This window comes from Paraburkholderia sp. J67, assembly GCF_905220265.1.
GTDB lineage: Bacteria > Pseudomonadota > Gammaproteobacteria > Burkholderiales > Burkholderiaceae > Paraburkholderia.
Genome location: NZ_CAJMZK010000036.1, coordinates 1 through 85,773, shown reverse-complemented (window position 1 = coordinate 85,773; position 85,773 = coordinate 1). Strand labels below are relative to the sequence as shown.

General features: G+C 63.5%; 70 protein-coding genes and 1 pseudogene. 41 read left to right on the top strand and 30 right to left on the bottom strand.

The genetic code is table 11. The features are described 5' to 3' along the window. Nucleotides 1-403 precede the first annotated feature (403 nt). The 11 genes from U5782_RS37220 to U5782_RS37170 all read left to right on the top strand — a co-directional run bounded on the left by U5782_RS37220 (nt 404) and on the right by U5782_RS37170 (nt 13,043). The gene (locus tag U5782_RS37220; RefSeq protein WP_322048856.1) at nt 404-1,561 is read left to right on the top strand and encodes an ABC transporter substrate-binding protein; all 1,158 of its coding nucleotides are present in this window, start codon (nt 404-406) and stop codon (nt 1,559-1,561) included. Between the two features lie 59 nt (nt 1,562-1,620). Continuing rightward, nucleotides 1,621-2,646, top strand: coding sequence for an ABC transporter ATP-binding protein (locus U5782_RS37215; protein ID WP_322048855.1), 1,026 nt, complete (start codon nt 1,621-1,623; stop codon nt 2,644-2,646). A gap of 2 nt (nt 2,647-2,648) precedes the next feature. Next, nucleotides 2,649-3,611, top strand: coding sequence for an ABC transporter permease (locus U5782_RS37210; RefSeq protein ID WP_322048854.1), 963 nt, complete (start codon nt 2,649-2,651; stop codon nt 3,609-3,611). Continuing rightward, nucleotides 3,601-4,410: an ABC transporter permease gene (locus U5782_RS37205; RefSeq protein WP_322048853.1), complete on the top strand. Its 810-nt coding sequence runs from the start codon at nt 3,601-3,603 to the stop codon at nt 4,408-4,410. The genes U5782_RS37210 and U5782_RS37205 overlap by 11 nt, the downstream gene beginning before the upstream one ends. Before the next feature lie 58 nt (nt 4,411-4,468). Next, on the top strand, nt 4,469-5,908 hold the full coding sequence (locus U5782_RS37200; protein WP_322048852.1) for a gamma-aminobutyraldehyde dehydrogenase: 1,440 nt from the start codon (nt 4,469-4,471) through the stop codon (nt 5,906-5,908). 257 nt (nt 5,909-6,165) lie between these two features. Then, complete coding sequence (locus U5782_RS37195; RefSeq protein WP_322048851.1) at nt 6,166-6,426, top strand: PAAR domain-containing protein; 261 nt, start codon at nt 6,166-6,168, stop codon at nt 6,424-6,426. Beyond that, nucleotides 6,423-9,140, top strand: coding sequence for a type VI secretion system Vgr family protein (locus U5782_RS37190; protein WP_322048850.1), 2,718 nt, complete (start codon nt 6,423-6,425; stop codon nt 9,138-9,140). The genes U5782_RS37195 and U5782_RS37190 overlap by 4 nt, the downstream gene beginning before the upstream one ends. Next, nucleotides 9,137-10,327: a hypothetical protein gene (locus U5782_RS37185; protein WP_322048849.1), complete on the top strand. Its 1,191-nt coding sequence runs from the start codon at nt 9,137-9,139 to the stop codon at nt 10,325-10,327. The genes U5782_RS37190 and U5782_RS37185 overlap by 4 nt, the downstream gene beginning before the upstream one ends. 1 nt (nt 10,328) lies before the next feature. Continuing rightward, nucleotides 10,329-10,970, top strand: a complete 642-nt coding sequence (locus tag U5782_RS37180) for a hypothetical protein (protein WP_322048848.1) — start codon at nt 10,329-10,331, stop codon at nt 10,968-10,970. A 209-nt stretch (nt 10,971-11,179) separates the two neighbouring features. Then, entirely contained in the window at nt 11,180-11,914 is a 735-nt protein-coding gene (locus tag U5782_RS37175; RefSeq protein ID WP_322048847.1) for a hypothetical protein, read from the top strand. 208 nt (nt 11,915-12,122) lie between these two features. Then, nucleotides 12,123-13,043, top strand: coding sequence for a 3-hydroxyacyl-CoA dehydrogenase family protein (locus tag U5782_RS37170; RefSeq protein ID WP_322048846.1), 921 nt, complete (start codon nt 12,123-12,125; stop codon nt 13,041-13,043). A gap of 131 nt (nt 13,044-13,174) precedes the next feature. Here the strand turns inward: U5782_RS37170 and U5782_RS37165 are convergent, their stop codons facing one another. Continuing rightward, entirely contained in the window at nt 13,175-15,403 is a 2,229-nt protein-coding gene (locus U5782_RS37165; RefSeq protein ID WP_322048845.1) for a hypothetical protein, read from the bottom strand. 1,065 nt (nt 15,404-16,468) lie between these two features. Here U5782_RS37165 and U5782_RS37160 point away from each other — a divergent pair. The 9 genes from U5782_RS37160 (at nt 16,469) to U5782_RS37120 (ending at nt 28,255) form a co-directional block, all read left to right on the top strand. Then, nucleotides 16,469-17,413, top strand: coding sequence for an alpha/beta hydrolase (locus U5782_RS37160; RefSeq protein ID WP_322048844.1), 945 nt, complete (start codon nt 16,469-16,471; stop codon nt 17,411-17,413). 40 nt (nt 17,414-17,453) lie between these two features. Continuing rightward, entirely contained in the window at nt 17,454-18,023 is a 570-nt protein-coding gene (locus tag U5782_RS37155; RefSeq protein WP_322048843.1) for an isoprenylcysteine carboxylmethyltransferase family protein, read from the top strand. 16 nt (nt 18,024-18,039) lie between these two features. Next, nucleotides 18,040-19,380, top strand: a complete 1,341-nt coding sequence (locus U5782_RS37150) for a glycosyltransferase (RefSeq protein ID WP_322048842.1) — start codon at nt 18,040-18,042, stop codon at nt 19,378-19,380. Next, nucleotides 19,377-20,930 (top strand): DHA2 family efflux MFS transporter permease subunit, encoded by a 1,554-nt coding sequence (locus U5782_RS37145; RefSeq protein ID WP_322048841.1) that lies wholly within the window; start codon nt 19,377-19,379, stop codon nt 20,928-20,930. The genes U5782_RS37150 and U5782_RS37145 overlap by 4 nt, the downstream gene beginning before the upstream one ends. A gap of 32 nt (nt 20,931-20,962) precedes the next feature. Beyond that, a complete protein-coding gene (locus U5782_RS37140; protein ID WP_322048840.1) occupies nt 20,963-21,907 on the top strand; it encodes a glycosyltransferase family 2 protein in 945 nt (314 codons plus the stop codon). Further along, a complete protein-coding gene (locus tag U5782_RS37135; protein WP_322048839.1) occupies nt 21,904-23,445 on the top strand; it encodes an efflux transporter outer membrane subunit in 1,542 nt (513 codons plus the stop codon). The genes U5782_RS37140 and U5782_RS37135 overlap by 4 nt, the downstream gene beginning before the upstream one ends. Next, complete coding sequence (locus U5782_RS37130) at nt 23,445-24,641, top strand: HlyD family efflux transporter periplasmic adaptor subunit (protein ID WP_322048838.1); 1,197 nt, start codon at nt 23,445-23,447, stop codon at nt 24,639-24,641. The genes U5782_RS37135 and U5782_RS37130 overlap by 1 nt, the downstream gene beginning before the upstream one ends. 828 nt (nt 24,642-25,469) lie before the next feature. Continuing rightward, nucleotides 25,470-26,579 carry an OpgC domain-containing protein gene (gene opgC / locus U5782_RS37125; protein WP_322048837.1) on the top strand — a complete coding sequence of 370 codons (1,110 nt, stop codon included), beginning with the start codon at nt 25,470-25,472 and terminating at the stop codon, nt 26,577-26,579. Continuing rightward, on the top strand, nt 26,576-28,255 hold the full coding sequence (locus U5782_RS37120) for a tannase/feruloyl esterase family alpha/beta hydrolase (protein WP_322048836.1): 1,680 nt from the start codon (nt 26,576-26,578) through the stop codon (nt 28,253-28,255). Before opgC ends, U5782_RS37120 begins: the two co-directional genes overlap by 4 nt. A gap of 20 nt (nt 28,256-28,275) precedes the next feature. On the opposite strand, the gene U5782_RS37115 is transcribed toward U5782_RS37120, so the two are convergent. Continuing rightward, nucleotides 28,276-29,196 (bottom strand): LysR family transcriptional regulator, encoded by a 921-nt coding sequence (locus tag U5782_RS37115; RefSeq protein WP_322048835.1) that lies wholly within the window; start codon nt 29,194-29,196, stop codon nt 28,276-28,278. Between the two features lie 153 nt (nt 29,197-29,349). On the opposite strand from U5782_RS37115, the gene U5782_RS37110 reads away from it, so the two are divergent. Next, nucleotides 29,350-30,933: an MFS transporter gene (locus U5782_RS37110; RefSeq protein WP_322048834.1), complete on the top strand. Its 1,584-nt coding sequence runs from the start codon at nt 29,350-29,352 to the stop codon at nt 30,931-30,933. 43 nt (nt 30,934-30,976) lie between these two features. Here U5782_RS37110 and U5782_RS37105 read toward each other — a convergent pair whose 3' ends face one another. Then, on the bottom strand, nt 30,977-32,671 hold the full coding sequence (locus tag U5782_RS37105; protein ID WP_322048833.1) for a GMC oxidoreductase: 1,695 nt from the start codon (nt 32,669-32,671) through the stop codon (nt 30,977-30,979). Nucleotides 32,672-32,930: 259 nt separating this feature from the next. Between U5782_RS37105 and U5782_RS37100 the strand changes: the two genes are divergently transcribed. The 3 genes from U5782_RS37100 to U5782_RS37090 all read left to right on the top strand — a co-directional run bounded on the left by U5782_RS37100 (nt 32,931) and on the right by U5782_RS37090 (nt 36,382). Beyond that, the gene (locus U5782_RS37100; protein ID WP_322048832.1) at nt 32,931-33,143 is read left to right on the top strand and encodes a hypothetical protein; all 213 of its coding nucleotides are present in this window, start codon (nt 32,931-32,933) and stop codon (nt 33,141-33,143) included. A gap of 274 nt (nt 33,144-33,417) precedes the next feature. After that, nucleotides 33,418-34,554, top strand: a complete 1,137-nt coding sequence (locus tag U5782_RS37095; protein WP_322048831.1) for a porin — start codon at nt 33,418-33,420, stop codon at nt 34,552-34,554. 274 nt (nt 34,555-34,828) lie between these two features. Beyond that, nucleotides 34,829-36,382, top strand: coding sequence for a methyl-accepting chemotaxis protein (locus tag U5782_RS37090; protein WP_322048830.1), 1,554 nt, complete (start codon nt 34,829-34,831; stop codon nt 36,380-36,382). 211 nt (nt 36,383-36,593) lie between these two features. Here U5782_RS37090 and U5782_RS37085 read toward each other — a convergent pair whose 3' ends face one another. Further along, entirely contained in the window at nt 36,594-36,848 is a 255-nt protein-coding gene (locus U5782_RS37085; RefSeq protein ID WP_322048829.1) for a DUF6723 family protein, read from the bottom strand. A 362-nt stretch (nt 36,849-37,210) separates the two neighbouring features. On the opposite strand from U5782_RS37085, the gene U5782_RS37080 reads away from it, so the two are divergent. Beyond that, nucleotides 37,211-37,480 (top strand): DUF1488 domain-containing protein, encoded by a 270-nt coding sequence (locus U5782_RS37080; RefSeq protein WP_322048858.1) that lies wholly within the window; start codon nt 37,211-37,213, stop codon nt 37,478-37,480. Nucleotides 37,481-38,287: 807 nt separating this feature from the next. Further along, nucleotides 38,288-39,715, top strand: a complete 1,428-nt coding sequence (locus tag U5782_RS37075; RefSeq protein ID WP_322048828.1) for a DHA2 family efflux MFS transporter permease subunit — start codon at nt 38,288-38,290, stop codon at nt 39,713-39,715. A gap of 31 nt (nt 39,716-39,746) precedes the next feature. Here the strand turns inward: U5782_RS37075 and U5782_RS37070 are convergent, their stop codons facing one another. The 9 genes from U5782_RS37070 to U5782_RS37030 form a co-directional block, all read right to left on the bottom strand. Beyond that, nucleotides 39,747-40,295 carry a glutathione peroxidase gene (locus tag U5782_RS37070; protein WP_322048827.1) on the bottom strand — a complete coding sequence of 183 codons (549 nt, stop codon included), beginning with the start codon at nt 40,293-40,295 and terminating at the stop codon, nt 39,747-39,749. Between the two features lie 81 nt (nt 40,296-40,376). Then, nucleotides 40,377-41,180, bottom strand: coding sequence for a Crp/Fnr family transcriptional regulator (locus U5782_RS37065; protein ID WP_322048826.1), 804 nt, complete (start codon nt 41,178-41,180; stop codon nt 40,377-40,379). A gap of 180 nt (nt 41,181-41,360) precedes the next feature. Further along, nucleotides 41,361-42,995 (bottom strand): arylsulfatase, encoded by a 1,635-nt coding sequence (locus tag U5782_RS37060; protein WP_322048825.1) that lies wholly within the window; start codon nt 42,993-42,995, stop codon nt 41,361-41,363. A 58-nt stretch (nt 42,996-43,053) separates the two neighbouring features. Continuing rightward, nucleotides 43,054-44,679, bottom strand: a complete 1,626-nt coding sequence (locus tag U5782_RS37055; RefSeq protein WP_322048824.1) for an ABC transporter permease — start codon at nt 44,677-44,679, stop codon at nt 43,054-43,056. 49 nt (nt 44,680-44,728) lie between these two features. Next, on the bottom strand, nt 44,729-47,110 hold the full coding sequence (locus U5782_RS37050; RefSeq protein WP_322048823.1) for a TonB-dependent receptor: 2,382 nt from the start codon (nt 47,108-47,110) through the stop codon (nt 44,729-44,731). A gap of 17 nt (nt 47,111-47,127) precedes the next feature. Then, nucleotides 47,128-48,216 (bottom strand): ABC transporter substrate-binding protein, encoded by a 1,089-nt coding sequence (locus tag U5782_RS37045; RefSeq protein WP_322048822.1) that lies wholly within the window; start codon nt 48,214-48,216, stop codon nt 47,128-47,130. A 106-nt stretch (nt 48,217-48,322) separates the two neighbouring features. After that, complete coding sequence (locus U5782_RS37040) at nt 48,323-49,267, bottom strand: TauD/TfdA family dioxygenase (protein WP_322048821.1); 945 nt, start codon at nt 49,265-49,267, stop codon at nt 48,323-48,325. 186 nt (nt 49,268-49,453) lie between these two features. Then, on the bottom strand, nt 49,454-50,269 hold the full coding sequence (locus U5782_RS37035) for an ABC transporter ATP-binding protein (protein ID WP_322048820.1): 816 nt from the start codon (nt 50,267-50,269) through the stop codon (nt 49,454-49,456). A 215-nt stretch (nt 50,270-50,484) separates the two neighbouring features. Continuing rightward, the gene (locus U5782_RS37030) at nt 50,485-51,219 is read right to left on the bottom strand and encodes an ABC transporter substrate-binding protein (RefSeq protein WP_322048819.1); all 735 of its coding nucleotides are present in this window, start codon (nt 51,217-51,219) and stop codon (nt 50,485-50,487) included. Nucleotides 51,220-51,717: 498 nt separating this feature from the next. Between U5782_RS37030 and tssI the strand changes: the two are divergent. From tssI to U5782_RS37020, 3 genes and pseudogenes are all read left to right on the top strand, one after another. Then, nucleotides 51,718-54,204, top strand: a pseudogene (tssI, locus tag U5782_RS41730) (type VI secretion system tip protein TssI/VgrG); the annotation flags it as partial. Between the two features lie 2,607 nt (nt 54,205-56,811). Then, complete coding sequence (locus tag U5782_RS41725; protein ID WP_415914480.1) at nt 56,812-57,558, top strand: RHS repeat domain-containing protein; 747 nt, start codon at nt 56,812-56,814, stop codon at nt 57,556-57,558. Continuing rightward, complete coding sequence (locus U5782_RS37020; RefSeq protein WP_322048817.1) at nt 57,555-58,118, top strand: Imm57 family immunity protein; 564 nt, start codon at nt 57,555-57,557, stop codon at nt 58,116-58,118. The genes U5782_RS41725 and U5782_RS37020 overlap by 4 nt, the downstream gene beginning before the upstream one ends. 128 nt (nt 58,119-58,246) lie before the next feature. On the opposite strand, the gene U5782_RS37015 is transcribed toward U5782_RS37020, so the two are convergent. The 3 genes from U5782_RS37015 to U5782_RS37005 form a co-directional block, all read right to left on the bottom strand. Continuing rightward, the gene (locus U5782_RS37015) at nt 58,247-58,693 is read right to left on the bottom strand and encodes a GNAT family N-acetyltransferase (protein WP_322048816.1); all 447 of its coding nucleotides are present in this window, start codon (nt 58,691-58,693) and stop codon (nt 58,247-58,249) included. A gap of 95 nt (nt 58,694-58,788) precedes the next feature. Next, nucleotides 58,789-59,451: a DUF6923 family protein gene (locus U5782_RS37010; protein ID WP_322048815.1), complete on the bottom strand. Its 663-nt coding sequence runs from the start codon at nt 59,449-59,451 to the stop codon at nt 58,789-58,791. Nucleotides 59,452-59,473: 22 nt separating this feature from the next. Then, the gene (locus U5782_RS37005; RefSeq protein WP_322048814.1) at nt 59,474-60,742 is read right to left on the bottom strand and encodes a helix-turn-helix domain-containing protein; all 1,269 of its coding nucleotides are present in this window, start codon (nt 60,740-60,742) and stop codon (nt 59,474-59,476) included. Between the two features lie 136 nt (nt 60,743-60,878). On the opposite strand from U5782_RS37005, the gene U5782_RS37000 reads away from it, so the two are divergent. Then, complete coding sequence (locus U5782_RS37000) at nt 60,879-61,652, top strand: DUF899 domain-containing protein (protein ID WP_322048813.1); 774 nt, start codon at nt 60,879-60,881, stop codon at nt 61,650-61,652. A gap of 8 nt (nt 61,653-61,660) precedes the next feature. Further along, nucleotides 61,661-62,473, top strand: a complete 813-nt coding sequence (locus tag U5782_RS36995) for a DUF2182 domain-containing protein (protein WP_322048812.1) — start codon at nt 61,661-61,663, stop codon at nt 62,471-62,473. 98 nt (nt 62,474-62,571) lie between these two features. On the opposite strand, the gene U5782_RS36990 is transcribed toward U5782_RS36995, so the two are convergent. Then, complete coding sequence (locus tag U5782_RS36990; RefSeq protein WP_322048811.1) at nt 62,572-62,799, bottom strand: hypothetical protein; 228 nt, start codon at nt 62,797-62,799, stop codon at nt 62,572-62,574. Nucleotides 62,800-63,082: 283 nt separating this feature from the next. Here U5782_RS36990 and U5782_RS36985 point away from each other — a divergent pair, with 283 nt between their 5' ends. Next, nucleotides 63,083-63,799: a YceH family protein gene (locus U5782_RS36985; protein WP_322048810.1), complete on the top strand. Its 717-nt coding sequence runs from the start codon at nt 63,083-63,085 to the stop codon at nt 63,797-63,799. 118 nt (nt 63,800-63,917) lie between these two features. Here the strand turns inward: U5782_RS36985 and U5782_RS36980 are convergent, their stop codons facing one another. The 3 genes from U5782_RS36980 to U5782_RS36970 form a co-directional block, all read right to left on the bottom strand. Beyond that, on the bottom strand, nt 63,918-64,247 hold the full coding sequence (locus U5782_RS36980) for a hypothetical protein (RefSeq protein ID WP_322048809.1): 330 nt from the start codon (nt 64,245-64,247) through the stop codon (nt 63,918-63,920). A 158-nt stretch (nt 64,248-64,405) separates the two neighbouring features. Then, nucleotides 64,406-65,155 carry an alpha/beta fold hydrolase gene (locus U5782_RS36975; protein WP_415914479.1) on the bottom strand — a complete coding sequence of 250 codons (750 nt, stop codon included), beginning with the start codon at nt 65,153-65,155 and terminating at the stop codon, nt 64,406-64,408. Nucleotides 65,156-65,300: 145 nt separating this feature from the next. Beyond that, complete coding sequence (locus U5782_RS36970; RefSeq protein ID WP_322048807.1) at nt 65,301-65,687, bottom strand: DUF4148 domain-containing protein; 387 nt, start codon at nt 65,685-65,687, stop codon at nt 65,301-65,303. Between the two features lie 425 nt (nt 65,688-66,112). Here U5782_RS36970 and U5782_RS36965 point away from each other — a divergent pair, with 425 nt between their 5' ends. From U5782_RS36965 to U5782_RS36935, 7 genes are all read left to right on the top strand, one after another. Beyond that, the gene (locus tag U5782_RS36965) at nt 66,113-66,718 is read left to right on the top strand and encodes a sigma-70 family RNA polymerase sigma factor (protein WP_322048857.1); all 606 of its coding nucleotides are present in this window, start codon (nt 66,113-66,115) and stop codon (nt 66,716-66,718) included. Continuing rightward, nucleotides 66,715-67,458 carry an anti-sigma factor domain-containing protein gene (locus U5782_RS36960; RefSeq protein WP_322048806.1) on the top strand — a complete coding sequence of 248 codons (744 nt, stop codon included), beginning with the start codon at nt 66,715-66,717 and terminating at the stop codon, nt 67,456-67,458. Before U5782_RS36965 ends, U5782_RS36960 begins: the two co-directional genes overlap by 4 nt. Before the next feature lie 140 nt (nt 67,459-67,598). Beyond that, entirely contained in the window at nt 67,599-68,447 is an 849-nt protein-coding gene (locus U5782_RS36955) for a DUF1295 domain-containing protein (protein WP_322048805.1), read from the top strand. Next, nucleotides 68,444-69,532, top strand: coding sequence for a cyclopropane-fatty-acyl-phospholipid synthase family protein (locus tag U5782_RS36950; protein ID WP_322048804.1), 1,089 nt, complete (start codon nt 68,444-68,446; stop codon nt 69,530-69,532). The genes U5782_RS36955 and U5782_RS36950 overlap by 4 nt, the downstream gene beginning before the upstream one ends. A gap of 136 nt (nt 69,533-69,668) precedes the next feature. Further along, on the top strand, nt 69,669-70,991 hold the full coding sequence (locus U5782_RS36945; RefSeq protein WP_322048803.1) for an NAD(P)/FAD-dependent oxidoreductase: 1,323 nt from the start codon (nt 69,669-69,671) through the stop codon (nt 70,989-70,991). Beyond that, nucleotides 70,988-71,791 (top strand): DUF1365 domain-containing protein, encoded by an 804-nt coding sequence (locus U5782_RS36940; protein WP_322048802.1) that lies wholly within the window; start codon nt 70,988-70,990, stop codon nt 71,789-71,791. Before U5782_RS36945 ends, U5782_RS36940 begins: the two co-directional genes overlap by 4 nt. After that, nucleotides 71,788-73,005 (top strand): cyclopropane-fatty-acyl-phospholipid synthase family protein, encoded by a 1,218-nt coding sequence (locus U5782_RS36935; RefSeq protein WP_322048801.1) that lies wholly within the window; start codon nt 71,788-71,790, stop codon nt 73,003-73,005. The genes U5782_RS36940 and U5782_RS36935 overlap by 4 nt, the downstream gene beginning before the upstream one ends. A 13-nt stretch (nt 73,006-73,018) precedes the next feature. Here the strand turns inward: U5782_RS36935 and U5782_RS36930 are convergent, their stop codons facing one another. The 9 genes from U5782_RS36930 to U5782_RS36890 form a co-directional block, all read right to left on the bottom strand. After that, on the bottom strand, nt 73,019-74,305 hold the full coding sequence (locus U5782_RS36930; RefSeq protein WP_322048800.1) for a lipase family protein: 1,287 nt from the start codon (nt 74,303-74,305) through the stop codon (nt 73,019-73,021). 314 nt (nt 74,306-74,619) lie between these two features. Continuing rightward, nucleotides 74,620-74,910 carry a hypothetical protein gene (locus tag U5782_RS36925; protein ID WP_322048799.1) on the bottom strand — a complete coding sequence of 97 codons (291 nt, stop codon included), beginning with the start codon at nt 74,908-74,910 and terminating at the stop codon, nt 74,620-74,622. Nucleotides 74,911-75,115: 205 nt separating this feature from the next. After that, nucleotides 75,116-76,144 carry a phosphate ABC transporter substrate-binding protein PstS gene (gene pstS, locus U5782_RS36920; RefSeq protein ID WP_322048798.1) on the bottom strand — a complete coding sequence of 343 codons (1,029 nt, stop codon included), beginning with the start codon at nt 76,142-76,144 and terminating at the stop codon, nt 75,116-75,118. A gap of 129 nt (nt 76,145-76,273) precedes the next feature. Further along, nucleotides 76,274-76,720 (bottom strand): GNAT family N-acetyltransferase, encoded by a 447-nt coding sequence (locus U5782_RS36915; RefSeq protein ID WP_322048797.1) that lies wholly within the window; start codon nt 76,718-76,720, stop codon nt 76,274-76,276. Nucleotides 76,721-76,876: 156 nt separating this feature from the next. Continuing rightward, entirely contained in the window at nt 76,877-77,572 is a 696-nt protein-coding gene (locus U5782_RS36910; protein ID WP_322048796.1) for a mobilization protein, read from the bottom strand. A gap of 183 nt (nt 77,573-77,755) precedes the next feature. Beyond that, complete coding sequence (locus U5782_RS36905; protein WP_322048795.1) at nt 77,756-78,880, bottom strand: porin; 1,125 nt, start codon at nt 78,878-78,880, stop codon at nt 77,756-77,758. A gap of 83 nt (nt 78,881-78,963) precedes the next feature. Next, the gene (locus U5782_RS36900) at nt 78,964-80,289 is read right to left on the bottom strand and encodes an MFS transporter (RefSeq protein ID WP_322048794.1); all 1,326 of its coding nucleotides are present in this window, start codon (nt 80,287-80,289) and stop codon (nt 78,964-78,966) included. Nucleotides 80,290-80,379: 90 nt separating this feature from the next. Next, a complete protein-coding gene (locus U5782_RS36895; RefSeq protein WP_322048793.1) occupies nt 80,380-81,903 on the bottom strand; it encodes a bifunctional 3-(3-hydroxy-phenyl)propionate/3-hydroxycinnamic acid hydroxylase in 1,524 nt (507 codons plus the stop codon). A gap of 56 nt (nt 81,904-81,959) precedes the next feature. Next, nucleotides 81,960-82,811, bottom strand: coding sequence for a fumarylacetoacetate hydrolase family protein (locus U5782_RS36890; protein WP_322048792.1), 852 nt, complete (start codon nt 82,809-82,811; stop codon nt 81,960-81,962). 147 nt (nt 82,812-82,958) lie between these two features. Between U5782_RS36890 and U5782_RS36885 the strand changes: the two genes are divergently transcribed. Both U5782_RS36885 and U5782_RS36880 read left to right on the top strand, forming a co-directional pair. Beyond that, complete coding sequence (locus U5782_RS36885; RefSeq protein WP_322048791.1) at nt 82,959-83,525, top strand: VOC family protein; 567 nt, start codon at nt 82,959-82,961, stop codon at nt 83,523-83,525. A 123-nt stretch (nt 83,526-83,648) separates the two neighbouring features. Next, complete coding sequence (locus U5782_RS36880) at nt 83,649-84,461, top strand: IclR family transcriptional regulator (RefSeq protein WP_322048790.1); 813 nt, start codon at nt 83,649-83,651, stop codon at nt 84,459-84,461. A gap of 39 nt (nt 84,462-84,500) precedes the next feature. Here the strand turns inward: U5782_RS36880 and U5782_RS36875 are convergent, their stop codons facing one another. Beyond that, a complete protein-coding gene (locus tag U5782_RS36875; protein WP_322048789.1) occupies nt 84,501-85,442 on the bottom strand; it encodes a LysR family transcriptional regulator in 942 nt (313 codons plus the stop codon). Between the last annotated feature and the right edge of the window lie 331 nt (nt 85,443-85,773).

The following is an 85,773-nucleotide window of genomic DNA, read 5'->3' as shown; positions in this document are numbered from 1 at the left end:
AGTGCTGCCCCGCACAGGGGCAACGCTAATAGACCGACAAGAAAACAAGAAAATGCCAACACCCGAAAGCCCCGCCAGCAGAATCCCAAAAGACCAAACCAAAAAACCGATACCTAGGCCGAAGCATTCTCAAATACCGAACACGCCGCACATACACGCGGCCCCCGCCAGGGTTTCCACGTACCACGCCTCGCGGCGAGCGCCAAAGTCCCATTTCCCCCCGCCCCCACCCCATCACCATTCGCTTTAACCGATAGCTCATATCTGGGTTTCGGCCTATCTGCCAAAAAAACCTCCCTCCTAGAATAGCTCCGCCCTTCATAGAAAACGCCTCAGAAGCCGCCCGCCAAAACCCAACCCGCGCGGAGCGCCGCCGAAAAAACCAACCACGAGGATCCGGAGCATGTCGCACACCCCTTACCTGGCTGCCGCCATTGCCATCGCCACACTCGTCAACACGGGTTTCGCCAGCGCCGCCGCGCCGCTCACCCAGCTTGGCAAGCCTGAAGGACAGGTCAACATCATCGCGTGGCCCGGTTATATCGAGCGCGGCGACACCGACAAGAAATACGACTGGGTCACCGGCTTCGAAAAGGAATCCGGTTGCAAGGTCAACGTGAAGACCGCCGCCACCTCGGACGAAATGGTCACGCTGATGAACCAGGGCGGCTACGACCTCGTGACGGCGTCGGGCGACGCCAGCCTGCGTCTCGTCTACGGCAAGAAGGTGCAACCGATCAACACGGCGCTGATCCCGGCCTGGAGCACGGTCGAACCGCGTCTGCAAAACGCGCCGTGGCACACCGTCAACGGCGTGCACTACGGCGTGCCGTACCAGTGGGGCGCAAACTTCCTCGCCTACAACACCAAGATCTTCCCGAAGGCGCCCACGTCGTGGTCCGTCGTGTTCGAGCAACAGACGCTGCCCGACGGCAAGAGCAACAAGGGCCGCGTGCAGGCCTACAACGGCGCGATCTATGTGGCCGACGCCGCCGTCTATCTGATGCACAAGAAGCCCGCGCTCGGCATCAAGGACCCGTACGAGTTGAATGAAGCGCAGTACGCAGAAGTGCTCAAGGTGCTGCGCGCACAAAAGCCGCTCGTGCACCGCTATTGGCACGACGTCACCGTGCAGATGAACGACTTCAAGAACGAGGGCATCGCCGTGTCGAGCGCCTGGGGCTATACGGTCAACTCGCTGCAAGGCGAGAAGTTCCCGATCGCCGCGACGATCCCGCAGGAAGGCGCCACCGGCTGGGCCGACACGACCATGATGCACGCCGATGCGCCGCATCCCGTGTGCGCCTACAAGTGGATGAACTGGTCGCTCAACCGCAAGCTCCAGGCCGATCTCGCCGAATGGTTCGGCTCGAACCCGGTGATTTCGGGCGGCTGCAGCCAGAAGGCCGTGGGCGGGTCGAACTTCTGCTCGGCAAACGGCTATGACCGCTTCGACCAGATCCACTTCTGGAAGACGCCGGTGGCCACGTGCTCGCAAGGTCAATGCGTGCCGTACAGCCGCTGGACCCAGGACTTCATCTCGATCATGGGCGGTCGATAGGATTCCAGACTATCCACCAACCCGATCCGCACCGACTCACGCATCCCGCAGGAACCGCTATGAACAGCGCAGTGGAATTCTCGAAGGTCTCGCGCCACTTTGACGGCGTGCGCGCCGTGGACGACGTCTCGCTCGTGGTCGAAGACGGCGAATTCTTTTCGATGCTCGGGCCGTCCGGCTCGGGCAAGACCACCTGTCTGCGCCTCATCGCGGGCTTCGAGCAGCCGACTGCGGGACGCGTGGTGCTGCATGGCCGCGACGCCACCGGCCTGCCGCCCTATCAGCGCGACGTCAACACGGTGTTTCAGGACTACGCGCTGTTCCCGCACATGAACATTCGCGACAACGTCGCGTATGGTCTGCTGGTGAGCGGTGTCGACAAGCGCACGCGCCATCGTCAGGCGGAAGAGGCGCTGGATCTGGTGGCGCTAGGCGGCTATGGCGCGCGGCGGCCCGGTCAGCTTTCGGGCGGTCAGCGCCAACGCGTCGCGCTCGCCCGCGCGCTCGTGCGCCGCCCGCGCATTCTGTTGCTCGACGAGCCGCTCGGCGCGCTCGACCTCAAGCTGCGCGAGCAGATGCAGACCGAACTGAAATCGCTGCAACGCAAGCTCGGCATCACCTTCGTCTATGTCACGCACGATCAGGGCGAGGCCTTGTCGATGTCGGACCGCGTGGCCGTCTTCAACAAGGGGCGCATCGAGCAGGTGGATACGCCGCGCAATCTCTATACGCGCCCGGCCACGCCCTTCGTCGCCGATTTCGTTGGGACCTCTAATGTCATTGCCGACACCGCTTCACTACAACTCGTCGGCACGGCCAAGCCGTTCTCGATTCGCCCCGAGCATATCCGCTTCGCCCAAGGCACGAGTACCAGCACAGACGACGTGCGCCTGCTTGGCACGCTGATCGATATCCAGTACTACGGCGCGACGAGCCGCTTCGAAGTGCGCTCGCAAGCCGGCCAGATGCTGGCCGTCACCGTGGCCAATCAGGACGATGCGGGCACCGTGCTGCCCGCCGTTGGCGAGAACGTGACGCTGGCCTGGCCGCGTCGCTCGATGGTCGCGCTGGAGCAACGGGGATGACCATGGCGACAACCTCCAACTCCGCCGTGCCGCGCGCGCCCGTCGCACGCGACGGCCTCGTTCGCCGCGTCTGCGGTTTTCTGCATCGCCACGCGAACCTGTCGCTGCTCTTGCTGCTGTTGCCGCCGCTGCTGTGGTTCGGCGTGGTGTATCTGGGGTCGCTCTTCGCGTTGCTGCTACAAAGCGTGTGGCGCTTCGACGACTTCACGATGGCCGTCAGCCCCGATTTCACGCTCGCGAACTATCTCGCGCTGATCCGCGACGCCGCCAATCTCGACGTGGTCCTGCGCACCACCGCGATGGCCGCTTGCGTGACGCTCGCGAGCGCCCTGCTGGCGTTTCCCGTCGCCTATTACATGGCGCGCTACGCGAAGGGCTGGAAAAAGGGCCTCTTTTACGTGGCCGTGATGCTGCCGATGTGGGCAAGCTATATCGTCAAGGTCTATGCGTGGACCGTGATTCTCGCGCAGGGCGGCATTCTCTACTGGTTCATCGACATGCTGCATCTGCGCGGCGCGCTCGAGGCGCTGCTGCGCCTGCCGGTCGTGGGCGGCGACTCGCTTTCCACCTCCAATATCGGCCGCTTCCTGGTCTTCACCTATATCTGGCTGCCGTTCATGATCCTGCCGATCCAGGCCGCCATCGAACGCATTCCCGCCAATCTGCTGCAAGCGTCCGCCGACCTCGGCGCACATCCGCGCCAGACCTTCCGCACCGTGATCCTGCCGCTCGCGTTTCCGGGCATCGTGGCGGGCTCGATCTTCACGTTCTCGCTCACGCTCGGCGATTACATCATTCCGCAACTGGTCGGCCCGAGCGGCCTGTTCATCGGCACCATGGTCTATACGATGCAAGGCTCGATCGGCAACGTGCCGATGGCCGCCGCCTTCACTGTCGTGCCGATGCTGCTGATCGGCGTGTATCTCGTCATCGCCAAACGCCTCGGAGCCTTCGATGCACTCTGACGCCCAACCCTCGCGCCTGTTGCGCTGCGCCGCCTGGGGCGGCCTCGCCTTCCTGCACTTGCCGATCCTGGTGGTCGCGCTCTATGCGTTCAATACCGAGACCAGCGCGTTCAGCTTCCCGCTCAAGGGCTTCACGCTGCACTGGTTCGCCGACGCCTTCGCGCGCGACGATATGCTCGACGCCGCGTGGCTCTCCGTGAAGGTCGCGGCGCTTGCGACGCTGCTCGCGGTGATCCTCGGCACCGTGGCGGCGCTCGGGCTGTACCGCCGCAACTTCTTCGGCAAGGAAGCCATTACCTTCGCGCTGATCCTGCCGATCGCGCTGCCCGGCATCATCACCGGCATCGCCCTGCTCTCCGCGTTCAAGACCGCGAATCTGGACCTCGGGTTCTGGACCATCGCGGTGGGTCACGGCACGTTCTGCGTGGTGATGGTCTACAACAACGTGGTCGCGCGGCTGCGCCGCCTGCCCGCCAGCCTGATCGAAGCGTCGATGGATCTGGGCGCGGATAGCTGGCAGACCTTCCGCCATATCGTGCTGCCGCAGATCGCCACGGCGTTGCTTGCGGGCGCGATCCTCGCCTTTGCCCTGAGCTTCGACGAAATCATCGTCACGACCTTCACGGCGGGTCAGGAACGCACACTGCCGATCTGGCTGCTCAACCAGCTTTCGCGGCCGCGCGATGTGCCCATCACCAACGTGGTCGCGCTGATGGTGATGGCGGTCACGATGATCCCGATTTTTGGCGCGTGGTATCTCACGCGCGATACTGAAAGCACCGCGGGCAGCAGCCGATAATCCCGCATCGGCAAACCCCGTACTTCTCGCACGCAATGGCTCAATGAAGAGAGATCACATGGAAAAATCGTTGCAAACCAGCCTCCTGATCGGCGGTGAATTCGTACCGGGCCAGGGCAGCAAGGAAAACGTCTTCAACCCGTCGACGGGCGAAGTCATCGCGCTAGTGGCCGAGGCCTCGCTCGAACAGGTGCAGGCCGCCACCGCCGCCGCGAGCCGCGCGTGGCCCGCCTGGGCGCGCAGCACGCCGAAGGATCGCGCGACGCTGCTGCTCAAGCTCGCCGACGCCATCGAATCACGCGCCACCGAATTCGCGCGGCTCGAATCGCTGAACTGCGGCAAGCCGTATCTGGGCGCGCTCAACGATGAAATCCCCGCCGTCGCCGACGTGTTCCGCTTCTTCGCGGGCGCCTGCCGCACGCAGCACGGTCCCATCGCCGGGGAATATCTCGAAGGCCATACGAGCATGATCCGGCGCGATCCGATCGGCGTGGTCGCGTCCATCGCGCCCTGGAATTACCCGCTGATGATGGCCGCGTGGAAACTCGCGCCGGCCGTGGCCGCGGGCAACACCGTCGTGCTCAAGCCTTCGGAGCAGACGCCGCTCACCACGCTCAAGCTCGCCGAACTGATCGCCGCGATCTTCCCGGCAGGCGTCATCAACGTGGTGACGGGGCGCGGCGACACCGTGGGCGCGCCGCTCATCACGCAACCGCAAGTGCGCATGATCTCGATCACGGGCGATGTCTCGACGGGTCAGCGCATTCTCGAAGCCGCCTCGCGCTCGGTGAAGCGCACGCATCTGGAACTGGGCGGCAAGGCGCCCGTCATCGTGTTCGACGATGCCGATCTCGACGAAGTGGTCGCGGGCCTGCGCACGTTCGGCTTCTACAACGCGGGGCAGGACTGCACGGCCGCGTGCCGCATCTATGCCGAAGGCAAGATCTACGACAGGCTGGTAGCCGACCTGTCGAGCGCCGTTGGCTCGATCCGCTACGGCGAGCAGCACATGGAAGGCGTGGAGATGGGCCCGCTGATCTCCGAGCGGCAGCGCGGCCGCGTGGCGAGCTTCGTCGAGCGCGCCGCCAGCCTGAAGCACATCGAAATCACCACGGGCGGCAAGATCGCCGACACGCGCGGCTTCTTCTACGAGCCGACCGTCATCGCGGGCGCGCGTCAGGACGACGAGATCGTGCGCCGCGAGGTGTTCGGCCCGGTTGTTTCGGTCACGCGTTTCGAAGGCACGGAGCAGGCCATCGACTGGGCCAACGATTCGGACTTCGGCCTCGCGAGTTCGGTGTGGACGCGCGACGTCAACAAGGCGTTCAAGGTCGCTGCCGAACTGCAATACGGCTGCACGTGGATCAACACGCACTTCACGCTGGTGAGCGAAATGCCGCACGGCGGCATGAAGCGCTCGGGCTACGGCAAGGATATGTCGATGTTCGCGCTGGAGGAATACACCTGCGCGCGGCATATCATGGCGCGCTTCTCGTAAGCGATTAACCGCGACGCGTGCAGAACCCGCTTCTGCACGCGTACGCGGGGCGTCGGCCACATTCTGCGCATCAGGGGAAGGTTTTCCTTCTCCCCACCCCCTACTCCCACGCCGCTCGCAATTTCATCTCACGTGCCCTGATTTCGATAAAGGTGCGCACGCACCGATTCGGAATTCTCGTGTATTCATTTAGCCTGATTACGCCAAAACTATCCTGATCGACGGGCATAGCCCGCAGGACTCAGGAGGCTTCAGGCATGCGCGACAACACGACCGGGCGCGATATGGCGCTTCAGGGCGACATCACCGACCACGGCGGCAAGATCATCGACGGCGCACCCGATCGAACCCATATGGGGCGAAGCGTGGCGCTGGAAGGGCATCGCGTCGCCTGTCCGACATGCGGCGGGGAATTCCACATCATCGCAACCAGCGAGAACACCCACGGTGGCAGACGCATTGCTTACCTGGGCGACAAAACGACTTGCGGTGCGACGTTGCAAAAGGCGTCCACATGAAGGGCACCCTGCTGCCAACCGCGTTCCCCACGCTGTCGATGCGCGCACGGGCGCTGCGCGAAGCATTGACCGTGCGGCGTGTACGCGGCCACGAAGGCATCGGCCAGCTCTTCGAATATCGCATCGAGGCCACGGCGCCTCGCCCATTCGATGTGCTCGATCGCTTCATGTACGACGATATCGATCTGGACCGGATACGCGATACACCGGCCACCGTCACGATCGATCTGGAAAACCTCGGCGCGCATGCTTTTGTGGCGCGCGGCGCGGGCGCGCGCGAAATAAGCGGGCTGATTGCATCCGCCAACGTGCTGGGCACCGAGGGCAAATGCATCGTCTATGAATTCGTGCTACGTCCCTGGATATGGCCCGCTACGCTACGCAGCAATTCGCGCGTCTGGAATGGATCGATCCTCGATTGCATGACCGACGTGCTGCGGCCTTATCAGGGGGAAATCGACTGGCGCATTACGGGCAATACCGGGCCGGGCGCCAATCCTGAGCGCGACTTGATACGCCAGGCGTGGGAAACCGACTGGAATTTTTTCCTGCGCCTTTGCGAAGAATTCGGCTATCTCGTGTGGTTCGAACATCGCGACGGCACCCACGTGCTAGTCATTGCCAACAACACGCGCGCGTGCCCTGAACACGACTTTCCCTTCGACACCTTGCCCTATCACACCAGCGGCGGCAACGCGAACGAAGAACATATAACGGCATTCGTGTATTCGAGCGCCTCTACCATCGGCACCGTTGCGGTTCACGACCACAGCTATATGTCGCCGCGCCAGCGTGTTGGCAGTTCGCCCTACTCAGTTGAATATGGCGATTCCCGGGACCAGCACAGCTTCCATCACGAAACCTATACGCTCGCGGAATTCGCTCAACCCAAAACACGACTGGATGCCCCCGAAGCCGGTGAGGCCTGGCAGGAAGACGCTCGCCACCTCGCACGCGTCAAACTGGAAGCGCAACGCTGCTCGGGACGATACGCACGCGGCGAAGGTCCACTGCGCGGCATTCAATCGGGCAAAACGTTCAAACTCGCGCGCTATCCCCATCATGCGGCCAATCGGGCGTACGTGGTCACACGCGTGGACCTGGATATCCGCGAATTGCCAACGACTTCTGGCACGCTGCCCCAGCACACTACGGCCTGTTCATTTGAAGTCGTACCCGCCGATGAACCTTACCGGATGCCCCAGATCACGCCGCGCCCGCGTATTGATAGCTGTGAATATGCGGTCATTGTTTCGCCCAACGAATACGAAATCTGGATAGATGAACACAATCGCGTACTGATTCAATATCCGTGGGATCGCGAGGGAATATATGACGGGCGGAAATCCATATGGGTACGCCTGGCCTCGCCGTGGCAAGGCGAACAGATGGGCGTAATCGCGCACGCACGCCGCGGCGACGCCGTTCTGGTGACGTACATCAATGGCGATCCGGACCGCCCCGTGGTTTGCGCCTTCGTGCCCGATATCGACCATAGACCGCCCTGGGCACTGCCCGCGAATCAGGCGCTATCGGGCATGCGCTCGCGTAGTCTCGAACATGGGACGCAGTCGAATCATCTGGCACTGGACGATACGCCCGGCAGGCTACAGGCGCAGATTGCCAGCGATCACGGTAAATCGAGCATCAGCCTGGGCTATAACACGCGCATCGACGGCAATAAGGGCCGCCAGGACGCGCGCGGCGAAGGCATCGAGGCAAGAACCGATTTCTGGGGTGTGCTGCGCGCCGCAAAGGGATGGCTGGTCACGAGCTTCGCGCGCGCGAGCGCGGCTGGCAAGGTCAAGGATATGGATGAAACGCTCTCTCGGCTGAATGAGGCGCGGGGTATCCATGAGGAACTGGCGCGGGTGGCGCAACGGCACGGTGCGCAGCCGGCTGCGAGTAATCAGAACGAGGTGACTAGCGCGATTGAGAGCGCCAATGCCGCACTACGCGGGAGCGGGGACGTCGATTTTCCGGAGCTTGAAGTGCCCGATATTGTTATTTCCAGCGCGGCTAATGTGCATTCTTCCGCTGAAGGTAGCACGCAGATCGTAAGTGGTGAACACACTGCATTGACCTCGGGTGGCCATATCGCGTTTGCGGCGGTCAGGTCGTTTTTTGTGTCGGTGGGGAAAGCCGTTTCCGTGTTTGCGTCGAAGTCCATCACGTTGATCACGCCGGGCCGGGTTCGTGTCGAATCGCAAACCGACGATCTCGACCTGATCGCACGCAAAGTCGTCCATATCCTGAGCGAACAGAAAGAAATACTGATAACGGGGAAGCGCATAGTTTTGAACGGTGGCGGAACGGAATTGACGCTAGGCGAGGACGGCATATTCGGTTTTACCGATGGAAAATTCCTTGTCCACGCCGCAACGCATGCGACCGATAAGCCGCAGGCAGTTCCCGTCAAGGCACCGATTACGGATATTGGAGAAGCAAAGGTCGTCGATCGTTATGTCTTGCCGGACGATGGTTCAGGGCTAGTCATGGCGCAACAGCGCTACAGAATCAAGCTTCAGGACGGACAAGTGATCGAGGGTATATCGAACGTACATGGGCAAACATCGCTTGTGATGAGTGACAGTATTCAGATAGCGGAACTCCAACTATTGCGCAAAGACGGCACGGTGAGGGGTATCTATCGGCCGGGTTTGACAAGGGCAGTAGGTATCGCATTCAAATCCTCCGGGAGCGATCAGCGATGAGCGATGAACAAGACGTAGACGAGTACCAGAAAGTCGGCCCGTATCTGCTGAAAAAACTCAAACCCGGCCCGACCACTGCTGAATTCGAACCGACCTATGCCCCATGCACGCCGGACAGGTGGGGAATGCGCTTCTCCGACATCGATCCGCAACGCAGGGGACGACTTATGTATCCCGTGGCGCGCGACTATGCGAAAGCGATTCATGATCTACTAATCAACAAAATTAAATGGGGCAATGCCTATTTCGGGTCGGGCATTGCGGAACCTGTACTTATGCTCACGTGGCCTATTGATCGCGAACAATTCAATAAATTTTTCGATCTGATTAAGCCAATCATCGGAGCCCCATTGGCCAGCCACGCAGATGGCTTTGGCATCCCGGAATCCGCGATGCCCGCAATCGTGTCCTACACCCCATCATCATCGTTTGAACAGGGCGCGTTTGCGCCGAATAGCTGGGAGATGCGCCTCAATCTCGGCACGTTGGAGGACATATTTAAGGTCAAAGAAGTCGCACCAACTGCGGGCGGTCGTGAAAGTCAAACGCAAAAACTCGAATCTTTCGCCGATACGCTTTACCACGAATCGCGACATTGCCAGCAGTCATTCTGGATTTTCGCTCTAATTACCCAACACCCCGAAAATTTTGAAAAAATATCAGAAATTTCGAATTTTCCCGCATTAATCACCAGTCCAACGATGGGAGGAACAAGGATTTCGCGCATCGCCCTCGATCTCGCCTCTAAGGCAGCGTTGCCTGACGATACTTCCGCTTTTATTAGCCTGAAACGGATGGCGGTGGGCCAGTATTGTCAGAATCTTTATACCTGGATCAAAGGGGGATATTGGCCGCCCTATCTCGAGAGTCTTGACGCGGCAAAAGACCACTACATGAAAGTGCGAGCAGCGGCCATTGATCTTTTGCAAAACGTCGGTCTGGGAGGGACGCCAATTGACGTTGATGCGATGGTTGAGGTGAAAAAAGGATGCACTTGGGATTACAGCGGAAGACCCTGGGAGAACGATGCTTTCTTCTGCGGTGATATGGCAACGGCTTACTGGAAACCTTTTTTTGGTCTGAATCTTTACACGCATGCGACAGATCAGTGTAGCCATGCTTACGAGCTTGCTTATATGCACAAGCCTGCTAACTCCACCAATAATGGCGAAGGCAACGGAAAATGAAATGACACTTAATATCAATCAAAAATTGAATGCCGAACAACAGGCTGAATTCTTTCGATTCGTTGAATTTGGAACAAAATGGATCAAGGGGGAAATGTCTTTTGACGAAATCAAAGAACAGATCGGAATTCCGCAATATACAAGCGACCAAAACGGAAGAATTCAATATTTATATTTTCCACACAAGTTGATGGAATTAAGCTTTTGGTTCAATCACCCTAAGGTGGGCAGTGATCAAATCATTATTGATGCGTTTTCTATAAAACTTAACGATGAAGTGCAGACAAATATTCCCTATGAAATATTTGACAAATTTGAATTTCGTCGCAAAGTGCGCGGCGAGCGATTAGATGGTGAGCGGGTCGAGGAATCCGATTTTGTCAGTTTCCCACACTTCCTGGATATTTCCAGTTCGACACCGATAAATACGGTAGATTTTTGCTATCGCTTGCCGTTACCCGGTAAATTGCCATATGACGTAAACATAGGGATTGAATATCTGGCTGAACTGGTTAGCGAGAAAGGCCCCTGGAATCTTGACAACGTACGGACGGCGGTGAATCTGCGCGAGCTAGATATTTTCCGGCACTACCTGAATGAGAAGGAGTTCAAGCAGCAAGGCGAAGCATCGCATGAGAAGTAACGTGCCGATGTGCGTACCGGTGCCCAGATTCGGCCGGGTGTCCCGCTCTCGGCGCCGAGGGCGATGCAATGTAACCGCCAACTCTACTAGACCAGATCTGGGCATGATGCTCTGGCAGGACAATACCGCTATGCAATCAAGAAGAAATTGCATCTGTATAATTTAAATTCAAAAATTAAAACAACTCTCGTAACAATGAAAAACATAACATGACGAGGACGCTTTTATCTGTGGCGAGCTGGTTGATTTGTACTGGAATGCCCCTGACAGGACTCAGCTCAGAAATCCCGGCACATGCACAAAATCTTATCGCGCAACCATCCGACGCATCAAAGGAACCGGCAATGCATGACGACACACTTGATGTTCAACAGCATGCAATTGTCAATGTTCTTGTTGAAGCTATGGCGATTCTTCGTGAAGATAATCCATTCAACTCTAAAATCCAGGCATTCGGAGAACTGTCGTCAACAGAGACAGATCCTGACTATCCCGGCAGCGTATATTTATACACAAATAGAACGTTTCCAGAAGCACGAATAACGCTCTCCACTGCGACTGATCCGCGAGATGACTCGAAAGACAGGATGAGAGTCCAGGTTATTCCCGCCACATTTGAAATTCTGTTTACCGGTGAACTGCTAGAAGTTAGCCGACCTCTACTCGTCAAACACCTCGATCTAGCTGATTACTGGGTCGACCGTGACGGAAAACCGCGGCCGGGAAATGATCTGGGACCTGGCTTTCCCCCGCTGGAACGCGTTCATCAATACCGGTATAGAGCAAATGACCCTAAAGGAACAGGTCTATTGGTGGATGTTGATCTAGATTATGCGGACCCTGACAGCAGTGATACAGATGGACGCCAGAAGCTATTACACGTCCGTATCGAGCGCCGCATGCTCTCACCTCACGCCAGAAATACACGACGGCAAGGAAGATAAGCAGAAGGACAAGCGCCGATGCAAGGGGAGCATCACCGACTCCTTGTGAACGGGCCGGGAAATCCCTCCGGTAATCGGTCCTCGCATCTATGCGCACGCTGCACAATGCGCGCCGAGAATGCGCGGGGCGCATTCGCCCACAACACGCTATGCTTGCCACTCGCTTACGCAATGCCCACCCGAAGGGCACTCAAGGAGGCAGGTCGGTATGGACAGCAAGATAACCGTCGCGGGCGTGGTCGGTACGGGGTTAATGGGCGTGGGCATCGCGACACAATGCGCGCTACACGGGCTGCGCACGATCGTCCATGACGTCGATGCCGAGCGCCTCGCCAGCGTGGCCGCAAAAGCCGAAGCCGTGCTCGACGAGCTGATCGACGCAGGCCGCATCGACACCCATGCACGCGCCGCCGCTCTCGCGCGTATCGAAACGAGCACGCAGCTCGACATCATGAAAGACGCGCAATTCGTCTTCGAAGCGGTGCCCGAAGTGCTCGACCTCAAGCATCGGCTTTATGCGCAGCTTGGCGCCGTACTCGCGCCCGATGCGATCCTCGCGAGCAATACCAGCGGCTTCGAACCCGATCTGCTCGCGCGCGCCCTGCCCGCTCCCGAGCGCTTCGTGATCGCCCACTTCTGGAATCCGCCACACATGATTCCACTCGTCGAAGTGGTGCCTGGCAGCGCCACCGCACCGGAAGTCACCGCGCGCACCGAAGCACTGATGAGCGCGATCGGCATGGAGCCCGTCGTGCTCGCCAAGGCCATTCCTGGTTTTGTCGGCAATCGCCTGCAATTCGCGGTGCTGCGCGAGGCGCTCAATATCGTGCGCTCGGGCGCGGCGACGCCAGAGGTGGTCGATCGCGTGATGAAGGCGTCGCTCGGCCGCCGCTGGGGAATCGTCGGTCCGTTCGAGAGCGCGGATATGGGCGGTCTGGATACCTTCGTCGATATTTCGTCGCATCTGATGCCCGAACTCGCGAAGGACGAAGACGTGATTGACCTGCTGCGCAAGCAGGTGGACGCCGGTCGCGTCGGCGTGCGCAGCGGCGCGGGCTTCTACGATTGGGACGATGCTCATCGCGCGCGCGTGAAGGCGGCGCGCCGCAAGCTGATCGCGGGCGGCTGAAAGAGAAGAAGCCGGCACGAGGCCGGCTTCTCCGTACTGCGATGGGCCTTTGATGTTTGTGAGTAATCGGCCCGTTCTCTCCTCGGCTAACTTATCCCTTGTGCTGCATCGGCAAAGCTGCCTGCTGCGGTTTATTTAGGCAGCGCGCCCGTCACCGAGCCGAGCAGCGTCGTCGCCGGCGCCAGCGCGTTGCCCGAGCCGAGCGCATGCGTGGCCGTCGAGCCGACCGAGGCGACCAGGCTCGTCACCGGCGCAAGCGCGCCGGAGGCAGTCGAAGTCGCCGAGCCGCTAGTCTGGCTCGCCGTCCCAGCGCTCGCATTCGCTGCGTTGCTGGTAGCGCTGACGCCTGCACCGATCGCGCCCGTCACCGAAGCCGTCACCGAAGCCGTCACCGTGCTTGCCGATGCCAGCGTCGAGCCGAGTGCGCTCGTCGCCGTGCTGACCAGCGGCACCACCGGATTGCTCTTTGCGACGCTCGCGAGCGTGCTGGTCACGGTGCCAGCCGTACCCGTGAGCGTACCGAGCGCGCCAGTGATCGGCGTAATCGGGTTGGCGCTCGCCAGCGTGCTGGTCACCGTGCTGATTGCGCTGCCGACCGGGGCAGTGGCGCTGTTGAGCGCGGTCGTGACGGGTGCGAGCGGGTTGCCGCCCGCGGCGCTTGCGAGCGTGCCGGTCACCGTGTTCACGGCAGAAGTGACGGGGGCCAGTGGGTTGCTGCCTGCGGTGCCCGCGAGCGTACCGGTGACGGTGTTCACTACGCTTGTGATCGGCGTGAGCGGCGTGCTGCCGGTGCCGCTTGCCAACGTGCTCGTGACGTCGTTCACGACGCTCGTGACCGGAGCCAGCGGGTTGCTGCCCGCGGCACTCGCCAGCGTGCCGGTGACGGTGTTCACAGCATTCGTGACCGGCGCTAGCGGATCGCTGCCACCTGCGCTCGATGCCGCGGCGGTCAGCGAGTTGAGCGTGCTCGCCAACGTGCTCGATCCCGAGTTCAGCGCATTGGCAACGATGCCCGTGGTCGAATCGACCGTGTTGACCACGTTAGCCGTCGTCGTCCCGGACGCGGTGCTTAGTGCTCCCACTTCCGTGTCGACGGCGTTCGCGAGCGTGCCAGTTACGGCGTTGACCGTATTCGCGAGATTGCCTGTGGTGGCGTTTGCCGCGCTGGCGAGGGTGGTTGTCGCCGCAGTAGCTACATTCGTCACAGGGGCGAGCGGGTCACTGCCCGTTGCGCCCGAAAGCGCGCCGGTGATCGTGTTCACGGCACCAGTTACGGGAGCAAGCGGATCACTACCGCCAGCACCTGAAAGCGCACCCGTAATCGTGTTCACCGCGCCCGTCACAGGCGCGAGCGGATCACTACCGCCTGCTCCTGAAAGCGCATCCGTAACCGTATTCACCACACCCGTCACAGGCGCAAGTGGATCGCTACCGCCAGCACCCGATAGCGCACCCGTGATCGTGTTCACGGCGCCCGTCACAGGCGCAAGCGGATCGCTACCGCCAGCACCTGAAAGCGCATCCGTGATCGTGTTCACGGCGCCCGTCACAGGCGCAAGCGGATCGCCAGCACCCGCACCCGAAAGCGCATCCGTGATCGTGTTCACGGCGCCCGTCACAGGCGCGAGCGGATCGCTACTGCCAGCACCCGAAAGCGCGCCTGTGATCGTATTCACCGCACCCGTCACAGACGCAAGCGGATCACTACCGCCAGCACCCGACAAAGCACCCGTGATCGTGTTCACTGCGCCCGTAACCGGAGCAAGCGGATCACTACCGCCAGCGCCTGAAAGCGCACCCGTGATCGTATTCACAGCGCCCGTCACAGGCGCGAGCGGATCACTACCGCCAGCGCCCGAAAGCGCACCCGTAACCGTATTCACTACACCCGTCACAGGCGCAAGCGGATCACTACCGCCAGCACCCGAAAGCGCACTCGTAATCGTGTTCACCGCGCCCGTCACAGGCGCGAGCGGATCACTCCCACCCGCACCCGACAAAGCTCCCGTAACCGTATTCACTACACCCGTCACAGGCGCAAGCGGATCACCACCACCCGCACCCGGCAGCGCACCCTGAAGCGCGCCAACCACGCTACCCAGCTGCGCGAGCGGCTGACCGCCATAGTTCACCGCGAGCCCGGCTGCGCCCCCCACCGCCACGGTGACATCGTTGCCCGTCGCCACCCCGACGACCCCGCCTCCCACCACGATAGTCCCCGGCGCTGCACCGGCTCCTGCCGCCGCGCCCACTGCCACGCCGCCCCCCGGCTGCGTCGAATCCGCCCGTGCCGCGCCGCTGGCCGCCGCGGCGAAAACCGCCGCGGTGCACAACGCCAAGGAGGTGATTCGCGTCTTCACGTTGTTCCCCATCGCTAGCTCTCTCTATAAGTTGGTTGTCGCAGCGCCCGGCTGCGAAGCCAGACATTGCAGAGACCATGCCAACTGGCAAAAGCGAGCGACGGCACGCTGCAATGGCGAGTGTGCGTGACGCATCGCATTGAAAACGATGCGCAACGATTCGACGTAACAGGGAAATCAACGGACGTTACGAAATTGCGTAACGTGACATGAATGCGCGGCAAAACTGCGTGCGCATCCAATCAGCCGATAGAGTGGAAAATTCGCGAGAAGGGTGAAGGCGTGGCGTGAACGTACGTTAAAAATCGATTCACCATCACCAACATTAAAAAGGATAACTGACAATAATAATTATCAATAACCGTACAAGCAAAGCCTTAGCCGATAAGGATGACCGCGACCGGAATCCTGCGCAACCTATCCATTTGATGAGGTCAGGAAGGCCGCTCGCACTCACACCCGCACCACAAAAAATCCATCTCAAAGCGCTTATGCGAATTAGCGCTCAACGCGCCTCGCCATCTTTCAAGCCGACTCAAAAATTCATTTTGAATTTCGAAATTCATTACAACAATCGACCGTGTTACGGGTTGTTCCGTAACACGTGACATCGGCCATTACGTTACGCCCCATGTCACATGCATCGTTACGTTCGTTGCACGTACATCGACCTGTCCGGCGTCCGCCATCGTCCATCCGGCGAAAGCCGCGCCGCACAACGTTCTGACTACCTCAGGCGCCTGTCGCCGCACCTCGCGGCCCAGATTCGTCAGTCGAATGGCACACCTGTTGCATTAGATGCAGCGCAGCAATCGAGCACAGGCGTCGACACAAGGCGCAAAGCGGCCGCCTCTCACGGCCACGCTCGACGAGAGGCCTGGAGGAGACACAGTCACAGCCACGGGCCGACAGATGGCAGGCGGCGCAGCGCATCCGTGCGCGGCGCGGCCCTGGCGAAATCGAGTGCAGCCGTCACGACAGCGATACGACGCCGATGCGTCCTGGCGCCGTGCGGCCGGCTGCGAATGCGTTCGTCTTTTGGCATTGCATGCGGGGGAAAATCTCATGTCAGTCGAGAAGCAGGTTCTGCCACTACCGGGTGGCCTGAAGGTCTACGTCGAGCACCATTGCTTCGATCCGTCGTTTGAAACCGTGCTGCTGGTCAACGGTGCGCTGGCGACTACGGCGTCGTTCGGCCAGACCATCCGCTATCTGGGCGAGCGGGTCAACGCGCTGTGTTTCGATCTGCCCTACGCGGGCCAGTCGCGCCAGCACAACGTGTGCGACTACGCGCTCACCAAGGACGACGAGATCGACATCCTCATGCATCTCGCCGACCGCTTCCAGCCCGCGTACCTGCTCTCGGTGTCGTGGGGCGGCGTGGCGTCGCTGTTCGCGCTCGCGCGTGGTTGCGCGAGCGTGCGACGCGCCGCCATCGCGTCGTTCTCGCCCTTCCTCAACGCGGCGATGACCGACTACGTCACCCGCGCACGCGACCATATCGCCGCAGGTGAAAACCTGAAGGCCGCGCAGTTGCTCAACGATACGGTGGGCCGCCATCTGCCGCGCATCATGAAGCTCTACAACTACCGCTATCTCACGCGCCTGCCGCGCGACGAGCAGGACCAGGTGGCTTTTCACGTCGACCAGATTCTCGCGATGGAACCGCAGCATTACCTCGATGAGTTCCGCCGCATTGCCTGCGACGTGAAGTTCGTCAATGGCGATCTCGACGACTACACCACGGCCGCCGATGTACGCCGTCTGGGCGACTATGTGCGCCACGCCGAGTTCGCAACGATTCGCGGCGCGGGCCATTTCCTCGATCTGGAAGGACGTTCGCAACAGGAGCAGATGCGCACCCTTCTGTGCGACTTCTTCTGCGGCGAGCGCGAGGCGCTCTCCTCCATCGAGTCGATCGAGTCCATCGCCTCCATCACGCCAGTCGCGGCCATCGCCAACCCAGGCGTGCCGCTGCGCCTGCCGATGCAGATGCCCGCGCTCTCCTGACGCGTCGCCGCGCTATTGAATCCCTCGTCGAGACCCTTTCATGAATATCGTGCAAAGCATCGCCATCGTCGTTCCGTGGCTCCTGTGGCTCGCGTACTGGATCGCGACCGCACAGGCCGTTAAAACCACCGCCCGTAAGGAAGCGCGCGGCACGCGCACCTGGCAGTCGATTCCGCTGATCGCGGGCGGCGCGTTCGTGATCCTGCCCGATCCCACGCTCGCCTCGCTCTTGCCTGACTGGTCGCAACTGGGCGTGGCGCAGTGGGCCGGGTTCGCAATCGTGCTCGCGGGGTTGCTGTTCTCGGTGTGGGCGCGCGTGCATCTGGGCACGAACTGGAGCGTCTCGGTCACGCTCAAGGAAGGTCACGAGTTGATCCGCAGCGGCCCCTACGCGCTCGTGCGCCACCCGATCTACACGGGTTGCCTCCTCGCGCTCGTTGGGTCGGCCGTGATCGGCGGCACGTGGCGCGGGGTGCTTGGCGTCGCATTGATTTTCGCGTCGCTGGCCTTCAAGGTGCGCGTAGAGGAAAGCTGGCTCACCGGCCATTTCGGCGATGCCTACGCGCGCTATCGCCGCGAAGTCGCCGCGCTGATTCCCGGCATCTACTGATCCGCGCGGCGGCCCGATGGCACAGATCATCATCACGGCGATAGGTTCGGCGGGCGACGTGCATCCGCTCATTGGCGTCGGTCGCGCGCTCGCCGCACGCGGTCATCGCGTTGTGTTCTGCACGCATCCGCCCTTCGAGGCGGCCGCGCGACGCGAGGGCTTCGCGTTCGTCGCCATCGGCACAGCCAGCGACTATGCGGCTGCGCTCGCCGATCCGGCGCTATGGCATCCGCGCACCTCGTTCAGGACGCTATGGGCCTTGATCGCGCCGGTGCTGGAACCGCATTATGAAGCGCTCGTCGCGTTGCGCGATCCCGATACGGTGCTGGTCGGCACGCTCTGGGCCTTCTCCGCGCGCCTCATGCAGGAGCGGCACGGCACGCCTTATGTGTCCGTGCAGGTCTCGCCATCGACACTGCTTTCGGCCCATGCGCCGCCCGCGCACAAGCGCCTGACGATTCCTCGCGCGCTGCCGTTACCCATCAAGGCCGCGCTGATGACGCTGATCGAGCGCACCGTGCTCGACGCCGTGTGCGGGCCGCGATTGAACGCGCTGCGCGCGACGCTCGCGCTGCCGCCCGCCACGCGCATCCTCGGCCGCTGGCTCCATTCGCCCGATGGCGTGCTGTGTCTCTTCCCCGACTGGTACGCCGCGCCGCAGCCCGACTGGCCATCGCAGCACAGGCAAAGCGGCTTCCCGCTCTTCAACGATCTCGACAACGACCTCGACGACAGCGCGCCCGACGCCGAACTCGAAGCCTTCCTCGCGGCGGGCGAGCCGCCCGTGGTGTTCACGGCGGGATCGACGCTGATCGACCGCGATCACTATGCGCGCGCGGTCGTGCATGCCTTGCGTGCGACGGGCACGCGCGGACTGCTGCTCGGCGCGGCCCCGGGCGACGCACAACACGGACGCGACATGCCGCGTCAGCGCCTGCTGCATCGTCGCTACGTGCCCTTGCGCGCGCTGCTGCCGCGTTGCCGCGCGCTCGTGCATCACGGCGGCATCGGCACCGCGTCGCTCGCGTTCGAAGCGGGCCTGCCGCAAGTCGTCACCCCGTTCGCGCACGATCAGTTCGACAACGCGCAGCGCGTCGCCGACGCGGGTTGCGGCGTGCGACTCGACGCGCCCATCAAGGACGCGCAACTGGCCCGCGCTCTCGCACGCGTGCTGCACGATCCGCTCATCGCCACACGCTGCGCACAGCAGCGCGCGAAGCTGGCCGCCTCGCCCAACGGATGCGACGACGCGGCACGCTTCATCGAGCGCTTCGCGCCATCGGCGGCGCAAGCGTTCGCGTCCGCCGTCGCGCCAGAGCCACCGCGCGCGCCCGTGCTCAAGGTGGTTCGCACATGAGCACGGCAACGCCCTTCGCCCTTCCCGGCCCACAGGCCGCAAGTGGCCTGCGCCTCGCCCTGCTCACTTTCGCGCTCTCGCTGGCCACCTTCATCGAAGTGCTCGACTCCACTGTGACGAACGTCGCCGTGCCCGCCATCTCGGGTAGCCTGGGCGTTGCCAACAGCCAGGGCACGTGGGTCATCAGCTCCTATTCGGTGGCGGCGGCCATCGCCGTGCCGCTCACGGGCTGGCTCGCGCGCAGGCTCGGCGAAACGCGGCTCTTCGTCGGCGCGGTGCTGCTTTTCACGCTCACCTCGCTGATGTGCGCGCTGGCTGCCGACCTGCATGTGCTGGTCGTCTGCCGCGCCTTGCAGGGGCTCTGCTCCGGGCCGATGGTGCCACTCTCGCAGACCATCCTGATGCGAGCCTTCCCGCCCGCCAGACGCACGCTCGCGCTCGCGCTGTGGGGCATGACGGTGCTGCTCGCGCCGATCTTCGGCCCCGTGGTGGGCGGCTATCTGATCGACACGCTCTCGTGGGAATGGATCTTTCTCATCAACCTGCCGATCGGACTGTTCTCCTTCGTTGTCTGCGCAACCATGCTGCGAAAGGAGGCGCGGCGCGGCGAACGCGTTCCTGTCGATTTCATCGGTATCGCACTGCTCGTCATTGGCGTGGGCGCCTTGCAAGCCATGCTCGACCTCGGCCACGACGCGGGCTGGTTCGACTCGACGCTGATCGTCACGCTCGCCATCGTCGCCACGCTCGCGCTCGTTTCGCTGCTGCTCTGGGAAGCGGGCGAGGCGCAGCCCGTCATCGACCTGAGCCTCTTTCGCGACCGCACGTTTTCGTTCTGCGTGCTCATCATCTCGCTCGGCATGGCGAGTTTTTCGGTGGTGGGCGTAGTGTTCCCACTCTGGCTCCAGGCCGTGATGGGCTACGACGCGTTCCACGCGGGGCTCGCAACCGCGCCGCTCGGCATTCTGGCGCTGGTGTTCTCGATCCTCGTCGGCCTCTACGCGCACCGCTTCGATGCGCGCATCCTCGCGACCTTCGGCTTTCTCGTGTTCGCCGCCGTGCTGTGGTGGGACACGCATTTCACGCTGACGATGACCTTCACGCAGATCGTCACGCCCGGCCTGATCCAGGGCATCGGCCTGCCCTGCTTCTTCATTCCGCTCACGGCGGCGACGCTCTCGCGCGTACCCGATCACCAGCTTGCCGCCGCGTCGAGCCTGTCGAACTTTCTGCGCACGCTCGCGGCCGCGTTCGGCACGGCAATGAGCGTCACGCTCTGGGACCACCGCGCGACGTTTCACTACGCCACGCTCGCGCAATCGGTCACGAAGGCATCGGACGGCACGCAGCACTTCGTCGCCACGCTGCATGCGATGGGCGCGAGCGGCGCGCGCGAACTCGGCGCGCTGCAACAGGTGACGATGCAGCAGGCCTACATGATGGCGACGGGCGACATGTTCTTCATGGCGAGCGTCACCTGCGTGCTGCTCGCGGCGCTGATGTGGCTCACGCGTCCCCGACGCGGCGCCGCGATGTCGCTCGGGCATTAACGCAATCGACACCCCCGTAACGGAGCCACGCGATGCGGTCAGGCGCACTTGTCATCCTCTACCACCCGAGCGGCGAACAGCTCGCGCGGCTGGCCGCGCTGCGCGACGCGTGCGATGCGCTCGTGGTCGTCGACAACACGCCACGCCCTGACGACGCCGCACAGCGAGCCGCCGCGCGCGATGGCTACATGCTGCTGCATCATGGCAATCGTGGCGGCATTGCAGGCGCCTATAACGTGGGCCTGGCCCATCTGTTCACACTGGACGCGAAGATCGACGCAGTCGCCTTATTCGATCAGGACTCGGTGATTCCGCCCGCGTATTTCCCGACGATGCGTGACTTCGGCGCACGGCACGCAGGGCGACCTTTCCTTGCCGGCCCGCGCATCTTCGACGAAAACGATGGCCGCTTCCTGCCCGAACTCGCGACGAACGGCATCGGCGTGCGTCGCCTCGAACCGGGAACCGCACCGGCCCCACTGCGCTGCGCCTTTCTGATTTCCTCGGGCTGCTTCGTGTCGCGCGAAGCCTACGCGATGCTCGGCCGCTTCGACGAAGCGCTGTTCATCGACCACGTCGATACCGAATACTGCTTTCGCGCGCTCTCGCGCAACGTGCCGCTCTATCTGGTGCCCTCGCTCGTGCTGCGCCATCGCATCGGCGCGAAGGTACGGCGGCGCATCGGACCACTCGACATCTCGACCATGAATCATCCCTGGACGCGTCGCTACTACAGCGCGCGCAACGCCATGCAGATCGCGATCCAGTACGGCCCGCGCTTTCCCGTGGCCCTGGTGCCAAACCTGCTGACGCTATGGCAGATCGTGCAGATCCTGCTGGGCGAGCAGGACAAGCGCGCCAAACTCAAAGGCATTCTTTACGGCCTGCTCGACGGCATTCATGGCCGGCTTGGCCCGCTGGACGCCGCGCATCCGCGCTGGAGCGTGCGCGCTGCCGTGCAGGAGCGGCGCGGATGAGCACACGTCCCATTGCCCTGCTCCTTGCGCTTGGCGCCGTCGCGTTGCTCGCATGCGGCTGCGTGCCGACCATCACGCCAGCCTTGCAGCCGCACACGCCCGATGCGAACGCGCTGGCCCTCACCACCGCTGATTCGCCCAGATCGGCCAGCGACACCGCGTGGCCAACGCCCAACTGGGTCCATCAGTTCGGCGACCCGCAACTCGACCGCCTCGTCGCCGAAGCCTACGCGCACAATCCCGACCTCCAGGTCGCGAAGGCCCGCATCGGCGTGGCGCAAGCCCAATTGCAGCAGTTCGCTTCACTGACCGGACTCACGGCGACGGCCGGCGCCACCGTCAACAAGGCGCGCATGCCGCAGTCGGACGGCGTTGCCAACGTTTCGGCCAACGGCTACGACGTCCCGGTACAATTGTTCGGCAATCCTGTGCAATCGCCATCCTCGATCTTCGTCGGGCTCGACTATCAGCTCGATCTCTGGGGCCGCAACGCGGCAGCTACGCGCGGGCTGCTCTCGCTGCGCGACGCGGCGCGCGTCGACGCCGAACAGGCACGACTCACGCTCGCCATCGCCATCGTCTCGCTCTATGGCGACCTCGACCAGGCCTACGCGTTGCGCGACCTCTGGATCGAGAAACGCGACGCGAGCGACCAGATCACCGCCGTGCTGCGCGAGCGCGCGGCGCGCGGTATCGACAACGGCTACGACGCCGACGATGCCGCCGTACGCCGCAACAAGCTCATCGCACAGATCGAACTGGCCGACGAACGCATCCGCCTCGCGCAACTGCAACTGGGCGTGCTCTCAGGCGGCGGCCCCGAACGCGGCCTCGCGCTCACGCGGCCGCGCGCCGCCGATCTGGCCGATACCCCGCTGCCCGCTCGGCTGTCCGTCGACCTGCTGGGAAGGCGGCCCGATATCGTCGCCGCGCGCCTGCGAGTGGAGGCCAGCTATGCGGCCATCGACGGCACACGCGCCGAGTTCTATCCGGACGTCAACCTCGTGGGCTTCGCGGGACTGCTCGCGCTGACACCCGGTGCGCTGTTCTCGCGCCAGGCGCTCGCGGGCTCGGTCGGCCCGGCGATCTCGCTGCCGGTGTTCGATCGCGGCAGGCTCAAGGCCAAGCTCTCAGGCGACGCCGCCAATGCCGACATCGCGATCGGCCTCTATAACAAGACGATCGACACTGCGCTCGGCGACGTCGCGCGCACGCTGGTCTCGCTCTCGACCGTGGACCGGCTCGTGACGGGCGAGCGCGATGCCGCTGACGCCGCGCAGCGCTACGTCTCGATTGCCGAAGAGCGGCACCGGCGCGGCCTGCTCATGCAGAAGGACGTCAACACGGCGAAGCTCACGCTTTACGACGAACGCGCACAACTGATCGAGCTTCAGGCTCAGCGACGCACATTGCGCGTGGCGCTGATCGGCGCGCTTGGCGGCGGCTTCGACGAACGCACGTTGCCAGGCCCGGCCATCTCGCGCTTCGACGTAGCGCTCCCCTCCCACGATCGACTCACCGGCACGCATTTCAACTGATGCACCACGACCACGCCAACCTGCATCCCGATCCGGCCACGCTCGCCGCCGACGCCGCCACGCTCGCCCGCAAGCGCGCAACCCGACGGCGACGCTTCGCGATCTTCGGCGCGGTGGTGGCCGCTACTGCGATTGCTGCGGCGGGCTACTGGTACGCCGATGCGCGCTTTCGCGAAGACACCGACGACGCCTACGTGGCGGGCAACGTGGTGCAGATTGCCGCGCAGACGGCGGGCACGGTGATCGACGTGCTCACCGCCGACACGCAGCGCGTACGCGCGGGACAGGCACTCGTGCAACTGGACGACGCTGAGGCCTCGGTCGCGCTGGCGCAGGCTAAGGCACAGCTTGTGCAGGCCGTGCGGCAGAGCGCCAACGCACGCTATTCGGTGACGATGTATGCCGAAGCGGTGAAAGCACGCCAGGCCGATCTCGATCTTGCGCAGCGGGCGCTGGCTGCGCGCGATCATGCGTCTGTGGAAGTGGTGTCACCTGAGGAACTGGCGCGCGCCCGGGCCGCCGTAGCGGGGGCACAGGCGCAGCTTGGCGCGGCTCAGGCGCAGCTCGATGGGGCGCGGGCGCTGGGCAGCCGGCTCGCTGTTGAGGACAATCCTGGAGTCATTCAGGCTGTTGCCCAGTTCAAGCTCGCATGGCGCAATCTCAAGCGCACCACTATCGTTGCGCCCATTGATGGCGTGGTGGGTCAGCGTACCGTGCAGATCGGGCAGCAGGTCGGGCCTGGCGTGGCGCTGATGTCTATCGTGCAGATGCACGGTTTGTGGGTCGAGGCGAATTTTAAGGAAGGGCAGATTCGGAATATGCGGGTCGGGCAAGCCGTGACTATTCATTCGGATATCTATGGATCTAAAGTGGATTATCACGGGCAGGTGGTGGGGTTTTCTGCCGGAACCGGTAGTGCATTTTCCATGCTGCCGCCGCAGAATGCCGCTGGCAACTGGATCAAGGTCGTGCAGCGGGTGCCTGTGGTCATCTCAATCGATGCGGATGATCTTGCTTCGCATCCGCTGCGTATCGGGCTTTCTATGCGCGTTACTGTCGATACGCGTGAGCGCGATGGGCGGTTGCTCGATGCCGATTCGGCTATTGCTGCGATGGGGACGCGGGTTCATGATGGGGTGGCTGGGGAGGCGCAAGCTGCTGCTGAGAAGGTCATTCGCGATAATCGGGGTGGGTGATATTTCTGCGTGAGCTTATTTGTCGTGGTTCTTGCTGCTTTCGCGTTTCCTTGTTTTCTTGTCGGTCTATTAGCGTTGCCCCTGTGCGGGGCGGCACTTACTTTTCTTTGCCGCGGCAAAGAAAAGTAAGCAAAAGAAAGCCGCTCACACCGCCAGTGTGACGCAGTTCACAACCAGCCGTACAAGGGGAATGGTATAGGAGCGTCTGCCACCTCGCACCACCAAACGAAGTGACAAAGCACTCATACATCCCACTGCTCGCTACGCGCGCAGCGGTTGGGTTTGCAAGGGAAAGCCGGTACTGGGGGCATTTTCGCAAGCTCTAGCAAACCTTCGGTTTGCGGTTATGCCCCACGGGGCGCGAAGCGCCCCCGGATGGATGACGGCCTTGTCACTTTGTTTAGTGGTGCGATGAGACGGATGCACCTATACCTTTCCCCCTAAAAGGCGGTTTGTGGACTTCGTCACACTGGCGGTTTGAGCGGCTTTCTTTTGCTTACTTTTCTTTGCCGCGGCAAAGAAAAGTAAGTGCCGCCCCGCACAGGGGCAACGCTAATAGACCGACGAGAAAACAAGAAAACGCGAAAGCATAATAAAACCCGAAACTGACCCACCGCTGACCCGAAAATGGCGCCCCGGCCATATCCAAAGAAAATCACAAAACAACCCCAACCCTAGGGGAACAAAGCCCAAAAACCCAACTCGTATGGCCATAGAAGGCCTGCGCGCCAGAGCGCAAAAAAGAAGCGCCTGTCACACGGCCTTCACCCCCTTTCACCGACCCAAATACCGCGCACCAGCGCACGAACCGAAAGTGGCGAGGCCCAAATGGAAACACGCCAGGGGCGTTCAATCGAAGTGGATTTTTTCCGTGGAATAGTGCTAATCGTGATAGTGCTCGACCACATCCCGGGCAGTGCGCTTTCGCACATCATGCTGCACGCGTACGCGCTATGCGACTCCGCCGAGGTATTCGTGTTTCTAGGCGGCTACGCCTCGGCAGCAGCCTACATGGCAGTCCACACAAATCGCGGCGTAAGCGCTGCAAAGAACCGCTTCCTGCGCCGCAGTTGGGAAATCTACCGCGCTTACCTGCTAACCGCACTCCTCACACTGCTATCAGGCGCACTGCTTGCGCTACTGCGCCTGAACCCACTCGCCACCGACCTAAGCGGCTGGGCGCCATTCGCATCGCACCCATTGCGCGAATCCCTGCATATCCTCATCCTCACGCGCCAGCCGTATCTATCGAGCGTGCTGCCAATGTATGTCATATTTGCGCTATGCGTGCCCGCCACGGTGCCGCTCGCGCGCCGCGCGCCCTTGCCGGCTCTGGCCACCAGCCTGCTGATCTGGGTATTCGCGCCGCAGCTCGCCGCGCTGTTCAGCGCGAACGATGTCGCCGACTGGTCTTTCAATCCGTTCGCCTGGCAGTTGATGTTCGTATTCGGTATGCTGTGCCGCCTGCACCCGATGCCCGCCGACTTCAAGGCATCGCAGGCCGCGCGCTGGCTCGTGCGCTTCGCCTTCGTGGCCGTGGCGGCGTTCGCAGCGATGAAACTGCTCGTCCTGAATCAACCTTTGCCTGGCGCAATGAAACAGCATCTAGCCTTCGCGCGTGTCGTCAACTTCATCGTCATCGCGATGGTGGCCGCGTACTTCGTGCATCGCGGCACCGTCGCGCGTCTCGCGGCGCATCTGCCGTCAGTGGTCACCGTGGGCCGCACCGGCCTCGTCTGTTTCGTCGGCGGTACGCTGATTTCGGTCGCCGTCGATACGGCTACGCCGCACGCGCTGCACGGTGCGGCCGCCTTCGCCGCGGCGCTGGCCGGCGACGCCGTGGCCATCGGCGCCACGCTGATGCTCGCGCGCGCATGGCGCGGCATGACGGGCCGCCAGAAGGCCCGCGCGGCCATCAACGGGGCCGGCTGCGGATGAGCAGGCGCAGCGCAAAGGCTCTCTCCCATTCCACGGCCGTCCGTCACGCCACGTTCGTGCTCGCGCTGCTCGCAAGCGCCCAGGTTCACGCTCAACACGCCCCCGCCCTGCCGTTACATTGCGCCGATCTCGCGGGCGTATTGCTGGCCGCCGACAGCATCGGCCTGCCCACCGGTGGCGCGCTCGTGCAGACCGCCACCATGATCGGCGCGACAGCGACCGGCAACCTCGATGGCGACTATTGCCGCCTGACCGGCGTGATCCGCGCGCAATCGGCCGGCACGCCCGACATCCGTTTCGAGCTGAATCTGCCGAGCCGCTGGAACGGTCGCGCGGTGCAGTTCGGCGGCGGTGGGTATAGCGGCATCGTCGTCACCGGTACGGGACCCACGCCGTTCTCGCCTGATCGCGCGCCGCTCGCACGCGGCTATGCCACCTTCGGCGACGACTCGGGTCACATCGGCGATTCGTCACAGGCGAACTTCGGTCTGCTCGACGAGGCGGTCACCAACTTTGGCTATGCGCATCTGAAGAAGACGCACGATGTGGCGCTCGCGCTCATCACCTTCGGCTATGGGCGCGCACCCGAGCATATGTATTTCGCGGGCGGATCGACGGGCGGGCGCGAAGGCTACACCGTGATCCAGCGCTATCCCGACGATTACGACGGCGTGGTCGCCAATGCCCCCGCACTGAACTTCTCCGGCGTGCGGCTGATGGGCGTGACAGTGGGCCAGAGCGAGTACCGCACGCCGGGCGGCTATGTGTCGCCGCAACTGCTCGAACACGTTTATGAGCGCACGATGCAGATGTGCGACACACTGGACGGCGCGGCCGACGGCATCATCAGCGATGTCGAAGGCTGCCGCGCCAGGGAAGCGGAGATCATCGAATCGCTGCGCTGCCCCACGCCGGCAACCTCCGAAGCGAGCGCCCCCATGACGCCCGAGGTCTGCCTCACGCCCGCGCAGCTCGCGACGCTCGAACACCTACGCGACGGCTTGCACCTCCCTTATGCACTCGCCTGGAATGTGGACCGCTATCGCGGCTACAACGTGTTCCAGGGCGTGCGCTTCACCAGCCTGCTCGGTCTCGCGCATGATCCGCAACGCCTGCCGCGACCGACTTTCGTCGCCAACGGTTATCTGTTCGCGCAAGGCGATGCTTATGTGAAGTACTTCGTCACGCACGACCCCACCTTCGATGCGATCAACTTCGACGTGATGCGTCCGGGTCGCTATCAGCAGCGTCTCTCTACGCTCTCGGCCACGATCGGCGCGATGAATCCGGATATCTCGCGCTATCTCGCGCGCGGCGGCAAGCTCATCACGCTGCAAGGTCTCGCCGACGAAGTCATCAGCCCGAACCAGACCATCGCCTATTACGACGGTCTGGTCGCGCGTTACGGCCAGGCACGCGTGGACGACTTCATGCGGCTCTACATGGTGCCGGGCTTTCAGCACGGCAATGGTGTGTTCATTCCTTCGGTGGATCTGCTCGGTGCGCTCGATGGCTGGGTTTCGCACGGCGTCGCGCCGCAAACGCTGCTCGCCACCGATATCGCGCAGCCAAGCAACGGGCGCACGCGCCCGCTATGCCGCTATCCCGCGTTTCCACGCTACACCGGCACGGGCAATCTCAATCGCGCAAGCAGCTTCGTTTGCGCGACTTCGTAAGCGCTTGCGTCGATACTCCGCTACGCGCCGATCATCGCGGGAATCCGCACCTTCAACGCGTCGATCGCCACGCGCGTCTTGGCGCGCAGATGGCGCTCCTTCGGCCAGACCGCGTAGATCTCCTGCGAGCGCACCCGGTAGCTGTCGAGCACCGGCACCAGCACGCCGCTTTGCGTGAATCGCGTGAGCAGCCAGCAGGGCAACCACGCGAGGCCATAACCGTCGATCGCGGCGGCCGCGATCGCCTGGATGTCGTCCATGCTGATCTGCGAGCGGATGCGCACGGGCTGCGCGCTACCGTGCGCACCGGTCACGCTTCCGGCGCCGCCCCACCACGGCGCAACGTTGCCACCGCATGAATACGCAATGCCAACGTGATCCGCGAGGTCGTCGAGGCTCGTGGGCGTGCCGTGCCGCGCGAGATAGTCGGGCGACGCGCCAATCACCACATGCTGCGTGCCGAGGTGACGCGCGGCCAGCGTAGTGCTGTCGCGCAACTCGCCGATGCGCACCGCGAGATCGATGCCTTCCTCGACGAGATCGGTCATGCGATCGGTGAAAGAGAGGTCGATTTGCAGCCCGGGATGCGCGCGCGCGAGATCGAGCAACACCGGCGCGACGCAAAGATGCCCGAAGGCTTCGGGCACACTCACGCGCAAGCGGCCGCTCGGCTCGATGCCGCTGTGGTCGAGTGCAGCCTCGGCGTTATCGAGTTCCGCAAGCGCGCGCACGCAGCCTTCGTAGTACGCCTGCCCTTCGGTGGTGAGCGACTGGCTGCGCGTACTGCGATGAAGCAGGCGCACCCCGAGGCGCGCTTCCAGCCGGCTGATGGCCTTGCCGACCGCCGAGCGGGTGAGGTTCATGCGCTCGGCCGCCAGCGCGAAGCTGCCCGCCTCCACCACCTGCACGAAGGTCGCCACGCCGTCGAGATTGTCTTTCATCTGCTGCCCCTGTGATTGGTTCCATATAGGAACCGAATGCGCGAATGAAATGCGTCAATTAGAGAATTATATTCCTCTAGACTCCACAGGAAAAATCCAGTGATGCACGGACAGCAAAGCCGCCTGCGTCACGCCACCTTTATGGAGTCAGTCATGCAGGTTTGCGAAATCGGGCAGGACGCCATCACGACCACACGCCATCCCACACCGTTGCCCGCGCAACGAAACACCATCGCGCTGATCGCCGTGTGCCTCGCCGCCATGATGTTCGCGCTGGAGATCTCCAGCGTGCCAGTGATCCTGCCGACACTCGAAGTCGTGCTGCACGGCGACTTCAAGCAGATGCAGTGGATCATGAATGCCTACACCATCGCCTGCACCACCGTGCTGATGGCTACCGGCACGCTCGCGGATCGCTTCGGCCGCAAGCGTTTATTCGTCGGCGCGATCCTGCTGTTCGGCATCGCGTCGCTGCTATGCGGGCTCGCGTGGACCTCCGCCATGCTGATCGCCAGCCGCGTGCTGCAAGGCGCGAGCGGCGGCGCCATGCTCATCTGCCTCGTCGCCGTGCTTTCGTCCCAGTTTCCGCAGGGGGCGCAGCGCGCAAGGGCGTTTAGTGCATGGGGGATCGTGCTCGGCATCGGGCTGGGGTTCGGGCCGCTGGTGGGCGGAGCGATCGTCGCGCTAGCCAACTGGAAGTGGGTGTTCTGGATTCACGTCGGGCTCGCCGTCGTGACGCTCGCGCTTGCTGTGATCGGCGTCCAGGAATCGCGCGACCCTCAGGCGCGCAAGCTCGATGTCTGGGGCATGGTCACGCTTTCGGCGGCGACTCTGGGCTTCGTCTGGACCATCACGCAAGGCGCGGATGGCGGCTTCACGAGCGCGAGCGGCCTGGCCATTCTCGCAGCCAGTGCCGCCAGCCTCGCCGTGTTCTACGGGGTGGAGACGCGCATCGCGCATCCGATGTTCGACTTCTCCGTGTTCAGGGTCCGCAACTTCTCGGGTGCCTTGCTGGGGTCGGTGGGCATGAACTTCAGCTTCTGGGCCTTCATCATCTATTTGCCGATCTACTTCCAGCGGGCGTTAGGCGAAGGACCGGTAGCCGCCGGGCTCTCGCTGCTCGCCTACACGCTGCCAACGCTTGTGTTCCCGCCCATCGGCGAGCGCCTGGCCTTGCGTTACCGACCCGGGATCGTCATTCCCGCCGGGCTGCTCACGATCGGGCTGGGCTTCTTTCTGATGTGGGTCGGCAGCCGCTTCGGCCACGCCGGCGCGCTGGCCGTACTGCCCGGCTGTCTGTTGGCAGGCGCGGGGCTCGGCATGACCAATACGCCGGTGACCAACACCACCACGGGGTCGGTGTCCGCGGCGCGCGCGGGCATGGCTTCCGGTATCGACATGAGCGCACGCATGATCACGCTCGCCATCAATATCGCGCTGATGGGTCTGCTGCTGGTCGTTGGGGTTTCGAACCGGTTACACGCGACATTGGGCGAGCCTGTGCGCGATGCGGCGTGGCGTGCGCTAGCGAACCGCGTCGCCGCCGGCGATCTGATGCCAGGCGAAGCGGCGCCATTCACCGGCGCGGGCGCAATGAGTACGGAAGCCTTCACGGCAATCAGCCGAGGCGCGCTCATTCATGGCTTCGGCTGGCTCATGCTGTACGGCGCCATTGCCGTGAGTCTGCTGGCTTTGCTGAGTTTTTCGATCTTCCGCGCAAAACCATCGGATTCCTGATCATCCTTAGGGCGGGCGGCAAGCGCCGCCCGCCCTGGCTTCATCACTTCTTGCTGAGCTTGTCGGCAAGATCCTGCGCGAGCGCCACCATCGTCATGGTTGGGTTCCATGAACCGCCTTGCGGCCACAACGCGCCGCCCGTGACGTACACATTGCTCGACGCCTTGAGCCGATAGTCGAGGTCCACTGGCGCGCTCGCGTCCGTGCCCAGATGCAGCGTCGAGCTTTCGTGCACCAGCGCGGGCACGCGTCGCTCATCGACGGACGGACGCGCCGTGGTCCATTTGCCATCGTCGGGCGAACCGTGCCAATACTCGATCCGTCCGCTCGACAACGCCTTTTCGAGGATGCCGAAGGTGCCTTCGTCCATCGCGTTCCACGTTTGCGCGTCGCTGCTGTTCTCGACCACCTGGAGCAGCGAGTTGGTCGTGACGTCATCGTCCTGCTCGTTGCGGCGGAACCAGTTCTTGTCGTTGCGGTAATCGAGTTCGCCCAGCACGGCGCACACGAACACCACATGATTCTTCGACGACTGCAATTGCGCCATCGAGGCGGTCGCCACCACATCGGGCATGTAGCGCAGCGCGGTGCCCGCGTTCTTCTCCGGCTGCTTGTCCCACAGCGCCGAAAGCTGGATGTGATACTGCTGCGTATAGCCCTGCGGGCCGGTGCCCGCGATGTAGCAGGCCCCCACTTCGAGGTCGGCAAACGTGCCATGCGGATCGAGTTCCTCCTTCGGCACGCGCGCGACGATCGACGTGATGAAATGCGCCGAAAAGCGCTCGCCGGCTTTGGCCGCATCGCCGAAAGAGTTACGCACCAGCGTGGCAGGCGGCAGCGTGCCCATCGCGAGGATCAGCTTCGCGCCGCCAAGCGGCAGCACGCCGCGCGAGGTCTGCAAGGCCGTGGCGGTGCCGTGCTGCTGCACGATGCGCTCGACCACGCAGTCGGTCGCGATATCCACTTGCCCCGCCAGCGCGAGCAGGTCGCCCGGCGTGGAATACTTCTGGAAGTCGATGCCGTCGATCGCTTCGGCCGAGGACGCGAGCGGTGCGGCCTCGCTGCGATAGATGCCCGGCACGTGGGTCGCGTGTTGCGCGAGTAGCGCCTGCACGCGATTCTGCAATTCGCCGTAGACAGGGCGCTTGTCCGCAATGCGATTGCGTTCGGCCGCGCTGCGGTCCTGGTCGATCTTGTCGGCGGGTTGCACGCGCAGCAGGTGTTCCGCAGTCTCGAAGTTCTCGCGCGCCGCGCGCACCGTTTCGGCCGGCCAACCCTCCATTTCCTGCTGGTTCGGGCGCGGGCACCACGCGCTCCACAGCGTGGAGCGCCCACCGAAGAATGGCACCATGCCATGCTGCCAGCGGATATAGCCGCCCGCCTCGCCTTGCGCCGTCGTGGCCGAGAGCGTCCACGGAAAGGTCTCGGACAATCCGCCCAGCGTGTTCTTGTACGGCAGCGGCAGATTCTGGAAGTGCTCGGGCAGGAAGAAGCCGCCGCGTTCGAGAATCAGGATGCGGCTCTTCGGCTGGTTCTTCAGCATGCGCTCGGCGAAACCCAGCGCGCAAAAACCTGAACCGACAATCACGTAGTCGTAGACGTTTTGTTCGCGCGCCGCCTTCCAGCCTTCATTCGAGAGGAAAAAGACGTGATCCATCACGCGCCCGCTGGTGGGGTTCTGCGGACCAGGAGTGGGATAGCCGTAGTGGAGCTTGTCCGACGAAGATGCGGTCTTCATGTTTGGTCCCTTGCCTGTTTGATTATGCGTTTCGAGGTAGTCGCCAACGTGCCGCGCCCGACCATCCGCTTTCGTAGGTATGCTTACTAATAGCATGACAGGGACCGCGTGATCGATGGATCGGCGGACCTGGGCGGAGAACGGAAAACGTCGGCCGGATGGACTATTCCGCGTTTCCAGGCTGCGGGCAACCTGTTCGCGTTGATAGGTAAGACCTGGATAAGCCTCGCTGCAACGCCGCATTGGACAACGGCGGATCGTGCGCCCTGCATCGCCGGGATCGCCGATTGCGCTGACCCAGGCAATGACCCCGGCGGTGTGCCGCAAGAGCTATGTGCATCCGTGCGTGATCGACGCGTGGCGCTCGCGTACGCTCGCCGCCTTGCGCGTGCGACGCGGGAAAGCCGCGCTGGCCCCCGCCGAGCGGGCGTTTGCAACCCTGCTCGCACAGGGCGACCAGAGCGCAAGCTGAATACGGCGCTCGACGGCCGATTGTTTCGATTGCCTCAATTACCAAATGTTGCAGAAACGCGACTCGAAAACGCGAGCCGCGTCGCCCGCCCGCCGGTGCTGGGCTGCGCGAACCGTCTCTCGGCAAGCCTTGCGCGAATTGTTTCAGTTTTTTGAAACGATTCTTCCATTTTCAGGAAGAGACCGTGCGCCAGCCAAAGCGCATTTCCGTCAAAACCCTTTTCTATACTCGCTGGCGTCTCAACCCAGCATCCCTATAGAACTGGAGTCTCACAGTGAAAAAAATCTCGATCGCCGCCGCATGCGTGACCGCATTCGCCGCCGCATCCGCCCACGCGCAAAGCTCGGTTACCCTCTACGGCCTCGTCGATGCAGGCATCGCTTACACGAACAACGTCGGCGGTAGCGGCCGCGTCGCGCTCGCTAGCGGCAACATCAGCGGCAGCCGCTTCGGCCTGAAGGGCGCGGAAGATCTGGGCGGCGGTCTCAAGGCCATCTTCGTGCTCGAAAACGGTTTTAGCGTCGCCAACGGCACGCTGGGTCAGAACAGCCGGATGTTCGGCCGCCAGGCGTTTGTCGGTCTGAGCAGCAACAGCCTCGGTACGGTCACGATGGGCCGTCAGTACGACGACGTCGTCGACTTCGTCTCACCGCTCTCGGCCACGGCCGGCACCTTCGGCGATTCGGGCTTCGCGCACCCGTACGACAACGACAACCTCCAGCACAGCGTACGTTTCAACAACTCGGTCAAGTACACGAGCCTGAACTACGGCGGCTTCAAGTTCGGCGGCATGTACGCGTTCAGCAACAGCACCGAATTCGCCGTGAGCCGCGCGTACAGCGCCGCGGCAAGCTACACCTACGGTCCGTTGACGGCCGCCGCCGGTTACCTGCAAACCAACGGTTCGGGCTCGAAGACGGGTACCGCGTTCACGAACACGACCGGCGCGGTCGATCAGGCCGAAGTCAAGGGCAACCTCACGTCCGACGTGCAACGCACGGCAGCCGCCGGCCTGAACTACGCGTTCGGCCCCGCCGTGGTCGGCTTCGTCTATTCGCATAGCCAGTACCAGGGCACGAGCGCCTTCGGTCTGAGCAACGGCTCGCTGCACTTCGACAACTACGAAGTCAACGGCATGTACAACTTCACGCCCGCATTCAAGGCCGGCCTGTCGTACACGTACACCGACGCGCATCTGAACGGCGCCACCTCGTACGGCCCCGATCCGAAGTGGAGTCAAGTGAACGCGATCGCACGCTACTCGCTGTCCAAGCGCACCGAACTCTACGCCGAAGCCATGTACGAGCACGCCATCGGCAACAAGAACGTCGCCTCCATGTACAACGCAGGCGGCGCGTCGTCGACGAGCAACCAGGTCATGGGCGCAGTCGGCATGCTCACGCGCTTCTGATCTCGCGCGAATACAACTCACACTTCTCCGGATGAAGTGCAGATATCGTGAGGATCACTATTGAATCTGGCGCCAGGCTTCGCGCCTGAGCGCTTCGATAGCGATACGCACGCCCCTCGCACATTCGTCCTTTTGCCCGTCCAGTTTCGGACGGGCTTTTTTGTTTTTATCGGTCACGCCAAGGGTAAACACTCAGCGATCGCGATTAATTTCCGGCTCGAACGTGCCGTTATACTTTTCATATACGGGATAGCGTTTCGCATATGGAACAATAATGAAAAGCCTGACGATCAATCTGCGGCTCGCACTGACGGTGATGACACTCGGGGCACTGGTCATCGCCATGGGCGTCGTGAGCCTGTTCGGCATGGACATGACCAACCGCGCCCAGCACGACGCCTATGCGGTGCATTTCGCTTCGGCTGTGGCGCTCGGTAAATCGGGCACGGCGATGTCGCGTGCGCGCTTCGGCCTCGACTGGGCGATGGCGAACCCGCATTCTCCGCAGCTTGGCCCGCAACTCGACCGCGCCCAGGCCCTGCTGGCCGAATCGGATCGCTGGTGGCAGCAGTTTCGCGCGCTGCCCAAGACGCCTGAACTGCAAACGCTCACCGATGATCTCGACGCGAAACGCGGCGCCGTGCGGCGCGATGCGATCGATCGCCTGATCGCGGCGATCCGCAGCGGCGACGCGAGCTGGATGGACGAACGCCGTGCCACCGAACTGATCGGCCTCTACACGGCGATGAACGCGAGCCAGGGCGCGCTCGAACAGTATCTCGACGAAGCCGCGCGCCGTGCGGACGCCGACTCCAGCGCACGCTTTCACACACTAGGCGTGATCTGCGGCGCAAGCATCGCGCTGGCGCTGCTAATTGCGTTCCTCAGCTGGCGCGGTTTGCGCCGCGCGGTGATGGAACCGCTGCGCGCGGCGATGGCGCATTTCGAGGCGATCGCCGCCGGCGACCTGAGCACCCGCGTGACGGCGCACCGCAACGACGAAATGGGCATGCTGCTCGACGCCCTCGCGGCGATGCAAACGCGCTTGCGCGAGACGATGGAGCAGGTCCGCCTGGGCGCGAATGCGATGGCGACCGCCACGCAGCAGATCGCAAGCGGCAACCTTGATCTCTCGCAGCGCACCGAGGAACAGGCTTCTTCGCTGGCGCAAACGTCCTCCGCGATGCAGGAATTGATCGGCACGGTGCAGACCAACGCGGTCAACGCGCAGCAGGCACGCGAACTGGCGCTCGGCGCCGCCGACGTGGCCGGGCGCGGGCGCGACGCCGTCACGCGCATGGAGCAGACCATGCATGAAATTCACGCCAGCTCGTCGAAGATGACCGACATCATCGGCACGATCGAAAGCATCGCCTTCCAGACCAATATTCTCGCGCTCAACGCGGCCGTCGAGGCCGCGCGCGCGGGCGAGGAAGGACGCGGCTTCGCGGTGGTCGCGGGCGAAGTGCGCAGCCTTGCGCAGCGCGCCTCGGCGGCGGCCAAGGAAATCGGCACGCTGATTGCGGGCTCGACGGGACGCGTCGCGAATGGCGCGGCGCTCGTGACCGAGGCCAGCGGCGCGATGGAGGCGATCCAGTCGTCGACCACGCGCGTCGCCACGCTGATTCATGAGATCGCGGCGGCCTCGCGCGAGCAGAGCGACGGGATCGAGCAGGTCGGCATCGCGGTCACGCAGATGGACGAAGTCACGCAGCAAAACGCGGCGCTCGTCGAGCAAAGCGCGGCGGCGGCTTCCTCGCTCGCCGATCACGCGCATTCGCTCAATACGCTGGTTGCGGCCTTCAAGGTCGAGGACAGCTTCGCCTAAGGCTGCGGCAATTCGGTGTGGCCGACGCATGCCTCGCGATTCTCAGGCGATCGTGCATCGATCTGCCTGAGGCGCGCCACCATCGTGCGCCTCCAGCGTCAAGCCGATGTGGCTCACGTCGGGCACGCGTATCACCGGCACCGGCCTACGTTATTTCCGGACTTCGTGCCGGTTGAGTGAGCCCACAGGGATGCAACGCGGAGATGCCCCATTACGCTTCGGGACTGGCGATGTCGAGCCGCACGAGTTCCTCGGCCATCGCGCAGGCGGCGCGGCGCGCCTCCTCGCCCGTCGCGAAGGGACCTGGCACCTCGCAACCGTCGAACGGATAGATGAGCTTGCCGTCGGGCTTGCGGCGAACGCGCAGGGAGCCGATATAACTGCCGAGCGCGTTCACCTTCTGTCCGCACACGACGTCGTAATCTTCGGGCCGCAGGCTGCCGGCTTCAATCGGAGGTTTATCCATGTCCGCTCGATCAGAACGACGAAATAAATGAACAGGCAGCGTTGACTCAGAGACTCGACCGGCGCATTCGGGCGATCGCCATCGAGCGCATGTGTAACGTTAGCCATCGTGTTGCTACGGGGGCGGCTTGAGCCACGATCAACATGAACGAGACAGCGCGCGCGGCGGCGATTACCATTGCAGAACGTTTGGCCATTGCGGTTCACCGGAAAGGCGATCGCATCGGGCGCGCTGCCACGCGCATCAGCGCAATCGGCACGCCTGCCCATAGCGATTATTCAGTGGGATCGCGACTTGCTGAACCAATGGGGCCGGGTCGGATATCGCCCGGCAATCCGGCAATTTGCGCAAGGAGGAAGCAGATGAGGATCGAATTTACGAACCGCCGTCACGCCGTGGCGGCTTCGCGTATCGCCTTCGAAGCCCAGGTGGACGATCGGCCCGTATGGTGCAGTGTGTCAATGGACGCGCTGAACGAGCGGTTCAGCAATGACGGTACTTCTTCGCATGCGCTGCTGAGCGCGTTTGAAGCGAACCGGCCCCGGATTGAAAAGGCGGCGCGAAATGCGCTGTCCAAGAACGGCGGGCAGTCGGTCGAGCTCGAAACTAATGACTTTAAGGCGCTAAAGTAGTAGCTGCGCTGGGGCATTGGGGTCGGAGGGCATGGGCATGCTGTGATGTTTTGCTGCCTTTGGGTCTCCCGGCCCCCTTTCCTTCTTTCTCCCTCTTTTAAATGATGGAAGTCTAGGGCGTGGCCTTCTAACTTTAGCTTCGATTTTTCATTTTTCTGTGATTTAACTTATTCAGCATTCCTTTGCATTTCCTTGTTTTCTTGTCGGTCTATTAGCGTCGCCCCTGTGCGGGGCGGCACCTACTTTTCTTTGCCGCGGCAAAGAAAAGTAGGCAAAAGAAAGCCGCTCAAACCGCCAGTGTGACGCAATCCACAACCAGCCTTACGCGGGGAATGGTATAGGAGCATCCGCCACCTCGCACCACCGAACGAAGTGACAAAGGACTCATTCATCCCGCTGCTCGCTCCGCGTGCAGCGGACGGGTCTGCAAGGATAACCCCTGTACTGAAGGCATTTTCGCGAGATCTAGCAAACCTTCGGTTTGCGGTTATGCCCCACGGGGCGCGTAGCGCCCCCGGATGAATGACGGCTTTGTCACTTTGTTTAGTGGTGCGATGAGACGGATGCTCCTATACCTTTCCCCCTAAACGGCGGTTTGTGGACTTCGTCACACTAGCGGTTTGAGCGGCTTTCTTTTGCTTACTTTTCTTTGCCGCGGCAAAGAAAAGTAAGTGCCGCCCCGCACAGGGGCAACGCTAGTAGACCGACAAGAAAACAAGGAAATGCCAAAACAGCAAAAACCCAAGCCGTCCAAATACCCACTAAGATTCTAAAATTGCCCAAAAATCCAACCCCGAACCTCACCAGATGGCCACCACGTCCCCCATCACCCCCACCCACCGCCTGGCGATAGCGTTACTGGTAGCCGGCGTATTCTTCATGGAAAACCTGGACGCAACAGTAATCGGCACTTCGCTCCCCGCGATGGCCCGCGACTTCGCCACAGCGCCAGCGTACCTATCGGTGGGCGTCTCCGCCTACCTCGTAGCGCTCACAGTATTCATCCCCGTAAGCGGCTGGGCCGCCGACCGCTTCGGCGCGCGCCGCATCTTCAGCCTGGCCATCGCCCTATTCACCTTCGCCTCGCTGCTCTGCGCGCTGAGCCAGGGCCTGCTCAGCTTCACGACAGCACGCATCCTGCAAGGCATCGGCGGCTCCATGATGGTGCCGGTAGGCCGCCTCGTCGTGATGCGCGAAACGCCCAAGGAAGGCATCGTTCGCGCCATCGCCATCCTCACCTGGCCCGCGCTGGTCGCGCCGATTCTAGGCCCGCCCGTCGGCGGCTGGATCAGCACGCACTGGACGTGGCACTGGATCTTCCTGCTCAATCTGCCACTAGGCGCCATCGCCTTCATCGCAGCACGCCTGCTGGTGCGCAACGGCACACCCCAGCCGCAACGCTTCGATACCCCCGGCTTCGTGTTGACCGGACTCGGCTTCGGTCTCTTCATGGCAGGCATCGAAGCCGTCAGCCGCGCCGATGTGCCCCGCGCCGTTTCACTCGGCGTGCTAATCAGCGGCATCGTCCTGCTCGCGCTGAGCGTGCGCCATCTTCGCCGCGCGGCGCATCCGCTTTTCGGCCTCGCACCGCTATCGATCCGCACGTTTCGCGTGACAGCGCTCGGCGGATCGCTGTTTCGCACCGCCATCGGCACAGCGCCGTTTCTGCTGCCGCTGATGTTCCAGATCGGCTTCGGCTATAGCGCCGTGCAGGCAGGCGCACTGCTGCTCTGGCTCTTCGCGGGCAATCTCGCGATGAAGCCGGGTACGACGCGCATCATGCATCGCTTCGGTTTTCGCACGGTGCTGTGCGTCAATGGTTTGCTCGTCGCAGCGGGCTTCGCCGCCTGCACGCAGTTGAGCGCAGACACGCCGTATGCGCTCGTGTGCGCGCTGCTGTTCTTCACGGGCATGACGCGCTCGATGCAGTTCACGGCGCTCAATACGATCGGTTTCGCCGATGTGCCGCAGCCGCAAATGCGCGACGCCACCACGCTCTTTTCGGTGATGCAGCAGATGAATGCGGGGATGGGGATTGCCGTCGGCGCGCTGATGCTCTCGCTCGCCGAGCAATGGCACGGCACCGTCTCGGGCCACGCGAGTTCGGCCGACTTTCAGTTGGCGTTCTGGATGATCGCGGCACTGGCGCTGCTCGCCACGATGGATAGTGCGATGCTGCCCGCGAATGCGGGCAGCCGGGTGCTGGTTGCGCAGAAGGCCGAACGGGCGTCCTGAGCCAGCAGGCTCAAGCGCGCTCAGCCCTGCATTACGCTGCCTTCGCCAGTTCCGCGTCGATGGCGGCGACGAGCTTCGGATCGTCAGCAGGCGTGTCGGGCGAGAAGCGCGCGACCACCTGGCCCGTGCGGCTCACGAGAAATTTTTCGAAGTTCCACAGGACGTCCGGCGCCGGATTCGGCTGGATGCCGTAGCCTTCGAGGCGCGCACGGAACGGGCCGTCGCCGGCCGCTTGCGGCTGCGCCTGGGTGAGCGATTGGTAGAGCGGATGCTGGTCGTCGCCCACCACCGAAATCTTCGAGAAAAGCGGAAACTTCACGCCAAACGTGCCGGTGCAGAAGGCCTGGATTTCCGCGTCGCTGCCCGGCTCCTGGCCCTTGAAATTGTTGGCCGGAAACGCCAGCACTTCGAGGCCGTCGGCGCGCTTGCCTTCATAGAGGGCTTCCAGGCCTTCGTATTGCGGCGTCAGCCCGCACTTGGACGCCACGTTCACCACCAGCAGGACTTTGCCCGCGTAGGGGCGCAGCGTGGTTTGCGCGCCGTCGATGGCGTTCACGGGAATGTCGTAAATCGTGCTCATGTCTCTATCCTCTGTCGGGTCGAATCGACTGGTCGCTCAATCGCCTGGTCGATCATTCGGTTAATCAATGAATCCGCTCGCTTATTCGCAGGCCTCGCGCACCCTCAGCAGGGCTGTGCTATCGAGGATCGTGATCTGCCCGTAGCGGATCTCGATCCATCCGCGGTCGGCGAAGGCTCGCAATTCCTTGTTGATGCTCTGCCGCGATACGCCCAGCAGCGCCGCGAGATCGTCCTGCGAAAGCTTCAGGCCAATCTCGACACCGGCATCGACGGGATTGCCGTATCGCTCCGCGAGACTCAGCAGCCGTTCGGCCACGCGCGCGCTGAAATCGGCCAACCGCGAAAAGCGGAAGCGATGATTCAGTTCGCGGTTGCGCGAGCAGATGAGCTCGAAAAAGCCGCGCATCAAAGCGGGCTCACGCTCGAACAGGTCGAGCATGGCCTCGCGCGGGATATGGTACAGGCGTACGGTGCCGCGTGCATAAAGGTCACACAGCGAGCCCTTGCGGTCGAGCGCCGGAATGATGTTGATGACCGAATCGGGCTGGATGTATTCGCCGATCACGCGCGCGCCCGATGCACTCACCCAACTCGCCTCCAGCGCACCCGCCAGCACGATATGGATTTCCTTGCAGTCGGCCTGATACGGCACGACCAGTTCGCCGTGCAGCCAGGTCTTCTCGTAACCCGCATCGACGAGCGTGCCCGCCGCGCCCGCCGACCAGTTCAGCAGACTCGGGTTGGTGAGGAACGCGTTGATGACGCGCTGACGCGTCACCGGGTCGAGCGTGCGCCGCAACAGCGCGTCGTGTGAGGGATAAGCAAGCCCCGCGCGCCGCTCGGGCGACGAAAACCGCTCTGCTAGCCTGGCTATGGCGGCCATGATGCGTTCTCCAGGGATGATGTGTCCGATCCATTTGAGCATCCGATCCCCGCCCGCCCAAACCATGATTTCTTTCTATCCATATCAAGGCCGGCGCGCTAACGGCACGCGCCTTTGGTTCTCTGCTTTCGCGCCACTTGCGCCGCAGGCGCAACTGACGCATCTGAAGCACTCCACGCATCAGGCCAGCGCGAACTCGAAGGCCTGCACGCCGTTTTCCTCGACATAGGTTTCCCAGTGCGCGAGCAACGCCTCGAGTTTCACCGGTTCGGCCTGGGCCAGATCCTGGGTTTCGCCGGGGTCGCGCGCGAGGTCGTAAAGCTGCCAGACGCCCGGCCCCGCCGGTGCGGGAATGAACACGGCCTTCCAGTCGCCCTGGCGCACCGCACGGCGGCCGAACAGTTCCCAGCCCGTCACGTGCGTCGCGTCGTGTACGGCGTCGGCCTCGCCGCGCAAATAAGGCAGCATCGAGTGGCCCTTCACGGCAGCGATCTCGCGGCCGCGCCATTGCGTGCCCGGATGCTCGACGCCCGCGAGATCGAGCACGGTCGGCACGACGTCCATCACGGTCGCGAAGGCATGGCCGACGCCGCGCCGCGCCAGCGCCGCGTGATGCGCGAAGGCCACCACGCGGATGCCGCCTTCGGTCGTGAACGCCTTGTAGAGGCGCGAGGGCGCCGTGGCCGCCTGCGCCCAGCGCGGGCCGTACCAGACGTAGGAGTTGCCGCGCCCGACGTTCGCGAGGCTGTTGTCGTAGTAGTCACGGATAAAGCGTTGCAGGTCCGGCCCGAAGATCGGCAGGGCTTCGAGCAGTGCCCCTTCCGCGCCGTTGTCGGAGAGGAACAGCACGAAGGTGTTGTCGAATTCGCCCGTGGCCTTGAGATGGTCGATCACGCGGCCCACGTTCCAGTCGAGCCGCTCGACCATCGCCGCGTAGACCTCCATCGTGCGCGCCGAGAATGCGCGGGCGTCGGCGGTTAGCGCGTCCCATTCGGGTGTGGGCGCAACGATGGGATGCGCGGCGACCTCGGCGTCGAGCAGGCCCAGCGCTTTTTGCCGCTCCAGGCGTTCGGCGCGCAGCGCGTCGGGGCCCGCGTCGTAGCGGCCACGGTAGTGCTCGACGATCTCCGCCGGAGCCTGCAACGGCCAATGCGGTGCGGAGAAGGGCAAGTAGGCGAAGAACGGCCGGTCATCGCTCGCCTCGCGTTCGCCGAGATACTGGATCAGTTTGTCCGCGAAGGTATCGGAGGAATAGAAGTCCTCGGGCAGGTTGTCCACGTGCAGGCCGTCTTCGACATAGAGCGAGCGCGTCGAGCGCAGCAGACGCGGCTGCTCGTCGTCTTCGCCCACGGGTTCGAAACCGTAGTGGTTCGCGGCTCCCGGCAACAGCGCGAACGAGCGCTCGAAGCCGCGCGCGGACGGTGCGCGATCGAGCGTCAACCCCAGGTGCCACTTGCCCGACATCGCCGTGAAATAGCCTGCGTCGTGCAGCAGTTCAGGAAGCGCCGCTACGCGCTCGTTCAGATAGCCCTCGTAGCCGGGCTTGTCGGCCAGATGCGGCGGCAGGGCTTCGGCCATCGTGCCGATGCCGGCCACGTGATGATCGGTGCCGCTCAGCAGCATCGCGCGCGTCGGGGAACAGGCGGAGGCTGTGTGGAAGTCGGTGAAGCGCACGCCCGCGTTGGCGAGCGCGTCCAGATTCGGCGTGGCGATCTCGCCGCCGAACGCGCCGAGGTCGGAAAAGCCCAGATCGTCGGCGACGATCACGAGAAAGTTGGGCCGCTTGGCGGGCTGCTTGTCTGACTTCGAAGGCATGGTGTGAGTCTCCAGTGAATGTCGATTCGCGAAGGGTTCGGATGAGTTCGGATCGCGCTCAATGACGCGTGCGCCAGCGCGTGACGGAAGCTTCCAGACGGCTGCCCAGCCAGCCGAACAGCGCCCCCAGCGCGCCGATCGTGACCGCCGCCGCCAGCAGACGGTCCATGCGAAAGAGTTGCTGCGCGTCGATCATGAAGGTGCCGAGTCCCACGCCCGAGGGCATCAGATACTCCGCGCCGATCGCGCCGAGCCACGCGTACACGAGCGCGAGCCGCAGCCCGGCGAACACGCCTGGCAGGATCGCGGGCACGATCAGCCAGCGCAGCCGTTGCCAGGCATTCAGGCGCAGCGTGAGCGCCACTTCGACGAGCGCGGGCGGCAAGCCTTCGACCGCGCGACTGGTTGCGAGCACAACGGGAAAGAACGCTGCCAGCGCCACAAAAATCACCTTGGCGAGGTCGCCCAGGCCGGCCCATGCGGTGAGCAAGGGAATCCACGCGAAGATCGCGACCTGGCGCAGGGCGGTGAGGGTCGGGCCGAACGCGCGGCGCACCCACGTCACCGCGCCCAGTGCGATGCCGAACGCGAGCCCCACGAATGCGCCCACGGCCAACCCCGCGCCTGCGCGCGCCAGCGTATGAAGGAGCGGCACGGGCAGCGCGCCGCTGCGCAGATCGTCTAGCGCGCTGCGCAGCACCGCTCCCGGCGCGGGCAAGAGGTTCGCATCGACGACATGCAGACGCGCCACGCCAACCCAGAGCGCAAGCAGCAACGCGGGCAGAAGCGCGCCGCGCATGTAGCGTTGCCAACCGCGCTGAGCGGTGGCGATGTGCGCGCCCGGCGCTTCATGCGGCCAGCGCACAAGCCAGCGGTCGAGCCGCTGCACGCCCTGATCGATCGCGAAACCCGTCAGCCCGATCGTGACGATGCAGACGAACACCACGTCGAGCTGGAACATCTGCCGCCCATAGACCATCAGGTAGCCGATGCCCTCCGACGAAGCCAGCAACTCCACTGCGATCAGCGTGAGCCAGCCCTGCGCGAGCGCCTGGCGCACGCCGGTCAGGAACGCAGGCAGCGCAGCGGGCAACACCAGCAGACGCACGCGCTGCCAGGCGCTCAGACGCAGCACGCCCGCCACTTCGCGCAACCGCCACGCGATGCCGCGCACACCTACTTGCGTGTGGATCGCCACCGGAATCGCGACGGCCTTGAAGATCAGCACGAGCTTGAGCGCTTCGCCGATGCCGAGCACCACCATCAAGAGCGGCAACAGCGCGAGCGGTGGAACCTGGGCGATGGCATAGAACAGCGGCGCGATGAGTTCTTCCACCACCACGCTCGCACCCATCAGTGCGCCGAGCAATGCGCCGCCGAGCGTGCCCAGCACGAAGCCAATCGCCAGCCGCTCCAGGCTGATGAGCAGGTTCGACGCGAGGCCATCACGCAGCAAATCGCGCGCGGTCTCCCAGACGAGTTCCGGCGCGGGAAGAATCTGCGCCGACATCCAGCCCGCATGCGCGGCCTGCCACCAGAGCAGATAGACAAACACGGGCAACGCCCACGGCACCAGCGCGGCCCAGGAGACGACACGACCGCTTGCGCGCAGCCGGTGTGGGACGGTGGCCGGCGCGCTGGCCTGATCGTCGTCGAGAATTGTCGAATTCGCCGTATTGAGCATGTCGGCCTCGCTGCGGATGGATACGGATTGAATCGGTGAATCGTTACGATCAGTACGTGAAGCGCAGCGTCGCGCCCACCATGCGCGGATCGCCTGGCATCGCCGTATAGGTGTTCTGCACGCTCGCGAACGACGCCAGGTAGTAATGCCGGTTGAACACGTTGTGTGCCCAGATCGACAGGTCCCACTTGTGCGCGCCGCTGTTCAGGCGCCAGCCCGTCGCGAGATTTAGAATGCCGTAGCCCGGCAGGCGGCCGTAGCGCGAATCGTCGAGCGTGCCGTACTGGTTCGAGCGCAGCGACCACACGCCGGTCACGTACTGGTCGATATCACCGCCGAGCGAGAACTCGTACTGCGCGCTCAGGTTGGCGATCCAGCGCGGCGCGCCGGAAACGGGCTTGCCCGTGAGGTTGCAGGTGGTCGCGCCCGTGGCGATCGTGATTTCGGCGGCGCACGGTCCGTTCGTGTACGAGCTGTACGTCGCGTTCACGTAGGACGCGTTCAGCCCGAGCGTCAAGCCGCGCCACGGCCGCGCGCGCAGATCGAGTTCCGCGCCGCGCGAGCGCACATTGGCGCCATTGGCGAGCACCTGGCTCACGAGGCCGCTGGATGGCACCGTCACGTAAGTCGTCGCCTGATAGCCGTTGATCTGCGTCCAGAACAGATTGGCGTTGAGCACCAGCCGATGGTCGAGCCATTCGCTCTTGATGCCGAGTTCGGCGTCGTTGGCGCGCTCGGGGCCGAACAGCAGCGAGTTTGCGCCGAGCGTTGGCGCCGATCCCACGGCCATGTTGATGCCGCCCGACTTCTCGCCGTGCGCGAGCGTCGCGTAGGCGAGCACGTCGGAGGTCAGCTTGTAGCTGAAGTTGAGCATCATCGACGGGCTGATGCTGTGCTGGCCGAGTTGCCCCGACTGGTACGCGCCGACCGCCGCGTTGCGCAAGGCCAATAGCGAGCCGCTCAGATCCGCTCCGCCCTCTGGCGCGAGACGGTTCACGTAGCCCGTCTTGTCCTCGTAGGTGCCGCGCACGCCCGCCGTGAGATCGGCGCGCGTATTGATGTGCCAGGTCGCCTGGCCGAACAGCGCCGCGCTGTTTGTTTCGACCGAAGCGGGCGACACCGCCGTCACGCCGTTGAGAATGCCGCGATTCACGCCGTACGTGAACAGGTCCGCATCCGGGCCGAACGCGGTGAACGTGTTCGTGTTGGTCTGCTCGTAGAAGTAGTACGCGCCGACCACCCAGTCGACCGGGCCGCCCGTGGGCGAGGCGAGACGCACCTCCTGAGAGATCTGGTGATCGTCCACGCGCACGCCCGCGTCGGTGGTCGCGGGCACGGGCAGGCCGTCGCCGTCGTTGGTCGGCGAGAAGTCCCAGAAGCGCGCCGCCGTGATCGACGTGAGCGAGTAGCCCGAGGGCAGCTTGTAGTTCACCTCGGTGGAGACGCCGCCCTGATGGACGTTCATGTGCGGCGTGGTGTCGGTATTGACCTGCGATAACGCAGGATTCGTCACCGGCTGCACGCCGAACAGCGCCGCGCGCGACAGATAGGTGCTGCCGGTGGGCACGCCGTACAGCAGCATCGCGCCGGTATTCGAGTTCTGCGTGTTGTAATCGGCGATAAAACGCACGCTCAGATCATTATTAGGCTTCCATAGCAATTGTCCGCGCACGCCATAGTTCGACGTGCCGTTCAACTGGCTGCCGTTATAGAGGTTCGTGACGCTGCCATCGCTATGCGTGTGCTCCAGATCGAGCGTGCCCGCGAGCGTATCCGAAAGCGGCCCGGACAGATGGGCCTTGGTCTGCGCGTAACCGTCGTTGCCGACCGACTGCTCCAGATAGCCCTCGGTATGGAACTGCGGTGGACGCGTGGAGATATTGAGCACGCCCGCCGTGCTGTTTTTGCCGAACAGCGTGCCTTGCGGACCACGCAGCAGATCGACCTGCTGAATATCGAGCAGATCGAACACGGCCATACCGGGGCGGCCCAGATAAACGTTGTCCAGATAGACGCCGACGCTCGGCTCCAGATTGTCGCTGGCCGGATTGTTGCCGATACCGCGAATCGAAATGCTCGACTGGCGCGGGTTGATGAAGGCGACGTTCAGGCTCGGCAAGCTCTGCTGCAAGTCCTGGATGCGATAAAGGCGCTGACGCTCCAGGTCCTGACCGCTCACCGTGGAAATCGGCGCGGGTACTTTCTGCGCGCTTTCCGAGCGACGGCGCGCCGTTACCGTGAACTCCTTCAGTTGCACAGGGTTCTCGCTTTTGGCCTTCGATGATTGAGCGTTTGCGTCCGGATTCGGGTTAGCGTTTATGGTGGTGGCGGCCTGTGAGGCATTGGCATCGTCCTGCGCCCAGGCCTGCGTGGTGGCGAGTACCGCAGCAGCGAGCGTCGTCAAGTGAAACAGCGTGAGGTGGTCCTTCATGTTGTTATAGGTGCCTTTTAATTCGTCTTCGCCGTCTTTTCGACTTCGCCAAACGTCTGGTAGGGTTGCCAACGGCTCGCGAGTTTCGACTGCGCGAGTGCCTGGTTCAGATACGTCGCATCGACCCAGTGATCGACATCGAAGCTCTGGCGGATCATGCCTTGCTGCTTCGCGGTATCGACATCGCGCTTGAACGCGTTGACGAAGTACGGATCGAGCAGCGGCGAGAAAAAGGTGGCGGGATCGCTGTCGCCGATTTCGTTGCGCCACACCGAGGTCGGCGTGCCCGCGCGGGTCTGTTCGAGTTGCAGATACGCGTCCAGATTCTTGCGATCCGACACCCAGTTCGAGGCGTCCAGCACGCTCGACACCACGCGTTGCGTCCAGTCGGGATGCGCGCGCAGGAAGTCGCCCGAGGCCACGAGCCCCGCCTTGAAGGTGCCCACGCCATCGCGGCCACGCGTGCTCACCGGAATCTCGACGAGCCCCTTGTCCTTGAGAATGAAGAGCGAGGACGGCCCCCAGACGGCGTCGATACGATGCGCCGCGATCGCAGCGGCCGCGCTGTTGAGGTCGAGGTTGACGATGCGGAAATCGCGCTCGGTCAGGCCTTCGCTGCGCAGTACGCTGTCGAACGACAGTTGCAGCGCCGTGCCGCGAAAGAGCGCGATCTGCTTGCCCTTGAGGTCCTTGAGATCCTTGATGCCCTGCCCCGGCTGCACCGCCAGATAGCCGTTGACGTCACGCGCCAGCGCCGCGATCAAACGCGTATCGAGCCCGTTCGCGCGACCGATGATGCCGGCCAGATCGCCGAGAAAGGCCAGATCGACCTGATGGTTCGCGAACGCCTCGTTAATGGCCGGGCCCGCGCCTTTGAAGAACGTCCACTGGATGCGCACGCCGTCCTTCAAAAAGGCCTTTTCCAGCGCCTGGTTCGCGTAGAGGACATCGACCACGCCGCCGCCCGCGGGTTTCGAGGCGGCGCCGATATCGGGCACCGCGATGCGGATCACGTTCTGCGCGCGAGCAGTGGGCGAGACCAATGCAAGCAGCGCGCACGCAACGAGGCAAGCGGCAGAAAAGTGTGCAAAAAATCGACGTCCCACGAGAACCCCCACAAAAAGCGCTTCGAATGCAGGCGCCGGCGCCGCCACGCAAGACACGCGGCGGCGCGGCGCGTTTTTCCCCTGTTGCCCCTGTTGCCTTTTTTCGTCAGGCCGCTGCAGCGAGCTTCGGATTTTTTTCCACGCTGCGCGTCACGCTCGTGCGTCCATCGACGCTCACCGGCACGTCGCCCGCCAGCGTCACGCGGCGCACGATACGGCGCGCATCGCCGTAATCGTTCACGGCGTAGTGCTGGGTCGCGCGGTTGTCCCAGATCGCCACGTCGCCCGCTTGCCAGCGCCAGCGCACGATGTTTTCCAGGCGCGTGATATAGCCCTGGAACACTTCGAACAGGTGGTTCGACGCCGAGCCCGGCAGGTCGACAAAGCGCTTGAAGAAGTGACCCAGCACGAGCGTCTTCTCACCGCTTTCCGGGTGCACGCGCACGAGCGGATGCTCGGTTTCATATCGGGTGGACACGAACACTTCGCGATAGCGCTCATAGGCGGCCTTCGCCTGTTCGGTGAGCGCATTGCGCGAATAGCTCGCGGCCGCCGCATAGTCGTAGTCGTTGCTGTGCACGGCCCAGAGTTGCTCGGCCAGCGTCTTGAGCGTGTCCGGCAGATCGTCGTAAGCGGTGGCCGTATTCGCCCACACGGTGTCGCCGCCTACTTCGGGATTGGTCACGCCGCGCAGGATCGAAGCCTTGGGATAGGCATCGACGAAGGTGACGTCGGTATGCCAGGAATTGGCGCGACCGCCATGCAACGAATCGAGCTCGAGCAGATATTCCGTGCCTTCGCGCACCGGCACCGTCGGATGGGCAACCGGATCGCCCAGCAGCTTCGCGAACGACTCCTGCTCCTGATCCGTCAAATGCGTCTGGTCGCGAAAGAAGATGACCTTGTGACGCAGCAGCGCCGCGTTGATCGCGTCCAGCGCGGCCGGTTGCAGATCGCCGGACAGACGCACGCCGCGAATCTCCGCGCCGATGCGGCCCGTGACCGGATGAATGGACAGCTCGCCGTTTTCCACTACGTTGAGTTTCGACATTTCGTTTCTCGCTAAAGAACAGGATTCCTTATGAATAAAAACGGAGAGGCGACTTTCAAAGCCTGCCTTCCACCATCTCTCAGGCCGCGACCGTCAATCTGTACGTTGCGATCGCGACCGTTACGAACATGCTACCGGGACACCGCTGCAATTTCTGTCCACGCCTTGACAGTCCAAAGCACACAATCAGCTATGGGAATGAACGCCATGACCAAGCAGCGCGTGAAGGCGCTCGCGTTCACGTTGAAATGCGGTATCGCTACGATTGCGCGGATACGGCAGGCCGATATCGACGGTCGCGCGCAGCGGGCCCGGGCGCGGCGCCATCACCACCACGCGATCGGCCAGATAGACGGCCTCTTCCACATCGTGCGTGACGAGCAGCATCGTGAGGTCGGCGGCTGCGCGGATGCGCAGCAGTTGATCGTGCATCTGCGATCGTGTCAGCGCATCGAGCGCACTGAACGGCTCGTCGAGCAGCAAAAAGGCCGGCCGCGCGACGATGGCGCGCGCGAGCGCCACGCGTTGCGCCATGCCGCCCGAGAGTTGATGCGGCAGCGCGCGCTCGAAGCCCACGAGCCCGACCAGGGCGATCTGTTCGCTCACGCGCCGGTGAACTTCGAGGCGATCGAGCTGGAAGCGCGCGAGCCCGAGCGCGATGTTCTGCTCGACGCTCAGCCAGGGAAACAGACGCGGGTCCTGGAACACCACGCCCGCTTCGTCGTTGCCGATCTTCGGCACGACGCCGTCGACGAGAATCTGCCCTTCATAGGCATTGTCGAGACCGCATAGCAGGCGCAGCAAGGTGGATTTACCGCAGCCGCTCTCGCCAAGAATCGCGATGAACTCCTGGCGACGGATATCGAGGTCGAGATCGGCGAGAATCTCGCGCGGGACGCCCCCGACCTGAAAGCGTTTGCTCACGCCATGCAGGTGCACGAAGGAATCGAAGGAACCGGGCGCGCCGCCAGACGAGGCGGGCGCCACTGCGGGTGGATTCATGCTGGAGCCTGATTGTGGGGGCCGAGGGCGTCGGCGCGCGGTTGGCGCGGCGACGGCTCATGGCATCCATTATCAAAAAGACTCTGGCGAGTGTCTGTCAACGAATGGTCAGATTACCCGGCGATCTGACGCTTTCGATATTCCAGAACACGGCTTGATTGAAAGGCTTTGGCAAGGCTTGAGGTGGCGCTGTTATCCGCGTGAACTGAGGTGCATCAGGCCGGGGGCGCCACCGATGCGCCCGCAATGCCATGCCGCGCGAGCGCTTGCGCGACAAAACCGGACGCCTTCATCGCCTCGACGAAATCAGCGAGGTACGCCGCCGCCTGCGGGCCACGCGCACGCGCCACGCCCATCGCCTGGCGGATCACCATGAAACGCTCGTCGAGCAGACGCAGGCCGCCCGCTTTCGCGGCATCGGCTTCGAGTTGTTGCTTCACGCCCGCCGCGACTTCCAGCCCTTCATCGAGGAAGGTTTGCACGACGGTCGGCGAGGAAGGCGCGCGCACGATTTGCGCGGCTTTCAGTTCGCGTGTGAGAAAGAGGTCGTAGGCGCTGCCCTTGCCCACTGCCACGCGGTTGTGCGCCTCGTCGACCTGCGCGTTGCTGCGGATGGGCGAATCCTCGCGCACGAGGTAGAAGCCTTCGATCAGCACATACGGTGCGGTGAAGGCAATGGTTTCGCCGCGCTTGGGATCGACGGCGAAGAAGCCAAAATCGGCGTGCCCGTCGCTCACGGCTTCAACGGATTGCGCCGCTGTGTCTAACACCACGAGTTCGAGCGGCACACCCAGGCGCTGCGCGAGCGCGCGGGCCAGGTCGATGGATACACCGAACGGCTCGTGCGTGGCGGCGTCGCGGTTGGCGAGAATCGGATTGCCAAGATTGATGGAGGCGCGCAACGTGCCGGTGGGCGTGAAGGCTTCGATGAGGGTGGGGTCGAGGGGCATGGGAGTTCGTGAGGGTATCAAAGTTCTGAAACACACGTAGACGTTACTTAGCGCGGTCAACGCAACGTACGCAGCGTCGTATAGGTCAATATGGCAGCGGACGACGCACACATAGCAGCCTGATCTTTGACTTCGAGCATATCACCGAGGCAGAGAACGGGCGTATGCGGATGGGATCGGAACGCGAGACGCAATTGCAAGGCTGCTCAAGCCGAGGACATTTGTAGATCGCCGCCAATCAAGTGGACTGCGTTGCGTCTGCAGTCTTTCGTCATGAGACTTGCCAGAGGTCAAGAAAATGAGGCAACCCTCAGACTCCTCTTATTGATCGCCTCACTGCATCTCGCCACAGTGCCCAGACTCATCGTCGCACTCGCGCGCGACGGCATTCCGCAGCAATAACGACCAAAACAAAGGAGCTGGCTTCATGCATTGCCCGTCTTGCGTTATCCGCCTCGTTGTCCATCTGTGTGACTGCCAGCCGGGAGGCCACCCGGCATGAGGAACGAGGACATTTACGGCGCATGGTGGCCCAGCGCGCTGAAGCGCACCATGACCGTGATCGGGCCCGCGCTGCTCGAACAGGCGGACGGCGAACCGGTTTTTCTGCTGAGCGCCATCAAGGGCGAGGAGCGGCTTTCGACGGTCTGCCATTACGACCTGCTGCTGACCACCGCCCTGGACATGCACGACGTGGACGCAGCCGCCATCGACATGAAGGCGCTCATTGGCACGGAACTGACCGTCACGATTCAACTGGAGGGCATGGGCACCCTGATCGGCGCGAGGAACATCGGTGCGGGCACGCGCGAGATCTCGGGCATCGTGACCGAGGCGCGCTACCTGCGACCCCTGAACCGCCAGCACCAGTATGCGGTGGTCATCCAGCCGTGGATTGCCCTGCTCGGGAAGACGACCGATTACCGGATTTTCCAGGGCAAAACCGTCATCGACATCGTGCAGGAAGTGCTCCATGGGCTGATCTACTCCTACGAATTCCGCACCGACGGCATTTACGAACTGCTCGACTATGTGGTTCAGTACAACGAGACATCGCTCGCGTTCATCCAGCGCATGCTGGCCGAGCACGGCATTGTCTGGTATGTCGAGCACAGCGACACCTTTCACCGCATCGTCCTTGTGGACCACCTGGGCGGTTACGGGCCGGTCGCGAGTACGGCGTACCACACGCTCGAATACCACGAGCCCGACCTGAAGATCGACCGCGAATACATCGACCGGTTTGAACCGGTCGAGCGCCTGACAACGGGCGTCTACACCACCGACGAATACCACTTCAAGAAGCCGCGCGCCGATCTCGCTTCGCACAACGATTTGCAGCAGGACACGGCGCATAGTGACCTCGTGAAGCGCGAGTGGCCTGGCAACTACACCGAGCTCACCGACGGCGAGGACATTGCGCGCCTGCGCATGGAAGCGCTGCGTGCGCCCGGCGAGCGCGCCATCGGCCACGGCAACCTGCGCAACGTGGTGTGCGGTACGACCTTCACGCTGGCGAACCACCCGAGGCCCGAGGCCAACCGCGAACACCTGGTGCTGTGGACGGAAATCGACTTCGAGGAAACCGCCGAGGCTACCGGCGGAGATGCCCAGTACCGCTTCGAGGTGAGCTTCGAGGTCCAGCCCGCCACGGTCCAGTTTCGCCCTGACCGTAACCAGTGGCCGAGACCCCGTATCAGCGGTCCGCAGACGGCGATGGTGACTGGCGCCGAGGGCCATGAACTATGGACCGACCAGTACGCGCGCGTGAAACTGGCCTTCCACTGGGACCATGCCGGTCCAAAGGACCAGAATTCCTCGTGCTGGATTCGCGTCTCGTATCCGTGGGCGGGATCGAACTACGGCGGCATCCACATTCCGCGCATCGGCTCGGAAGTCATTGTCGATTTCGAGAACGGCGATCCGGCGCGACCCATCGTCACCGGGCGCGTCTATAACGCCGCGACCATGCCGCCGTGGACGCTGCCTGACAACGCGACGCAGAGCGGCATCCTCACGCGTTCGTCCATGGGCGGCGGCTACGGCAATGCCAATGCGATCCGCTTCGAGGACAAGTCGGGCCAGGAACAGGTCTGGATCCAGGCGGAGCGCAACCTGGATAGCGTAATCGAGTACGACGAGACGCACACGGTGGGCCACGACCGCACCAAGAGCATCGGGCGCGACGAGACGGACCACATCTGGCGGAACTGGCGGCTGAACACGGACGGCTGGAAGTGGGAGAACGTCGCGCTGGCAGCAGCGCAAAACGTGGGCCTGTTCCAGATGCTCAACATCGGTGGGGCGCATGTCGTGAGCGTGGGCGGTCTGTACGCGCGCCAGGTGGCCTTGCAGATGGCGAGCACCGTGGGCATGAACCGCCATGACCGCGTGGCACAGGACTGGTCCTCGGACGTGGGCCACACGTACACGCTGACCGTGCGCGGAAAGGCGGTGGGCGACGCGGTGCAGAAGGATCTCGACAATCCCATCGAGGCGACACCGTTCTTCGTGCCGCAACTGCCCGCGCCGGTGTCGAGCGCGGAGAACAACCAGCTCCGGATTGCGGACACGGGCGAGGCGCACCTGTCGGGCGCGAAGCTAGTGGAACTGATTGGTCCCGGGGGCAGGGTCAGCATCGACGATGCAGGCGTCACGATCAATGCCACAGCCATCTTCCTGAAAGCCCCGGTCATCAGCATGAGCGGCGGGAGTGCGGGTGGGCTTGCGCCGGTGACGGAGGCGACCTGCGCCGAATGTGCGAAACGCCAGACGACGCCGCACCCGGTGGACGTAGCGACCGGCCAGAAGGTGCTGGCCCATGAAGACTTCCGCCTGCCTGGCCGCATGGCGATCCACTGGAGCCGCAGTTACCGCAGCGAAGACCAGCGTGCGGGTGCCCTGGGCGTCGCCTGGCGTCTGCCGTACTCGACGGAACTCCGCCGTGATGAAGCGCAACTGACCTACTACGATGCAGACGGGAGACGCCTGAACTTCCCGCTACTTGAATCTGGCCAGCAACACTTCCACCCCATCGAGAAATACACGCTCGTGCGCGGGCAGGACATGGGTTCGTGGGCCACGTATGCCGTGCAGTTTGGCAATGGCATGCAGGAGCACTACGCGATCCACCCGACTGACGATGCGCGCTGGCAGCTCCAGCGCGTGAGCGACCGAGACGGCAACGTGCTGTACCTGGGCTATACGCCCCAGGGCTGGCTCAACGCGGTGCGCAATAACGTCCACACGGTGCGCTGCGAGCTGGACGGCGTGGGGCGCATTACTGCCGTAAGGCTCGACGCCCATGGTCACCCACTGCTCGCTCAGTACGCCTACGACGGGAACGGCGATCTGGTTGAGGCCACCGACCGCGCGGGGCACACCTGGCGTTACCAGTACCGCCAGCACCTGCTCACGGGCTATGTGACACCCTCGGGCGCGGTCCATATGTCGGAGTGGGACGGCGACACGCCGCAGGCGCGCGTGACACGCACGTTCGCGTATGTGGACGACGCGGCCGCGAAACAGGGCCAGCGCACCATCACGCGCGAGACGCGTTTCGCGTACCAGAGCGCCAGCCAAACGACGCGGGTCACGGACGGCCTGGGGCGCACCATCGAATACCACTACAACGGCCTGTGGGCCGTGGACCGCATTTTGTATCCGGACGGCAGCACGCGCCTGACGCACTTCGATCAAACCGGCAGCGTGAGCGGCACCACCGACGAGCTGGGCCGCGTCACGCAGCGGGTCAACGACGCACGCGGCAATCCGGTGGCCGTCATTGATGCGGCGGGCAACGTCACGCGCCTGAGCTACAACGACCTGAACCTGCCGGTGCAGATCACCGACCCGGCGGGCCAGGTCTGGCAGCGCGCCTATGACGAAGCGGGGCACCTCACGACCGAAACCGATCCGCTCGGCAACACGACCACCTACACCTACGACAAGGCGCTGCCGGTTACGCGCACGGATGCGCTGGGTAATGTCACGTCGATGCAGTGGAACGACGCCGGGCAGTTCGTGGCGCGCACCGACTGCTCGGGCCACACAACACAGTTCGCCTACGACGCAGAGGGCCGCCTTATTACGACCACCGACCCGCTGGGCAATGAAAGCTGGCAGAGCTGGGACATGGCGCGCGACCGGCTCGACAGCGTGACGCCGGCCGGCCTGGGGGCATGGAGCGTAGGCTATGACGAGGCGGGCCGTGTCGTGACCCATACGGACCCGCTCCAGCGCGTCACGCGTACGCAGTGGGACGCGTATGACCAGCGCCTGGGCGTAACGGATCCGGCGGGTGGCACGAACGGCTACGGCTACGATGCGCTTGGCCGCCTGACGGTGCTGACCAATGCCAACGGAGAACAGACCACCTTCGAGTACGACAGCCGGGACCGCCTGATTGCCCAGACAGGCTTCGACGGGCGGCGGCAGACGTACCGCTACAGCGCGGCGGGCGAAGTGATTGCGCGCACGGACCACGGCACGGACGGCCAGATCACGACCGATATCGCCTATGACGCGCTCAGCCGCCCCATCGAACGGCGTTCGAGCGACGGCAGCCACGCGAGCTACCGCTACGATGCGCGCGGGCTGCTCACGCAGGCGCAGGCGGGCGGGCGCGGCGAAACGCCCAGCCAGATCACGTTCGAATACGACGCGGCGGGACGACGCACAAGCGAAACGCAGGCGCATCACGGCAAGGTCTGGCGACTGACGCACGAGCTGGACGCGTTGGGCCATCGCAGCAGCACGCACCTGCCCGATGCCGGGACACTCACCTGGCAGCGCTACGGGGCGGGGCACATCCACGGGGTGCTGTTCAACGGCGAAGTGCTGGCGGCATTCGAGCGCGATGCGCTTCACCGCGAAACGTTGCGCATGCAGGGGCCGGTGGCCCACGCCTTCAGCTACAGCGCGGCGGGACTGCTGGCGACGCATCAATGGCAGGGACTGGACAACCGCGGCCATGCTGCTGAAGCGGCAAAGGTCTGGCGAAGCTGGGAGCATGACTGCGCGGGGCAGATCACGGCGCTGCACGATGCGATGCGCGACAGCCGTAGCTACCAGTACGATCCGGCGTCGCGTCTGAGCGCGGTGAATGCGGGGCGTGCGAGTGAAACCTTTGCTTATGACCCGGCAGGCAACCTGCTGGCGGTGGGGCAACGCAAGTTGACGCATTACGGCATCGCGCGCGGCGACCGGCTGCTGGCGCTCGTCACGCCGGAATACGCCGTCGAACAAACACCGCAGTACGCCTACGACGGTCACGGCAACCGGATTGCCGTGACGATTCCTGAGGCCGTGCAGCCCGCCGCGCCGCAGGCTTCGACTTCACGCTACCGCTACGACGGCGCGCACCAGCTCCGGGGCATCGAGCACGCGAACGGCGGCACCAGTCGCTACGAATACGACGCGCTAGGACGGCGCACAGCGAAACACCATACGGATGCGAATGGGCGGACCGCAACGACGCTATTCGTGTGGGACGGCGACTGGATGGCTCAGGAGATTCGCACGGGCAACGCGAATCCGATTACGTACGTTTCCCACCCGGATCACGCCGGGCCACTCGCGAAGCTCGCCGGCGTGAAGGCGTACCACTACGCCACCGACCACCTGGGCACGCCGCAGGAGGTCTACGACGAGAAGCGACAGATCGTTTGGGCCGCCGATCTGAGCGCCTATGGCAAGACACGCGGCTACCTGAAACACGAGATCGACAATCCGATCCGCTTACCGGGTCAATACTTTGATACGGAAAGCGGGCTGCACTACAACCGCTTCCGGTACTACGATCCGCAATCGGGGCGGTATGTCAATCAGGATCCGATTGGGCTGAAAGGTGGAGTGAATTTCTATCAGTATGCCGAATCCGCACCTACGCACTACGTTGATTCGCAAGGTCTGGCTTCATGCTCATATAGCATCGCGGGGGGCCGACTGCGCTGCACCCCAAGTGATCCACAGCATGCGCCAGTGGATATTCCCGTTGCCTCCGGAAACAACGGCGCTGGGATGCAGTGCAAAAATAATCCACAATGTATTAGTAACGCCAATCGCGGACCGATCCCGACAGGACACTGGAGGTGGAATATCAATGGACCTGGAGCGTCGAACAGTAAGCCGAACGGCCGGAGGCTTGTGCCGCAGCCCGGAACGACAACCTATGGTCGAGGTGGATTCTTGACCCATAGTTGCCTTAATGCTTTTGGGCCGTCTCTCGGGCCGCAGTTCTGTTCGGAGGGTTGCGTCACCGGATCATCTTCAAATATGCAAACACTCAACTCTCTTCTTGACGCCGAACCGGATAGCACGCTGGAGGTTACACCGTGAATTACGTGAATATTCCAATTCGAGTCATAGTTTACATAATTCTCGGCTCAATCTCCTTTATTTCTAGCGCGAAGGTAGTGCGCGAGCCAAATCGAGATGAACGGGAAATAGCAATGGCAGAGAGTGCACTATTTTGGTCTAGGGTTGCTACCGTTAGTGAATATGGAAGACGAGCTTGCGAAACAAACGAACTTGCGTGCAGCGATGATCGGGCTGAGTTGGGGTTGGCGCTTATTGGTGGAAAAAAATCCATTGCATCCATTCACGCGTTGGTATTTGCATCGCGATATCGCATGGATGGCGCACTATCAGAAAATTACGTCTGCTACATTCTCTCAAAAGGCAGAATAATTTACTCCGAATTAAAATTCATGAATACGACGAATTTGGAAAAAAAATGTCTCAGTGAATTTGATGCAAGAAAGAAAAGCAATCAACGTCTCTTTGATGGTGTCCCGTCGAATCAAATTTGTAGCTCGTCAAAGGAAATTTCAGAATTGAGGACTGCATTGATTCAGGGACTAGAGTCCGGTGAGAGATGCAATGACGGTGACTTCTAACCCTAACGCCTGGTACGCTACGATGCCAACTCCCGCCGCCTGCGTCACGATTGGCGGTATACCTGCCGATCGCATGGACGATAGGTGACGTGCGCCACGCATACTGCCCGCGGTCTGGAAAACGCCCGTCATCGGCTTTTCGGCAGCCCATCGAACCGCTTCTTCATAAAGATCCGGCTATGACCAGGCGGATAAGCCTCGATTATTCCGAACGCCTCGTAGCCGAGCTTTTCATAAAAGCCGCGCGCTTGAAAACTGAACGTATCGAGCCACGCGGCCATACATCCGCGTCGGCGCGCTTCCTCTTCGGCCAGGGTCACGAACCGCGCGCCCAGCCCACTCCCGCGTAAGGTTTCGGGCACGAAAAGCAGATCGATATGGAGTTGCGTAAAAGCCGTATCGGCCCACAAGCCGCCAACGATCTCGCTTGATTCAGGGTCTTTCAGCAGCAGCGCAAGCGGGCGGTAATCGACAGGCTGCTCCGCCGCACGCGCATTGAAAGTCGTCAGCGGCTGGCTGATGGCTTTGCGCATCTGAAGGCCGGGCGTTTCGGGCATGACAATGACAGGATGCAAGGCGGGCTCCGTTCTGGTTCGGCAACGCCCCACTCTATCGGCCTGGGTTCGCGCGAGGCAAGCATGACGCGCCGCGGCCCTCCTTGCCCCGCTGTTCAGGCCGACTCGCCGTCGTGGGCCGCGTCATGCTTCGGGCGGCGCACCGCGCGAATCTTGCCGCTATTGCCGCCGCCACAGAAAAAGCGCCCGCCGCCATCCGATTCGAGCCCCGAAACGGCCGTGCCCGGCGGCATCTCCAGACGCTCCAGCACGGTGCCCGTTTGAGGGTCGATGCGGCGCAGGTCGCTCTCGTCGCCCTCCCAGGTGCCGTGCCACAACTCGCCGTCCACCCAGGTCACGCCCGTCACAAAGCGGCTCGATTCGATCGTGCGCAGGATCGCGCCCGTCTGCGGGTCGATCTGATGAATCTTGCGCGCGCGGTACTCGCCCACCCAGAGCGTGCCTTCGGCCCACGCGAGGCCCGAATCGCCGCCGTTGCCTGGTGCGGGAATCGTGGCGATCACGCGGCCTGTCTGCGGGTCGATTTTCTGGATCTGCGCCTCGGCAATCTGGAACAGGTGCTGGCCGTCGAAGGCGGTGCCGGCATGCGCGGGGACGTCGATCGCGCGTTGCGTCTCGCCGCTTTGCGGGTCGAGCGAGGCGAGCTTGTTACCGGCCGCGAACCACACGCGGCTACCGTCCCAGGTGACGCCGCCCACCTGTTCGACGCCTTCGAAAGGGCCGTATTCGCGCAGGATCGTGGCCGTGGAATGCTTCATCGTGGGCTCCTTGCCGGTCGGTTCAGACGCTGGTTCTGATGTGGTTCAAGCGCTGGTTCATACGCTCATCCTGCTCGCCTGGCAGCGGCGCAGGGAGTAACAAGGCCGTCGCGAATCCGGGCAGCGGCGGCATGGTCCAGCGCCGCGCGCGCCCCACGCCCACCGGCTGCACCTTGCAGGCCGCCGCCAGCACGTCGAGCGCACGCTGCACGGTGCGCTGACTCGCGCCCAGTGCGAGCGCGAGCGCGGAACTCGACCACGCCTCGCCATCGGCAAGGAGGGCCAGCACAGCGGCGTACGGCTCTTCGACCGGCCGCGCCAGCACGACCACCTCAGTCGCTGCGCGCGGGACGAGCGTGAATCCTTGCGGCGTCGCGCGAATGGCGGCGATGCCGTCGAGCAGCGCACGCAAGCGTCCGATCTCGACTCGCAGGCGCACCCGATGCGTTTCGTCCGCATGCTTCATGCGAAAGGCTCGCTCGATCAGCACGTCGCGCGACACGTCGGCGGGCCACGCTTCGGCCAGCGCGCGGGCCAGCACGAACAGCACGGGCCGGCGAGCGAGCGGCACGACCGTAGCAACTTCACGCACGGCATAGCGGCAGGCGTCGATCACGAGCGCGTCCGAAGCCAGCAGCGCCTCTACGTCGCCGAGTAGCAGAGGCCGCGCCTCGCCACGCGCGATGAGCCGGGCGGCAGGCGCGTCGAGCAGTTGCGCCGCGCGCGCGACTTCGGCCGCCAGCGGCGCGATGCCGGCAAGACGCACGGCACGCGCGGCCTCGGCCAGCGCGGCGCGGGCCCCCTGCGGACGGATGCTGCGCATCGCGATACCCGCTGCGATCAATTCGTGAGACGCCCTGAGCGCGGGCGGCAGCGGCGTGGGGTCGATGTCGGCGAGTCGTTGCTGCGCTTCGTCGAGACGCCCGATCAGCAGTAAGCGCCGAATCGCCAGATGACGCGCGTGCGCGGCATTGAGCGTATCGCCGTGCGCGTCGAGCGTTTGCCGCGCTGCATCGAGCACGTGTGCCGGCCAGCCGAGGTCGCGCATGGCCAGCGCGATTTCAGCCTCGGCGACGATGCAGCGCGCGCGGGCCACGGCCTCGCGCGTGCCGAATGCGCGTGCGGCGCGGCGCAGCAGCGATTTCGCGCGCTCCAGGTCGCCCAGTTGGGCCATCGCGATGCCGCGCAGCGCCAGTGCGGGCGCGTCGTCGCGCAAGGCGACGCGGTTCAGCGCGCCGAGCGCGTCACCGGCGGCCAGCGCGCGCGCCGCGGCGGTAATCAGCGAGTCCATGCGTGGCCCAATCCCGACACACTTGTCACTCCCCGTGCTCCGAAGTCCGGACCTAATCTAACACGGCACTCTGCGATCAACCTCTCGTCCGCGCCGCCTCTTGTCGCGCCCCGGACAACGCCCTCAGGAGCACACCATGACCACGCATGCCACTGGAACCCGCGAGCAATGGCTCGCCGCCCGGCTCGATCTGCTCGAAGCCGAAAAAGACCTCACGCGGCGCAGCGATGCGCTGGCGCAGCAACGCCAGGCGCTGCCGTGGGTGCGCGTCGACAAGGACTACGCGTTCGACACCGAACACGGCCGAGCCTCGCTCGCCGATCTCTTCGCGGGGCGCTCGCAACTGCTCGTCTATCACTTCATGTTCGGCCCCGATTACGCGGCGGGTTGCCCGTCGTGCTCGGCCGTGACGGATGGCTTCGCTGGCAGCGTCGCGCATCTCGCCCACCACGACGTCACGCTGATGGCGGTCTCGCGCGCGCCGCTCGCGAAGCTGCTGGCCTATCGCGAGCGCATGGGCTGGCGCTTTCCGTGGGCCTCGTCGCGCGACAACGATTTCAACTTCGACTTCAATGTGTCGTTCACGGCCGAGCAGCAGCGCGAGGGCAATGTCGAATACAACTACGCGCGCGGCGCGCATGCGATGGACGCCGATCCGCCGCCCGCGCCCGTGGCCGAATTCGCGGCGAGTTGCGGCACGGATGCCGCCACGTATGCGCGCGACCGGCCCGGCATGAGCGCGTTCGTGCGCGAAGGCGGCGCGATCTATCACACCTACTCGACCTACGCGCGCGGTCTCGACGCCATCTGGAGCATGTATCAATGGCTCGACCGCGCGCCCCGGGGGCGCAACGAAACGGGTATCTGGTGGAAACGGCACGACGAATACCGCGACTCCCACACGCGTTGAGGCCTGCCATGATCTCTGTCGTCAGAGCGCGTGCGCTTTTCGGCCTGGCGGCCCTGCTGCTGTTCGCGGCCAGCGCCACGGCAACCGTACTGCGCTACACGTCGATGGCGACGATGAGCGGCACGCCCATGCCCGGCGGCTGGACGCTCTCGGCGACCTGGCTGCCGCTATGCGGGCGCACGTGGCTGCAAACCGCCGTTGCGTTCGTGGCGATGTGGTCGACGATGATGCCCGCGATGATGTTGCCCGCACTCGCGCCGATGCTCTGGCGTGAGCGCGGCACACTCACGATTCAATCTGGATGGCTAACGATCGTGCGCGCGATCGGCTATTTTTCCGTGTGGCTGTTTGCGGGTGTCGTTGTTTTTCCGTTGGGCGCCGCGATGGCTTCGCTAGCCGTGCGTGAGCCGTCGCTTGCGCGTCTGGCGCCGGGCGCGGCGGGTATCGTCGTGGTGCTCGCCGGTCTGATTCAATGCACGCTGTGGAAAGCGAAACGCCTCGCTTCCTGCCACTCGATGCGTGGTTGTCATGACAAGTCGCCAATGGGCGCGCCGCCAATGGGCGCGCCGCCAAAGGGCGCTCCGCCAATGGGCGCACGCGTCGCACTCCGTGAAGGCACGCGTCTCGCCCTACATTGCCTCTGCTGCTGCGGCAACTGGATGGCCGTACTGCTCGCGACTGGCGTGATGGATCGCCAGGCGACGCTCATCGTCAGCGCGGTCATCGCCGTGGAACGGCTGGCTTCGCGTGGACCGCTCGTGCGCATCGTCGGCATGGCGAGCATCGGCGCGGGCGTCATGCTGATCGCGCATGCGCTTTGATATCAGCGGCGCTAAAGGCAGGCAATAAAGGAAAAGTGGAGGGAAAAGCGCAATGCAAAGGCCGCGCGGTTAAAAAACCGCGCGCCTTGTGAGGACATTCAGAAGGCGAGCGCAGCCACCGCGCTTGCCGGCATGCTGCCGAGCACGCGATCGCCGTCGCGACGAGCTTCAGTCTCGCCGACAAATGTCGTATCGCTATAAGCGACGACCTTGAAACCGCTACCCGCGGTTCTCGGAACAGTAATGCCCCAGTGCCAGCCGCCTTCCTGCTCGAAGACGTGCAGCTTTAGGGACGAATGCAATATTGGCGATTGGGATGCGCTCACGACACGCCCTCCTTTTCGGAACGATTCGAAGCAGCCTTAAATGCTGATGGCAGCATCGAGCAGTGTAGGCAGTGTTTTGTTGCAGTGCAATAAGCGTTTATCTCTATAAAGCTCATCATCTGGATGAAAATCCCAGCTTATGGGTAGCGAGTGTCCTGCTCCTTTAAAGCGTCGTTACTTTCAGATGACTATTGGACAGAAACCTCTAAAACACATCCCCCTGCGCAGCGGCCAGACGAGCGGGTATGATCGAATCCCGTGAAAAACTTCGCCTGACCCGCATATGAATACCCCTGCCGATGCTCCCACGCCCCGCGCGCTACGCGCGCTCACGCCGCTGGAGGCGCGCATCGTCGGCGTGCTGATCGAAAAGCAGCACACCGTCCCGGACACCTATCCGCTTTCGCTCAACGCGCTCACTTCGGGCTGCAATCAGAAGACCGCGCGTTCGCCCGTGATGAACGTGAGCGAGGCCGAAGTGCTGAGCACGATCGAAGACCTCAAGCATCTGAGCCTCGTGTTCGAAGGCAGCAGCAGCCGCGTGCCGCGCTTCGAGCACAACCTCAATCGCGTGCTCGGCGTGCCGGGCCAGGCCGTCGCGCTGCTCACCGTGCTGTTGCTGCGCGGCGCGCAGACCGCTGCCGAACTGCGCCTGAATTCGGCGCGCCTGCATGGCTTCGCCGATGTCTCGTCGGTCGAGGCCTTCCTCGCCGAACTCGCCGAACGCGAGCCGCCGCTCGTGGTGAAACTCTCGCGTGCGCCCGGTGCGCGCGAAAGCCGCTGGATGCATCTGCTGTGCGGCGAAGTGAGCATGGCGGCGGCCAGCTACGACGGCGAAGCCGAGAGCGGCGGTGCAGCAAGCGTCTCGTCGGCCGACTACGAGGCACTGCGCGCCGAACAGCAGCGTCTCGCCGATGAAGTCGCGCGCCTGCAAACCATCGTGGAGCGCATGGCGGGCGAACTGGGCATCTCGATCGAGAAGTTCGAAGGCGAGGCGTGACGCACATCGCTTCGCGTTGCTAATCAATTCGATCTGATCAGCAACGCCACGACAAAAAGCGCTCGCGCGGATACGATCCGCGCGAGCGCTTTCTCTTTCTACTACGTCAAGCTCACGCTCACTGCCCGATCTGACGGCTCACGTGGTTCTCCTGCTGGTTGAGCGCGTGGTCTTCGGCGCGCGTGATATGGCCGTTGTTCTGGCTCGCCATCATGCGTTCTTCGCCGCGAATCTGGCGGTCGTCGCGATGCAGGCGCGCCGCTTGAGCGTGCGACATCTCACCTTCACGCACTTCCTGGTGGATGCGCCGATCCTGATTGCCGAGACGATGATTGACTTCGGCGCGGCGCGGATGCGTGGCATCCCAATGCGTATTGGCGGAAGCGGTGCCGGCGAATGCGAGCGTGAGCGTGGCGATGGCGGCGAAATAAACGGGCAAGCGGCGCATGGTGATCTCCCTGGGGTCTATGGTGACGGCACGATGCCGTCTGCGTGTTCAACGCGCCCGCTCACGGCGTTGTTGACCCCAGGATTGTGAGTTCTGCAACCGGATGTATCCGCATACAAAACCGTTGCCCGTTGCGTTGCCTGTTGCGCTTGTCGCGGTTATTGCGCCTTGCGCGCCGCGTCGATGATCGCGTCGGCCACAGCCTGCGGCTGACTCACGAGCGCCACGTGGCTGCCGTTCACATGCGTCACCTGCGCGCCGATGTGCTCGGCCATCTGCGCCTGAAGCTTCGGATCGATCATGCGGTCGTGCGAGGGAATCACGAAGTACGACGGTTTGTCGTGCCACGCCGCCTGACTCACCTTCTCGTCGATACAGCCCGCGAACCACGGCGCCTGAGTCGCGGCGATCAGCTTGCGCTGCGCCAGCGGCAGATCCTGCGCGAAGTCGTCCACCACCCCCTGGGTCGAGAGCGTGAGATAGCCCGCCGAGTCCTTGCGCAACTGGTCGGCCCATACGGGCGGCGGCAGACCCTTGGTGATATCGCTGATCGACTGGCCATTGTCGGGCGCGAAGGCGGCCACATAGACCAGCGCCTTGACCTTGTCGTCGTTGCCCGCCTCGCTCACGACCACGCCAGCCCACGAATGCCCCACCAGCACCACGGGCCCCTGTTGCGCGTCGATCACGCGCTTCGTTGCGGCCACGTCGCCCGCGAGCGAATCGAGCGGGTTCTGCACCGCCACTACATGCAGGCCGCGCGCCTGCAGCAGCGCAATCACCTTGTCCCAGCTGGAGCCGTCCGCGAAGGCGCCGTGCACGAGCACGACGTTCTTGCCCTGCAGATCGGCGGCGGGCGCAGTCTGCGCGGCGTGCGCGGCGGGTAGCGCGAACATCGAACCGAACATCAGCGCAGCGGCGAAGGACTGGCGAAGAAAGCGCATCATCGTGAAGCTCCAGGCAGAAAGTAGTTTGGATTATTGGGTTGTGGTGGAGATGGCCGTCGCGAGACCTGCGCACAAGGGCGCGTCTCGCGGCGGCAGGGGCGCTGCATTACGAGTGGGCGTAGATGGGTTCGAGGCCGACGACGTCCTGCGGATCGCTGCCATCGTGCGAGACACGGCCGACGTGCGAAACATGCGAAGCGTGCGAGACCGACGATACGGATGCCGCTGCGCCCGATTGCGCGCTACCGCTCACCATGCCGCCGTAGGCGGCGTTCACGTTCTGCTGGCTCGCAGCGATGCGCGAGAGCGCGGCTTGCAGGTTCACGGGGTACTGGTTGTTGTCGCTCGCGGCGTTGTAGCCGGCCTGCTGAAGCTGGACGAGTTCCGCACGGACTTCGGCGCGGGTGATCGTGTGATCCTGGGCGAACGACACGGCCGGCACGGCAGCGGCAACGACGACAGCGGCGGCGAGGAGGGAACGAACGAGGCTCATGATTTTCTCCGGTCAGTGACAATTAAAAGCGAGTGAATGTGGCTTTGGGGTCCTGCGGCTTCTCCACGCTCCGTTGCGCTGTTTCGTTTAGCTGCAACCTTGCGTTGAACGTATTTGACGCCCCGCACGTATCTCGCTTGTTTCCGCAATCCGGCTTATTGCAAGCCAGTTTTTCAGGCAGGCCCGCAGATACATTGCGGTACAAAACTCGCCGGCTTTGAGAGCGGGACCCGCCAGAACCGACCGTTCGTTGTGCGTCCAGGCACCGTCGCGCGCCGTATATCGAAGCGTGAACCGCCACTGCGACGCCACCGCTCATGTCACTTCCCCCGCCCGCCCTGCGCCAGCCGCCGCGTCTCACCGCGCCGGCGATGCTATATTTCGTCGGACCCTTCCGCGCGGGCGCCGCACGCCCCCTCATGCGCATGACCGATACGTCTGGCAACGCTCAGAACATCGACCCGACCTCGCCCGATCCGGCACAGGAGGCCGCACGGCGCGCCCACCTGAACCAGTTGCTCTCACGCGTGGGCCAAGGCGATCAGGCGGCATTCGCCGAGCTTTACCGGCTCGCTTCGGCGCGGGTGTTCGCCTCGATCGTGCGCATGGTCCACGACCGCGCCGAGGCAGAGGACCTGCTTCAGGACGTCTTCACCACCGCCTGGCGGCGCGCCGACCTGTTCGACCCGGCGCGCGGCGGCGCGATGACCTGGCTCGTCACACTGGCGCGCAACCGCACCATCGACCGCATGCGCCAGCACCGCGAGACGCCGCTCGACGACGACGCCACGCTCGATCTCCCCGACGACGGCCCCACGCCCGCGGCACTTGCCGAGGCGAGCGAGGAGCGCCGCCGCCTCGAACACTGCCTCGAACAGCTCGCCCCGCAGCAGCATCGCGCGGTGCGCGAAGCGTTCTTCAGCGGGGCGACCTACAGCGAACTCGCCGCCCAGTTGAGCGTGCCGCTCGGGACGCTGAAAAGCTGGATCCGCCGCAGCCTGATGCAACTCAAGACCTGCCTCGAGCGATGAACACGCCCGCCGACCACGACCCCGAACTGCGCTGCGCGGAATACGCGCTCGGCGTGCTCGACGCCGCCGAGCGACGCGCACTCGAGCAGTCCGCGCGCACCGATGCGGATCTCGCCGCCACCCTGGCGCGCTGGGAGCGGCGTTTCGCGCCGCTGGCCGAGGATCTGGCGCCCATCGCCGCGCCGGCGCGGGTATGGACCCGCATCGAGCGCGATCTGGGCTTCCTGCCCGCGCGCCAGGCTGGGGCGCGGGCAGGCGCGGCGGCAGGGTGGTGGAACGATCTGCGGCTGTGGCGGTTCGTCGGGATCGGCGCGAGCGTGGCCGCGCTGGCGCTGGTCGCCGTCAACCTCGTGTGGATGCGCGCCACGCCCGGCCCCGCCACCGAAGTGAGCACTAACGCCTACATGGTCGCGACGATCGCCCGCCCCGACGGCGTCGCGCACTGGACGGCGACCGTCGACCTGCGCCGCCGCGACATCGTCGTCGTACCCGCCGTGAAGCCGACGATCGCGGCAAACCGCGCGACCGAGCTCTGGCTGATCCCGCCGGGCGAGAAGCCGGTCTCGCTGGGCGTCTTCCCCGCCGATGCGCCTGCGACGCTGGCGCTATCGGCCGATGTCGCCGCGCGCGTGAGCGCGCGCGCCGTGCTGGCCGTGTCGATCGAGCCGCCGGGCGGTTCGCCTACCGGGCAGCCGACCGGCCCGGTTGTCGCCACGGGGCCGATGCGGGGCGCGACCTGATCGCCTGTTTAAGTTAGTACCCACTTCGCGCGAATCATTCGACTCGCGCAACGCGTTTTGCGCCCACCTCTTCACCCCACCTGCATCCGTTCGCGCCCCCCGCGCGTATCTCCGACATCGACCCGCCCCACGGAGTCCGCATGCCCTTCGCCGCCGCGTTCGCCCTTGCCTTTGCCGCGCTCGTGCTCGCGTTCTGCGTCACCTGGCTCGTGCAACTACGCACGCGCAACGCGGGGATGATCGACCCGCTCTGGGCGGCGACGCTCGGTCTGGTCGCCCTATTCGCGGCAATCGCCGGTCCCGGCGCGGGCATCAACCGGGTAGCGGTGGCGTTCGGCGGCGGCGCCTGGGGCGCGCGGCTCGCGCGGCATCTCTGGAAGCGCAACCACGGCCAGCCCGAAGATCCGCGCTACGCCGCCCTGCGCGCCGCCTGGGGCGCCTCAGCCGCGCCGCGCATGCTCGGCTTCTACCTTGTCCAGGCGCTCGCCTCCATGATTCTCTCGATCGCCTTCTTCGTGCCCGCCTGGAGCACAGTGACGCCCGCGATCCCCCTGGTGGTCGCCGCGCTGACCACTGGCTTCGCCGCCGTGCTGGGCGAGTCCGCCGCCGACCGGCAGTTGCGCCGCCACCTCGCCGATCCCGCGAACCGAGGCCAGGTCTGCACGAGCGGCTGGTGGCGCTACTCGCGTCACCCGAACTACTTCTTCGAATCGCTGCACTGGTGCGCTTACACGCTCTGGTCGATCGGCCTGCCGTGGGGCTGGCTCACGCTCGCGCCGCCCTGCGCAATGGCCTGGCTGCTGCTCAAGGTCTCGGGCGTGCCCATCCTGGAAGCGCGCCTCATGCAAAGCCGCGCGGGCTACCGCGAGTACATGCGTACGACCAGCGCGTTTGTCCCGTGGCCGCCGCGCAAGGCACCGCAGAACGCGCACCCAGCCGATCACCCCAACAAACATCGCGACAACCCCGCGAGGAGACCTCAACCATGACCGTCACCGCGACCCGGCCCGAACCCGGCGCGCTCGCCGCGCCCTACGAAGAAAGCTGGCCGATCCGCTGCTGCGAGCGCGGCTGGCTGCCCGACAGGCTGATCCGCGCGGGCATGCGCACGCTGATCCGCCAGCGCCTCGCCGACGAGCACGCGAACGATGGCGAGCGCCGCGCCGAGGCTTTCGAGGCGCTCGTCGCGGCCTTACGGGCCAGCGCAATCGCCGTGGAAACGCAAGCCGCCAATGCGCAGCACTACGAAGTGAGCGCCGCGTTCTTCTCGGCGCATCTGGGTCCGCAGTTGAAGTACTCATGCGGCTACTATCCGCGCGGCGACGAAACGCTGGCCCAAGCGCAGGACGCCATGCTCGCGCTCTACGCACAGCGCGCCGGTCTCGACGACGGCCAGCGCATCCTCGACCTCGGTTGCGGCTGGGGCGCGCTCGCGCTGTGGCTCGCACAGCGCTTCCCGCGCGCGCGGATCGTCGGCCTCTCGAACTCGCATGGTCAGCGCGCTTTCATCGAGCAGCGCGCCGCCGAACGCGGCCTGTCCAATCTGCGCATCGTCACCGGCGATGTCGCGAGCTTCGAATTCCCCGTTGGCACGCCGCCCTTCGACCGCGTCGTCTCGATAGAAATGTTCGAGCACATGAAGCACTACGGCCTGCTGCTCGCGAAGATCGCCCGCTGGCTCGCCGACGACGGCCAGGTGTTCGTGCATCACTTCGCGCACCGGCTGCTGGCCTACGCGTTCGTCTCGCGCGACGGCGGCGACTGGATGACGCGTCACTTCTTCACCGGCGGCACGATGCCATCGGCAGACCTGCTGCTGCGCTTCCAGGACGATCTGTGCGTGACGCGGCAATGGTGGCTCGACGGCCGCCACTACGCGCGCACCGCGAACCAGTGGCTCGCGGCGCTCGACGAGGCGCGCGAGACGGTCCTGCCGCTCTTCGCGGCAAGCGGCGATCCCCGCGTGGCGTTGCAGCGCTGGCGCATGTTCTACATGGCGGTGGCCGAGTTGTTCGGTTATGCGCGCGGCCAGGAATGGGGCGTTGCGCACGTGCTGATGCGCAGGCGCGTGTGATGCGTGCATCCGCTTGAGCGCACACGACGTATATGTGTGCAACGCGCGTCTGCATCGGGAACGCATCGCTAACACGTGGTCGCGCATCACAACAATCTCGCAAGACGACAACGTAAAAATCAGGGAGCCCACCGCCATGCACGAGGAGACCGCCGTCATGCCACCCGGCCAGCGCGTGGCCGTGATCGGCGCGGGCATCGCCGGACTCGCGAGCGCCTGGCTGCTCGCGCGCCGCCATCGTGTCACGCTGTTCGAAGCCGCCGGCTATGCGGGCGGCCACGCCCATACCGTCGACGTCGAACTCGACGGTCTGCGCCACCCCGTCGATACCGGCTTTCTGGTCTTCAACGACCGCACCTATCCGAACCTCGTCGCCCTCTTCGACGAACTAAGCGTCGCCACCCATCGCAGCGATATGTCGTTTTCGGTCTCGGTGGACGAAGGCGCGCTCGAATGGGCGGGCACGAGCCTGAACACCGTCTTCGCACAACGGCGCAACCTGTTTTCGCCGAGCTTCATCGGCATGCTGCGCGACATCCTGCGCTTTAACGCCGCCGCCGAAAGCAACTACGAGACCGCGTGCCGCGAGCGCCTTTCCGTGGGCGATCTGCTGCTCGCGGGCGGCTACGGGGCGCCATTCCAGCGCCACTATCTATTGCCGATGGCCGCCGCCATCTGGTCGAGCGCCGCCGACGACGTGCTGCGCTTTCCCGCCGCCACCTTCCTGCGCTTTTGCATCAATCACGCGCTCTTGCAGGTGAACAACCGGCCGCCGTGGCGGACGGTTGCGGGCGGCGCGCGCGAATACGTATCACGGCTTGTGGCGTCGCTCGACGACGTGCGGCTCGCCACGCCGGTGCGCGCCATACGCCGCGATACGAGCGACATGGGCGATCCAGCGGGCGTCACCGTCGTGACCGACCGCGCCGGTCCCGAACGCTTCGACGCCGTGGTGCTGGCAAGCCATGCACCCACGAGCCTCGCCCTGCTCGCCGATGCCGACGAGCCCGAACGCGCCGTGCTCGGCGCCGTGCGCTACCAGCGCAACGTCGCGCTGCTGCATACCGATCCCTCGTTGCTGCCGCGCCGTCGTCGCGTCTGGTCGGCGTGGAACTATCTGAGCCGAGGCGCGCTCGCGCGCGGCGGCCATCAGCCCGTATGCGTGAGCTACCTTATCGGCCAGTTGCAGCCGCTGCCGTTTCGCACCCCGGTGATCGTCACGCTCAATGCGGTAGATGCGCCCGCGCCGCAGACGCGGCTCGGGCGCTATGAGTACGAGCATCCGCTACTGGACCTTGCCGCCATCGACGCCCAGCAGCGCCTGCCCGCCATACAAGGCCGCCGCCGCACCTGGTTCGCAGGCGCATGGACGGGCTACGGCTTCCACGAGGACGGCCTGAAATCGGCGCTGCGCGTTGCGCGCGACTTCGGCGTCATGCCGGCATGGGCGCAGCCATGAACGCGCCCGATGATGCCTCGGATCGCATACACGCGGGCTGGCTGCTCACAGGCCGCGTCGTCCACGAGCGACTGCGGCCCGCGCGTCACGCGTTCACGTATCCGCTCTTTCAGGTCTGCTGCGATCTCGACCGGCTCGATACGCTCGCATCCTGGTGGTTCGGCGTCGACCGCTGGCGGCCGTTCGCGCTCGCCGCGCGCGACTACGGCCCGCGCGACGGCAGCGCGCTCGCACCGTGGATGCGCGCGCGTCTGGCCGATGCCGCCATTCCCGCCGATGGCCCGATCTGGCTGCAAACCATCCCGCGCCTGTTCGGCCACGCGTTCAATCCGGTCAGCTTCTGGTATTGCTATGACCGCGCGGGCGATCTGCGCGCGCTGTATGCCGATGTCCGCAATACCTTCGGCGCGCATCATGGCTACCTGCTCAGCGCGCCGGAGCACGCCGCCATCGGCGCGACAACGGTGCTGGTCTGCCGCAAGGTCTTTCACGTCTCGCCGTTCTGCCGCGTCGAAGGCGACTACGCGTTTCGCGTCATTCAGCGCGGCAAGATGCTCGCCGTGCGCATCGACTATCACGACGCAGAAGGCCCGTTGCTGCGCACCGCCCTCGCCATGCACGCCGCGCCGCTTACGGCGGGTCGCGCATGGTCGGCGCTGGCGCGCGCGCCCGGCAACGCGGCGAACGTGCTGCTACGGATTCACTGGCAAGCGCTGCGCCTCTGGCTCAAGCGCGTGCCCTTTCACGGCAAGACGCCCCGCGCGCACGCGCCGCTTCCCTCCCACGAGGCCCGTCCATGACCCTGTTGCGCCTGCCCGCCCTCTCGCATTGGCCGATCTCGCTGTCGACGCGGCTATTCTTCGCGCTGCTGCGCCGTATCCGCCACGGTCATCTCACGCTCTCGACGCCCGACGGCAATCAGTACGTCTTCGGCGATCCGCACGAGGGACCCGGCGCGACGCTGCATCTGCACGACTGGCGCGCTTGCGGCGCGATCCTGCATGCGGGCGATATCGGCTTTGCGCAGGCGCTGCGCGAGCAATGGCTCGACTCGCCCGATCTGGTTGCGCTGCTGCGCCTCGCGATCCGCAATGAAGCGTCCGTTGCCGCTACGTTGCACGGCGGCCCGCTCGCACGCGTCTGGTTCGCGCTGCGCCACCGGCTGCGCGCGAACACGCGTCAAGGCAGCCGCGAAAACATCCACGCGCACTACGACCTGGGCAACCCTTTCTACGCGCTCTGGCTCGACCGCAGCTGGACCTATTCGAGCGCCTGCTTCGACGGCGACCCGCAACGCCCGCTCGCCGATGCGCAGGCCGCGAAGTATCAACGCGTGATCGACACGCTCGGGCTGCGGCCCGGCATGGAGGTGCTGGAGATCGGCTGCGGCTGGGGCGGCTTCGCGCTGTATGCGGCGCGTCAGGGCATACGCGTGCGTGCGCTCACGATCTCGCAGGCGCAGTACGCGCTCGCCGTCGATCGCGTGATGGCGGCGGCGCTGGGCGCTCGCGTGAGCGTCGATCTCTGCGACTATCGCGACGCCAACGGTCAGTACGACGCCATCGTCTCCATCGAGATGTTCGAAGCCGTGGGCGAGGCATTCTGGCCCGCCTATTTCGCAACGCTCGCACGCTGTCTCAAGCCGGGCGCACGCGCGCTGATCCAGTCGATCACGATCGCCGACGCGCTGTTCGAACACTATCGCGCGACGAGCGATTTCATCCGCGAGACGATTTTTCCGGGCGGCATGCTGCCGAGCCCCGGCCAGTTTGCAGCGGCAGCCCGGCGTGCCGGACTCGATGCGCACGCAACGTTCTCCTTTGGCCACGACTACGCGCAGACGCTACGCCTGTGGCGCGCGGCCTTCGAGACACGGCTCGACGCGGTGCGTGCGTTGGGTTTCGACGAAGCGTTCATTCGCACCTGGCGGCTCTATTTCGCGTACTGCGAAGCAGCCTTCGATGAAGGCCGCACCGACGTGATGCATATCGTGGTCGAATGTGCGGGCGATTGATTGCACGCGCGATCTACGGATGACGCGTGCAGTTGCCAGCGATGTGCTCGCCGAGGAACGCGCGTTTGGCAAACAGCGTGGAGTCAGGAAGCGATCCATTGACCGCGCCAGAGTGATCGAGCGCCGGATAGAGATGGAATTCGATTCGATCGCCTGTCATGCAGGCATCCTCATCAAGTTTGAGTTGGTCCGCTGTATAAACGTCGACGTCTTTCCCACCTGTGCCCATGAAGATGGGAATCGAAGAATCGAGCGCTGGATAGGCCGCCTGTTGGGTAAACTCATCCACTAGCGCCTTAGGCCACGGTCGCTTGAAACTCTCGCTGGCGGTGACGCCTTCGGACACCACCTTTTGTTCAAGATCGGGCAGGCAGGCGCGCTGGCTCAGATCGAACACCGACATCGCCTTTGCATTCAAGTAGTCCCCGGGTGAAAACGAAGCATCGAGCAATGCCGCCGTGCCGAAGCGCAGGATCACATAAGCGAACGTCGGGTCGACGGACGTGCTGGTCAATCCGTGTTCCGTGGACTTCGTCTTTAATTTCGCGGTGGCATATGGCGAGCCGGTTGCGATCAAACCGACGATATCGAGCTCGGGCGCGTAATGCTTCGCGTAGACCGCCGTTGCAAACCCGGCGCGTGCGCCCTGCGATTGCCCGAAAACCAGCACCCGGGACGACAGCGAAAAGTCGCCGCGCTGTACCGCGCGAATGCTGTCGAGCACATCGTAGGCAAGCGGGCGGGTCAATCCATAGGGATGCAAACCCGCGGTTCCCAGCCCCTGATAATCGGTGGCAACGATCGCATAGCCTTGCGAGAGCCAGTAGTTCAAATAGGCCGTATCGCGTGCACTACGTCCTGCGAACGACGGTGCGCACACATCGGCCGTGCCGACCGTTCCATGCGCCCAGGCCATCAGCGGCCAGCCGTCTTTTGGCGGCGTGCCCTTCGGCAGGTACAGCGCACCGGAAACGACAACGGGCGTGTGATTGTCGACGCCATTCGTCGACGAGTACAGGATGCGAATATTGCGTCCCGCATTCACAAGGCTCTGCGAGGGCGTCAATGACTCACTGCGCAGTAGCTGGCCCGGCGCGGCGGGTATGGCATTGCTCCATGTGTAGAACGCGGGGAGGCCTCCATCGCCGTCCGGCAATCTCGGATCAGCATGCACGGGCGTCGAATGATTCGCGTGATTTTCTACGCTGGTGCAACCCGCGAGCACCATCGCAATCGGGACGAGCAACGTAGCGAGATATTTCGAGCGGGCATGCCGGGTCGCCAGGGCGAGAATTTTCATGGGGATTGCGCACGGCTGTGCGTGCATTGAGAAGGACCGCTGAGCAGTTTCAGCGTCCAGAAACTCAGCGACAAGTGACGTTTTTTCAAGTCATTGCCAACTGGTTATATTGCGGTGAAGCCGCCGATTGCTGCCCGAGGCACTACAAGGGCTCAGCTGGAGAGTACAGCAAGGGGGAATGACACAAGGAAAGGGCGCGGTTGACGTGGGACGTCGGGCCCAAAGGATGGCGAAAACGCTACTCGTTCAAAAGCAGGTCTCGCCGAGACCCGCTCTGTTCCTGCAATGCCTGAACAGCACGCAACGATGCGTAGTCAGGCAAACGCAACGCCTTCAAGAAACGTCGCGAAGTAATCGTCGTCCAGCCATCCGGAAAGATGCTTCGACGCCTCGATGCGCTGGATTTCCTTCTGTCCTTTATCGGTCAGGACTGCAATCCGCAGTGACGGGAGAAATTTCGTACTGGGGGGAGGTTTCTGGTCGAACGTCTGGATCAGGCCTTGAGCGCGCAGCGGCGTAAAAATTGCCGGTCGCTTGTGCCACGGAATTTGCCGATGCAATGCAAGTCGGAGAGCTTCAAGTACAGCGCCATTGTTGAATTCCATGAGCATCCTTCAGGTGGTCGACTGAAACGTTCTGCTAGCGCTTTAGACGCACAGTAGCACATGAAGCGCTTCTGTACGATGACACACGCTTGAAACCATTCGTCCCCGCCGACGATGGATAACACAGATTCTTGCGATGTCCAAAATAAAAACCCGCCTTGCGGCGGGTGAACGTTGACGACAGGATGGCGCGCGCACCGATGACTTAAGGCGCCACCGGCTTGCCGCTCGCGTCCTTCACCTTGGTCTTCCACTGGGTTTCGATTTCGCTTACGACCGATTGCGGCAGCGAAATGTAGTCGAGGCTGTCGGCCGCCGGCGTGCCGTTCTTGAAAGCCCAGTCGAAGAACTTGAGCGTTTCCTTGCCTTGATCCGGCTTGTCCTGCGCCGTGTGCAGCAGCACGAAGGTGGCACCCACGACCGGCCATGCGTCCTTGCCCGGCTCGTTCGTGAGGATCTGGTAGAACGACTTCTTCCAGTCCGCGCCCGCTGCTGCGGCCTTGAACGTTTCCGTACCCGGTTGGACGACCGCACCCGACTCGTTCTTCATGGCGGTGTAGACCATGTGATTCTGCTTGGCGTACGCCCACTCGACATAGCCGATTGCGCCCGGCAGACGCTGCACGAAAGCGGCGACGCCGTCGTTGCCCTTGCCGCCCGTACCCGTTGGCCAGCTCACCGTCGAGCCTTCGCCAACCTTGCTCTTCCACTCGGCGTTGACCTTCGAGAGGTAATTCGTCCAGATGAAACTGGTGCCCGAACCATCGGCGCGGCGCACCACGGCGATGTCCAGATCCGGCAGCTTGACCTTCGGATTCAGCGCGACGATGGCCGGATCGTTCCACTTCTTGATCTTGCCGAGGTAAATATCGCCGAGCACCTGGCCCGACAGCGCGATTTCACCGGCCTTGATGCCCGGCACGTTGATTGCCGGCACCACGCCGCCGACCACGGTCGGGAACTGGAACAGACCTTCCTTGGCGAGATCGTCGTCCTTCAGGGGCGCGTCCGAACCGGCGAAATCAACCGTCTTGGCGACGATCTGCTTGATCCCGCCCGACGAGCCGATGCCCTGGTAGTTCACCTTGCCGCCGCCCGTCTTTTGATAGGCATCCGCCCATTTCGTGTAGATCGGTGCTGCAAACGTGCTGCCGGCGCCAGTGATATCGGCGGCATGCACGACCGGCGCGGACAGAAGCGCCAGCATCAGAACTGGAATGGCTTTCAGTTTCATTTTTTGCTCCACACGAGGACTGTAGCGACGCACGATAGCCACGCAATATGACAACCTTGCGAACGCCGCGGCGCACAGGCCTTTCATTGGGGAGATCTGCCGTTTGCGGGCTCTGGAGCCGCTTATTGTTCAGACGATATTCAGGTTATAGGTAAAAAATATCTCGTCTCGCGTCCACCCAAGCGATTCATAAAGGGCTTGCGCCGTCATGTTTGTCTTCGCCGTGGTCAAATCCATGCGAACTTTTCCATCCGTCTTCGCGCGCGCTGCGGCGGCCTGCAACAACCGTCTCGCGACGCCCGACCGGCGTTCCTCCGGCGCGACAAAAAGATCGTACAAGACATAGATCGGCGCAGCGGCAACCGAGCAGAAGGACGGGTAAAGCTGGCAGAACCCCGCCAGATTACCGCCCCCCGAGTCGGCGACCAGAATGACCGAGTCGCCCGCTTTCACGCGCTCTTCAATGAACCGGATCGCCAGCGCATGGTCGGGGCGCTGGTCGTAAAACTCCCGATAGTCGTTGAACAGCTTTGCCACTGAAGCAAGATCGTTTGGTTCGTAGCTTCTGATTTCCATGTATAAGCGGTCGAAGAGTGGGCGATCGATACATTCGCAATCGGTGGAATATACAAAACGCCCCATTCCTCGAAAAGAACCACGGTGCGCCGTGATTCTGGAGCCAGACATGACGCGCAAGACGGCAGTCAACGCCTGGCTCCGCCCACTACCCGATCAAGGCGCGACCTTGTCGAGTTCCTCATAAACACGGTTGAGCCAGACCTTGACCCGTTGCCGCTCGAGCATGCCAAGCCCCGTGCTCGCACGATCCGGATGATGTCCCGCAGCCCAGAAGCTCAAGTTCTGCTGGTCGATTTTCTGCATCGTCGTGTCGGGAAGATGGCGCAGCGAAACGAATTTCGCACCCAACTCCTGCGCGCGCTGACGCAGGCCCGAGGCTTCCAGCAATTCGAAACGATCGCCCCGGATTTCGTTCAGCACGATCACCAGGCGCAGCTTGCCACCGAACTGATCGAGCCATTGCCGCAACAGGTCGACCGAATCGCGTCCCGCATCCATGACCTGCCACCATGTGAGCGCGATACCGTTTTCCTGCGCGATACCGAGCACGTCGGCGTCGTCGAACCACGTCGAGACCGACTGCTGGGTCTGCGCCGCGAGGTCGACAAGGATACGGCGCTCGGGCTCTTCAAGCGCATGCTCGATGACCGGGTCGAGACTATCGTGATTGTCGAGCGTCGCCGGGGCGGTGAAATCGGCGTAATAGCGCAGCAGCGCGCCGTGCGAGCGATCGGTGTCGACGCCCAGAAATGGCAGATTGCGGTCGATACAGTATTGCGCCAACACGCGAGCGACGAGCGATTTGCCCACCCCGCCTTTTTCCCCGCCAATAAAGTGCACTACGCTCATGAGCTCGATTCCTCGTTGTCCTGGTGGATATGCGTTGCACGCGCGCGGCGCGCTCAGCGCACAGGCTACCCGGGCAAAAATGGTGGAAGCGATTTTTTTGCCTGGCCTGTGCCCGGTTCGCGCCGAACAGGTAACCAGACATGCTGCCAGAGGATTATGACGGGACGATCAAAGGCCGCACGGTTAAAAGCGATGTCGGATGCCTGCGACCACAACGTTTTGATTGCTGCTCGTCGATGGTGCATAGAGATAGACATCCGCAACGGCGTGAGGGCCGGACTTGCGTTGAAACGTGTCGAAGAGATAGACGTCGGTACGTTTCGAAAGACTGTAATCGACGCTAATCTGCGCACCGTTCCAGTGCGGATTCGCGTCCAGGCCGCCATACCTGCCGCTCGTGTAGATATAGCCCGCCGCGAAGGTCAATGCGGGTGTCGCCGTGTAAGAAACGGACACATCATAGTTATCCAGCGAAAGGCTGGTGCCATCGCTATAGGCGTAACGGATCGCGTCTATCACCGCATTCAAGCGAACGCCGTAGCCAACATCGTATCGGCCGCCGATCCCGTAGTTGCGCTGTCGCTTGACGCCTGCGCTTGCATTGAGCGGGCTTGTCCGGAACAGGAAGAAGGGTGCGCCCGCATAGTCGTCGGTGACCGCGCCGTTCGCATTGGTAGTGCCGGGCTGATCGATCTCCACGTACGCCACGGCAATCTGGTACGGGCCGTGGACATACCGCGCGCCAGCGCTGAACGCCCGATTCACCGAAAACTGGCCCGCTGCATTGCTGAACGCATACATCGCTTCGGCGTCAAAGCCGCCAACATTCGCCGAGCGATATTTGATCGAGTTGTTGTAACGCCAACTGCCCATCAGATTGTCTGCGTCGCCGGGCGTGGCCAGCAAGCCGGTGTTCGCGACGCCCGCCGCGAACTGGGTCAGGTAATCCCAGAACATGTCGTACTGGCGGCCCACGGTCAGCGTGCCGAAACGTGTATCCGACAGGCCCACGAACGCCTGCCGCCCAAACATGCGACCGCCCTGCCCGAACCGGCCGTTATTGATGTCAAAACCGTTTTCGAGTTGAGCGATGGCCTGCGTGCCGCCGCCAAGGTCCTCGTTGATCTTGAATCCCACACGGTTATTCTGATTCGAGCCACTGAGAAGGCGATAACTGTGCGCGCCGCCTTCATTGTTTGCCCAGGTCAATCCATCCGATATCAGGCCGTACAACGTCACGCTGCTCTGCGCGGATACCTGAGCGCAGGCACATAAGGCACCGACCAAAAACAGACACTGCTTCTTCATGCTGGTTCTCGTTATATTGGACAACATGGGTATTGACGCGCCTCGTATCGAAGCGCGCGTCTCCTTCGCTCCGAAGTGCGTGCCTACGTTGATTCGCGGCGAACCAGGCGCGGCAGCGGACTTGCCCCTGGCAACGCGAAGCTTGCGAGCAATGCGACCGCGCACGCGCCCATCACGTAGTAAGCGGGCGCGGCCAGCGAACCCGTCTCGCGAACCAGCAGGGTGGCGAGCAACGGTGCAAAGCCGCTGAAAACGACCACCGAAATGTTGTATGCGAGAGCGATCCCGCTGAACCGGATCTGCACAGGAAACAGATCGGCAAGGACCGAGGGCCACGTACCGCTAGCCAACGAAAAGACCAACGCGGCGAGAACGAATAAAACAACCGGATTCACAGTGTGATTCGCCAGCGCCCAATAAAACGGATAGCTGAGCACGATCAGCAGCGCCGCTGACGCTCGCAACAGATATCGTCGCGCAATCTTGTCGCCCAACCAGCCGGCAGCGAGCAGACCGAAGGAACTGACAACCAGATAGGCGTTCTGGGCAATGGCTGCCGTGCGGGGCGCATAGTGCAGTTGCTGGACCAGATAGGCCGGCATATGGCCGTAGAGGATGCCGTTCACACCGGCCATCACCGCGATCGTGAGTGCCCCCGCGACGACCGCTTTGCCATGACGTCGCAGCGTCTCGCGAAATGGCTGTTTGACGACCGCGCCTTGCATCTCCTTGAACTCGGGAGATTCGTCCAGATTGCGCCGCATCCAGTAGGACAGGAGTCCACAAAATCCGCCGAAGAGGAACGCGATCCGCCAGCCATAGGTCGCCGCGTCGGCGCTCGAGAGGCAACTCTGGATGCCCAGATTGACGAAGGTCGCAAGCAACACGCCCACGTTGACGGCGCAAATAATGATGCCCGCCGCCAGGCCCGCACGATGCGGCGCAGCCTCGACCGCATAGGTAATCGCGCCCGGCATTTCGCCGCCAACACAGAAGCCTTGCAGCAGACGCAACAGGATGAGCAGGATCGAAGCCGTGGCACCCCAGCTTTGATAATTGGGCAGCAGGCCCAGACAGATGGTTGCCGTGGTGACCACGACAATGGAACCCAGAAACACCGGGCGACGGCCATAGCGATCGCCCCAGCTACTGAGGACGATACCGCCAAGCGGCCGGACGATATAACCGATTGCCAGCACGGAGAACGTCGCCAGCATGCTGATCAACGACGAGGGGTTCGGAAAAAACTGGGCCGCGATGTAATGGGCGAAGAAACCGTAGACGATGAAGTCGTAAAACTCCAGCGAGCCGCCCAGGCTCGCGATAAGAATCATCTTCCACTGCGCCCGCGACAAGCCGGGCGAGTACGAATGGTTGGCAGTGCCAACCGCGTGGTGTGATATTTCCATGACTCCTCCGATGATGACTGGCTTCTTCGCCTATTCGTTATGTTGGGTCGAGACGCCGGGGCGGCTCAACGCTTTTTGTGCGCCTGCCGCTTATACGTCCGCCGTTTGCAACGAAGGGAAGGCATGATTGAGCAAACCGTGCAGCGATGCCGCATCGTGGGCGAGGCCGTACACGTAGCGATCTGGACGGATCAACGCCGCACCGGCACCTGTCGACGCCAACCACGCCTCCACCACGCCCGCATCGCTGACGATCTGCACACCCGCCTTTTCAGCACGTTCTGCGATGTCATCGCAACTCGCGAGCAACTCGGGTGAAGCAACGAGCGCAAACCGATAACCAACGACATCGTCCATCAAGCGCCCATCCTTCAGACGCGGCTGCGACGAGATCTGCCCCACCACCGCCGACGACGATTGATCGAGACACGCGCCTGGGCCGAGCTTCGGTTGCGGCGTGACGAAGTTGCGGATCGCCGCACTCATGGCGCTGTCGCGGTTGTTTGCCGCCTCGGGGCTGGTCGTCTGGATCACCGCACCGAGTTGCACCGCAGTTTCGATGAACTCGCGCACATGAGGCGAACGCTCCGATTCATAGGTATCGAGCAGACGATCGGGGGCGGTACCGCGAATGACCGCACCGAGCTTCCACGCGAGATTCGACGCGTCGCGGATACCCGCAGCCATCCCTTGCCCCATGAACGGCGGTGTCTGATGCGCGGCATCGCCGGCAAGCAGCAGTCGCCCACGGCGCCAGCCGTTCGCTACGACCGAATGAAAGGTGTAAATCGCGGAACGTTCGAGCCTGGCATCGGCGGGCGAGATCCAGCGGGCGAGCTTGTCCCACAGCCATTCGGGGGACGCGAGTTGGCTCCCGTCGTCGCCCGGCATGACCATGATTTCCCAACGGCGGCGATTGGCCGGACCACGCGTGTAGGTCGTCGGCCGAGCCGGATCGCAATACTGAATGGAGAAGTCACCGAGGTCGGGGCGCGGCTTGTCGAGCAGCACGTCGACCACGACCCAGCGTTCATGCGACTTCAGGTCCGTGAGCTCGGTGCCCATGAACCGACGCGCAATCGAGCGCGCCCCGTCGCAGCCGACCACATAGCGCGCCGTGGCCTGACCCAGCTTGCCGCAACGCGTATCTTCGAAGCGTAGCCGCACGCCATCGTCCGTTTCGTCGAGCGCAAACACTTCGTGACGCAGTCGTACGTCCACGCTGGTTTGTAGTGCCAGGCGATTTCGTAATGCGTTTTCGAGGTCGGGTTGATGAAACTTGTAACTCGCGCACCAGCCCTGCGGGCCAACGCCCGTGGGTCGCGTCCAGTCGATAAGAAGCTGACCGGCGGCGTTCACGAATTTCATGCCGGGACCGACGAACAGGTTGGGCAGCAATGTCTCCGCAAGCCCGATGCTCTGAAACACCCGCATGCATTCGCCGTCGAAATGCACCGCGCGGGGCAGCGCGAAGATATCCTTGTCGCGCTCCAGCACCAGTACGCGCAAGCCTTCGATCGCCAGCAGATTCGCCAGCGTCGCGCCGGTGGGCCCGAGTCCGATCACGGCGACGTCGTAGTCGCACGCAGGCGTCGAAAGGGTTTTATCTGACATGTCTACATCCGCTTGATGAGGCGCCGGATGCACGCTCGCGCATCCGGCAAGGGTCTTTATGCTTCGTCGGCGATCGGATTGGAGAGCACGCCAATGCGGTCGACCTCCACCTCGACGCGGTCGCCAGGCTTCATGAAGAGCGGCGGATTACGCTTGGCGCCAACGCCGCCCGGCGTGCCCGTAACGATGACGTCGCCCGGCGCGAGCGGCGTGAAGGTAGACAGATAGGCGATCTGCTTCGCGATGCCGTGAATCAGCATCTGCGTGGTCGCGCGCTGCACTTCCTGGCCGTTCAGGCGCGTGACGAGCGTCATGAGCGCGTCCGGTTCGATTTCATCGCTCGTGACCATCCACGGCCCGAATGCGCCGGTGCGATAAAAGTTCTTGCCCGGTCCCCACTGGCTGGTGTGACGCTGCCAGTCGCGCACGGAGCCGTCGTTGTAGCAGGCGTAGCCGGCGATGTGATTCCACGCGTCGGCTTCGGCGATACGTCGTCCACCCCGCCCGATGATCACCGCGATCTCGCCTTCGTAGTCGAACTGCTGCGACTCGGGCGGGCGCAGCATCGGCTGCCCATGCCCCACTTGCGAAGCCGGGAGCCGCATGAAGATCACGGGCTGCTCCGTGGTCTCGCGATTGGTTTCCTTGACGTGCTCCGCGTAGTTCAGCCCAACGCAAAAGATCTGCTCGGGATTGGGAATCACCGGCAGCAGCGTGACTTCCGACAGCGGGAAATCGCCCTGAGCGCCTTCGGCGGCTTGAGCCGCTTCGGCCAGCGCGTCGGCCGCAATCAGTGCCTTCAGGTCGGCATAGCGGCCATCCAGACGCTTGCCGAGATCGACGATGCGGTCGTCGCGCACGATGCCGAACGACGGGCCTTGATGAGTAGAAAAGCTGACAAGTTTCATGAATGCTCCAGGAAAGATAAAGATCGAAAAAGAACGATGCGAATGACCTAACAAAAGTCGTGCATTTATCGTTATTTGAGAATAAGCTATGTTTAACGATGGAGACAACGTATTTTTTGTCAGGGTTTATCACTACTGGAGACGAGCATGGAAGGTACGAAGACGCCGCGGCGCGGCCTGTCGCTGAGCCATATGGGCTTCTACGTGAGCGATATGGCGCGGGTGGAGGACTTCTATTCGCGGGTGCTGGAGTTCACCGTGACGGACCGCGGGACGCTCTCGACGCCGCACGGCGAAGTGCGGCTGGTGTTCCTGAGCCGGGACCCCGCTGTGCATCACCAGATCGTGCTGGCGAGCGGCCGGCCCGAGCGCCTGACGTTCAATCCGATCAATCAGATTTCATTCGAAGCGGACAGCCTTGAAACGCTCAGGCAGTTCTACGCGCGCTTTGTCGCGGAAGGTCTGGAAGAGATCAACCCGGTCACGCACGGCAATGCCATTTCGATCTATGCGCGCGACCCCGAGGGCAACCGGCTGGAGATCTTCATCGACACCCCCTGGTACGTCGATCAGCCGATGCGCGTGCCCGTGAATTTCGACTTGCCCGATGCGGCGCTGATGGCGGCGGTCGAGCAGCACGCGAGCACCTTGCCGGGATTCAGGCCGCGCAGCGACTGGCAGGCCGATATGGCCGTGCGCATGGGCCTCTTCTAGCGGGACGCTGCCCGATCGGCCAAGAGTCAGCCAGGAGTCAGCCAGGAATCGGCCACGGCTGGGCCCTGCGGGCAGGCACGCTAGTGGCATAATCCGCACACCTAGAAGGAGCTCAGCGCCCACATGTCGAGCATCACCCGGCTTTTATCCATACTGGAGCTGTTTTCGGAGACGAGGCCGTTCCTGTCCGCCGAAGAGGTTGCGGTCGAACTCGATTGTTCGGCGCCGACGGCTTATCGCTACGTGCGTGAACTCGTGGATGCGGGATTGCTCGTGCGCTTTACCGGCGGCGAATACGGTCTCGGTCCCCGCATCATCAAGCTGGATTACCACCTGCGTACCTCGGACCCGCTGCTTGCGGTCGGCCAGCCGATCATGCACGAGCTAAGCGAGCATTCCGGCCTCGATGTCGTGATGTCGCGCTGGTACGGCAACGAGCTGGTCGACACGCACCGTGAGACTCACGACGCTGCGCTGGACCTGCGCTATGGCCGGGGCCGGCCGAGGCCCCTGTTTCTCGGCGCGGCGCCGAAGGCGATCCTTTCCACCTTCCCGAAAGCCAAGCTCGCGACGCTGTTCGAACAGTATCCGGAAGACATCGCGCAAAGCGGCCTTGGCGCAACGCTCGAAGAATTTCGCGCGTCGCTGCTCAAGATCCGCCGGGCAGGCTTCTATCTGTCGAGGGACGAACTGGAACAAGGGGTGTCGGCGCTGGCATCGCCGCTATGCACCGACGACTCCGGTGAAGCCGTGGGGTCTCTTGCGTTGATCATCCCGACTCAACGCCTGGAGTTCGCGAACCTGGAGCGCCTTGTCGAATCGCTGAAGGAAGCCGCGGCGCGAACTACGCAACGCACGCGCGCGGCGATTGAAAGCCGTGGCACCGCAACCGCCGCGCTGTCGCATACCGTGTCGCCAACAAGACGCTCGGCGTAGTGACGCTGCGCTCTCGGGCGTCAGTGCCATCCAGCGACATCATTCCAGCGCAAACCCCGCCTTGAAGGTCTGCCGCAGGAACTCCGAAAAACTCGACACCGCTCGCGGCACATGCGCCCCATAAGGGCGCACCACATGCAATTGCGAAGCGAACGCGCCCACCGGCCGCCAGTTGGGTAACAGCACGACGAGCTTGCCCGCCTGCAACGCCGCCTGCGCGCTGAAGTCCGGCAGCAAGGCGATGCCCAGATGTTCGAGCGCGGCATCGCGCAGCGCCTCGCTGTTATTCGCCGAGAACGGTCCATTGACGGTCACGTTCACGCGCGTGTTCTCCGCACGCCGCCCCGCCTTCTCGAACGACCACGCGCCCGAGCCCAGCGAGCGCGGATAAAACAGGCAATCGTGCTGCGCCAGATCGGCGGGCGTTTGCGGCGTGCCGCGCTGCTTCAGGTAAGTGCGCGTGGCGACAATCACGGATCGCGTATCGCAGAGCTTCCACGCCACATGCGTTTCGGGCACCTGCGCGCTATGGCGGATCGCCAGATCGAAGCCCTCGCTCGCGATGGACGTGAGCCGGTCCGACATCTCCAGTTGCACGCGTACCTCGGGATGCGCGCGCGCGAATTGCGCCAGATGCGGCACCAATTGCTGGCGCGCGAACGCGACCGGCGCCGTCACGCGCACCGTGCCGCGCGCGACATCGGCCATCTCGCGCACGCCTGCGAAGCTCGCGGCGATGCGCTCGAACTCCCCGCGCGTTTCCTCCACCAACCGCCGCCCGGCCTCCGTGAAGCGCACGCTGCGCGTGGTGCGCTGCACCAGCGCCACGCCCGCCACGCGCTCCAACTCCGCGATGCGCTGGCTCATGGCCGCCTTGCTCACACCCAGCCGCGTGGCGGCCGCGGTATAGCTGCCCTGGTTAGCGAGCACGTTGAGCCAGTGCAGATGGGTCCAGAGCGATTCGACTTTCTGCGTATCCATGACGTTTCCCTGCGTTCCAGTCGCGCCGATGATAGCACCCCATCTCGTCATCTTTCAGGGTTTCCACGGGTGATTGTTCGCTATGGCAAACAATCAATTCAGTCATAGCGTCTTTGCAGGCACGCGTCAGCTTCGTACACTGGCCGTCATCGATTCAAGCAAGACCGAACCCGAATCCACCACTTGCACACACTTGGCGAGGAATGACATGCAGGCCTTTACCGATTCCGCAGACGTAGTCCACTTCATTGGCGGCAAGACCGAGCGCGGCGCGGGCGACCGCACCCAGGCCATCTTCAATCCCGCCACCGGCGCGGCAGCGCGTCGCCTC

What these genes read in the sequence shown, in the direction of transcription:
- U5782_RS36890 (WP_322048792.1), bottom strand. Translation starts at nt 82,811, where the DNA reads ATGAAACTTGTCAGCTTTTCTACTCATCAAGGCCCGTCGTTCGGCATC.
- U5782_RS37000 (WP_322048813.1), top strand. Translation starts at nt 60,879, where the DNA reads ATGACCACGCATGCCACTGGAACCCGCGAGCAATGGCTCGCCGCCCGG.
- U5782_RS37105 (WP_322048833.1), bottom strand. Translation starts at nt 32,671, where the DNA reads ATGAAGACCGCATCTTCGTCGGACAAGCTCCACTACGGCTATCCCACT.
- U5782_RS36970 (WP_322048807.1), bottom strand. Translation starts at nt 65,687, where the DNA reads ATGAGCCTCGTTCGTTCCCTCCTCGCCGCCGCTGTCGTCGTTGCCGCT.
- U5782_RS37160 (WP_322048844.1), top strand. Translation starts at nt 16,469, where the DNA reads ATGTCAGTCGAGAAGCAGGTTCTGCCACTACCGGGTGGCCTGAAGGTC.
- U5782_RS36960 (WP_322048806.1), top strand. Translation starts at nt 66,715, where the DNA reads ATGAACACGCCCGCCGACCACGACCCCGAACTGCGCTGCGCGGAATAC.
- U5782_RS36910 (WP_322048796.1), bottom strand. Translation starts at nt 77,572, where the DNA reads ATGAGCGTAGTGCACTTTATTGGCGGGGAAAAAGGCGGGGTGGGCAAA.
- U5782_RS37175 (WP_322048847.1), top strand. Translation starts at nt 11,180, where the DNA reads ATGACGAGGACGCTTTTATCTGTGGCGAGCTGGTTGATTTGTACTGGA.
- U5782_RS36940 (WP_322048802.1), top strand. Translation starts at nt 70,988, where the DNA reads ATGAACGCGCCCGATGATGCCTCGGATCGCATACACGCGGGCTGGCTG.
- U5782_RS37140 (WP_322048840.1), top strand. Translation starts at nt 20,963, where the DNA reads ATGCGGTCAGGCGCACTTGTCATCCTCTACCACCCGAGCGGCGAACAG.
- U5782_RS37210 (WP_322048854.1), top strand. Translation starts at nt 2,649, where the DNA reads ATGGCGACAACCTCCAACTCCGCCGTGCCGCGCGCGCCCGTCGCACGC.
- U5782_RS37005 (WP_322048814.1), bottom strand. Translation starts at nt 60,742, where the DNA reads ATGGACTCGCTGATTACCGCCGCGGCGCGCGCGCTGGCCGCCGGTGAC.
- U5782_RS37065 (WP_322048826.1), bottom strand. Translation starts at nt 41,180, where the DNA reads ATGGCCGCCATAGCCAGGCTAGCAGAGCGGTTTTCGTCGCCCGAGCGG.
- U5782_RS36985 (WP_322048810.1), top strand. Translation starts at nt 63,083, where the DNA reads ATGAATACCCCTGCCGATGCTCCCACGCCCCGCGCGCTACGCGCGCTC.
- U5782_RS37135 (WP_322048839.1), top strand. Translation starts at nt 21,904, where the DNA reads ATGAGCACACGTCCCATTGCCCTGCTCCTTGCGCTTGGCGCCGTCGCG.
- U5782_RS36895 (WP_322048793.1), bottom strand. Translation starts at nt 81,903, where the DNA reads ATGTCAGATAAAACCCTTTCGACGCCTGCGTGCGACTACGACGTCGCC.
- U5782_RS37180 (WP_322048848.1), top strand. Translation starts at nt 10,329, where the DNA reads ATGACACTTAATATCAATCAAAAATTGAATGCCGAACAACAGGCTGAA.
- U5782_RS37215 (WP_322048855.1), top strand. Translation starts at nt 1,621, where the DNA reads ATGAACAGCGCAGTGGAATTCTCGAAGGTCTCGCGCCACTTTGACGGC.
- U5782_RS37115 (WP_322048835.1), bottom strand. Translation starts at nt 29,196, where the DNA reads ATGAAAGACAATCTCGACGGCGTGGCGACCTTCGTGCAGGTGGTGGAG.
- U5782_RS37060 (WP_322048825.1), bottom strand. Translation starts at nt 42,995, where the DNA reads ATGCCTTCGAAGTCAGACAAGCAGCCCGCCAAGCGGCCCAACTTTCTC.
- U5782_RS37035 (WP_322048820.1), bottom strand. Translation starts at nt 50,269, where the DNA reads ATGAATCCACCCGCAGTGGCGCCCGCCTCGTCTGGCGGCGCGCCCGGT.
- U5782_RS37110 (WP_322048834.1), top strand. Translation starts at nt 29,350, where the DNA reads ATGCAGGTTTGCGAAATCGGGCAGGACGCCATCACGACCACACGCCAT.
- U5782_RS36980 (WP_322048809.1), bottom strand. Translation starts at nt 64,247, where the DNA reads ATGCGCCGCTTGCCCGTTTATTTCGCCGCCATCGCCACGCTCACGCTC.
- U5782_RS36925 (WP_322048799.1), bottom strand. Translation starts at nt 74,910, where the DNA reads ATGGAATTCAACAATGGCGCTGTACTTGAAGCTCTCCGACTTGCATTG.
- U5782_RS37010 (WP_322048815.1), bottom strand. Translation starts at nt 59,451, where the DNA reads ATGAAGCATTCCACGGCCACGATCCTGCGCGAATACGGCCCTTTCGAA.
- U5782_RS37085 (WP_322048829.1), bottom strand. Translation starts at nt 36,848, where the DNA reads ATGGATAAACCTCCGATTGAAGCCGGCAGCCTGCGGCCCGAAGATTAC.
- U5782_RS36930 (WP_322048800.1), bottom strand. Translation starts at nt 74,305, where the DNA reads ATGAAAATTCTCGCCCTGGCGACCCGGCATGCCCGCTCGAAATATCTC.
- U5782_RS36950 (WP_322048804.1), top strand. Translation starts at nt 68,444, where the DNA reads ATGACCGTCACCGCGACCCGGCCCGAACCCGGCGCGCTCGCCGCGCCC.
- U5782_RS37055 (WP_322048824.1), bottom strand. Translation starts at nt 44,679, where the DNA reads ATGCTCAATACGGCGAATTCGACAATTCTCGACGACGATCAGGCCAGC.
- U5782_RS37090 (WP_322048830.1), top strand. Translation starts at nt 34,829, where the DNA reads ATGAAAAGCCTGACGATCAATCTGCGGCTCGCACTGACGGTGATGACA.
- U5782_RS36945 (WP_322048803.1), top strand. Translation starts at nt 69,669, where the DNA reads ATGCACGAGGAGACCGCCGTCATGCCACCCGGCCAGCGCGTGGCCGTG.
- U5782_RS37120 (WP_322048836.1), top strand. Translation starts at nt 26,576, where the DNA reads ATGAGCAGGCGCAGCGCAAAGGCTCTCTCCCATTCCACGGCCGTCCGT.
- U5782_RS36965 (WP_322048857.1), top strand. Translation starts at nt 66,113, where the DNA reads ATGACCGATACGTCTGGCAACGCTCAGAACATCGACCCGACCTCGCCC.
- pstS (WP_322048798.1), bottom strand. Translation starts at nt 76,144, where the DNA reads ATGAAACTGAAAGCCATTCCAGTTCTGATGCTGGCGCTTCTGTCCGCG.
- U5782_RS36975 (WP_415914479.1), bottom strand. Translation starts at nt 65,155, where the DNA reads ATGTTCGGTTCGATGTTCGCGCTACCCGCCGCGCACGCCGCGCAGACT.
- U5782_RS36915 (WP_322048797.1), bottom strand. Translation starts at nt 76,720, where the DNA reads ATGGAAATCAGAAGCTACGAACCAAACGATCTTGCTTCAGTGGCAAAG.
- U5782_RS36875 (WP_322048789.1), bottom strand. Translation starts at nt 85,442, where the DNA reads ATGGATACGCAGAAAGTCGAATCGCTCTGGACCCATCTGCACTGGCTC.
- U5782_RS36905 (WP_322048795.1), bottom strand. Translation starts at nt 78,880, where the DNA reads ATGAAGAAGCAGTGTCTGTTTTTGGTCGGTGCCTTATGTGCCTGCGCT.
- U5782_RS37150 (WP_322048842.1), top strand. Translation starts at nt 18,040, where the DNA reads ATGGCACAGATCATCATCACGGCGATAGGTTCGGCGGGCGACGTGCAT.
- U5782_RS37195 (WP_322048851.1), top strand. Translation starts at nt 6,166, where the DNA reads ATGCGCGACAACACGACCGGGCGCGATATGGCGCTTCAGGGCGACATC.
- U5782_RS37220 (WP_322048856.1), top strand. Translation starts at nt 404, where the DNA reads ATGTCGCACACCCCTTACCTGGCTGCCGCCATTGCCATCGCCACACTC.
- U5782_RS37040 (WP_322048821.1), bottom strand. Translation starts at nt 49,267, where the DNA reads ATGTCGAAACTCAACGTAGTGGAAAACGGCGAGCTGTCCATTCATCCG.
- U5782_RS36995 (WP_322048812.1), top strand. Translation starts at nt 61,661, where the DNA reads ATGATCTCTGTCGTCAGAGCGCGTGCGCTTTTCGGCCTGGCGGCCCTG.
- U5782_RS36900 (WP_322048794.1), bottom strand. Translation starts at nt 80,289, where the DNA reads ATGGAAATATCACACCACGCGGTTGGCACTGCCAACCATTCGTACTCG.
- U5782_RS37155 (WP_322048843.1), top strand. Translation starts at nt 17,454, where the DNA reads ATGAATATCGTGCAAAGCATCGCCATCGTCGTTCCGTGGCTCCTGTGG.
- U5782_RS37205 (WP_322048853.1), top strand. Translation starts at nt 3,601, where the DNA reads ATGCACTCTGACGCCCAACCCTCGCGCCTGTTGCGCTGCGCCGCCTGG.
- U5782_RS37050 (WP_322048823.1), bottom strand. Translation starts at nt 47,110, where the DNA reads ATGAAGGACCACCTCACGCTGTTTCACTTGACGACGCTCGCTGCTGCG.
- U5782_RS37080 (WP_322048858.1), top strand. Translation starts at nt 37,211, where the DNA reads ATGAGGATCGAATTTACGAACCGCCGTCACGCCGTGGCGGCTTCGCGT.
- U5782_RS37145 (WP_322048841.1), top strand. Translation starts at nt 19,377, where the DNA reads ATGAGCACGGCAACGCCCTTCGCCCTTCCCGGCCCACAGGCCGCAAGT.
- U5782_RS37190 (WP_322048850.1), top strand. Translation starts at nt 6,423, where the DNA reads ATGAAGGGCACCCTGCTGCCAACCGCGTTCCCCACGCTGTCGATGCGC.
- U5782_RS37170 (WP_322048846.1), top strand. Translation starts at nt 12,123, where the DNA reads ATGGACAGCAAGATAACCGTCGCGGGCGTGGTCGGTACGGGGTTAATG.
- U5782_RS37200 (WP_322048852.1), top strand. Translation starts at nt 4,469, where the DNA reads ATGGAAAAATCGTTGCAAACCAGCCTCCTGATCGGCGGTGAATTCGTA.
- U5782_RS37130 (WP_322048838.1), top strand. Translation starts at nt 23,445, where the DNA reads ATGCACCACGACCACGCCAACCTGCATCCCGATCCGGCCACGCTCGCC.
- U5782_RS36935 (WP_322048801.1), top strand. Translation starts at nt 71,788, where the DNA reads ATGACCCTGTTGCGCCTGCCCGCCCTCTCGCATTGGCCGATCTCGCTG.
- opgC (WP_322048837.1), top strand. Translation starts at nt 25,470, where the DNA reads ATGGAAACACGCCAGGGGCGTTCAATCGAAGTGGATTTTTTCCGTGGA.
- U5782_RS37070 (WP_322048827.1), bottom strand. Translation starts at nt 40,295, where the DNA reads ATGAGCACGATTTACGACATTCCCGTGAACGCCATCGACGGCGCGCAA.
- U5782_RS37075 (WP_322048828.1), top strand. Translation starts at nt 38,288, where the DNA reads ATGGCCACCACGTCCCCCATCACCCCCACCCACCGCCTGGCGATAGCG.
- U5782_RS36880 (WP_322048790.1), top strand. Translation starts at nt 83,649, where the DNA reads ATGTCGAGCATCACCCGGCTTTTATCCATACTGGAGCTGTTTTCGGAG.
- U5782_RS36955 (WP_322048805.1), top strand. Translation starts at nt 67,599, where the DNA reads ATGCCCTTCGCCGCCGCGTTCGCCCTTGCCTTTGCCGCGCTCGTGCTC.
- U5782_RS36885 (WP_322048791.1), top strand. Translation starts at nt 82,959, where the DNA reads ATGGAAGGTACGAAGACGCCGCGGCGCGGCCTGTCGCTGAGCCATATG.
- U5782_RS37030 (WP_322048819.1), bottom strand. Translation starts at nt 51,219, where the DNA reads ATGCCCCTCGACCCCACCCTCATCGAAGCCTTCACGCCCACCGGCACG.
- U5782_RS37185 (WP_322048849.1), top strand. Translation starts at nt 9,137, where the DNA reads ATGAGCGATGAACAAGACGTAGACGAGTACCAGAAAGTCGGCCCGTAT.